47 protein-coding genes, 7 tRNA genes and 3 riboswitches are annotated in these 101,074 nt (G+C 60.1%); of the genes, 43 read left to right on the plus strand and 11 right to left on the minus strand.

Annotated elements, in window-relative coordinates:
• Nucleotides 1-353: 353 nt before the first annotated feature.
• The 18 genes from Q7L05_RS00505 to Q7L05_RS00590 all read left to right on the plus strand — a co-directional run bounded on the left by Q7L05_RS00505 (nt 354) and on the right by Q7L05_RS00590 (nt 16,701).
• Nucleotides 354-506 (plus strand): hypothetical protein, encoded by a 153-nt coding sequence (locus Q7L05_RS00505; RefSeq protein WP_303900860.1) that lies wholly within the window; start codon nt 354-356, stop codon nt 504-506.
• A 224-nt stretch (nt 507-730) separates the two neighbouring features.
• On the plus strand, nt 731-1,531 hold the full coding sequence (locus tag Q7L05_RS00510) for an AraC family transcriptional regulator (protein WP_303900861.1): 801 nt from the start codon (nt 731-733) through the stop codon (nt 1,529-1,531).
• A gap of 138 nt (nt 1,532-1,669) precedes the next feature.
• Complete coding sequence (locus Q7L05_RS00515) at nt 1,670-1,852, plus strand: Flp family type IVb pilin (protein ID WP_303900862.1); 183 nt, start codon at nt 1,670-1,672, stop codon at nt 1,850-1,852.
• 68 nt (nt 1,853-1,920) lie between these two features.
• Nucleotides 1,921-2,394: an A24 family peptidase gene (locus tag Q7L05_RS00520; protein WP_303900863.1), complete on the plus strand. Its 474-nt coding sequence runs from the start codon at nt 1,921-1,923 to the stop codon at nt 2,392-2,394.
• Nucleotides 2,394-3,716 carry an AAA family ATPase gene (locus Q7L05_RS00525; protein ID WP_303900864.1) on the plus strand — a complete coding sequence of 441 codons (1,323 nt, stop codon included), beginning with the start codon at nt 2,394-2,396 and terminating at the stop codon, nt 3,714-3,716. Before Q7L05_RS00520 ends, Q7L05_RS00525 begins: the two co-directional genes overlap by 1 nt.
• Nucleotides 3,713-4,489: a Flp pilus assembly protein CpaB gene (gene cpaB / locus Q7L05_RS00530; protein WP_303900865.1), complete on the plus strand. Its 777-nt coding sequence runs from the start codon at nt 3,713-3,715 to the stop codon at nt 4,487-4,489. The genes Q7L05_RS00525 and cpaB overlap by 4 nt, the downstream gene beginning before the upstream one ends.
• A 25-nt stretch (nt 4,490-4,514) precedes the next feature.
• A complete protein-coding gene (locus Q7L05_RS00535) occupies nt 4,515-6,029 on the plus strand; it encodes a type II and III secretion system protein family protein (RefSeq protein ID WP_303900866.1) in 1,515 nt (504 codons plus the stop codon).
• An 11-nt stretch (nt 6,030-6,040) separates the two neighbouring features.
• Nucleotides 6,041-6,286 carry a hypothetical protein gene (locus tag Q7L05_RS00540; protein ID WP_303900867.1) on the plus strand — a complete coding sequence of 82 codons (246 nt, stop codon included), beginning with the start codon at nt 6,041-6,043 and terminating at the stop codon, nt 6,284-6,286.
• Between the two features lie 3 nt (nt 6,287-6,289).
• Nucleotides 6,290-7,453 (plus strand): TadE/TadG family type IV pilus assembly protein, encoded by a 1,164-nt coding sequence (locus Q7L05_RS00545; RefSeq protein ID WP_303900868.1) that lies wholly within the window; start codon nt 6,290-6,292, stop codon nt 7,451-7,453.
• A complete protein-coding gene (locus Q7L05_RS00550; protein ID WP_303900869.1) occupies nt 7,440-7,889 on the plus strand; it encodes a TadE/TadG family type IV pilus assembly protein in 450 nt (149 codons plus the stop codon). Before Q7L05_RS00545 ends, Q7L05_RS00550 begins: the two co-directional genes overlap by 14 nt.
• On the plus strand, nt 7,889-8,368 hold the full coding sequence (locus Q7L05_RS00555) for a TadE family protein (RefSeq protein WP_303900870.1): 480 nt from the start codon (nt 7,889-7,891) through the stop codon (nt 8,366-8,368). The genes Q7L05_RS00550 and Q7L05_RS00555 overlap by 1 nt, the downstream gene beginning before the upstream one ends.
• A gap of 30 nt (nt 8,369-8,398) precedes the next feature.
• Nucleotides 8,399-9,598, plus strand: coding sequence for an AAA family ATPase (locus Q7L05_RS00560; RefSeq protein ID WP_303900871.1), 1,200 nt, complete (start codon nt 8,399-8,401; stop codon nt 9,596-9,598).
• A 3-nt stretch (nt 9,599-9,601) separates the two neighbouring features.
• The gene (locus tag Q7L05_RS00565; protein WP_303900872.1) at nt 9,602-10,972 is read left to right on the plus strand and encodes a CpaF family protein; all 1,371 of its coding nucleotides are present in this window, start codon (nt 9,602-9,604) and stop codon (nt 10,970-10,972) included.
• Nucleotides 10,953-11,927 (plus strand): type II secretion system F family protein, encoded by a 975-nt coding sequence (locus Q7L05_RS00570; protein WP_303900873.1) that lies wholly within the window; start codon nt 10,953-10,955, stop codon nt 11,925-11,927. The genes Q7L05_RS00565 and Q7L05_RS00570 overlap by 20 nt, the downstream gene beginning before the upstream one ends.
• A gap of 13 nt (nt 11,928-11,940) precedes the next feature.
• On the plus strand, nt 11,941-12,897 hold the full coding sequence (locus Q7L05_RS00575; protein WP_303900874.1) for a type II secretion system F family protein: 957 nt from the start codon (nt 11,941-11,943) through the stop codon (nt 12,895-12,897).
• 485 nt (nt 12,898-13,382) lie between these two features.
• Complete coding sequence (locus tag Q7L05_RS00580; protein ID WP_303900875.1) at nt 13,383-14,312, plus strand: tetratricopeptide repeat protein; 930 nt, start codon at nt 13,383-13,385, stop codon at nt 14,310-14,312.
• A 260-nt stretch (nt 14,313-14,572) separates the two neighbouring features.
• On the plus strand, nt 14,573-14,986 hold the full coding sequence (locus Q7L05_RS00585; RefSeq protein ID WP_303900876.1) for a hemerythrin domain-containing protein: 414 nt from the start codon (nt 14,573-14,575) through the stop codon (nt 14,984-14,986).
• A gap of 491 nt (nt 14,987-15,477) precedes the next feature.
• A complete protein-coding gene (locus tag Q7L05_RS00590; RefSeq protein WP_303900877.1) occupies nt 15,478-16,701 on the plus strand; it encodes an IS256 family transposase in 1,224 nt (407 codons plus the stop codon).
• Between the two features lie 271 nt (nt 16,702-16,972).
• Here Q7L05_RS00590 and Q7L05_RS00595 read toward each other — a convergent pair whose 3' ends face one another.
• Nucleotides 16,973-17,758 (minus strand): Tll0287-like domain-containing protein, encoded by a 786-nt coding sequence (locus tag Q7L05_RS00595; protein ID WP_303900878.1) that lies wholly within the window; start codon nt 17,756-17,758, stop codon nt 16,973-16,975.
• A 229-nt stretch (nt 17,759-17,987) separates the two neighbouring features.
• Between Q7L05_RS00595 and Q7L05_RS00600 the strand changes: the two genes are divergently transcribed.
• The 5 genes from Q7L05_RS00600 (at nt 17,988) to Q7L05_RS00620 (ending at nt 23,422) form a co-directional block, all read left to right on the plus strand.
• A complete protein-coding gene (locus tag Q7L05_RS00600; protein ID WP_303900879.1) occupies nt 17,988-18,401 on the plus strand; it encodes a hypothetical protein in 414 nt (137 codons plus the stop codon).
• Between the two features lie 95 nt (nt 18,402-18,496).
• Nucleotides 18,497-20,476 (plus strand): cytochrome C, encoded by a 1,980-nt coding sequence (locus Q7L05_RS00605; protein WP_303900880.1) that lies wholly within the window; start codon nt 18,497-18,499, stop codon nt 20,474-20,476.
• Between the two features lie 17 nt (nt 20,477-20,493).
• Complete coding sequence (locus tag Q7L05_RS00610; RefSeq protein ID WP_303900881.1) at nt 20,494-21,105, plus strand: c-type cytochrome; 612 nt, start codon at nt 20,494-20,496, stop codon at nt 21,103-21,105.
• Nucleotides 21,098-22,393: an NAD(P)/FAD-dependent oxidoreductase gene (locus Q7L05_RS00615; protein ID WP_303900882.1), complete on the plus strand. Its 1,296-nt coding sequence runs from the start codon at nt 21,098-21,100 to the stop codon at nt 22,391-22,393. Before Q7L05_RS00610 ends, Q7L05_RS00615 begins: the two co-directional genes overlap by 8 nt.
• Before the next feature lie 312 nt (nt 22,394-22,705).
• Nucleotides 22,706-23,422: a DUF429 domain-containing protein gene (locus Q7L05_RS00620; RefSeq protein ID WP_303900883.1), complete on the plus strand. Its 717-nt coding sequence runs from the start codon at nt 22,706-22,708 to the stop codon at nt 23,420-23,422.
• Here the strand turns inward: Q7L05_RS00620 and Q7L05_RS17380 are convergent.
• Both Q7L05_RS17380 and Q7L05_RS00625 read right to left on the minus strand, forming a co-directional pair.
• A complete protein-coding gene (locus Q7L05_RS17380; RefSeq protein WP_317623071.1) occupies nt 23,401-23,817 on the minus strand; it encodes an SOS response-associated peptidase family protein in 417 nt (138 codons plus the stop codon). The genes Q7L05_RS00620 and Q7L05_RS17380 overlap by 22 nt on opposite strands.
• Nucleotides 23,818-23,874: 57 nt before the next feature.
• A tRNA-Val gene (locus Q7L05_RS00625) sits at nt 23,875-23,949 on the minus strand.
• Nucleotides 23,950-24,067: 118 nt separating this feature from the next.
• Here Q7L05_RS00625 and Q7L05_RS00630 point away from each other — a divergent pair.
• The 8 genes from Q7L05_RS00630 to Q7L05_RS00665 all read left to right on the plus strand — a co-directional run bounded on the left by Q7L05_RS00630 (nt 24,068) and on the right by Q7L05_RS00665 (nt 30,187).
• Nucleotides 24,068-24,490, plus strand: coding sequence for a phosphate-starvation-inducible protein PsiE (locus Q7L05_RS00630; RefSeq protein ID WP_303900884.1), 423 nt, complete (start codon nt 24,068-24,070; stop codon nt 24,488-24,490).
• Nucleotides 24,491-24,515: 25 nt separating this feature from the next.
• Nucleotides 24,516-25,925, plus strand: coding sequence for a glutamate--tRNA ligase (gltX, locus tag Q7L05_RS00635; protein ID WP_303900885.1), 1,410 nt, complete (start codon nt 24,516-24,518; stop codon nt 25,923-25,925).
• Nucleotides 25,926-25,951: 26 nt separating this feature from the next.
• Entirely contained in the window at nt 25,952-27,649 is a 1,698-nt protein-coding gene (locus Q7L05_RS00640; RefSeq protein ID WP_303900886.1) for a glutamine--tRNA ligase/YqeY domain fusion protein, read from the plus strand.
• Nucleotides 27,650-27,738: 89 nt separating this feature from the next.
• Nucleotides 27,739-27,814: transfer RNA gene (locus tag Q7L05_RS00645), tRNA-Ala, on the plus strand.
• 57 nt (nt 27,815-27,871) lie between these two features.
• A tRNA-Glu gene (locus Q7L05_RS00650) sits at nt 27,872-27,947 on the plus strand.
• Between the two features lie 272 nt (nt 27,948-28,219).
• Nucleotides 28,220-28,295 (plus strand) — tRNA-Ala (locus Q7L05_RS00655).
• A 46-nt stretch (nt 28,296-28,341) separates the two neighbouring features.
• A tRNA-Glu gene (locus Q7L05_RS00660) sits at nt 28,342-28,417 on the plus strand.
• Nucleotides 28,418-28,615: 198 nt separating this feature from the next.
• Nucleotides 28,616-28,706, minus strand: a riboswitch (cyclic di-GMP riboswitch).
• A 12-nt stretch (nt 28,707-28,718) separates the two neighbouring features.
• Nucleotides 28,719-28,809, minus strand: a riboswitch (cyclic di-GMP riboswitch).
• 11 nt (nt 28,810-28,820) lie between these two features.
• Nucleotides 28,821-28,907: riboswitch (cyclic di-GMP riboswitch) on the minus strand.
• Nucleotides 28,908-29,047: 140 nt separating this feature from the next.
• On the plus strand, nt 29,048-30,187 hold the full coding sequence (locus tag Q7L05_RS00665) for an AI-2E family transporter (RefSeq protein WP_303900887.1): 1,140 nt from the start codon (nt 29,048-29,050) through the stop codon (nt 30,185-30,187).
• Between the two features lie 201 nt (nt 30,188-30,388).
• On the opposite strand, the gene pflA is transcribed toward Q7L05_RS00665, so the two are convergent.
• From pflA to dksA, 3 genes are all read right to left on the minus strand, one after another.
• Nucleotides 30,389-31,129 carry a pyruvate formate-lyase-activating protein gene (gene pflA / locus Q7L05_RS00670; protein ID WP_303900888.1) on the minus strand — a complete coding sequence of 247 codons (741 nt, stop codon included), beginning with the start codon at nt 31,127-31,129 and terminating at the stop codon, nt 30,389-30,391.
• Between the two features lie 86 nt (nt 31,130-31,215).
• Complete coding sequence (gene pflB, locus Q7L05_RS00675; RefSeq protein WP_303900889.1) at nt 31,216-33,471, minus strand: formate C-acetyltransferase; 2,256 nt, start codon at nt 33,469-33,471, stop codon at nt 31,216-31,218.
• 281 nt (nt 33,472-33,752) lie between these two features.
• Entirely contained in the window at nt 33,753-34,172 is a 420-nt protein-coding gene (dksA, locus tag Q7L05_RS00680) for an RNA polymerase-binding protein DksA (protein WP_303900890.1), read from the minus strand.
• Nucleotides 34,173-34,464: 292 nt separating this feature from the next.
• Between dksA and Q7L05_RS00685 the strand changes: the two genes are divergently transcribed.
• Nucleotides 34,465-34,540 (plus strand) — tRNA-Ala (locus tag Q7L05_RS00685).
• Nucleotides 34,541-34,546: 6 nt separating this feature from the next.
• Nucleotides 34,547-34,619 (plus strand) — tRNA-Glu (locus Q7L05_RS00690).
• A gap of 141 nt (nt 34,620-34,760) precedes the next feature.
• Here the strand turns inward: Q7L05_RS00690 and Q7L05_RS00695 are convergent.
• From Q7L05_RS00695 to Q7L05_RS00710, 4 genes are all read right to left on the minus strand, one after another.
• Nucleotides 34,761-37,997, minus strand: a complete 3,237-nt coding sequence (locus Q7L05_RS00695) for a DEAD/DEAH box helicase (protein ID WP_303900891.1) — start codon at nt 37,995-37,997, stop codon at nt 34,761-34,763.
• Between the two features lie 287 nt (nt 37,998-38,284).
• Nucleotides 38,285-38,752 (minus strand): PRC-barrel domain-containing protein, encoded by a 468-nt coding sequence (locus Q7L05_RS00700; protein ID WP_303900892.1) that lies wholly within the window; start codon nt 38,750-38,752, stop codon nt 38,285-38,287.
• Nucleotides 38,753-39,328: 576 nt separating this feature from the next.
• Complete coding sequence (locus Q7L05_RS00705) at nt 39,329-39,514, minus strand: hypothetical protein (RefSeq protein WP_303900893.1); 186 nt, start codon at nt 39,512-39,514, stop codon at nt 39,329-39,331.
• A gap of 64 nt (nt 39,515-39,578) precedes the next feature.
• Nucleotides 39,579-40,874 carry a GGDEF domain-containing protein gene (locus tag Q7L05_RS00710; protein ID WP_303900894.1) on the minus strand — a complete coding sequence of 432 codons (1,296 nt, stop codon included), beginning with the start codon at nt 40,872-40,874 and terminating at the stop codon, nt 39,579-39,581.
• Between the two features lie 220 nt (nt 40,875-41,094).
• Between Q7L05_RS00710 and Q7L05_RS00715 the strand changes: the two genes are divergently transcribed.
• Entirely contained in the window at nt 41,095-45,507 is a 4,413-nt protein-coding gene (locus tag Q7L05_RS00715; protein WP_303900895.1) for a PAS domain S-box protein, read from the plus strand.
• Nucleotides 45,508-45,553: 46 nt separating this feature from the next.
• On the opposite strand, the gene dsrA is transcribed toward Q7L05_RS00715, so the two are convergent.
• Nucleotides 45,554-46,804, minus strand: coding sequence for a dissimilatory-type sulfite reductase subunit alpha (gene dsrA, locus Q7L05_RS00720; protein ID WP_303900896.1), 1,251 nt, complete (start codon nt 46,802-46,804; stop codon nt 45,554-45,556).
• A gap of 422 nt (nt 46,805-47,226) precedes the next feature.
• On the opposite strand from dsrA, the gene Q7L05_RS00725 reads away from it, so the two are divergent.
• The 9 genes from Q7L05_RS00725 to Q7L05_RS00765 form a co-directional block, all read left to right on the plus strand.
• Complete coding sequence (locus Q7L05_RS00725) at nt 47,227-47,814, plus strand: HPF/RaiA family ribosome-associated protein (RefSeq protein ID WP_303900897.1); 588 nt, start codon at nt 47,227-47,229, stop codon at nt 47,812-47,814.
• A gap of 383 nt (nt 47,815-48,197) precedes the next feature.
• The gene (crcB, locus tag Q7L05_RS00730; protein ID WP_303900898.1) at nt 48,198-48,575 is read left to right on the plus strand and encodes a fluoride efflux transporter CrcB; all 378 of its coding nucleotides are present in this window, start codon (nt 48,198-48,200) and stop codon (nt 48,573-48,575) included.
• On the plus strand, nt 48,566-48,877 hold the full coding sequence (locus Q7L05_RS00735; RefSeq protein ID WP_303900899.1) for a DUF190 domain-containing protein: 312 nt from the start codon (nt 48,566-48,568) through the stop codon (nt 48,875-48,877). The genes crcB and Q7L05_RS00735 overlap by 10 nt, the downstream gene beginning before the upstream one ends.
• Nucleotides 48,878-48,968: 91 nt before the next feature.
• Nucleotides 48,969-50,252 (plus strand): serine--tRNA ligase, encoded by a 1,284-nt coding sequence (gene serS, locus Q7L05_RS00740; protein ID WP_303900900.1) that lies wholly within the window; start codon nt 48,969-48,971, stop codon nt 50,250-50,252.
• A gap of 816 nt (nt 50,253-51,068) precedes the next feature.
• Nucleotides 51,069-91,961, plus strand: coding sequence for an Ig-like domain-containing protein (locus tag Q7L05_RS00745; RefSeq protein ID WP_303900901.1), 40,893 nt, complete (start codon nt 51,069-51,071; stop codon nt 91,959-91,961).
• A 171-nt stretch (nt 91,962-92,132) separates the two neighbouring features.
• Nucleotides 92,133-92,852, plus strand: a complete 720-nt coding sequence (locus tag Q7L05_RS00750) for a peptidylprolyl isomerase (protein ID WP_303900902.1) — start codon at nt 92,133-92,135, stop codon at nt 92,850-92,852.
• On the plus strand, nt 92,852-93,712 hold the full coding sequence (locus Q7L05_RS00755) for a peptidyl-prolyl cis-trans isomerase (RefSeq protein ID WP_303900903.1): 861 nt from the start codon (nt 92,852-92,854) through the stop codon (nt 93,710-93,712). Before Q7L05_RS00750 ends, Q7L05_RS00755 begins: the two co-directional genes overlap by 1 nt.
• A 232-nt stretch (nt 93,713-93,944) precedes the next feature.
• The gene (locus Q7L05_RS00760) at nt 93,945-99,302 is read left to right on the plus strand and encodes a carboxypeptidase-like regulatory domain-containing protein (RefSeq protein WP_303900904.1); all 5,358 of its coding nucleotides are present in this window, start codon (nt 93,945-93,947) and stop codon (nt 99,300-99,302) included.
• A gap of 21 nt (nt 99,303-99,323) precedes the next feature.
• The coding region (locus Q7L05_RS00765; RefSeq protein ID WP_303900905.1) for a hypothetical protein at nt 99,324-101,074 on the plus strand (1,751 nt) is incomplete at its 3' end.

Raw genomic sequence — 101,074 nt, forward strand, 5'->3', positions numbered from 1 at the left:
ACGAACGTTCAGCCGTCATTGCGAGGAGCCACAGCGACGCGGCAATCTGGGGTTTTGGGAGCAGGAGATTACTTCGTCGCTTAGGCTCCTCGTAATGACAGCGAGGGCAAGTTCATCAGGAGGAGCCACAGCGACGCGGCAATCTAGAGGTTAGGAGCAGAGATTACTTCGTCGCCCGGGGCTCCTCGTAATGACAGCGAGGGAAGTTCTTCAGAAGCCGTACCCGTACCCTCTGCTGCGCAGGCCCGAATCGATGCAGAACGGGTAACCACGGTGTACACGGGGCCACGGGGTAAAACAGTTTGCCGGGGGTTTTTCCCCGTGCGCTCCGTGTTTTCCGTGGTTCGAAATGAATGAATCGTAAAGTTCTTCAGGAAGCAGAAAACGACCGGGTAGACCCCATGGATTGCATCGCAAGACAAAACTACATGTCTGGCGCTGCAATCCATGAAGTCTCGGGGATTGGTCAATTATTGCGCCAAAAAAAGATCCTTTTGGCACAATAAGTTGCGATGCAATCCTTATCAGGAGGCGCGCCCCCGCGGCGATTTTTCAATCACACATCTGACCTGGCTAGAGCGGAAAGGTTCTAGCCCGAAGCCGGTGCCTTGAGTGGACTCTGTTTTCAGCTATACATAACAACAGTTGAATCCAACACAGTACATCCCGTTAGCAGGAATGGCCGCCAGCACTCTTTGTTCATCAGCATCCAGGATACAGGGACGGACGTATGGAACAGCCGAGAGTACTCCTTGTCGATTTGCGTCAGTATGCGTTACGCCCTTCGCTGCACTGCTTGCTGGAAGAGTTCTGTCGACTGCGAACCGTTGTATGGACGGCGGACATCGAAGCAGAGGTGGAGGAGCACACCCCCTGTGGAATCTTCTTTGAATTCGACTTCCCCGACCTTCCTCGCCTTGCGCTGTTGCAGAGAATACGGCGGATGATTCCGAATATTCCCTTGATTATGTGCACCGAGGAGCATTCGGAGGCGCTGGCGGTCTGGGCACTGCGTTCGCGGGTATGGGATTACCTCGTCAACCCGGTCGACCCCGAGCAGATCGACCAGACCATCCAGTCGCTGGAACGCCTGGCCAGGGGCAAGCCGGAAGGTGAGAGACGGATCCCGATCCTGCCGGCCATCAGTGTGCCGGTGGAGGCCCGCTTTCGTCCGGAATCCAAACCGCCCGTGGCGATGGAGCGGGTGGCCGATTTCATCGAGCGTCATCTGTCGCGGCCCATCAGCCAGAAAGAGGCGGCGAGGCTCTGCGACCTGAACCCCTCACAGTTCAGCCGCAGTTTCAAGAAGGCCTTCGGGATGACCTTCCAGGCCTATCTGATGGAGCGACGGCTGGAAAAGGCGCGGCGCCTCCTGCACAACCGAAGCGCCTCGGTCACCGACGTCTGCTGGGCGATAGGGCTGCGGGATACCTCCTATTTCGGCCGTCTCTTCAAGCGCCAGTTCGGGACCTCTCCCTCGGAGTTCCAGCGCGCCTGGCGGGTGGAGCGCTCCGGGCGGGTGAACCCGTGAGAACCCTCACGCAAGAGAGTTGCACCTTCGCGCAACAGGCTCCTAATGGATCCTTGTTCCTGATCCTATACCTGTATCGAGGCCGTCGGATGCGGCCTATCACTTGAAGTGAATTTAACAAGGAAAAGGAGCAACACCATGAAAGGTATCTTCGAGAAGGTAAAGGGATTCATCGATGACGAGAGCGGGCTGACCATGGTCGAGTACGCGGTGGCTGGAAGCCTTGTCACGTTGGGAGCCGTTGCTGCATTTACGGCCCTTGGTACAACCATCGCTGCCAGTATCGATTACATGGCTAGTCATATGGCGACGGCTGGATAGGCACAATTAGTAGTGGCGGGGGCTCTGCCCCCGCTTTCCCCAAGACCCACAAAGCGACAACGGATTCCATGTTAATCGGTGAAATCATTGCTCTCTCGGGGCTGCTCGGTCTGGCGGTGATCGAGGATGTGAAGCACCACCGGATTTCCAACCGGCTGTGCGTGACGATCCTGCTGACTGGGCTGCTGTTCGGACTCTGGGGCGGTGCATCGGTGGCGCTGACAGAGCGACTGGGCGGGGTGGTGATCGGCTTCGCGGCACTGCTGCCCTTCTATGCGCTGTCGGCGATGGGCGCCGGGGACGTGAAGCTGATGGCGGCGGTCGGCAGCTATCTCGGCATGGCGGCCCTCCCGGCCGTGCTGTTGACCCTCATCTTTGGCGGAATACTGGCTCTTGCCATCTATCTCATTGAGCGCTATGTGCCGGTCCCCGGGGCATTGGCGAATGCCCTGATTGTGAGGGAGTCGGGACGATTGCGCTTCCCCTACGCACTGGCGATTGCCGCCGGTAGCGCGGGTGCACTCTGGATAGAGGTGATGTGATGTCGTTTTCCACCCAAGCCATTGAACCCTTCGAAGAGAATGGGTTGGCAACCGCTGCGAAGCGGCCCCGTTCACTGCAGGAGACCGGCCTCAAAGAGGAGCTGCTCCTTTCACTGCTCTTGAAACAGATCCTGAAAATGGGGCCCACCGATCTGGCGGATCTGGTTCGGGAGATAGCGCTGCCGGGGGGTGTGCTCGAGCCGCTGATCCAGTACCTGCGGCGCGAGGCCCAGCTGGAGGTGCGCAGCAGCATCGACGGCGGGGTGCGCTACGGACTCACCGAGCGGGGCCGAACGGCGGCGCTCGATGCCATGATGCGCGACGGCTACGCCGGCCCCGCCCCGGTTCCTCTCGAGGCCTATCTCGGTATCGTCGGATCGCAGTCGAGCTCGCGTCAACAGATTACGGCGGAGCAGCTGCGCAGCAAGTTTTCCGATGTGGTGATCGAACCGCACATCCTGGATCGCCTCGGTCCCGCTCTGCACTCGGGGCGCTCCATGATGGTTTACGGTTCACCGGGTTCCGGGAAAAGCTTCATCTCCCGGTGCCTCGGACGGGTCCTCGACGATCCCGTGCTGGTCCCCTATGCGGTGCAGGCCGGAGGGATCACCGTGCGTGTCTTCGACCCCGAGTACCACCGCCCCCGGCTCGAGGCGAACGCCGGCGGAGCACGCATTGATTCGGGGTACGATCCCCGCTACCGGCTCTGCGACCGTCCGGTGGTATCGGCTGGCGGTGAGCTGACCCTGGAGATGCTGGAGCTGCACTACGATTCGGCTTCGCGTGAATATCGGGCACCGCTGCAGATGCGGGCCAACAATGGCCTGCTGATTATCGATGACCTGGGCCGACAGCGGGTTCCCCCGGAGGCGATTCTCAATCGCTGGATCGTTCCCATGGAGGAGGGGTGCGACTACCTGCACAGCCACGGGGGCGCCCAGTTCGTGGTGCCATTCGACGTGATACTGCTGTTTTCAACCAACTACCCACCGGCCGAACTGGCCGACGAGGCCTTTCTGCGGCGCATCGGTTACAAGGTCCGCTTCGGGGAGCTCAGTGAGCGGGCCTACGCCGCGATTTGGCAGCAAGTCTGCGAAGCCGAAGGTCTCGAATTTGTACCCGAGGTGGCGCGATACACCATCGAGCATCTTCATCGTCTGCGTGATGTGCCGCTCCTCGCCTGCCATCCGCGCGATCTGATCGGACTGGTGGTCGATCGCTGCCGCTATGAAGGAAGAAAACCCGAGCTCTCCCCGGAAGGGGTCGAGGCCGCCTGGGGCGACTACTTTGTTACTGCTGAATCGAAAGGGATGACATCATGATTAACCGCAGGACTTTCATCATTCTTCTGGTGGCACTGGGCCTCGGAGTCATGGCGGCGTTGACGGCCAACCAGTGGGTTCAGTCACGTCTTTCCGGTGGTGATCAACAGGATGAAAACGCCACTACCGTCGCTTCCCTGGAGATTCCGTTCGGCAAACGCATCGAGGAGTCCGACATACGTCTCGTATCGATTCCCGAGGAGGCGGTCCCTTCCGGTTCGTTTGCAAGACGGGAGGATGTAGTCGGACGGATTGCCTCCCAGACCATCTATCCCGGAGAGGTCATTCACCAGGGCAAGGCGGTGGAACACCTGCAGGGCAGTTCCCTGGCCGCCGTGATCAAACCGGACCATCGTGCGGTGACGGTCCGGGTCAATGATGTCATCGGCGTGGCGGGATTTCTGCTGCCGGGTAACCGGGTCGATGTGATTGCCTCCCGCAAGAATCGTAATCGCGAGGCCTCTTCGAAGATCCTGCTCAGGAACAAAAAGGTACTGGCAGTGGATCAGACGGCCTCTCCGGAGAGAAACGAACCGGTGATCGTGCGCGCGGTCACGCTGGAGCTGACACCGGACGAGGCTGAAAAGCTGGTTGAGGCGACGGAGGAGGGTAGTCTGCAGATGGCTTTGAGAAACCCGAACGATCGGAAAATCAAGGTTGCGGATAAGCCGGAGCCCAAGCCTGAACCAAAACGTGCGGCCCGAACCCGCAGTTGGAGCTACATCACCATCATACGTGGAGTGGATAGTGAGAACCTCCGTGTACAGATGTAAAACGATAAAAAGGGGAGTTTTGCGAATGGATTGGGGCAACACAAAAAGGAGTCGATGGATGGTGGGGTTGGTCGGCGCCCTGGCGTTGACGGCTGGCGCCCAGGAGCGCCAGCATACGGCGCATAACATCGAGGTGCCTTTGAACAAATCACGGGTGGTGACACTCGACTTTGCCCCCAAAAAGGTCTCCGTGGGTAACGAGGCGATCGCGGATATTCGCATGATGCAGTCGCGCCAGCTCTACGTGCTGGGGAAGCAGCTTGGCAGCACCAATCTGATTCTCTGGAACGGGCGTAACGAGGTGGCCGGCAGCATTGACGTTCAGGTCACCCATGACCTGGAATTGCTGAAGAGAAAACTGTATGAACTGCTTCCGGGCGAACGTATCGGTGTCCATGCCTCCAAGGAGGCCATCGTGATGACCGGAGAGGTCTCCAGCGCGCCGAAAATGGATATGGCGCTGCAACTGGCGCGCAGCACGATCCGCCGGGACGGCAATGCGGAAGAGGACGTCCGGGCGCGGGTGCTCAACATGATGCAGGTAGGCGGAGCCAAACAGGTGCTGCTCGAGGTAAAGGTGGCCGAGGTGGCCCGCACCTTCATGAAGCGAATGGAGTCCAATTTTTCCGCCATAACTGCCGACGGTAACCTGAGCATCGGCACCATCACCGGGGCGGGCGAGATTCTGCAGTTCCCCATCGAGGGTGCCGGCGCGGAGATCCCCTCTTCGACCCTGTTGGCGCCGGGTTCCCTGACGACGAATGACCTGGCCGATCCTCGCGTGATTCCCACGGGCGGGAACTCCCTCGTGGCGAGTTTCCTGGATGGTACGACGCTGAGCACCATCGTGATCGACGCGGCCAAGGAGGAGGGTTTGGCCAAGGTATTGGCGGAACCTACCCTCACCACATCAACCGGAAAGATTGCGCGCTTCCATGCCGGCGGGGAATTCCCCCTGCCTGTCCCCGGAGAAGAAGACAGCGTCACCATCGAATACAAGAAATTCGGGGTGAATCTCGGCTTTCTTCCCGTGGTACTCGATTCGGGCCAGATCAGCCTGGATGTAGATATCGAAGTGAGTGAGCTGTCCAACCAGAACGCCGTGGCGCTGGAGGTCCCCGGTGTCTCCACCAGCTTCTTCATCCCCTCGCTCACAATGCGGCAGGCCTCATCAACGGTCGAGCTGGCTGGTGGACAGACCATCGGTATTGCCGGCCTTATCAACGAGAACCTGAGCGAACGGGTCAACAAGTTCCCCGGTCTGGGTGACATCCCGGTGCTCGGGGCCCTGTTTCGCAGCCAGGAGTTCATAAAGGGACAGACGGAATTGGTGATCTTTGTTACCCCGCGTTTCGCCCATCCCATCGATCCGGAAATGGTGCGCCTGCCCACGGATTCCTTTGTGGAACCGGGCGATGCCGAGTTTTACCTGCTGGGCCGGCTCCAGGGCAGCCGGAAAGACGAAAAAGGTCCGGAGGGTGGAGCTTTGGTGGGGTCCTCGAAAGGGGGTATCGAAGGGCGTTTCGGTCACGAACTATGAAGGAGCAAGTGATGCACTGGAAGCTAATCGGGATAGCGGTCACGAGTCTGTTGGTGGCCGGCTGCGCCGGTCCCGATCCGCTGAAGGATGACTTCGGCGAATCGGTTCGGCACATGATCCGGGTTCAGACCGACAACCCGGCGTACCAGACCGGCTCCGCTCTCGATGGCGAGCGGGCGGAGCGTACCCTGCGGGATTACCGCGGTGCCGAAACCGGAACGCCGGGCGGCAGCCCTGCCATCTCAAGCGGGATGTAGCCAATGCCAATGCGCTCAAAACAGCGGGGCATCGTTCTTCCCGTGATGGCCATCAGCATTCTGGTGCTTTTGGGGATAGCCGGCCTGGTGGTCGATCTGGGTCAGGCGTATGCCCGCAAGAGTGAAATGCAGAATGCACTGGATGCGGCCGCGTTGAGCGGGGCTAAAGTGCTTAGCGACACCGGGTCTGCGGATCAGGCGCGAAACGCGGCTGTCGCGACTTACGATCGCAACATGCCGGCCCTGTTCCTCAAGGGAGACAGCCTCCCGCTGGTGGAACTGTCGGATACCTACGACCCCTTCGTGCCGGGCGGCACAGAGCCCCGGTACATTCGGGTGCGGGTCGGCGAAGTGCGGTTTGCCACCTGGTTCGCTCATGTCCTTCCCGGAGTGGGTGAAACGCTTACGGTCGGTGGTAGTGCCCTGGCGGGACCGAGTCCACCCCTTTCCAGGGTCTGCGGTCTCGTGCCGGTAATGGTCTGCGGCGATCCGGATGAAGAATACTTCGGATATACCGCCGGTGCCGAGGAGGAAGTCCTGAAGTCGGGGGCAAGCAGTGATGGTTCCGAGGTGGGGCCTGGTAACTTTCAGTTACTCGCTCTCGGTTGCGGTACCGGCGCAGATTGTGTTCGGCAGGGCTTGGCCGGAGGGTATGAGTCCTGTGCCAGTGAAGGCGATACGGTGACCACGGAACCCGGCAACTCCGTCGGTCCGGTGTACCAGGGATTAAACACGCGGTTCGGGATGTACAACGGCCCCATTGGAGCGGAAGACGCGAAGCCCGATACCGTGACGTACAGCGATTACAACCCGGGTTCGGGGGAGAATTTCTTCTGGCACACGGACTACCAGGAGCGTCAGGCCAACGAGAGTCAACACGACTATTCGGAGCCCGAAGGGGTGCCGAACCGACGCATGCTGGCCGTGCCTATCGGCGACTGCTCGACCACCACTAACGGACGCGGGGAGGTTTCGGTGCTCGGCGTGGGTTGCTTTTTTCTCACCCGCCCTGCGGGCCAGCATGGGCAGCAGGAGATCTATGGACAGTTCGTCGATGAGTGTCCAGCCGGTGGGAATGCCGCGGAAGAGCCGGTAACCGATCCCACCTCCGGAAGCACCCTGCACAAGATCGTTCTCTACAAGGATCCGGACAGTGGTGATTCGTAGCCAATCACAGCAGGGCATCGCACTGGTGGAGTTCGTGATCGTGCTGCCGCTGCTTCTTATTCTGTTAATGGCGACGGCCGAGTTCGGGCGCATGTTTTACCACTACAACACGCTCACCAAAACGGTCCGTGACGGGGGCCGATATCTGGCTGAGCAGGCGACGCCCGATACTACCGGTCTGATCAATATCAGCGACGAGGTGGCGGACACTGCGCGCAATCTCGTGGTCTACGGGCAACCGGGAGCCGGACAGCCACTTCTGGAGGGCCTGGCTACAGCCGATGTCTCGGTGGTGCAGGTCGATACAGCCCACGTGCAGGTATCCGCGGCTTACCAATATCGGCCGATTTTCGAAATGCTGCCGATGTTCGGCTTTGGCAGCGATATCGGGACGGGTCGTACGTTTCAGGCTTCCGTCACCATGAGGGCGCTGTAATGTGGCAGAAGGGGATGCGGCAGAAGGGGATCAGTACGGTGGAGTTTGCACTGATCGGGCTACTCTTTTTTACGCTGCTGTTCGGCATTATCGAAGCGGGTCGGGCTTTCTTTGCCTGGAACACCATCGAGGAGGCCACCCGTCGGGCGGCCCGCATTGCTGCCGTCTGTCCCTTCGACCATTCGAGCGTGAGGCGGGCGGCGATCTTTGAGGCCGCGGATGGCGGAACAGAGAGTCGCGTGCTGCAGGGAATGAATACGGGCCACGTCACCGTCGAGTACCTGGACGATACCGGGGCAGCCACCCTGTCGTACCTGGACGCGGCATTTGTCCGGGTAGCGATCACAGGTTACTCCTACCAGCTGTTCTTTCCCTTTAGCACGTTCACACTGCCCGATTCGAGTACCACGGTTCCAGTGGAAAGCCTGGGCTATATGCCGGAGCTCAATCTGCGGGCCTGTTTTGGGACTTTCGGTTAGATGGAAACTTATCGAAAGGAGTCGATTTAGATGTTGGGCGAATTACAAGTACTGTTGGCGGGACGCGCCAGGGACGAACTGGACTCCATCGAGAAACGCATTGAACCGGGTTTCGGATGGAGGGTCACGACCCGTTTGATTACCAATGGGCACGTGGACCCGCTTTACGGGATTCGAGAGTTGCCGCCGGTACTCATTTTTGTCCTTTCCAGCAACTGGGCAGAAGAGCTCAGGGTGCTGGCCGATCGTCCGATCGGAACCCGGGTGCCAACGGTCATCGTCGGTCCCAGGGAGAATACACAGGCCATGCGCATGGCGATGCACGGGGGCGCTCGGGACTACTTTACTTTTCCAGTGCCGGCAGATGACCTGAACCGCGTGCTGCGTCAGATTGCCAGTGACCAGCTCGTCAATGTTCGGAACGACGGTACGGCGGAATCGGGTCCGCAGCTTGCGGTGGTCGTCGGAGCCAAAGGTGGAGCCGGCAGCAGCGTTGTGGCTGCGAACCTCGCGCTTGCCCTGGTCGTGGACCGGATGAGTGTGTCGCTGCTGGACCTGGATCTCCAGACCGGTTCCCTGCCGACGCTGCTGGACCTGAACCCGACCGGAGGCGGTCTCGAAGAGGCCATCCGCAGGGCCCCGGAGATTGATGAGGTGGCGATAGAAGGCTACATGCTGCGACATCACAGTGGTTTGCGGCTCCTGTCTCCAACCGAGCGCGCCCCACTCGGGTATTCACCGGACCCGGAACGCCTGGAACGTATTTTGGGCCTTCTCAAGCGAGGCTATGAGCGGGTGATCGTCGATATTCCTCGTCAGCTCGATTTCTCGTCGGCGGTTGCGCTGGGCGCCGCCGATCGGGTCTTTTTGATTCTGCAACAGGATGTTGCCCACTTGCGGGAGGCCAAGCACTTCATCGAATCGGCGGCGGGATATGCCGGGCTTGACCCGAAGCGGATCGTGGCGGTGGTGAATCGCTGGCAGAAGCGGGGAACGGTATCGGTGGAGGATGTCGAAAAAGCGCTCGGAGGTATCCAGGTGGTGCGGCTTCCCAATGATTACGAGCGGATCTCCGATAGCGTCAACAGCGGAATTCCAGTAGTGGAAGCCGCGCCCAAGACCGCCTTCGGGCAGGCGATGAAGAAGATGAGCCGATTACTTGAACTCGAGTCGACGAAGAAGCCGAAGAGTCGTCTGGGATTTTCGTTGCTGGGATGGAATCGGGGGTAAGAAATGATGCGACATCAAGTCAATAGGGATATGGCCTCCGAAGTGGGGACTACACAAGCCTCGTGGGAGAGTGCGGACTCACGAGGAACGGAGGAGAAGTGGAAGCGGCATATCAATGAGAAATTGTTGACGGTACTGGATCTGTCGCTGCTTTCGGGGCTCGGCGAAGCGGAAGCACGACGACAGATTCGCGAGGTGAGCCGTGAGGTGATCGAGGCCGAGGCCATTCCCCTCAGTGTGACGGCGCGCCAACGCATCGTGCGCCAGATCGAGGATGAGATACTCGGCCTGGGTCCCCTTGAACCGATCCTCGCCGATCCCACCGTATCGGACATTCTCGTCAATGGCGCCCACAGCATCTACGTCGAGCGATACGGAAAGCTGGAGCAGACCGATGCACGCTTTCATGACGATGCGCATCTGATGAATATCATCGACCGCATCGTCTCCCGCGTGGGGCGCCGTATCGATGAGTCATCGCCCATGGTCGATGCGCGCCTGACTGACGGCTCACGCGTTAACGTCGTCATCCCGCCGCTGGCCATCGATGGTCCGACCCTCTCGATTCGCCGCTTCCCCGCTGAACGCCTGGATGCGGGCATGCTGGTGGAGTTGGGTGCGATGTCGACGACCATTCGGCAGCTCTTCGACGGCGTGGTGCGCGGCAGATTGAACGTACTGATCTCGGGTGGCACGGGTTCCGGCAAGACGACGCTGCTGAATGTGATGTCGGGCTCCATACCCTCCGACGAGCGGATCGTCACCATAGAGGACTCGGCGGAACTGCAGCTACAGCAGCCGCATGTGGTCCGACTCGAGACCCGTCCGCCCAATATCGAGGGGAGGGGTGAAGTTGCTCAGCGCGACCTGGTCCGTAATGCCCTGCGTATGCGCCCGGACCGCATTGTCGTCGGCGAGGTCCGTGGTTCCGAGGCACTGGACATGCTGCAGGCAATGAATACCGGTCACGACGGCTCCATGACGACCATTCATGCCAATACTCCGCGTGATGCGCTGACGCGTATCGAATCGATGGTGGCGATGGCAGGGGTCAATATCCCACCCCGCGCGTTGCGCGCCCAAATTGCGTCGGCGGTGGATTTCGTGATCCAGCTGGAGCGGCAACAGGACGGTGGACGGCGTGTGGTCGGTGTCCAGGAGATCACCGGCATGGAGGGTGAGATTATCACCATGTCCGAAATTTTTTCTTTCCGTCGCCGCGGTTTGGATGAGGAGGGCCGGGTGAAGGGCGAATTCGTAGCCAGCGGCGTGGTTCCCCAGTTCCATGAACGCCTGGTTCAGCACGGCATCGACATGGGGCTCGACCTATACGAACCAGAGGAGGGCTTCGGGCATGGAATGGGGCTCAACTGAAACGCTGATCTTTATCGGGTTGGTCTTTGCGGCTGTGGTGCTGCTGACTTTCAGTTTCGTCGTGCCGGTCTTCGGTGAAAGCCGGGCGGTGCGCAAACGCCTGCAGAGGAGGCTGGGTGAATTGGCGGCCAGCGACCCTGGGCCGGCACGCGGTGCGCGTCGCCGCGAAAAGCCGAAGGGTGCTGTGGAGCAGGCCATGGAGGGGCTGCCGGGAATGCCGGCGCTGGCAGCGACGGCGGAACAGGCCGGTTACACGAAGTCCGCTCATCAGCTGGTGCTCCGAACCCTCGGGGTCGCAGTGGGCGCGGCACTGGTCGTGGGGCTCTTTACGCACCAACCCGGGTGGGCTGCCCTGGCGGGCATCGGGGTCGCTCTTCTTGCTTACGCCAAACTGCATGCCGACCGTGCCAGGCGCATCGCCAAGTTTGAAGAGCAACTCCAGGACGGAGTGGGCGTCATGGTACGGGCCCTGCGAGCCGGACACCCATTTACCGAGGCGCTGCGGCTGGTCGCCGATGATCTCGAACCCCCGATCGGTCGCGAGTTCGCCATCGTCTTCGCCGATATCAATTATGGCGGAGATGTACGCCGTGCGCTGCTCGGACTGCTGTCTCGAGTCCCGAGCGTCACGGTGATGGCGCTGGTGACAGCGGTACTGGTGCAGAGGGAGACCGGAGGCAATCTGGCCGAGATCCTGGAAAAGATCGGAGAGGTGACTCGCGCCCGATTCCGATTCCAGCGGCGGGTGAAGACGCTTTCGGCCGAGGCGCGTCTCTCGGCCTGGGTACTGGCGCTGGTGCCTTTGGGTCTTTTCGCGGCCATTTCGGTGACGACGCCCGATTATCTGCCGCGGCTGATCAACGACCCGTTGGGACAAAAGCTGGTGATGGGCGCCGTTGTCTTGGGGACTATTGGCATTTTCTGGATTCGCAAACTGCTACGCATCCAGGTCTGACAGGAGTGGGGACATGGATTATCTTGTGGCACTTTTAAGCCGGTTTTCGGGATCACCCGAAGCGGTATCGGTTGTCTTCAGCATGGTCATGGGCGTAGCGGCCTTTTCCTTTGGGGTGGCGGGGCTTTTGCTGGTCAATGGGCTGAACAGCCCGACGCGCCAGCGGCTGCAGCGCCTGACGGAGGACTCCTCGACCCGTCGAAAGGGGTTCGCCGCCCGTTTCATGGAGCGTCTGACGCCCTACTACGACCGAATCATTCCGAAAGACCATCGCGAGCAGGCCCATGTGAGGCGTCAGCTGATCCGGGCCGGCGTGCGCCGGCCCAATGCTCTCGGCTCCTTTTATGCACTGAAGATCATGCTTTCCGTAGGGCTTCCACTGCTGGTGTTTGTTGTTGCCGCCTGGATCCCGGGGTTGTCGATGCAGCAAGTGGTGTTTGGGGCAGCAATAGGAGCGGGAGTGGGCCTGTTTGGTCCCAATTATCTCCTTCAGAAAAAGGTGGCCGCTCGCCAGCGCCGTCTCATGGAGGGACTGCCGGACGCCCTTGACCTGCTGGTGGTCTGTGCGGAGGCAGGGCTTGGGCTCAAGGGGGCCATACAGCGGGTCGCGGACGATCTGGGGGTCAGTCATCCGGAATTGGCCGGGGAGCTGGCGTTGGTCAACGTCGAGGTCCGTGCCGGTCTCTCCCATACGGATGCTTTGAGGAATCTTGCCGAACGGACCGGACTGGAAGAGCTGCGCGGCCTGGTTACTCTGCTGGTGCAGAGCATGCGCTTTGGCACCAGCATTGCCGATGCCCTGCGCATCTATGCGACGGAGTTCCGCGATCGACGGATGCAGAAAGCGGAAGAGGCAGCCGCCAAGATCGGTACCAAAATGATCTTTCCGCTGGTGCTGTGTCTTTTTCCGTCCTTCTTTCTGGTAGCGATCGGCCCGGCCATACTCGGCGTGCTGGCAGCATTTCGTTGAGGAACCTCGGGCAAACCCTGAGGGGGATATGCTTATCAGGGCGTTGGCTTTTTAATTCTTTCGCACTGAGGCTCTCCCGGAGCGACAGAGGGCTTTTGCGACACCTCCTCCGGGAGAGGGGACCCAAAAATGGTCTCGACTAGCCGTCGGGAATCATCGTTTGAATCCCGGCCCCTCCCGGAAAAAAAGAGGAAGTTAAGTGAATGAGGAGTAGGGCGGAAGGCGCGCCTCGATGTTCAATAAAGGTTCGTTCGGTCCGCTCCGTAATTCGCCGTTTGCCGCTGGGGACGCAGACGTCGGCTTTTTCAGGATTCGCGAAGCGATTTGAGGATAAAGGTAACTGCTCAACCCGTCATTCCCGCGGAGGCGGGAATCCAGAGAGCAGCGGCATGGCTCAAAATGGATCCCCGCCTGCGCGGGGATGACGAATCTCCTGCGCCGCGCATGATCAACCGGGCTAGCAGTTACGGATAAAGGAGCAAAGAATGAAAGTAGCTGACGCGATTCGAATGATGGGGGCTTTGGCCATCGCGGCCGTGATGGCCGGTTGTGCATCAACTCCGAAACAGTCCACCAGTGGATCTTTCGACCATCTCTACGATGGCAAGGAGAAAGTGGCGTATGCCACGGAAATGCCTGTCCAGAACGTCACGGAGGCGATAACCAGGGGCGACAAGGCTATGGGACGGGGCGACAGGGATCTGGCGCTCTACCGTTATGTGCAGGCCCTTGAGTTCGACCCTCGAGCCGTTCCGGTCTATGAACGTATCGGTGCGATACATCTGGAGCGGAAGCGCCTCGCCCTCGCCGCAAGGGCCTTCAGAAGCGGTCTTCAATTCGACAATGAACACCCGGGCCTTAATGAGGGGCTCGGGCTCACCCTGTTACGCGCGAGGCGCTATGACGAGAGCAGAGAGACACTGGAACTCGCCGTGCAGATCGATATTCGTCGTTGGCGGGCCCATAACGCGCTAGGGATTCTGGCCGATCTACGTGGCGACTATGTCACGGCCCGGAAGTCCTATGAGACCGCACTGCTCCTGGTGCCCAAATCCGCACGGGTCCACAACAACCTGGGCTATTCACTTTACCTCTCACAAGATTATGACCAGGCGATCGCCCGCTTGAGAACCGCTGTCAACCGGGATCCCGAATACGGGCGGGCGTGGCGCAATCTGGGGTTGGTTCTGGCCAGGACCGGACATTACGAAGAGGCCGTGGCTGCATTTCGGCGTGTAACGGACAAGCCGGGTGCGTACAACAATGTCGGTTATCTTTCACTCCATAACAACGACCTCGATTCGGCACAAAAATATCTCGACCGTGCCATCCACCTTTCGCCGCAGTACTACGAAAGGGCGCATGAAAACCTGGAGGTGGTTAGGAACCGGCCCCACCGGGCCGGGGCCAACTGAGATTCCGGCCAGGCTGTTGATGGCCATCGCTTGCTTCCATCAAGAAACCTAGTAAAATAGTCAACAACTGAAAGGATTTTCAGACACAAGATCAGCGAACGATTAATGCTGGGGCTAGTGGTTCATGCGTAATGCACAAACGATGGTCGGTGGGGCTCCGGAGGATGCCGGGGCGAAACCCGACCCACGGTGCAAACGGGGCCGCGCTCGCTATTCGTATAGCACCAAACAGCCTGCAACCTTAGACTAGGAGCCGTCTGATGAAACGATCCGAGCCCCTGATCGCTCTGTCACGAGAGCACCACGGAGCACTTTCGCTTGCCCTTCGCGCCCGTCGCGTCGCCCATGGGGGTGAATCGGCGTCCGTGAAGAGCGTGGCTGACCTGGTGCGTCAGAAGTTTGAAACTGAACTCAAACCCCATTTCGATCAGGAAGAAAACTGGTTATTGCCAGTACTGGCCCGGGCCGGCGAAAAATTTCTGGTGCAACGTACCCTCGCCGAGCATGCGGAACTGACCGACCTGGCCGACCGGTTGGCTTCACCCCGGCCCAGGGTTCTCCTCGCCTTTGCCGATGCACTCTCCCGTCACGTACGTTTCGAGGAAAGGGAGCTATTCCCGGCGATAGAGCGTCTGCCGAATCATGCCGGAAAAGTGGCCGAAAAGATCTTCTGAGCTTGGAGAACCCCTCACAGATCGGGTGTAGTGGGAAGGCACTTCGCCCATCCCGCAACTTACAACTCACAAGCACCATCCGTAGGACGGATAAGCGTCAGCGCATCCGCCAATAATCAGCCTGGGATAAGGTGGATGCGCTCCGCTTATCCACCCTACAGGGATCACAAGCACCATCTGTAGGGCGGATAAGCATCAGCGCATCCGCCAATAATCCCGCCTGGGATAAGGCGGATGCGCTCCGTTTATCCACCCTACAGGACTACAACTCACAAGCACCATCCGTAGGGCGGATAAGCGCCAGCGCATCCGCCAACAACAAGCCTGGGATAAGGTGGATGCGCTCCGCTTATCCACCCTACAGGGATCACAAGCACCATCTGTAGGGCGGATAAGCGTCAGCGCATCCGTCAACAACAGCCCGGGATAAGAGGGTGTACAAATAACTGTGTAACTGGTTATCTGCGACTAACGAAGAAGGAGAAGAATCAGTGACCAGTACCCAGAAGAAGACCGATGCCCTGCTTGACGAGCTCCTGAAAGGCTGCCGCACCCCGGAAGACATTCTGGGCGAGCATGGCTTGTTGAAGCGACTGACCAAGCGGATGGTCGAAAGGACCCTTGAGGCGGAGATGAGCGACCACCTCGGGTATGAGCCCCATGCCCCGGAGGGACGGGGCACCGGCAACAGCCGAAATGGCAAGACCAAGAAGACCGTCCAGAGCGATGCAGGGCAGTTCGAAATCGAGGTGCCGCGGGACCGGGAGGGGAGCTTTGAGCCGCAGCTGGTCAGAAAACGGCAGCGCCGGCTCGATGGCTTCGATGACAAGGTCCTGGCGCTGTATGCACGAGGATTGTCGACACGGGATATCAAGGCGCAACTGGAAGAGCTGTACGGGGTCGATGTTTCGCCGACCTTGATCTCAAACGTGACCGATGCGGTTCACGATGAGGTCCGGGCTTGGCAAAGCCGGCCACTGGCGGCGGTTTATCCGATCCTGTATTTCGACGTTTTGTACGTGAAATCGCGCGAGGATGGGCCGGTGAAGAACAAGGCGGTGTACCTGGCGCTGGGGATCAATTTGGAGGGCGAAAAGGAGCTGCTTGGGCTGTGGATGAACGAGACCGAAGGAGCGAAGTTCTGGTTGTCGGTATTCAACGATCTGAAGAACCGGGGCGTTGAGGACTGCTTCATCGCGTGCGTAGACGGCCTGAAGGGGCTACCCGAAGCGATCGAGGCGGTGTTCCCCAAGACCCAGGTCCAGCTATGCATCGTGCACAAGGTCCGCGGCTCACTGAAGTATGTCCCGTGGAAGGAGCGCAAGGCAGTCGCTGCCGACCTTCGGGCGGTTTACGGTGCCGCGACCCTGCTTGAAGCCGAGCAAGCCCTGGAGCGCTTCTCAGAGCGCTGGGACGACAAGTATCCGGCGATCACCCCGAGCTGGCGCGCCGACTGGCAGCGCCTGATGGTGTTCTTCGACTACCCACGGGAGATCCGTAAAGTAATCTACACCACGAACGCCATCGAATCGCTGAATTATTCGATGAGGAAGGTGCTGAAGAACCGCGGCGCGTTCCCGAACGATGAGTCGATCATGAAGCTCATGTTCATGGGCCTGAAGAACGTGGCCAGGAAATGGACCCGTCCCATTCGGGACTGGAAAGCGGCACTCAATCAGTTCGTCATTCTGTACGGCGACCGAGTGCCTAACTGAATTCAGTTACACAGATTACTTGACACCCTCCGCTTATCCACCCTACAGGACTACAACTCACAAGCACCATCCGTAGGACGGATAAGCGTCAGCGCATCCGCCAATAATCCCGCCTGGGTAAGGTGGATGCGCTCCGCTTATCCACCCTACAGGGATCACAGGCACCATCCGTAGGGCGAATAAGCGTCAGCGCATCCGCGTTCTTCCCCGTCGTTTGGTGGATGCGCTCCGCTTATCCACCCTACAGGAGTGTATGCCCAGCGGTATTACACTATTTCCCGGATGGACCTTCGATGGGAACAGTAACACTGATCATGCCTATCACGTCGCCGCCTTCCAGCCCGTCTTTCTCGTAACCGAGGACGTCCAACTCGCCCTTGGGTTTGCCGTGGCAAGCCAGGCATGGCTCCATCAGTTCGACCGGTTCGAAGTACCGGTAGACCGGCTGTTTGCCCATCATCGTCTCTTCGCCGTAGGGCTTACCATCATGGTCAGGTTGGATGAAGCGCGTGAGCACCGCCTTGTCCATGCTGTCGGGGGCATTGCTGGGATGCCGGTAGTTGCGGGCCGGTTGGCGGGTGACGATGCCGGTCCGGGAGTTGAACATCAGACCGGCCTCGCGGGCCCACTTGGCCGGCAGGAAGTGTTTCCAACCGGTTCCCTTCACATTGAGCCTGTCCTGATTGTTGTCGATGCTGAGTTTGCCCGCCCAGATGAGCTTGTCGAGAATACGCTGCTGTGCCGGGGTGATGTCCATGAGCTGTGGTTCCAGCGCGGCGAGCCACTGTTCGACGAAGTAATCGCCCGTGAATCCCTTGTCGCCCAGCTCGGGATCGGTGAGTTTCTTCATATGGCTGAAGATCACCAGGCGGCCGACGGCGAGTGCCTGAGAGATCATCTCTGCCGTGGCACGGCCCTGCTCTTGCGGCACCTTCTCCAAAAACAGGTATTCCGGATGCCCCCCTTGGTTCGGCACACCGATCTCCTCGGCGATGGACAGGCAGGAGAAAAAGAGCAGGCCGACGCCGGCCGCTGTCGGTAATACCAACTTTTTCATGTGAATCCCCTCCGGTATTTATTAGTGTTATGGTCCGGTAAAAGTATTACAGGCGGCGGGTAGGAGTGTTGTTTCAAGTTGTAACCGGATGTTTCCGGTCCGACCAGATCGTGGTCGGTTTATAATAATTCTTAGAATCTTTCGCGGTTCTTGTTATTAGAATTCGTTGTGGGTCTCTGGACCAGAGAGCTCGTCATCATTAGAATGGCGGGAATAGTAAGTAGCTCGCATGGAAAATGCGTTCCCGCTTGTTGCCAGACTGGAGGGGGCAGTATTTACCAAAGGAGAGCTACGCATGGCCTGGTATTTCCCGTGCCTGACCCAACGCGAACTCCCGCCGGCCGCCGGCCTCGGGGAGTTCGGGTTGGGTTTGTTGCGCCCGTTCGTATTGCCGGAAGGCGACGCGACGGCTACCCGAACCCATGGTGTCGAGGCGTTTGGCCACACCATCGGCAGCTTCTGTTCGCCCCTACATAATACTCGTTCAACGACCTTCAGCCATATCGGCAGAAACGGGTTATCAAGAGGGCGGACCATTCCCGTTCGAACTCCCGTTGCGCCAAATCCTGTGCGCGATTACCGCAGTCGTGCGTCCGGTACTACCGATCGCATCAAAAACATCGCTTGTCGTGTGATTTCTTGAGGACTCCCGGGATCTGCACCATCTAATAAGTCCGAATCAAAAATACGAAGGCGCGCGAATTTCGCGCCACCAAAGGAAAATAGGAGAAGAATACGATGCCCAGACGCATCGCACCGGTGGCCATGACCTGCCTCTGGGCGGCCGCCCTCATGCTTTTTATCGCACCTTTCGCCCATGCCGAAAATCCGGATCCGGCGGTCGAAGGGGTCCTGCAATACTTCGACCCCGAGACCCGCGAGCGCATCATCCCTGATGAGCGTTGCCTGACCTGTCACGGGGATGAGAATCAAAAGACGGATGTCCGAGATGATGGCAGTCCGGTCGATATCTACGTGGAGCATGGACGGATAGAGGCGAGTGTTCACGGCGAGCACAGCTGCACCGATTGCCATACGACGATCGATCGGGTCCCGCACCGGGAGGCTCCTCAGGTAGTCGTCGGTTGTGTCGAGTGCCATAAGGAGACATGGTCCGAGCATAAGGACGATCCCGAATATGAGCGCCTTGAGGTAGTCAATAAGGAGATCGAGAACTTCATGGGCTCGGTCCATGCCAGCCCGAGCAAGCTCGACGAGTCCCGGACCAATGCCACCTGTTACGACTGCCACGATGCTCACAACATCGGCGAGCTTGGCAGCCAGCAGCGCGCCGAACAGCGGCTGAAGAATCCGGAGATTTGCGGAAGCTGCCACGAAGACGAGCTGGCCGAGTACCGCGATTCCGACCACGGTCGTGCGGTTCTGGAGGAGGGCGACAGCGACTCCGCGGTCTGCTCCGACTGCCACACCACGCACGCCATCACGGAACCCGAAGGGGACGCCGCCAAACTGGCAATCACGAAGAATTGCGGCGACTGTCACCAGGATGCGCAGCGGACCTACTTCGCCTCCTATCACGGTCAGGTGCACCGCCTTGGCTACACCAACACGGCCAAGTGTCACGACTGCCACGGTGGTCATGGGGTGAAGGGCGAGGATGACCCGACCTCAGAGATCCACGCCGACAACCGGCTGGAGAACTGCCAAACCTGCCACGAGGGCGCGACCGAGAGCTTCGTCGCCTTCCTGCCGCACGGCGATGCGGACGACCGGGAGAACTATCCGGGCCTGTGGGTCGCCAAGCGCTTCATGCAGGCGCTCATCATCGGCGTCATCGCCTTTTTCTGGCTGCACGTTCTGCTGTGGCTGTTCCGCGAGGTGGTGGAGCGCTTCCAGGGTCGGGGCTTCATCGAGGATCTCGACAACCCCGAAAAGGTCTACTTCCGCCGTTTCTCGGCGACATGGCGCTGGATTCACGGGCTGTTCGCCATTTCCACGATGGCCCTGATCCTCACCGGCACGACCCTGCTGTTCTCCCATACGGACTGGGCGAAGGCAGTGGTGACGTTCCTCGGCGGTCCGCAGGTGGAGGGCATCATCCACCGTACCGCCGCCATCATCTGGCTGGCGATCTTTGTGGTTCACCTGACCATCGCTCTGATCAACATTCAGCGCAAGCGCAAACTCGGAACCTTCGAGTGGTTCGGCGGCACCTCGATGCTGCCCAGCTGGAAGGACCTCGAGGATCTGCGCGACATGTTCAAGTGGTTCTTCGGTCGCGGCCCCCGTCCCAAGTTCTGTCACTGGACCTACTGGCAGAAGTTCGATTATTGGGCGCCCTTCTGGGGTACGGCCGTGATCGGCACGACGGGCCTGGTGCTGTTTGCGCCGGAGAAGACCGCACTGCTCCTGCCGGGATCGGTGTTCAACTTCGCCACGCTGATCCACGCCGAGGAGGCCCTGCTGGCCGCCATCTTCCTCAACTCGGTGCACTTCTTTAACGTGCACTTCCGGCCCGAGCGCTTCCCGATGAGCACCACCATCTTCACCGGTGCGATCCCCATCGAGGAGTTCAAGCACGACCACCGACTCGAATACGAGCGGCTCGTCGAGCGCGGGGAGTTGGAGAAGCATCTAGTCAAGCGCCCCTCGCGCCGCGCCGAACTGGCTTCGTCGTTTATCACCAGCGTCCTGATCATGGCCGGTCTGGCCCTGCTGACCCTGGTGTTGATCGGCGTCATGACCACGCCGAACTGACAATAGGAGAAGACACCATGACAAAGAATATTCGGTATCTCCTTCTGGGCGTGCTGGTGCTGCTCCCGGGGGCCGCCATCGCGGCGGGCCCCTCGGCCCAGGCACTGGCTTTCACCTGTGCCGGCTGCCACGGCACCGACGGATCCAGTGTGGGGCCCTCGAGCCCATCCATAGCGGGGATGGATCCCGACGTCTTCATAGACGCCATGAACGGCTACCGGGCGGACCAGCGCAACTCCACGATCATGAACCGCATCGCCCGGGGCTACAGCGATGACCAGATCGAGGGCATGGCCTGGTTCTTCGCCCGGCAGCGGCTGGATCTGAAATCGCAGCCCCACGATGCGGCCCTGGCCACAAAGGGTGCCAAGTTGCATGAGAAGCATTGCGAGAAGTGTCATGAGGAGGGCGGCCGCCCTGGTGACGCCGGGACCCTGGCGGGCCAGTGGATGCCCTATCTGGAGTACACCATGGCCGACTTCCTGACGGGCAAGCGCGACTGGCCGCGCAAGATGGAGCGCAAGGTCGATGCGGCAACCGCGGAGCAGGGAGAGCAGGCCATCCCTGCTCTTATCCACTACTACGGCAGCCAGCACCGACCCGACGATCGAGGAAACCAACATGACTGATATCCATCGCAGAGCATTCATCCGAACGGCCGGCGGCGTCGCCTTGCTCGGTACGACCCTGGGCTTCCCGTACCTGGCCATGGGTGCCACCCGCCGGGTGGTCATCGTCGGCGGGGGAGTGGGCGGGGCCACCGCCGCCAAGTATCTGCGCAAGCTCGACCCGGGCATCTCGGTGACGCTCATCGAAGCCAAGCCGAACTACACCTCCTGTTTCATGAGCAATGAGGTACTGAGTGGCGACCGCACACTGGATTCCATCACCTTCAGCTACGATGGTCTGCGCAGCTATGGCGTGGAGGTCGTCATCGATCGCGTGGTGGGCATCGACCCGGTGAGCAAGGTGGTGCGGACCGCGGGGGGCAAAGACTTCGGCTACGACGCCTGCGTGGTCTCTCCGGGCATTGGTTTCAAGTGGGATGCCATCAATGGCTACGACGAGACGGTTGCCGAGGAGATCCCCCACGCCTGGTATGCCGGTCCCCAAACGCGGACCCTGCGTCGCCAGCTGGAGGCCATGCCCGATGGGGGCAAGGTGCTCATCGCGGCACCGCCGAATCCCTTCAAGTGTCCGCCCGGACCCTACGAGCGCGCCTCCCAGATCGCCATGTACTGCAAGCACCACAAGCCGCGCGCCAAGATCATGATTCTTGATCCCAAGGACGCCTTCTCCAAGCAGGGGCTGTACATCGAGGGCTGGACCAAGCTTTACGGTTACGGCAGCGACAACAGCATGATCGAGTGGGTAAGTGGCGCGGAAGGCGGCGCGGTCGAAGCGGTGAACCCCCAGACCCGCACCCTGCAGACCTTCGTCGAGGACTTCCAGGGCGACGTCGTCAATATCATTCCGCCGCAAAAGGCTGGTGCCATCGCGTTTGCCGCGGACCTGGTGGAGGGCGACTGGTGTCCGGTGGACAAACGCACTTTCGAATCGAGCCGGCACAAGGATGTTTACGTCCTGGGCGACGCCTCCAGCGCCGCCAAGATGCCCAAGTCGGCCTATGCCGCAAACTCCCAGGCCAAGGTGGCCGCCGCAGCAATCGTGGCGCGCTTTAGCGGTCGGGAGCCGGATGATCCCACCTTCGTCAACACCTGCTACAGCATCGTCGGCGAAGACTTCGGCATCTCGGTAGCTGCGGTCTACTCCCTCGATGCCGCCAACAACACCATCGAGCCGGTCCCGAACTCGGGGGGCGTCTCACCCTCCAACGCCAGTCCCGAACTGCGCAAGCGGGAAGTGAGCTACGCCCACAGCTGGTTCAAGAACGTCATAAACGACATGATGGAGTGAGCTGTTCGTGCAAAAAGGTGACCGCGGGCAAATGGGTGCCCGCGAAATCCTTCCGAAAGACGGAATCCAGCAGTGGGAACCTTGGGACCTAACCGACAGGTTCCCTCCGGCCCCTCTCCCGTAGGGACCCGGAGCACAACCCACAAATTTGCCAAGGAGCCAATCTGGAGAGGCGGCTCTATCCACCGCGCTATCCCCGTTGTTGTCTTAACAGCCTGTTAAGCCATCATCAGCCTTCCTTCGGAACACACTCGCCTGGGCTGTAGCCTGTATAAACATCCGTTCTTCTCCTTAGGAGCCAAGCATCCTCCCATGAACGCTATTGGCATTGACGGTTGTCGTCGAGGATGGTTTTTCGTCCAACTCACGGGTTCGGGAAGATACCATATCGGAATCGCCGAGCAGTTGGAGGCATTACGCGTTGCCATCACGGCTTCCGAGCTTACGCTGATCGATATTCCGATCGGGCTCAGGTCTGCGGGAGCAGAAGAGCGACGATGTGATCGAGAGGCGAGAAAGCTTCTGGGTCCGAGAGCGTCAAGCGTGTTTGTGGCGCCATGCCGGCAGGCGCTCGGGTGTGAGGACTATGCAAGCGGGAGCAGCACCAATCGGGCGGTGACCGGACGGCGGCTGTCGAGGCAGAGCTGGGCCATCACCCCGAAGATCGCAGAGGTCGATACCTTTATACGCATGCTGTCGGAACGCCGAAAGCTCAGAGAGATGCACCCGGAACTCTGCTTCCGGGCACTGAACGATAGCCAGCCGATGGGGCACAACAAGAAAAAAGCAGCGGGCCACGCAGAACGCCTGGCAGTTCTCAGCCGATGGCTCCCTCAGGTTCCGAAAATCGTTGAACAGGCACGTGCCCGGTGGCCGAGAAAGGATCTGGCAATCGACGATATTCTTGATGCATTGGTAGGTGCGGTAACAGCCGCACGGCCTGGCGCGCTGGAATCGTTGCCAGCGGTCCCCGAGAAGGACGACAAGGGCTTGAGCATGGAGATAGTCTATGCCCGTGGGACTGTCTGATGCCGGCCAACACCCCGATCGCCTGGAGATTGGGGGAGAGAGTGAAGGGCCGGGAAGGATGGGCAAAGTGCAGCGTGCCCATCAAATCTGCTGGATGGTGGAGCCCAGGGGGTGACCACATCGGCTCCCCTGTTCTGCGATTGGTTCACTGCCGTGGAAACGGGGAAACACTCCGTCTCACTGGCAGCGTAGGGGAACAGGTAGTTCTGCAGTGCTTGAGGGTCCGCCCGCGGATCAAGCCACTGTCCGTAGTGGCTTGGTGTCAGAATGACCGGCATACGGTTGTGAATACGGGCGGCGAATTCGTTGGGGTCGGTGAGTGGTCCGGCACCGCGGACTCTCAGTGGCAGTAGTACCGTTGTTTCGCCCGGCAGGCTTGTGCTTGGCGTTTGCATGGCGCTTACACGAAAAAGCCGGCACTAAGCCGGCTTGTCGCAACTGCTTGATTTTTCTGGTGGGCGGTACTGGGATCGAACCAGTGACCCCTGCCGTGTGAAGGCAGTGCTCTCCCGCTGAGCTAACCGCCCGAAGAAGGGCGCAGATGATATACATCCTGCCGGCTGTGGTCAAACCATTGAAGCGGGTCTTCGCGGATGCGCACGCTTCCGATGTATACTTCCTGTTTTTGCCATCGGGACTTTGGAAATGGCTGAGAAGCAGGGGGGGCGCCGTCTGGGCCAGCGAGTGGTGGGGGTAGTGGAGGATATCGGCCTCTTCATCATCCTGTTGGCCACCATCGTGGCAGCCGGGCAGGAGATCTGGCACATGGTGGTGATCGGTACGGTTCGCCTGGCCGATCTGCTGCTGATGTTCATCTATCTTGAAGTGGTGGCGATGGTCGCCAGTTACTGGAACTCCGGCCAGCTCCCGGTGCGCATGCCGCTTTACATCGGTATGGTGGCGCTGGCGCGCTATCTTATTCTGGACATGAAGGCGATGGATGGGTGGCGAATCCTGGCGGTGGCCGGTGCCGTGCTGGTGCTCGGGCTGGCCGTGCTCGTGATTCGCTATGGACATGTGCGCTTTCCGTACGGCGTGACCGACCAGAAAGTGATTGACAAAAAGTAGCCTCAAACAAAAAACGACGGATTCTATGAGTATCAAAACGCGATTCGCCCCCAGCCCTACCGGTTACCTCCATATTGGCGGCGCCCGCACGGCGCTGTTTTCCTGGCTTTATGCGCGGCACCACGGCGGCAAGTTCGTGCTGCGCATCGAGGATACCGATCTGGAGCGCTCCACCGCCGAGTCGGTCAACGTGATCCTCGAGGGGATGACCTGGTTGGGTCTGGAGTACGATGAGGGCCCGTTCTTTCAGACCCATCGCTTTGGACGCTATCAGGAGGTGACGCAGCAGCTTCTCGACAAGGGTCTGGCCTACCGCTGCAACTGCCCCAGGGAGCGCATCGAGGCGCTGCGCGAGGAACAGATCGCCAAGAAGCAGAAACCGCGCTACGACCGCCGCTGCCTCGGGCAGGCCATCGACCCCGACGAGCCCCACGTGGTCCGATTTCTGAATCCGACCGAGGGTAGCGTCGTGGTGAACGACATGGTGCGCGGCAAAGTCGTATTCAGTAACGTCGAGCTGGACGACCTGATCATCCGACGCAGCGATGGTAGCCCTACCTACAATTTCGTGGTGGTGGTGGACGATATGGACATGGAAATCTCCCATGTGGTCCGCGGCGATGATCACCTCAACAACACGCCCCGCCAGATCAACATTTTGCGGGCGCTAGGGGTTGAGCCGCCGACCTATGCCCACCTGCCGATGATCCTTGGCGAGGATGGCCAGAAGCTCTCCAAGCGTCACGGCGCCGCTAGCGTCACCGACTACCGGGAGGAGGGCTATCTGCCGGAGGCGCTGATCAACTATCTGGCACGCCTCGGCTGGTCCCACGGCGACCAGGAGATCTTCGAACTGGAGGAGATGGTCCGCCTGTTCGACATCTGCGATATCAACCATTCGGCCTCGGCGCTCAATATCAGCAAGCTGCAGTGGCTGAACCAGCACTATATGAAGAGCCTCGACCCGGCCTATGTGGCGCGTCACTTGAGCTACCAGCTCGGCAAGCTGGACATCGACCCCTCCACCGGCCCCGATCCGGTGGAGGTGGTGATTGCCTATCGTGAGCGCACCAGCACGCTGGCCGAGATGGCGGCGCAAAGCGCCTACCTCTATCGCGAGTTCGACGAATACGACCCGGCAGCGGCCAAGAAACACCTGCGCCCGGTCGCCCTGGAGCCCCTGGTCAAGATGCGGGAGGCCTTGGCGGGATTGGAGAAGTGGACCCCCGAGGCGCTGCACGCGACCGTTGAGCAGGTAGCCGCCGCCCTGGAGCTGAAAATGGGCAAGGTGGCGCAGCCGCTGCGTGTCGCCGTGGTCGGTACCGCCGCCTCGCCCGGCATCGATGAGACATTGAAACTGGTGGGGCGCGAGGCCTCCCTGCGCCGTATCGACAAGGCGCTGGAGCTGATCCGCGCCCGGGCCGAAGACAAGTGAAGCCTGCACTGAGGGAATCCACGAGTATGGGCAATGAAACCACCGCCCCGACCAATTTCATCCGCCAGGCCATCGAGCAGGATATCGCTGCGGGCAAGAATGACGGCCGGGTGGTAACCCGTTTTCCGCCGGAGCCGAACGGCTATCTGCACATTGGTCACGCCAAGTCGATCTGCCTGAATTTCGGCATTGCCCGGGACTACAACGGGATCTGCAACCTGCGCTTTGATGACACCAATCCGCACAAGGAAAACGTGGAGTTCGTTCGCTCTATCCAGGAGGACGTGCGCTGGCTCGGCTTCAGCTGGGGCGACCGGGTCTTCTACGCCTCCGACTATTTCGAGCAGCTTTACGGGTTCGCGGTCGAGCTGATCGAGAAAGGGCTTGCCTACGTCTGCGATCTGTCGGCAGAGGAGACTCGCGCCTATCGCGGCACGCTGACCGAGCCCGGCAAAGAGAGCCCGTTCCGTCGGCGCTCGGTGGAGGAGAATCTCGATCTGTTCCGGCGCATGCGCGCCGGTGAGTTCCCGGACGGGGCGAAGGTCCTGCGGGCCAAGATCGACATGGCCTCGCCGAACATGAATCTGCGCGACCCGACGCTTTACCGCATCCGTCACGGGGTGGTCCACCACCAGACCGGGGCAGAGTGGTGCATCTATCCGATGTACGACTACACCCACCCGATCTCCGATGCGCTGGAGGGGGTCACTCACTCGCTCTGCACCCTGGAGTTCGAGGACCATCGCCCGCTCTACAACTGGGTGCTGGATAATACCAGCGTGCCGTGCCACCCGCAGCAGATCGAGTTCTCGCGTCTCAATCTGCAGTACACGGTGATGAGCAAGCGCAAGCTGACGCAACTGGTGGACGAGGGTCACGTCGAGGGCTGGGATGATCCCCGTATGCCGACCATTGCGGGCATGCGCCGACGCGGCTACACGCCGGCTTCCATTCGTGATTTTGTCGATCGCATCGGTGTCAGCAAATCCGAGAACACGGTGGAGATGACGCTGCTCGAGAACTGCGTGCGCGATGACCTCAACGTCAAGGCCCTGCGCCGAATGGCAGTGCTCCATCCGCTCAAGGTAGTCATCGAAAACTACCCCGAGGAGCGGGTTGAAGACCTCGAGGCCGCCAACCACCCCCAGGACCCCTCGCAGGGTAGCCGTCGTATCCCCTTCTGCCGCGAGATCTATATTGATGCGGAGGATTTCCGCGAAGAGGCGTCGAAGAAGTTCAAGCGGCTGGTGACGGGTGGTGAGGTGCGACTGCGCAACGCCTATGTCATCCGTTGTGACGAAGTGATCAAGGACCCGCAGGGAGAGATCATCGAACTGCGCTGCAGCTACGACGCGGCTACTCTCAATGCCAACCCGGAGGGGCGCAAGGTCAAGGGGGTGATCCACTGGGTCTCCGCTCGCCACGGAATAGAGGCCGAGGTGCGGCTGTATGACCGCCTGTTCGGTGTTCCGAGTCCCGACAGCGCTGCGGCGAAGGAGGGCAGGGACTACAAGGAGTTTCTCAACTCCGACTCGTTGCGAACGCTGACCGGCTGCATTCTGGAACCCACTCTGGCTGAGGAGGAGGCGGGAGCGCTCTACCAGTTCGAGCGGGAGGGTTACTTCAGCCGCGATGCCATGGAGAATGCCGCAGCCAGGCCGATCTGGAATCGTACCGTGACCCTGCGGGACTCCTGGGCCAAGATCGAACAGCAGGGTGGTTGAACGGCGGTAAAGGAAGAAACTAACCTCGATTGTAGTCACCGGTGCTTGACAGCGAGCCGTATTTCACTACAATCGTCGCCTTGCTTTTCGGGGCTATAGCTCAGCTGGGAGAGCGCCTGCATGGCATGCAGGAGGTCGGCGGTTCGATCCCGCCTAGCTCCACCAAACAGTCACCGGGCTGTCTTGTGGCAGCCCGGTTTGTTTTTGAAAGACGGTTCATCCGTCCCCATCGTCTAGAGGCCTAGGACACCGCCCTTTCACGGCGGCGACAGGGGTTCGACTCCCCTTGGGGACGCCAATTCAGGAAGCCCCGGCTCTGTATGGAGCCGGGGCTTTTTTCGTTTACGGGGTACCAGGACCTACATTGCTGGAAAAACGTAGGATGGGGTGAGCCTGCGAACCCCATCATTGACGGGGACAGGGTCGTTTCTCGATGGGGTTCGCAAGCTCACCCCATCCTACATTTTTGGTCGATAAGGCCGTCTCGGGCTCCCGGCCCGATTGTCGGCGAAAAAGCTTTGGTCGGCGTTGTGTTCGAGGGGGAATTTACCTATACTGGCGGCCCTTTCGGGGGCTATAGCTCAGCTGGGAGAGCGCCTGCATGGCATGCAGGAGGTCGGCGGTTCGATCCCGCCTAGCTCCACCAAGTTTCACCCGGGATCATGCGGTTCCGGTTTTTGAAGATGGTTTCCGTCCCCATCGTCTAGAGGCCTAGGACACCGCCCTTTCACGGCGGCGACAGGGGTTCGACTCCCCTTGGGGACGCCAATCCGAAAAGCCCCGACTCGCTTTCTGAGTCGGGGCTTTTTTTTAGTTGTGTATTGCCTCCGGACGCAGGTTTGGTTTGATCGGCAAACGATGGATGTCCGGGCGTGTGGCTGGATTGAAGCAGCAGGGCGTCTGGGAGAGCGGCCGGAACACCAGGGCGCTCGGGGGCTCCGCGGAGTGGAAAACAAGAGAGGAAGACCTGGCAGCTCCGCCATCCTAGAATCCCGAAAGATCCCGTAGACCGGTAGCTTTGCGCCCCTGACTTTCGTCAGGTTTGCCTTTGTCAGGCCCGTTTTGTAGACCTGGCAACTCCGCGATCATAGAATCCCGAAAGATCCCGTAGACCGGTAGCTTTGCGCCCCTGACTTTCGTCAGGTTTGCCTTTATCAGGCCTGTCCCGGGACCTGGTAACTCCGCTGCCTTAGAGTCGAAGCCCCTTAGGCCGGTGGCTTTGTGCCCCTGTCTTTCGACAGGTTTGCCTTTGTCAGGTCTCGTTTACAGGTTTAGTCCATCGATGCCTGATGTCAAAAATTTCTAAAAATTTTTTTGGGCCGGTTTTCAGAATTGGCAGACGCTGAGGGAGCAGCCCCCCGCTGCGGTTAAAAAGCTGCGGCGAACTATGTTTTTTACATGGAACCGAATTCCGATCGCAATGCAGAACTGAAGGCCCAATATGGAGCTTTATCAGGTCCTTGGGCGGCACGCCTGGCGGTGGCGCTTCTGCTTGGGATGTTATTGCTGCTTACGTACCAGGTTGTTCAGGACTTTCTGGTGCCGCTTTTATGGGCATTTATCCTGGCGTACGTGACATGGCCTCTCAATTGCCGCTTGCGGCGGATGGTGTCACGCCCCGGATTGGCCTCCTTTCTGATGACCCTGCTGCTGGCTGTGGTCATTATCGTCCCGGTACTCCTGGTGATTGCATCCCTGCAGGAAGAGGCACGGGATATCTTTCAGTGGATCCAGGACACCCTTTCGGGGGGCGCTGGTAAGCTCCCCGCCTGGCTCCTTTCGCTCCCGCTGGTCGGAAGGCCGATTGCGGATTTGGCCGATCAGGTCGCCCAAAACCCAAAAGTCGTCGACGAGTGGTTGGCGGCCCAGGCACCGAATATCGCCGGAGGGGCTGCGGAAGCCGCCGGTGCGGTGGGACGCAATGCCATGAAATTCGGGATGGCGCTGCTTGCGGTGTTTTTCGTTTTTCGTGATGGCGAGGCGGTGACGGCGCAGTTTCGAAAGGGACTGCTGATTCTTTTGGGTCGCCAGTCGGATGTCTACTGGGTCGCGGCGGCTGAAATGACCCGGGCCGTGGTGTATGGGCTGGTGTTAACCGCCATCGCGCAGGGGGCCTTGGCGGGGCTCGGTTATTGGGTCGTCGGAGTGGAGGCCCCGGTACTGATTGGTGTCTTGACGGCGCTGGCGGCGCTGGTGCCCTTCGGTGCGCCGGTGGTTTGGGGCGCGGTTACCCTCTACCTGCTCTTTACCGCACAGCTGTGGGCGGGTCTGGTGCTATTGGCGTGGGGCGCACTGGCGGTGAGTTCGGTCGACAATCTGGTTCGGCCACTGGTAATCAGTGTGTCTGCTCATATCCCGTTCCTGCTGGTGCTGTTCGGGGTCCTTGGTGGACTCAGTGCTTTCGGGCTGGTGGGGCTTTTCCTGGGGCCTATAGTGCTGTCGGTCCTGCTTGCCGTCTGGCGGCAATGGTTGGAGAGGCGTGGGACGCCTCAGGAGGGGCTGGGGACTTCGTCCAGGGGGACGGCATCAAATCAGTAGCCCGCTCAGAGGCGTATGCCTGTCTGCTGGTTGATCCCGCACGGGATTCTAGTATCTGTGTGCTCTAAATAGCTGTTCCGAAATCGTGTCCAACACGCTCCTTCGGTGACATACCGAGATGCATGTAGGAGCGGCGGAAGCCGCGATTCGGCGTTAGCGAATTCCGCCGCTCCTACATGTATGCCAATTTGGAACACCTATTTAGGCGGCAACCAGCTGGGGAACATCCCCCAGGTTGCGGGCGATGATATCAACCGCTCTGTCGACCTGTTTGGTGGTTGGGGACGCGACACCGCGCAGGGGATAACGCAGGCCCATGGCGGCGTACTTGTGAACACCGAAAGTATGGTAGGGGATAACCTCTACGCGCTTCAGGCTTCTGTAGCCGGAGAAATGGCGGGCCCACGCTTCCAGATACTCGGGCTGATCCGTCCAGCCGGGGACGAGGACATAGCGCAGCCAGAGCGGCTTTCCTGAGCGCTCGCGATAGTCTGCGTTGCGCAGGGTATTGCGATTACCGATACCGGTAATCTTTCGGTGCCATGCGTTATCAATGTGCTTGACATCGAGGATCACCAGATCGGTCAGGTCATACAGCTGATTAACCGTCCGAGACCAGACACCTCCACTGGTATCGAGGGCGAGGTGAAAGTCTCGCTCTTTGGCGGCGGTGAAAAGTGTAATCAGTTCGTCGGCCTGCAGCGTGGGCTCTCCGCCCGAGACGGTCAGGCCACCGCTGTTTCTGAAATAGGAGCGCTGTTTCTCCAGCAGCGCCAAAACCTGTTCGGTGCTGTAAGGCGTCCCCTGATCCTTCGCACGACTTCGCGTATCGGGGTTGTGACAGTAGACGCAACGAAAGGCACAGCCCTGGAGAAAAAGCACCAGACGAATGCCCGGACCATCATGGGTCCCGAACGTCTCGACAGAGTGAACCTTCAGCATCGTACTCCTTCCTGAAATACCTCACTTCAGTTAACCCCGGTGGAGGGGAGCGGGTGGGGTGCTCCGCTCCCCTCCACCGGGAGCCGTTACATTGACTCGTGGAATGTCCGGGCAATCACCTCCAACTGGTGTTGTCGGCTGAGCCGGGTGAAGTTAACGGCGTAGCCGGATACACGGATGGTCAGCTGTGAATACTCTTCCGGGTGTTCCATCGCCCTCATCAGTACGCTGCGGTCGAGTACGTTGACATTCAGGTGGTGGGCATTGCTTGCGAAGTAGCCGTCAAGCAGCGACACCAGGTTCTGTTCCCGTTCTTCGTCCATCATGCCAAGGGACCTCGGCACAATCGAGAAGGTATTGGAAACCCCGTCCCGCGCATCGTAGTAGTCCAGCTTGGCCACGGAGTTCAGTGAGGCAATGGCTCCGGAGCTGTCACGGCCATGCATCGGGTTGGCACCCGGTGCGAACGGTTCGCCCTGTTTGCGTCCGTCGGGCGTTGCTCCGGTCTTTTTGCCATACACCACATTGGAGGTGATGGTCAGCACCGACAGCGTCGGCGTGGCATCGCGGTAGATGTGGTGCTTGCCGAGTTCCCGGTTGAAGGACTGGACCAGCTTCCGGGCAATCGTGTCGACACGGTCATCGTCGTTGCCGTAGAGCGGGAATTCTCCCTCGGTTTGGAAATCGACGGTAAACCCCTCTTTATTGCGAATCGGTGTCACCTTGGCATACCGAATGGCCGACAGCGAATCAGCGGTTACGCTCAGGCCGGCGATCCCGAAGGCCATGTTGCGTTTTACCCGGCTGTCCATGAAGGCCATCATCGACCGCTCGTAATAATACCGGTCGTGCATGAAGTGAATGACGTTCATCGTATTCACGTACGACTCGGCGATGTACGCCATGGTCTGCTCAAAGCGGCAGCGCACCTCCTCATAGTCGAGCGGGCCTTCCGGCAGTGGCTCTATGCCGGGGACGATGGGCATTCCGCTAAGTTCGTCGCGCCCTTCATTCAGGGCCAGCAGCAGTGCCTTGGCCAGATTGCAGCGCGCGCCGAAGAATTGCATCTCCCTGCCCGTTTCCATCATCGATACGCAGCAGGCCAGGCAGTAATCGTCGCATTGGCCGGCTTCGCTCATCAGCGCGTCATTTTCGTATTGCACAGAGGAGGTGTCGATGGAGACCCGGGCGCAGAAGCGCTTGAAGTTCTCCGGCAGTTTCTCATTCCAGAGCACCGTCAGGTTGGGCTCCGGCGCGGCGCCGAGATTGTAGAGCGTATGCAGGAAGCGGAAGCTGGTCCTGGTGATCTTGTGCCGGCCGTCGCGGAATACACCGCCGATGGATTCGGTGACCCAGGTAGGGTCGCCTGCGAACAACTGGTTGTATTCGCCCATGCGCAGATGCCGGATCAGTCGCAGCTTCATGATGAACTGGTCAACCAGTTCTTGCGCCTGCTGCTCCGTGAGATTGCCGCTCCTCAGATCATCTTCGATATAGATGTCGAAGAAGCTGCTTACGTTGCCCAGGCTCATGGCGGCGCCATCCTGCTCCTTTACGGCGGCGAGGTAGGCGAAGTAAGTCCACTGGATCGCCTCACGGGCATTTCGGGCCGGCTGGCCCACATCGAAGCCGTAGGAGGCGGCCATCTCCTTGACCATCTCCAGTGCCTTGATCTGTTCGGCTACCTCTTCACGCAGGCGGATCAGTTCGTCGGTCATGGTGCCGACCAGATGCTTGCGATCGGCGTGCTTGGCAGCGATCAACCGGTCGGCGCCATAGAGAGCAAGACGACGGTAATCGCCGATGATGCGGCCGCGCGCATAGTTATCAGGCAGCCCGGTAATGATCCCGCTTTTGCGAAGTGTTTTGTTGTCGTCGGTATAGGCATCAAAGACCCCGTCATTGTGGGTCTTGCGATAGTTGCGGCACAGATCGACAACGCTCTGATCGAGCTCGTAGCCGGCCTGCTCACAAGCCTTCTGCACCACTCGCCAGCCGCCGAAGGGCTTGATGGAGCGTTTGAGCGGGGCGTCGGTCTGCAGACCTACAATCCGTTCCCGAGCCTTGTCGATATAACCCGGTGCATGACTGGTGATGGTGGAAATCGTCTTCGTATCGATATCGAGGACACCACCCTTGTCCTGCTCCTGCTTGAGAAGGAAGCGACACTGCTCCCAAAGCACCTTGGTGGCTGTGGTCGGCCCGGTCAAAAAGGAGGCATCACCATCATACGGTGTGATGTTGGTGTAGATGAAATCTCGAACGTTTACCTCTTCCTGCCATAAACCCTCGGCAAAACGGGGGCGTTCGGCATTGAAAATTCTGTCAGCTTGTGCTGCCATTTCCCGGCTCACCTGTTGTCAGTGGAACACTGATAGCGACGATGTCCTTGTACAGAGTCGGAAGCTGTTTCCGAGCCTGGTGGGACACTTTTCCGTCACTCAGTAGGACTGTTGGAATTGGTATAGGTTGCGCCGGGAAAACCGAAAAATCGCCCTTCGCCTTTTCCGATTGAAAGCGGAAGGAGATGGTGGGAGCGGAGGAGTTAAAAGTGGGCGTGGAGCCGCTCGGTTGAGTGCGGCCCCACCGTTTGAAATGGTGAACGCTCAAACCCCCTATCGCATTAGCGCCGGTTGCGGACTTCCTCCAGCGACTTGCAGTCGATGCAAAGAGTGGCAACCGGACGGACGTTGAGCCGCTTGAGTCCGATCTCGAGCCCGCACGCCTCGCAGTAGCCGTATTCACCCTTGTCCAGGCGTCGGAGAGCCGCCTCGATTTCGTGCAACTGATTCCGCTGTCGATTGATTTCCTGAAGTTCCATTTCCGTTTCGGCCTCCCTGGAGGCCTGGTCGCCTTCATCGGGGAGGGCTTCGGGATGGTGTTTGGGTTCCTCCAGGGCGCGCTCGAGATGTGCGCGGACCTCGTCCCGCTGCCGGATCAACTGCTCCCTGAAGCGGGCCAGCATTTCTTCGTCCATATAGCTCTCCGCTCCGGCCTCGGTCGAGGTTTCCGTTGGGGCGGTTTTACTCACTTTCCGGTCCATGCGTTTTCGCCTTTGTTTCGAGCTTGAGACAGCAAATGTAGAAGGCCAAACGGGAATCGGCCACAGCGGGTGCACTGTTTTGTAAACGGGCTCAGGTAATCGTAGCCAGCATGGCGGAGAGTGGGGGTCAAATTTTTGCGAGTTCTTGCATAGCGCATCACCCGTGTACGGTTTCTTGCAGAGCAGACGAGGGTCGTTCGCCGCCGTTATTTCCGTTCGTCTCTCCGGGATATCCAAAGCAAATGGGGCATTGCTACCCGCGCTGAAGTTATCCTATAATGCGCGCCCTTTCGGGGCTATAGCTCAGCTGGGAGAGCGCCTGCATGGCATGCAGGAGGTCGGCGGTTCGATCCCGCCTAGCTCCACCAAACAGTGTCCCCACCGTCGAGAGGTCCGGGACACCGCCCTTTCACGGCGGTGACAGGGGTTCGACTCCCCTTGAGGACGCTAATCCGAAAAGCTCCGGCTCCTTTCCGGAGCCGGAGCTTTTTTGATTTTACTGCCGGAAGCGGCCCCTTTGGTGATTCGCCTCCGCTTGGTGGCGGGAGTTGAGCGACTCAACGTGGATGGGTACTCGAAAGTCGGGGGTTATCCGAGCGGCTCGAACAGCGCTTCAAGATCGTTTGCATCAAGGGTTTTCGGACCGGTGGCGCTGAACAGGGACTCGACCAGTCCGCGTTTCTCTTCCTGCATCCGGACGATCTTCTCTTCCACGCTGCCTTCGGTGATGAGTCGGTAGACGAAGACCTTGTTCTGTTGGCCGATGCGGTGCGCGCGATCGGTGGCTTGGTCCTCCACTGCGGGGTTCCACCATGGATCGTAGTGAATGACCGTGTCGGCAGCGGTGAGATTGAGACCGGTGCCGCCGGCTTTCAGGCTGATCAGGAACAACGGGATTTCACCGCTCTGAAAGCGCTCGACCGGTGTTTGCCGATCGCGGGTTTTCCCGGTGAGTTTGACATAAGGGATCTTGCGTTTCTCCAGCTCCTCCTCGATTAACGCAAGCATGCTGGTGAATTGCGAGAAGAGCAGGACACGGCGGCCTTCCTCGAGCATTTCCGGCAGAAGTTCCATTAGCATCCGTAGCTTCGCCGACCCGGTACGGCCTGGGCGTGTACCCTTCAGCAGGCGCGGATCGCAGCAGACCTGACGCAGCTTGAGGAGGGCATCCAGCACGACGATGCGGCTGCGATCCAACCCCTGTTCGGACAGCGCCTCGCGCACCTTGCCGTGCATCGCCAGACGCACCGTTTCGTAAAGGTCCCTTTGTGTGCCTTCGAGGGCCACGGTGCGGAGGATTTCGCTCTTGGGCGGCAACTCGGGAGCCACTTCGACCTTGGTGCGTCGCAGGAAGAAGGGGCGTATGCGCCGCTCCAGGGCGGCGCGGCGCTCGTCATCGCCCTGGCGCTCTATGGCATTGCGGAACAGACGGCGGAACTGGCGTTCGTTACCGAGCAGTCCGGGCAACAAGAAGTCGAATACGCTCCATAGCTCACCCAGATGATTTTCCATGGGCGTGCCGGTGAGGCAGAGTCGGTGGCGGGCGGATAGCTCACGCACATGGTGACTGACCTTGGCACGGGGATTCTTGATCGCCTGCGCTTCGTCGAGGATCAACAGGTGGAACTGGTGTTCGCCGAGGGCGTCGATGTCGCGTCCAACCAGCGGGTAGGTGGTCAGTACCAGATCGGAGTCCTCGATGTCGGAAAACCGGTCCAGGCGGTCCGGGCCGTGCAGGGTCAATACCTTGAGGGTCGGGGCGAACCGGGCCGCCTCCGCGCGCCAGTTGAACATGAGACTGGTGGGGGCGACGACCAGGGCGGGACGGTCAAGCCGACCGCTCTCCTTTTCGACCATCAGGTGTGCAAGGGTCTGCACGGTCTTGCCAAGACCCATATCGTCGGCAAGGATGCCGCCCAGGCCGAATTCGCGCAGGAACTGTAGCCAGTCGAGGCCCGTCTGCTGATAGTGGCGCAGTGAAGCCTTGAAACCGATGGGCGGCGGGACTTCGGTGATGCCCGAGAAGGCGTGTAGCCGCTGGCCGAGCCGGCGTAATTCGTCGCCGCCCGACCAGTTCCAGTCGTTCCGTTCGAGCAGCGGCAGTTCGCCGGCCCGCACGGCGGGCAGCGACAGGCGACCCTCTTTGAGCCGAACCTCCGGGTCGAACAGTTCGACCAGGATGGTCAGGATGCCCTTCAGCCGTGCTATCGGCAGGTAAGCGATGCGCCGGTTGTCCAGGCGAATGGGCAGGCCTTCGTCATCAGGAAACTCCTCCAGCAGACCGGAGAGGGCGCCCGCAGGGATCTGTTCGATCCACTCCAGCAGCATCGGCAGCAGCGAGATGCGTTCGCCATTGATCTCGATCCCGAGTTCCAGATCGAACCACTGACGGCCCGATTCTTCGATATCGCCGTACCAGGCGTCTGGCGTCACCGCCCGGTAATTGAAATCGTCGCCGATGCTGATGCGCCACCCTTCGGCCTCCAGCGCCGGCAAGTCCGCTTGTAGCGCAAGCCACGATTCCAATTCCTCAGCGCGGTGCGGTGGTACCCAGGCGCTGCTGTCATCGGGAGCGGCGCTTAACCCCTCGAATGCGAACAGCGGATGGAGTCCACGGTCGCGCAGGCGCAGCGCGGCATGCTCTTCAAATTCATGGTCCCGATCGAGACGCACGATTTCCTCACCCGAAACCACCTGTTCGGTGCCTTCGCCGGGCCACGACACCACGTGGCCGTCGTAATCAAAGCTGAGCCGCGCAGCGGGCACTCTGTGGGTGCCCTCGTAGTCCGCCACCTCGGCGCTGTAGAGGTGCAGTACGGGGATGGGTTGAGTGGGCGGCAGCCGGTGTACGGTCAGACGTTGGGGCCGCGCAAAAGGGACATCGGCGAAGCGCCGCTCCCAGTCATCCAGGACATCGTCGACCTCATCGGCAGTGATGAATGGTCGAGTTACCAGTTCGGCCAGCAGCGGTTCGGGCAGGTTGCTCGTCAGTGGGCCGGCGGTATGGTTTACCGGATCGATATACCACGGGGGAGTGAGCGCAGGCGCCACCAGTGGTATTCCGTCTGCATTCAGTATTAGCTGCTGCCGGCCGTCCGACATCAACTCCCAGCCGGCCTCGGCCCGGCACAGATCGCCAGGTCGCAAAACGGGATTGGCGACATGCACCCAATGGCAGCGGCCGGAAGCGATCATCCGCTCGAGGAGGGGTACCGCGCCGGGCGGGATTGGAACCCCCTCGGGAAATTCCGAGACGTTGTGGGCGGGAATGAGATTCCGCAAAATGGCGATATCCGACTTCAACAGATAACGGGGCGGAAACGGCTCCCACACGCGGCTTGGTCGGAAAAGAGAGAGGTTGCCATATGCGCCGCTTTTGGTGAGGCGTGTTCGAAACGGTTGCATGAGCAGGGTATTGGTCGCGGGCGCGAGATGGAGCAGATACAGGAGCCGGTTGTCGACCTCCGGAGGATAGCTCTCCTCTTCGCCCGCATCAGGCAATGCGTAGCGGTCCGCGCGGGCAGGGGTATTCGTAGTGGTTTGCTGGCTTGCGGCGGCGAGCAGCACCGCTGCTACGTGTTTGCAATTCCAGGCCACCGGACAGGTGCAGTTACCATTGACAAAGCCGTCCTCGATATGCACTTCTACGTTGTAGAGCTGCAGACCACTCCCGCGAACCCGTCCGGTGATGACCAGCGAGCCGTCCAGCCCTTCGGTCGCGGTCTCCAGAACCCGCCGATCGCGCACATAGTGGCGCCCCCGTTGAACATAGTTCGGATTGAAACCGGCTAGAAGGCGGTCGCTGTCGGATAGCTTAAGGGTCATCAGCAAAGGAACGTGTTACCTGGATGGAATAGGACGGAGCCGAAAGAGCGGGGGAAATTACCACAGAGCCGCCGGCAGTTCATCCGCAAGGGGAGATGCAGGGCCGGGTTCACAAGAAAATGGCGGCATAGCCTCACGGCGAACCGGCTTGCTGAAGGGGTATCGCGCCGGGGGCGGACTTTCTTCGGAAGGAAGAGGGTGTAAACCTGCAGGAGGCGCGCTCCTGCAGAGATTTGGCTTCCTGAGGGGGCAACGCCGGTGACCCTCCTGTCGGGAGGGAACTCCGGTCAGTGCTCAACCCGTGTGATGATGGCGCTATGTGGTTCTGCCCCGGGTGGTTCTGGCCTGGGTTCGCGACTGAGTTCCGCCACGGGCCGATGGGTTGGGATCTCTGCGAAGTACTCCTCCTGGTAGGGGTATTCGCTGCCGACCTTTTTGCCTTTCACTTCGCTGGAGATGACCAGAATCTCTTCCCTAAGACGGATGTCGGAGGTCGGTACCGCAATATGCAAGACGCCCAATCCCAGAAAGCCGCCAACTTTAACGACAACATAGGGGCGGCGGCTCTGCTCGTCGACGACAATTTTTTCCACCTTGCCGAGGTCCTCATCGAACTGTGTGTAAACCTCGCGCTTGATAAGCTGCGCGGGTGTCATGGCATGCAGGTCGGGGACCGGGGCTGGTGTGGTGGGAGCAGCTGCCTGTGCGCCGCTTGCCAGGGCGGCCAATGTTCCGGCGATCAGCCAGAGCTTCATGGATCAGACCTCCGTGTCTTTCTTGGTTACCGGCAGTTTAGAACAGAATGGATATTGCGTGCTCGTTCAGGAGGGGCCAAGCACCCGGAACGGGCTGCCTGAGCCTTTGCAATGGGCGGCAGCGATTCGTCGGAGGGCCACTGCCAGGCAGTCCTATATTCGGTTACAGGTCGTTTTCGGTTCTAAGGAGGCGGAACCGCTGGGGCCACACTCCATACCTGCCGAATTCCGGTGAAGGGCCTGGATTTGCACCCGTCTACGCCGAATGAGTAGTTTGAACAGTCGTTGGGCGACGATATCGTCGGGGAGTCCCCGTGATTCCCTGGTCGCCCGGTCGAGAAGTCGATGCAGTTCTTCCAAATCCAGTTTCAGCTGTGCTTCGGTCCAGTTCCGGTTAGTCATAAGCATCCTGCCGTTGTTGTCCGTAACAGTTCCTAACGGAGAAGTATTGTCTAATCAGAGGGATTTTTCCTCCTGATCGCCGTTAGAAATCGACGATCACTCCTAACTTGTTGTTTTTGCTCTTTCCTTTAAGGGAGAAATGAAGCTGTTTTTTCGGTTTCGATGCGGTGTGGGTTATCGCGCACCCGATCCGTCAACCGGTGGCAATTGGCAGGTCTGCAACGGCGATGAAGCCAGCGAAGCGGAGATTACCGACACCTCACCACCGAGCCGGACGATCATCTCGGTTGAACCCCGACCGATGAGTGGCCCGCCGCTATGCCCGAATACCCGTTCGGCAGCGGGATTGAACTCCAGCATTGATCATCGCCATCAAGGGTGATGATGCAATCGCGGGTGGGATCGGGGGCCGGCCTTGTGCCGATCACGAGCCGACCCGGTTCTTGCCACCTCGTTTTGCCCGGTAGAGCCCTGCGTCGGCAATGCTGATGAGATCGACGGGGGAATACTGGCGGCTGCCTTTGTTGGTGGCGACCCCCAGGCTCATGGTGATGCGTAGTTGATGCTCCTCGCACTGGAAGAGTGTATCGGCGACGGCCTCACGGATGCTTTCGGCTACCATCCGTGCACCCTTTTCGTCAGTGTCCTCCAGCAGCAACAGAAACTCCTCGCCGCCAAACCGGTAGGCCGAATCACTGGTGCGTATGAACCGCCGCAGGATCTCGGCACTGCGCTTCAGAATACAGTCTCCGGCGACATGACCGAATTGATCGTTGACCTGCTTGAAATCATCCAGGTCCGTCAGGATCACGGAGATTGGCCGTTGGCTCAATATGGAGAGCCGAAGCTTCTGCCGGATGTTGTCTTTCATGGTCTGGCGATTGAGCAGGCCGGTCAGCGGGTCGCGGACCATGTGCCGCATCCTGTAATTGGCAATGAATACGGTCACCAGATGGGTCAGGGTCAACAGGTGTTTGCTGATGGTGGTGAACATCACCAGCACCTCGGTGTAGTGCCCCGTCTTGATGAAATAGAAGATGTTTCGTGCATCGGTAAAGATGCGCCGATTCAGATCGAACAGTTTATTCCGATCCTCCTCACGGACAATGTAGCGTGCGGCATCGTCGCTCAGGATCCATTCGATGAACTCCGAATTGTCCATCTCCAGATCCGGCAGGATATCCTCGTCTTCCCTTTCGATGGCCCGCAACATCCGGTTCAACCAGGAGAGGTGCTTCACAAGTAGCCCCGAAAGACTCTCCCGCGACTCCTGCATATGCTCGATAAAGACTTCCAGATTGGCCTTGTCCTCTTCCAGCATACAGTCCAGATATCCCCTGGCGGTGTAGTTCTTGACCTTGTGGAAAAACTGGAACACCTGTTCGGCCGAACAGTTGGTGGTGTCGGGCATCCTGGAGACCACTGCGTAAAATTGTTCAGCCAGAAAATCGATGCCGACGGAGAAGTCGGGATAGGGAACGAAGATGCGATGATGGAGGTGCCCCAGTTCCCGGTAGCGGGTCTTCAGGTGCGCTTCGTCTTCGTACAGGGCCGCGCGCAGGTGTTCCCTCTGGCGGACCACCAGGCTTCGGACTTCGTCGTCGTTACGGAAAAAGACCGAGAAGTGACGGTCCGACATCAGGCGTTCATAAAATGCCTCGAAAATCGACTCGAGGTGTTCATTGAAGGGTTCCAGAGAGTGCGCCAGGGTATCACTCATCGTCGGATCCCCGAGTGTCGAAGACGAAATGCTTTCATCTTCGGAGTTTAGCAGTGCACGCTTCGGCCCCGCGTGGAGGTCGATCGGTGTGGCCGAAGCCTGACCGGCACGGATGAGTCTAAGGTTATATGGAGTGTTCAGGGGAAGAACGAACCCGGGTTGCCAGCAGTGAGGGCACGCCCCCGGACAGGCTTTATTCGTAGGAAGGGGACAAAGCAGAATGCCGAGACAGGAGCCCCAACTGCCGGATTCCACTCGTATTGAATCGGAGAGGGAGACGGATTTTCCCGGTCGTACCCCTCCGGATCTGCAACGCTTTCGTCCGCGGTTCATTCTCGCGTTCATCGGAGCCGTAATCCTGCTGGCGTTGGCGGCGTATGGGATCTGGAACCAGCAGCACACTGAAGCCCTGGATCAGACCAGGGCGGAGCTGGATGCCGTCGTCACTGACAAGTCGCAGCAGGTTGCCATCTGGCAGGAGGAGCGTGTCAGTGACATGCAACTGCTGCTTGAGCGGGAGTCCTTTCGCCGGACAGTACTGCAGTTGCTGGACGGGGAAGACATTTCGCTGCAGCAGGAGGAGAACGTGACCGAGTTCCTGCAGGCCGCCGTCGAGCAGGACCGTTATGACGCCGTGCAGATAGTGGCTGCCGACGGGACCGTAGTGGTGGAGGCGGGAGAGGCGCGCGGGGGCCGGTTTTCAGAAGCCGTGAGCCGGACGGTGGAGAGCAGGCAGGCCTATTTCAGCAACTACAGGCGCATGGATGGGGGCGACCAGCCGGTTCGGTTCACCCTTTCTATTCCGCTCCTCAAGGGGAATGCCGTTGCCGGTGTATTGATTGCGCACATCGTGCCCTACGGACATTTTTATCCTCTCCTGACCGCCTGGCCCACTGCAAGCCCTACTGCAGAGCTGCTGCTGGTGAGCGCCGATAATGGGCAGGTGGTTTTTATCAGCCAGCTACTGGAGGCGGAGGCGCCGCTGGCCCTGCCCCGGGATACTCCGGGACTGATAGGGGCACAAGCCATTCTGGAGAAGGGATTTTTCAGCGGTGTGGACTATCGTGGTGAGCCGGTCCTCGCCGCGGCCCGTCCGGTCCGATTCAGCCCCTGGGCCCTGGTGGCCAAGATCGATCAACAGGAGGTGTTTGCACCCATAGATGAACTGGCCTTTCATCTGACGGGCGTCTTTCTTTTGATACTGCTGGGGATGACGGTCGCTGCGGCATCCTGGTGGCGAAAACAGCAGGCCGACTTCCGGGCGTTTCGCTACTGGACGGCACTGCGAGAAAGGGCGCTGGCCCGGCACTTTGATTACCTCACCAAATACGCCAACGACATCATACTGCTCACCGACAACCGTGGCCGTATCGTGGAAGCGAACGATCGGGCCGTGGAAATTTATGGTTACGGGCGTGGGGGGTTGCTTGGCCGGAATTGGAGGGACCTGTGTCACCAGGACGTGACCCCGCTCAATCGGGCGAGTAGCGAACCTGCAACTTCCGGTGAGGCCAAGCGGTACGAGAACATTCACTGGAGAGCTGACGGCAGTAAATTCCCGGTGGAAATCAGTGCACGCGCCATTCAGGTTGAGAATGCCATTTACCAGCAGGCAATTATTCGTGACATCACCGAGCGCAAGGCAGCGGAGGCGCGTATCCGGCATCTGACCAACCTCTATGCCGCGCTCAGCGAGACCAACCAGGCAATCGTCCGGGAGCGGGAGCAGGAATTTCTACTGGCGGACATCTGTCGTATTGCCGTCGAGCACGGCGGGTTTCGCATCGCCTGGATCGGCATGAGGGAGGATGAGCAGCTCCGTACGGCAGCGTCTTATGGGGATGCCGCGCCCCGTAGTGATCTGGTTCTGCCGCTGGAGGTGGAGGCCAGGGGCATTCCCAGACTGATCCTGAACGCAATGCGTGAGGATGCGCTGCAATTCAGTAATGATTTTGGAACAGAGCCGGCTGCCGTGGATGGACAGTTGATGGCAGCGGGGCTGCATTCGGGGGCCGCGCTGCCCTTGCACCAGGACGGACGACCGATAGGGGTGCTCGCCGTCGGCGCCGGGGAGACCGGATTCTTCGATTCGGAGTTGCTGGAACTGCTCAACGAAATGGCGGCCGACATCTCCTTCGCTTTCGACAACATCCAGCTCGAAGCGAACCGTCGCCAGGCCGAGGCATCGCTACGCGAGAGTGAGCACCGCTACCGCCAACTGTTTAACAACATGAACAGCGGAGTGGCGCTCTTTCGCTATCGGCCAGAGAGCGACGAATTCATTTTCTCCGATGTCAACAAGGCGTTGGAGCGCATCGAGGGGATCGACCGGGTCAATATTATTGATCGGTCGCTGGCGGAGACGTTTCCCGGGGCCGTGGCCATCGGCATATCTGCCGCTTTGCGCCGGGTGTGGCAGAGTGGCGAGCCGATACACATTGAGCCACGGTTTTACCGGGCCGACAGCATTCAGGGCTGGCGCGAAAGCTGGGTCTATCGTCTGCCCACCAAAGAGGTGGTGGTGGTCTATGACGATGTGACCGAACAGATCGAGGCAATGCGGGCACTACGCACCAGTGAGGAGCGATTGAGACTGGCGCTGGAAGGTTCCCGGGACGGTTTTTGGGATATCGATTTCGAAAGCGGCCAGACCTACTTCAGTGACCGGTTCACCGAGCTGTTTGGCTACGCGCCCGAGGAGGTGGGCAAAGACTTGGATAGTTGGGAAAAGCTCGTCCACCCGGAAGACCTGCCGCAGGTCCGGGCTGAACTGGAGGCACACCTCAAGGGCGAGGTGCCGCAGTACCGCTCCGAGCACCGAATACGGACCAAGTCGGGCCAGGTTGTATGGGTCCTGGCCCGTGGCCTGGTGGTGCGCAGAGACTCGAGTGGCCAGCCGCTACGGATGGCCGGTACCCTCATCGATATCACCGAACGCAAGCAGGTCGAAGAGCGGCTGCGGTTGTGGGCGAAGGTGTTTGAGTCGAGCAGCGAGGGGATATTCATCACCGATGCCCAGCGACGGATCGTCCTGGTGAATGACGCCTTCAGCCGGATAACCGGCTACTCGTCCGCCGAAGCGATTGGGCACGATCCCCATTTCCTCTCTTCCGGTCGCCACGACCATGCGTTTTTCCAGGCCATTTGGGAAACCATCGACGAGGTGGGACATTGGCAGGGTGAAATCTATGACCGTCGCAAGGATGGTGAGGTCTATCCCGAGTGGATGACCATTAGCGCCGTCCACGATGAGCAGGGCAAAGTGATCAACTATGTGGCTATGTTCTCCGATATCAGTGAACGAAAGGAGGCCGAGGCGCGCATCGACTTTCTCGCCCGCCATGATCTGCTGACGGGTCTTCCCAATCGCCGCCTGCTACGGGAATGGCTGGAGCAGGGTATCGCTCACGCGAGTCAGGAGGGCTATAGACTGGCGGTGTTGACGGTGGGCGTGGATCACTTCAAAACCATCAACGAATCCCTCGGCCACGCTGCCGGCGACCAAATTCTGCGGGAGCTTGGCGAAAAATTGCCCGGCTGCACCGCCTCTGACGATATCGTGGCCCGTGGTGGTGGAGATGAATTCATCGTGACGCTCTCCCGGATAAAGGAACCGACCGACGCCGTGAATTTCGCCAACTGCATCAGGGATACCCTCTCCACTCCCTTCCGCATCGATGCGACCGATGTGCGGATGACCACCAGTATTGGTGTCAGCGTCTACCCCGATGACGGCAACGATGTGGAAGTGCTCATCCGCAATTCGGGTGCAGCCCTCTACCACGCCAAGGCGCAGGGTCGGAATAATATGCAGTTCTTTATCCCCGAGTTGAATGTACGGGCCAAGGACCGGCTGATGTTGGAAAACAACCTGCGAACCGCGGTCGAGCGGGATGAGCTGACCCTCTATTACCAGCCGCAGGTGAATACCATGACCCAGCAACTGGTGGGAGTGGAGGCACTACTGCGCTGGCGCCGCAAGGAAGGGATGCTGATGCCCTCCGACTTTATTTCGGTCGCTGAAGAGAGTGGCACCATGGTGGCGATCGGGGAGTGGGTTCTGCGCGAGGCATGCCGACAGCAGCGCGTTTGGGCCGATGAAAACGTGGACATTACCATGGCCATCAATGTCTCTGCCGTCCAGTTTCACCGGCCCGATTTTCCGGATCTGCTTGCCCGTATCCTGCGGGAAACCGGTGCCGACCCGGCCTGTATCGAGGTGGAGGTGACCGAAGGAATGCTGATGCGCGATGTGGAGACGACGATCCATACCCTGGAGCGGCTGAAGGCGATGGGGCTGGGGCTGGCGATCGATGATTTTGGCACTGGTTACTCCAGTCTGAGTTATCTGCGCCGTTTCCCTATCGACCGGTTAAAGGTGGACCAGTCGTTTGTGCGAGCCATGGAGTTTAACCCGGCGGATCTTACCATCACCGAGGCTATTATCGGTTTGGGAAAGAACCTGGGACTGCGGGTTATCGCCGAGGGGGTAGAGACCGGCTCGGAGTTTTCGCTGCTACAGGGACTCGAGTGTGAGGATGTGCAGGGTTACTATTTCGCCAGGCCGATGCCCGCCAAGGCACTAAGTAGCTGGCATCGTGAGTTCATATCTCGGCAGGGAAAACCTCGTTAACAGAAAGGGCGCCCGGAGGCGCCCTTGTGAAGACTGACGGTTGTGCTTAGCTCGCCTGTGCGGCTTTCCGCTCGAACCATTTGGCGGCTTCTTCGTCCCATCCATCCATGCGGATATAGGGGTTTTCGCGCGGTCGCTGGATCATGTTGGGATCAAGGTCGAGGCCGATGCCCTCGAGGAAGTTGACCAGGCCGATACGCTCGATCATCTCGCCGGTACGCTCGTGCTCCAGGGCGTTCTCCGCGAAGAAGTCGATGATTTCGCCGGCAATCCCCTCCAGCTTTTCATACTCCTCATCGCTGTCGAGTTTCATGAACGGGATGACGACGGTACCCATCAGGTCGCCGATCTTCAGCGTACGCTTGCCGCCGATCAGCACCGAAACGCCCTTGTCGTCGCCGGGAGAGAGAGACTTGGTGAGGACATTGATACAGTGCATGCAGCGCACGCAATCCTGGTTCTTGACTTCCAGCGTGTCGTCATCATTGATGGACAAGGCCTGGGTCGGGCAGCGGGAGATGACATTGTCGACGAGCCACTTATGGCCCTTGGTTTCGACGTATTTCTTGAACTCGCCCTGATCGACCTTCATGTCGTCGCGCCAGGTACCGATAATGGCCATATCGGCCCGCTGGATGGAGTTCATGCAGTCGTTCCCGCAGCCCGAAACCTTGAACTTGAACTTGTAGGGCAGGGCGGGGCGGTGCATATCGTCCAGGAAGGCGTTGACCAGCATGCGGTGGATACGCTGTTCGTCGGCACACGAGTGCTCACAACGGGCGGAACCGACGCAGGACATACCGGTACGCACAGCGGGACCGGCTCCCCCCAGGTCGAAGCCCATCTCATTCAGCTCGTCGAACGCGGGCTGGACGTTGTCCGTGGTGCAGCCCTGGAACATGATATCGCCGGACTGGCCATGGAAGGCTATCAGGCCGGAACCGTACTGCTCCCAGATGTCACACATCTTGCGGATGGTCTGGGTGTCATAGTGCATGCCGGCAGGCGGTTGTACACGCAACGTATGGAATTCCGCAGCATCGGGGTAGAGCGGGATTCCTTTATCGTTTTTGAGCTCGGTAAAGCGTGGAATGATTCCGCCGCCATAGCCGAGCACCCCGACGGTCCCACCTTTCCAGTAACCTTTCTTGGTTTCATAGGAGGTCTCCAGCTGTCCGAGCAGGTCGACCATCATGTTGTTGTCGTCGGCCAGTCGCTTCAGGCTGGTTACAAAGCTGGGCCAGGGTCCGGTCTCCAGTTGATCCAGCATCGGTGTTTCGTGCATCTTCTTAGCCATATCCATCTCCCATAACGGTAAACGTGTTTTCCCAAGCCGCCGGGGTTTCCTATCCGCGGCAGTACAGGGTAGACACATTCTTAAAATGACTCTAGTCAAAGTAGACTAGATTGCTCGGGAATTGGCGCAATAGTCCAAAAGGGATAGGAGCCGTTTTACCTGGACTCTGGATTTGCAACGGAATCGCACTGGAGGAAGAGACCATTGCTATAGGGCACTTCTGTTAATCCAGACGGCCCCGAGCCTGACGGGTCGGGTCCAAAATCGCCGATCCCGCATTGCGCCGCTTGACAAGGGAGCCACCCTTGCCTGCGCGGCGCGCCTTGGCCTCGGTGATTTTGGACCCGACAGAATCCGCGTCGGAGTAGTAGAAGTGCCCTATAATTGGAAGAAACTCCGACACTCCCCATTCAGGAGGCGCCATGCAATTGCCGCTGGAAATCACGTTTCGCGATATGGAACCGTCTCCGGCCATCGAGCAGCGCATAAGGCAAAAGGCATCCAAACTGGACCGCTACTTCGATCGGGTGATGAGTTGCCGGGTGATGGTGGAGGCACCCCATCGCCACAAGCACAAGGGCAAGCTGTATCACGTGCGGATCGATGTGACGGTCCCGGATGGGGAGCTGGTCGCGAGCCGCAGCCCGGACGAGCACCACCGTCATACCGATATGAATGCGGTGATTCGGGATGCCTTCGACGCCATCTACAAGCAACTGGATGCCTACGTGGGCCGGTTACGCAGTGACGTCAAGCTACATGAGCCGCCACCCCACGGTCGTGTAACGGAACTGTTTGACGACCACGGCACCATCGACGCGGCTGATGGCAGGCAGATCTATTTCCATCGCAATTCGGTCGTGGATGATGGGTTCGAGCATCTGAAGGTGGGGTCGGAGGTATGGTTTGCCGAGGAAAAGGGCGAAGAGGGACCCCAGGCCTCCACCGTGCATGTGCTCGACCACCACCACATCTACGAAGATCCCACCCACAAGCATCCGAATCTCTAATCAAAAAGATTCTTAACCACGGGGTGCGCGGAGAGGGGGAAATTATTGGATACCGCAGAGGGGACAGTGGTTGAAATAGTAGTCCTCTGTGAACTCTCGGCAACTGCTCCATGCGTTGCTCTACCTCCTGCATCCATGCAGTCGTGCGACCTCTGGTGGTTAAAAGATTAACCACGGGGTACACGGGGAAAATTGAATATGACAGAGGGGATGGTGGTTGAAAATAAGTCCTGCGTGACCTCAGTGATTAAAAGTTATTTTTTGACTCACCCCGTGTGCCCCGTGGCCCCCGTGGTGAGCATCGCCCCTCGCGCCTCCCATCTCTCGAATCTCGTATCTTCTATCGGGTAGAATGGCTGCTTTGTCGTTAGGTGGACTGGTCGATGTCGCAGGCGCTCGCCATTGCCGGCGGCGGTGCTATCGGGGCACTGCTGCGGTTCTGGGTATCCGGATGGGTCTATAACGCCCTTGGGCGCGGTTTCCCGTGGGGCACGCTGGCCGTCAATGTCATCGGCTCCCTGGCCATGGGATGGTGCTTTATCTGGCTGGTGGAGCGCTCGATTCTGGCGCCGGAGTGGCGAGCCTTCCTCATGGTTGGGATCCTGGGGGCCTTCACCACCTTCTCCACCTTTTCCATCGAGACGATCCACCTGCTTGAAGGCGGCGAGCCGCTCAAGGCTTTCGGCAATGTGGCATTCAGTGCCGTACTCTGCGTCGCAGCCGCCTGGGCAGGGGTATTGGCAGGGAGACAATGGCTGTGAAGGGTACCGAAGTGACCATCGCGCGGATCTATCTCACCGAGGGCAACAAGCAGGCCGAGGTTTTGCTCAAGCGGCTGCACGATTGGGAACAGGTTCGCGGCGTCACCATCTTTCGGGGCATTGCCGGATACGGCGAGTCGGGGAAAATCCACACCAGTAAATGGGTCGATCTCTCCCTGGATCTGCCAGTGGTGGTGGAGTTTTTCGACACACCCGAGAAGATGGAGGCCATCATCGACCACCTGGGCGACACCATCAAACCCGGCCACATGCTCACCTGGAGCGCCCGAATTAACGACTGAATCAATCGCAAACACGCAAAGGTCGCAAAGAAAGATATCTCTCTTGGCGCTCTTTGCGCCTTTGCGGTTCGCAAAACAAGAAAGGTAAACAATGCTGGATCCGAGACTGTTGCGTAGTGAGTTGGAGGAAGTTGCCCGGAAGTTGAAGCGCCGCGGCTTCGAACTGGATACCGATGCCATCGCCCGTCTGGAGACGGAGCGCAAGGCGATCCAGACCCGGACTCAGGAGCTCCAGAACGAGCGCAACCAGAGCTCCAAAGCGATTGGTCAGGCTAAGGCCAAAGGAGAGGATATTCAGCCGCTGCTTGATGCGGTGGCCGATCTGGGCGACAAGTTGAAGTCGGCCGAGTCGCGCCTTTCGGCGATCAAGGAGGAGCTCGATGGCATTCTCATGGGTGTGCCGAATCTGCCGGACGAATCGGTGCCCGAGGGGAGCAGTGAAGAGGATAACGTAGAGATTCGTCGATGGGGTCGGCCGCCCGAGTTCGGTTTTGAACCGAAGGACCATGTGGATGTGGGCCATGCCCTCGGCCAGATGGACTCCGACACCGCCGCCAAGCTGACCGGCTCCCGCTTTACGGTGATGACCGGCCCCCTGGCTCGTCTGCATCGGGCGTTGATTCAATTCATGCTCGACCTGCAGACCAGTGAGCACGGCTATTGTGAGACCTACGTCCCCTATATGGTCAATGCCGACAGCCTGCGCGGTACCGGTCAGCTGCCCAAGTTCGAGGACGAGCTGTTCAAACTGGAGGGCGATCTCGGCTATTACCTGATTCCGACCGCCGAGGTTCCGGTCACCAACATGGTCCGGGACCAGATCCTCGCCGCCGAGGATCTGCCGCTCAAGTTCGCCTGCCATACCCCCTGTTTTCGTTCCGAGGCGGGCTCCTACGGCAAGGATACCCGCGGCATGATCCGTCAGCATCAGTTCGAAAAGGTCGAACTGGTTCAGATTGTCCGTCCTGATCGTTCCTTCGAGGCACTGGAGGAACTGACCGGCCATGCCGAAGAGGTCCTCAGGCGCCTCGAGCTGCCGTATCGCATGATGAACCTCTGTGCCGGCGACATCGGCTTCTCCGCGGCCAAGACCTATGACCTGGAGGTCTGGCTACCGGGCCAGGGCAAATACCGCGAGATCTCCTCCTGCTCCAATTTTGTCGACTTCCAGGCCCGCCGCATGCAGGCGCGCTGGCGCAATCCCGGGGAGAAAAAGCCGCAGCTGGTGCATACCGTGAACGGTTCCGGCCTCGCCGTCGGCCGCACCCTGGTAGCCGTTATGGAGAATTACCAGGATGAAGGCGGTCGCATCGCCGTTCCTGCCGCCCTCCAGCCCTACATGGGCGGCGCCAGCCATATTGAACCGAATCGTTAAAAGTTGTCCCTAATGCCGTGGCTAACAGCCGCCGCGGCTTAGTCAGGAATGTCCCCTTATAAGCATTTCAGAAGCACTCCTGCTGGATGCGTGCCTACCGCTGAGCGAGCTGTGTCAGGCGCGTTTCACCTGGATCTCCTGGAGCGTTGTCGGGCCGATAGCGTTGTTGGGGCGTTTCCTGTCACGAGATCAAGGCAGCGATGCCCTGCTCGCGGGGGCGCATCAATCGCTGTCCTGACGAACTCTCAGCCCCCAACTGCCCAGCCGCTTCCACTGCTTGAGCCGTTTCCCTGCTACCGCCTGGATGAGCTTCAGCCTATCGACCTCGTTCCCGCTCATCGTAAGATCTCCCCGGTACAGCCCCACGAATTGTACGAAGGGGCCATTACTGACTTGCGCTAACACGTTTTTTCAGAGTTGTATATTCGTTCATTCGCTGTTAGGTTCACAGAACGCTCAGGGTTTTGTGCGTCGGATCACGGAATTTCGAAACGGAAACGGAAACAGAAACAGAAACGGAATAGGGGAGCAAAATCTTAGGATTTTGATGGACATCGATGCAGTCATCAGAGACCTATCATGGAGAGTGAAGGCGCGCGTTGCGCCTATAGGAAGATGGCTGGGGCGAAACGGAACGTGCGCTCCGCGGCAGTCGCGCTCGTCTGTACTTTGCTGGCCGGTAAAGCGGTTGCCGGCAGTCCCACGTTTGATATCCATACCCAGTCTCCGCTGAGCGAAGGCTCCGACTCTGCCGGTTATTTATTATCCGTTAGCGATTGCACCTCTATTCTGGGGGTGACAGCGGGCGGAAACGTCATGACGCCTGCCGAAAGCATCCGTGACGCCAGCCATCCCAATGCCTGCTCGTTCCCTTTTACTGCCGATGGCAATGCCGTTTTCCAGCCGAGCGTCGATGTGGCGTTTCTTGACGGGAACTCGCAAACCTACAGCGAAACTTTGAGTTACGAATCCCACTCTCCTGATGTCTCTATCGCCGAAATCGGTGTCGCGGCCGATGATGGTGGACAGTTTGCAACGTTGACTTTGACGGCGTCCGACGACACCGATATCTCATACGTCTCCGTGGAGTTGACGGGCCTGAGAGCCTCGGATCTCAGGCGCTTCGGGGGCGTTGTCGAGAAGGCAGCAAATAGTGCGTTCGTAGAAACCAACGGTTTCGTTCGGAAGCGCCCAATCACTGACGATCAGACCGACTTCCATTTCCTTGCGCCTTTTCAGGAGACTCTCTCGGGTGAGGAGATGGCCCGGAATGCCCTGCTTTTGATAGAAGCCACGGTTGTCGATGCCTCCGGCAATCAAGCAAGCCTGTCCGAGGTCAGATACCTCGGGGAGTCGGTTTCGGAGTCGGTCAACGGATTGTATGTGGCCCCCGAATCCCTCGTTTTCTCCGATGCACTTCAATTCGCGCGGCTGCTGCCCTCCCTGGATTACGAATTTCGGGGGTTGACCCCGGCACCCGGTGCCGGTACTGGGGTTACCTATACCTCCTCGGAGCCATCGGTCGTTGCTGTCACGTCCGATGGTTTGGTCTACCCCCTGAAGGAGACCGCTGCCGACGTAGTGGCAATCGAGGTCGCTTACCCGGGACAACCCCCCGTTCCGGTTCCGGTTACGGTCGATTATTCACGAAACTTGACCGGACTCCGCTACCAAGGACAGGAGAGTGGCCCATTCAATCTGTCACGCTTGAATGCGACATTGCCCTTGCCCGAGTTGAGCGCCGTTTTCGACGACGGCAGCACGGCGCCGCTGAACGACTCCCTGGAACTGGCCTATGAACTGCCATCGGCGTCGGAAGGCATCATCAATGTTTCCGCCCAAGGGCAGCTAAGGGCGTCTGCCATCATCCCTCAGGAGGCGCCGGTAGTCCTTCGAGCCAGCCTGAAACGCGACCCGGGGATATACGTCGATATTCCCGTCACAGCGACTGACGCCCCACCGGAGATTGACATCGATGTACCTTCGCAAGCATCGGTCGGCACGGAACTGAATCTGACGCCCCAAGCCACCGATGACGTGGCCATACAGATGGTTGAGTTTTGGCTGGAGGGAAATCTCCTGGGACGTAGTGCACACTCGCCCTATCAACTTTCATTCCCCCTGTCACAGGAAATGGAGGGGCGAAGCTTCCAGTTCTCCGCCATCGCCGTGGACAGTGCGGGTCAGAAGAGCGCTCCCGCCCTTGCAACGGTAAAGGTCGTCGCCCAAAGAGAACTGGACACGCCCGAGTTCAGCTTCGAGCTCCCCGAGGACGGGAAAAGCATCGTCGAGGAGAGTCCTCTGGTCGCGGCGGTTTCGTCACGCCTGGGCAGTATCAGCGAGCCGTTGAACGACAGTGGGATAGAGTATGTGGAGTTCTTCATGGAGGGGGAAAAGCTGGGAGAAGCTTACTATCCTCGCCTGTCGAAGCGCCCCAATCCATCGGACCCCAAGGACGAAATCCTTTTCGAAGTTTGGCAGTCGCAGCTCTCCACTCCGTCCATTAGCACGACGCAGACGACCCGCGCTCTCTCGGCCATTGTTCACGGTAGCAACGGGTCGAGCACCAAGGCTCCTGCCAAGCTCATCAAGATCATCGGTAATGCGAAACCGACGGTTCGTATCACCTCTCCCCTGGCTGGCTCAAGCGTCACTATCGGTCAGACGCTTCGGGTTACCGTCGACTTGGCGGATGACACATTGGCGGCAGGTACGGCTGTTCGGCTTTTGATGGATGGTCAGGCGGTTGGTACGAGGGAATACACGAAAAAAACCGAGGCCGGCGAAGGGGACCACGGTTACGGCGTAACCACCGAAACCTTTGAAATCGAAATCCGGGAAGACTGGGAGGGGCGTTCGCTCGAATTCCTGGCCGAAGCGGTTGACTATCATCAGGCCGTGAGCCAGTCGGAACCGCTTGCCGTCCCGGTCAAAATCGATCAGCCGCCGACCGTCGCCCTGGCCCATCCGGTGGACGGAGCCAGTCTCGTTGCCGGGCTGCCTGCCGAGTTGCGTGCCAGCGCATCGGACGACTTGGCGATCGAGCATTTGGATTTCTACGTCAACGACAATCTCGTCGGCAGTGACTACAGGGCGCCGTTTTCCGAGATTTACGAGACACCCGAGGAGGTATCGGGTGAGGTGCCTCTCTCGATCCACGCCGTCGCCCATGACTCGTCCGGCCAGATGGCGACCAGCAACCGTGTCAAGGTGACGCTTGGCCAGGATGCTGAACCACCGGTGGTCAACTTCGCCTCACCGGAAATCGACGAAACCGACGCGGGTGACGACATCGCCTCTATCGTGGAGGGTAGCGCCTTCGTGCTCAAGGTGACGGGCTACGACAACATAGGGGTCGGCTCGGTTGAACTTTACGGGGTCAAAAAGCTGGACGGGGCGGGGTTCCTGCTTACTGGTGATGCCAATGACCGGCTGACGGGCCAGGATTTCGCGCCTCAGTCGATTCCTGGTGTTCTGCACGCCTTTTCGGCGCTCAGGATGGTTCGCGCACCTCCTTTCAAGTATCTGGAGGGCGTTAAATTCGATCGGTATCCCGTCCGGGTGGTGGCCACCGATAAGGCGGGCAATGAAACCGAAGGCCGCATGGTGGTCGGGGTCTATGCTGATCAGCCGCCTTCGGTAGAAGGCGTGATCCTTGACCAGACGGACTACTTCAACCAGCAGTCCGGATACCTCACGGTCATAGCGCGTGACGATAAGTTCATAGAAGCCCTTACCGTCAGCATCACCGATGCCAATGGCAATGTTCTTGGCTCCCAGACCAAGGATCCCGACACCGGTCTCGTGCCGGGACCGGAAGTCAACGAACGAGTCGACTTTGACTTGGCCTCATTTGCGCTCGATAACCGGAACCAGAGCCTTCAGGTCGAGGTAACGGCGGTGGATAGCCGGGGGCTCTCCTCCGACCCCGTAGTCGCTCCGCTGAGTATTCGCGCCGACGACGCCCCACCCGCTTTTGCCATTACGGACCCATCCCAGGCTGCGCCGCTGTTTGCCGGCGATACGGTCTACTTCTCTTACCGGGCAGCGGATGAAACCCGCGTCGAGAGCCTTCAGGTCCGGATCGACGGTCAGACCGTACACTCGGGTTCTCCGGCGGCGTCCGACCAAGCGTCGAGCGTGACTGGCAGATTCCCGTACGCTATTCCGGAGGGAAAAAGCGGCGAACTGGTGCTCGAACTGAGCGCGCAAGACATCTACGGCAATGCGAATACGCCCACCAACTGGCGGTTCGAACTCGTCGTCGATGAGCCGCCCAAGCTTTCGGTTCGGAAGCCGGCACCCGGTTCAAGGCTCGTGGAGGGCGAAAGCTTCACCATTACCACTCTGGTTACCGACGACCGGCGGGTCGAAGAGGTGCTCTATTTCTATACCGACACGGATGGCGAGCACCCGCTGAAGCGCTTCAAGCGCCGGGAGATCGAGAACAGCACCGAGGGTGCTTACTTGAGCGCATCGATTCGAGTCCCGACACTGGAGTCGGAGAACACCCGGGTCTATGCCCGGGCACGGGACAGCAGAGACCAGACCACGACGATCGACCTGCAATTGGAGATCGAGGACGACCTCGAGCCCCCCACGGTCGTTCTTGAAGAGCCGTTGGAGGCTGTCAGTGTGCTGCCCGAACAGAGCTTCACCGTGCGGGGTACGGCGGCCGACAACCAGTATGTCGATGGCTTGAAGCCCCGACTCGAGGCAGCAGACGGAATGAACCTCCCGATAGAGTGGGAGGTGTTTTCCAGAAAGGATCGGGTAGAGTCGACACAGGTCGCAAACCCCGGCACATTCGGGGCAGTCCTGGTCGGTGAGCGCTTCTATTCGGATTTCGAGGGGAGGCTCAGGATCCCGGAGGCGTTTTCGAACTACGCCGGCCAAACCCTGAAGCTGTTTGTCAGGGCGTACGACCGCGGGGTGAATGAGGCGGAGACCGACCCCGTCGGGGTCGAAATTCTCAATGATGATGTCCAGCCTGTCGCAACCTTCCTGAGCCCCGAAACGCCGCTTTACGAAAGCCAGGCGGCTGCGGTCGCTGTCAGAGTTTCCGATAACGTCGCCGTCCAATCCTACGATCTTCGCTTGATTGCTTCCGACGGGAGTGTCGATCTGATCTCGTCGGCGGACAACCTGTTGTCGAAAGAGATTCTCCTACCGGCTGACAAGAACGACCCCGCCTATGATCTGCATTTGCAGCAGTTCCCGCCGGGTGAGGAGAGCGGGCACTTCTCACTCTCCATCAGGGTGACGGATTCCTCCGGTAACGAATCGACGCAGACCGAGCGCTATACGGTCCTTGCGGACGCGCCGCCGACTGTACGGCTTGCTGCCGAAGCGCCGGCCGATGGTGCACTGAGTGGGCAGGCGGTCTCTGGTACTTTCGTCGTGGAAGATGACTTCGTCGGCGGCGGGGCCCTGAAGGTGGCGCACCTGCCGCTCTTTACTTCACTTTCCGGTCTCGGCGAATCCCGGGGCGTCCTCGGAATGAGCGAACCCACTTCAAGGGATGGGAATCGTCCGTTCTATCGGATCGACTATCCCGAGGCGGCAGGCTGGGAAGGCATTCTCTCTGTCAACGGAAGGGACTTTCTGAGGTTTGAAGGCGATACCCTCGAAGCACGGGCTCCGCTCGACTACCCCACGGAGAAGATCAAATCGCTCACACTCAGCGGACCGGACCTGGGTGCGGTGGAATACGAGGTCACCACCTATTCAGATGCCGTCTGTACCGGAATGCGGGCCGCCGAGAGCGTGGGCACCCAGGGACAGCTCGATTTGACGCCCTATATTGGCGCCGATACGACCCGTCTGGAGGTCCGGCCTGTTTTGATGGACGGTAACGGCGGCCCGCTGCCCGGATCCCTCCGCTCGATCATCCTCTCTATCGAAGAGATCAGGGGCGTTCGCAGCTATTCCGCGGACGGCGTGAGCAAACGCGTCCGGCCGGAGTTCCGAATTGCCGTAATGGTCGATGATCAGGGGGCAGGCGGAGGAAGTGCATTTATCGAGACGGGTACCTTCCATCTGCAGGCAGGTGAGTACGGTGAATACGGGTATTCGGTACCGCTTCCGCCCACCGCTGCGATCCGGCATTTCGCGGTGCTGGGCCATGCCACCGACCGGCTTTCGGGGCAGCGGGATTCGATTCTCCTTCAGCCGCTGTCGACCCACCTGGTTAATGCCGATGTCACCCGGCCGGGGCTGGAGTTGATATCACCGAAGCAGGGAACTGTTGTCGTCCCCGGCCAACAGATCGACCTCAAGCTCAGTCACGAGGATGACTCGGGGCTGTTGAAGTCGATTCAACTGCTCGAAAACCGTGCGGACTCGGTACGCAGCTTGGCGTCGCGGTTCGGCAACAGTGAATCCTTCTTCCCGTACCAAATTCCCAAAGACCACGGCGTCACTGAACTTGAACTCACGGTGCTGGCGGAGGACTGGGGCGGAAATGTCTCGGAAAACTCGTTCACCTATCCGGTCCATGCCAATGAGGCCCCGATGCTGGAGATGGCCGGATTCCATTCGTACCGTGTGAACGGGCAGTTCACAAAGACGATTACCGATCCCAAGCGCCTCAATTATGGCGAGTTCTGGGTGCGTAGAGGGGAGCCGTTCCGTCTCGATACCGACCTCAGCGACGACGCAGGGCTGACCCATTTCGTTATCAACCGGCTGGCGCCCGATGGCTCGGTTTCTGAGGAAGTCTATTCGGAACACTATTCGCACCAATGCCCCGAAGAGCCGATGGTTCGGGACGGGGTGACCACCGACGTCACCTTCGACCAAGCCGAACCGACCGAGTATGAACTGTTCGTCGTCGACAACGTCGGCAACGAATCACGGCGCACCTTCCTCGTTCACCCGCTGGGCAACATGGTCCCGGAAATCCGTTTCATCTCCCCGGCTGAAAACCAGGAGATCGCGGCCGGAACCTTTGCGGTGAGGGCCCGGGTGCTGGCGGTCGACGACCGCTTTTTGAGTACGCCCCAGTCGATTCGAATCACCGCCAATGGGATCCCCCTGCAGGTGCTCTCGGTCGAGGAACTCGACACGGTTGATGCCCAAGTGCGGCAGGGATTCTCGTCGATTCACGACAGCATCGAAGAGAAATACGATGCGGACAAGGCCGCGCTGTATGCGTCTTCGGACAGTCCCTATGCCAGCCAGATAGACTATCTGCTGGAGATCCCGGAGGGGTTGGTGCGTTTCGATGAAACCTTGAAACTCGCCGCTACAGTGGCCGACTCCGACGGGGCCGTCGGGACGGCCGAGCGAAAGGTCCATGTCGTCGCCGACACGATTAAGCCGGAACCGGTGGTCACCGCCCCAAAGGCAGGTTTTGGGGGCATTGAGGGTGCGGACTTTACCCTCAAGTTCCGTGGGTACGACAACGTCAAGGTCCACGCGCTCGAACTGCATACGGCCTACGGGGTATTGCTGGAGAGTGGTGAGTACCGGAAAGGGGAGTATTCGCCGGTAAGGACGGTGGACGGGATCCCCGCAAAGGATTTCGAACCGGTATCGACGGTTAACATCGACTCCCCGGAGTACTCGCAGATCCTGCACGCACCACTGCTGGGGGAGATCGCATCTTCTCTGGGAGAGACTCCGCTTTCCGATGTCCGCCGGGCCGACCTTTGGGTCAAGGTGGTCGCGATTGACGCCGCCAATCGGCAGTCGCGTGAAATCAGCTACCCGATAAGGCCCGACGAACGGCCCACACTGGACATCCTGGAACCTCTACCCGGGGCGCATGTCGTCGAAAACACCGATTTGTACGTTAACGCCCATGCTTTCGACGATGTGGGCGTTGGGTATGTGAAGTTGACCGCTGAGTACGGCAACGGGAATCCTCCCTATGAACTGCGCCTGAGGCAGGGGCCATACAACTATATGGTCCCCGTTCCCTCCTTCGATTCGTCGGTTCCGGAGAACAATCTCATTAGAATCCATCTCGAGGCGGTGGACACCTACGGGGTAGCCCAGGGCGATATGGACAAGCACCGGGCCGAGGAGACCATCGAGGTCACCATAACCCGGGACGAGCCTCCGACGGTCGCCTTCGGTCTTCCCAAACCGGGGGCCGAGGTTATCGAAGGGACGCCGATGCTCGTCCAGATCAATGCGGTTGACGATGTGGGCATCGACCGGGTTGTCTTGATGGTCAAGGGGCTGAATGGCGGTGAAAAGATGTTCACCGATACGGCATTCCCCTATGAGTTCTATGTGCCGGTGCCCTACGGCCAAGCCGGCAAAAGCCTTGTCTTGAGCGCAGCGACGACCGAGGAGCGAGCCGACTCGCCCCGCACCGTAGAGGCCGCGAACGACATCACCGTCCAAGTCCTGAAAGATGACGAGGCGCCGGTCATTATGCTGGTCAGGCCCAGCGGCACGGCAACCGTGGCCGAAAACCGGTCATTCGCCTACCGCGCCGACATTACGGACAACGTAAAGGTCGGGCTCGTCAGCATTGAAATGCTGGCCGACCTGAACGGGGATGGCGACTTCGACGACTCGGAGATCGTGTCGAGACGCTCGCTGCTCGAGGGCCCCTACTCGGGCACACAACACGTCAAGACCATCGATGAGTACCTCAATGCTCAAGACGGGGAGGCTGTTCCCGACCAGTTGGCGTTGTATTTGCGGGTCATCGCCCGCGATGGAATTGGCAACGAATCGCGTACCGGAACAGCTATCAGCCTGATCCGCAACCAGCCGCCGGAGGTTACCGGGATACGTCTGCTCGACAGCCGGGGCTTCTATATCGGTGAACCGGACAAGGTCACAGAGGGCCGCGAAATCGTTCTGAATGTCACCGCCCGGGATCCGGAAGTAGGGGTCGACCGGGTCCAGCTCGAGTACGCGATTGGTGAGCCGGACGGTGACTTCGCTTTCAGGCCGCTGGGCGAGGATGCCGCTGCTCCGTTCCAGTTCCATATGACCGTTCCCGCCGGGCGGGTGGGCGAAGCCCTGCGGTTCCGGGCGACAGCTTTCGATATCGACGGCTACCAGTCCCCTGTGACGGACCTGCCACTGCCGCTGCTGATCAAGGCCGATGAACCGCCCGAAGCGCGAATCATCTCGCCGTCCAGCGATAACGCGGTGGTAATCGACGGCGAGGACATCGAGGTCTTCGTGGAAGCCTTTGACGATCTCGGAGTTGAAGGGATCGACCATGTGGTCTTCTACGTGAACGGTCGCCCTGTCAGAACCGTTTACGACAGCTATGGCAGCGAAACCGATAGCTTCGCCCAGGACCACGTCTACCGAACCAGCATCGGCGCACCCGCGGGAGTGAGCGGGTTTACACTGCAGGCGGTCGCCTACGACAAGCTCGGGCAATCGGGTGAAACGCAGGTGGTGAGTGTCGGGACCATCGCCGACACGGTGGTGCCGAAGGTCAGCGTTCTTCGGCCGCTCGATCGGGACATCGTCACGGGGGCCGAGACCCTCAGGGCCCTGGTGTCTATCGAAGATATCGGCGGTGACATCGAAAATGTTCAGATGTACTGGCGCCGTGAGTATCAGGGGGATGCCGGCCAGTGGATAGTCCTTGACGAGTATCCCCTTGAACTGTATCGGAACGACCAGCACAGCAGCGGAGACACCACCCCGGTAAGTGACCCGGACAATCACAAATATATCTACTGGGCGGATTTCTCGGACGGGACAGTCCTCCGGCGGAGCGATGAGCGAAACGAAAGGCTCCGGGTGACCACGAAGGTCGTGACACCGGCACATACCGTGACGGAAGAGACGATCTACGAGGTAGGCCTGCCCTTCAGTCAGCGCCGATATATCGCTCCCGGGGAGGACAATCCCGAGTATGGGAAAGGTGTTTATTACTCAGCGGTTGACCAGTACCAGTCGCCCGACCGGAGGGGCGCGATGGTGGCGGCATGGTCGACCGCCGATCCGATGCGGATCGAGGCCGGGCTGGGTAATATCACTGCGGCAGAAGATGCCGGGCTCGCTCCGGGGCCCCGTACCGGCCTCTTCATCATGGATGCGGTCGATGAGTCCCAGGGCAACGGTGAAGGCGACTTCTTTGTCTACTCCGACCTTCTCAATGGCGCCTCCGAAATTTTCAAGGGCACCATCGGGGAGATCCACGCAGATTCGAACCTGGTGTTTGCATCCAAGTCCGGCGTCACGGGGCAGACCGAGTGCGGGACCCGGGGCAACCCGTTCGGCGACGCCTGCCGTTTTGTCGGCGCCCTCTCCAATGAAATCAAAAAGGATTGGCTCAATGGACCCGACGGCGCCGAGGGGAGTGGTGCCCTTTATCTGGACAACAGTAGCGCGGAGCTCCTGATCTTCAACAACCAGAACGGCGATCAGCAGTTCGGGCTTCCCTATCAGTTGACTGGCCGGGTCGACCTTCCCTATCCGGACGCCTATGGCATAGCGAGAGAGGATGATTTGGCACTGGTCGCCAATGGCTACGGCGGTGTGCAGATCATGGACATCAGCAATCTCAGAGCGCCGTACCACGTCGGGTATATCAAGCCCAGCGGCTTCGCCCGTGACGTCAAGGTATCGGGGCGGTATGCCTTCATCGCCGCCTCTCACCAGGGGGTTGTGGTGGCCGATCTCGCGGATCCGGCCCTACCCATCGTCGGCCAAGTGGATACCCTGGGTGTCGCCAACCGCCTGTTCCTGGAGGGCGATCGCCTGTTCGTCACCGATATGGCGGGCGGAGGGGGTACCTCACAGCTGAACATTGTCGACATCAGCGACCCGTTCCAGCCATCCGTGCGGCAGGTCGTGGAACTCACGCCCGAGCGCCCCGACCTGGTGACAGACGGCGTCTATGACGTTCATGTCGCCGGTAATTCCGCCTATGTGACCGTCCACTACTCCGACCAGACCGACCGTCCGGACCAATCGGTTGTGGAAATCATCGACCTGGCGAAGCTTGACGAGCAAAACCTCGACATCACCGTTCCCGCCGTGACTCACCGGGATGCATCGACAACGGATTTCGCGGCACGGGGTATCACCATCGCCCGGGGTGCGGTTCAGGTGGCAGCCGGCCGCAAAGGTATCGACCGGTTGGAGATGCCGACGCTTACGGTTCTTGCCCATACTCCTGTCAGCGATGAAGCGAACGTGGATGTCGAGCTTCCCGAAGTTACGCTGCAATTGTCGGCCCCCCTCCCTGCAGATACACCACTGGCGGACTATGTGGAGGTGCTGCAGGGAGACGCTTTGGTGGGGACGCCTGTCTCCAACCAGTTCGATGTACACTTTGCCAAACGCGACGACGGGTTGAATCAGCGCGTGATCGTGATCGAGCGCAAACTCGACCAATTCCTCGAACCGAACCGCCGCTATTATGTACGGCTCAAGGAGGGGATCGCCCCCGTCTCCGGTAATCCGCTGGCGAGTGATTATCTCTTCAAGTTCACTACCGTACCGGATGCAGAGGCCCGCCATCCGGATATCACATCCATCTGCACCGTAGCCGTTGAGGACGGCTTGCCTTGCGTAAGCTCGGGTGACGTTCGGGGCGGAACCGAAATCGTCGTTCGCGGTACCGGTTTCGGAGAAGAACCCGCTCTATCGGTTGGCGGCCAACCCCTGGCGATCGACAAGGCCGGGTACGATGAGGCGACAGGGATCTACAAGCTTTTCGCCAAAACGGTTCCCAACTACGCCGGACCGGCAGCCGTCACCGTGACGACGCGGTTCGGTTTGCAAGACACTGTACTGGGTGGCTTTACCTATCTCGATCAGCTGGAGGTCTCCTTTATCCATCCGGCGGTGGTGAGTGTTAGTCAGGCAGGAGCCAACGACCAGGTCTCCATCGTGGGTTGGGGATTCCATGCGGGCGTGGAGATCAAGGCTTACAAGAGCGGCCAATCCGACTCCGCCGTTATCGACCGCGTCGGAGATGGGCGGCTGAGTCTCTACAGCGCGGAAAAGATGTCCTGGCTGGTTCCCGATTTCCGCGAAAACGATCAGAGCGGCTATCGCGGATTCGTGGATATCGAGATATCCGACAATCTCGGGCGGCGATTCCTGCTCAAAAATGCACTCTTCTATGGGAAGCTCGATGTTTCCCGAACCCTGGAGACCGAACCGATCCTGTCGAAGTCGGATATCCAGGCGCGGTTTGTGGCAGCGTACGTGCCCGACGCGGCCAAGCTGCCTCCCGGGCGCATTGTCGACATCTCCTCCGATGAGTCGCTCAACCTGCTCTATGTCCTGGGGGCGGGTATCCGTGGTGAAGGCGTTCCCCAACCGGGAGATGTCTACTCGAAGGAGGTGGTCGATTCATTCTACGCGCCCGGCTGGATCAGTCTCGTCAAGTACGACCCGGCCAACCTCGCCGAAGCGGCACCGCGGCACGGGCTTGGCTACTACAACCTTCCGCAGGACATGCAGCCCACCTCGATGGCGCTGGGGGCCTCCCACCTCTATGTCACGGCCAAGGGTATGCTCTTCCCGCATGTCGATACGCCGCATGAGGATCAGGCCCTGCTGCTGGTCTATGATCGCGAAACCCGGAATCCGGACGACTACACCGAGCAGCCCCCCGGAAAGGACCGGGACATCCTCTATAAACTGCCCCTGCCGCTCGACGGCACCCCCCAGCAAATCCGTATTCGCGATCGGCTGGCTGTTGTGGCGACCAAAAAGGAGGTCGCCATCGTAAGCCTCTCCGATCCGTTAAGGCCCAGCCTGCTTTCCAAGATATCGAGTGCGGCCGTCAACGGACGCACCATCCCACTTGATGTGCGGGATATCGAGACCATCGGCGATCAGCTGCACATCGTATCCAGTAGCAGGCGGTTCATATTCGATCTGGCCAAACCCTCGCTGCCTCAATTGGCAACCCACGATAGCCCGGGGCAAACCGGTGTATCGAGGGGGCGGCAGCGCTTCGGAACGGGTGATGCGTACACGGTATTCGATGCCGAACGTCCGGAATATATTCGCCAAATCGCTGATTACGACGGCAACGGCTTCAAGGTTCCGGGAGTCAGCCGGGGGGTACGGTCACTTGCTACGCTGGGCGTCAACCTGACGCGAAAGACGGATCGCGAATGCGGCGAAGGCTTCGGGAAAAACAGCCATTACCTCGCCATATACGACGGCAGCCATTCGGCGGTTGGCCTGCTGGATGCCATGGCGGTCTATCCGCAATGCGAGCGTAGCGCGCGCGGAGCCGACGTGCCCCTGCCGGCCTGGAGTGATCCACTGCTGTTTACCGGCGATGGGATTGCGCTGTTTGGCCACTGGGAGGGCCGGGGTACAGGTATATCGACGCTCAAATTCGTCGACAGCCTGACGCTCGATGTGGTCGATACCGAACCGAAGACGGGTGAAATCGGTGTGCGGACCGATACGCCGATTGAAGTCCGTTTCACCAAGAGCTTGTCCGCCCGTAACGACCTGAGCAGTTATATATCGCTATATCGCGTCGCCGACGATGGGCTCGAAGAGGAAGCCTTTGCCATTGATACCGGCGTCAATGGGCGCTTGCTCAAAATCCGGCCGGAAGCAGCCCTGCACCCGCACCAAACCTATCGGGTGCAGCTCAGGGAGGAAGCAGGAAGCCGCAGGACCCGGGGCCTCGTCGACTATAGCTTTACCTTCACGACCGGCTCCGGAACTTCGCCAAGGCTCGAAATCCTCGATGTCTCGCCGGTATCGCTGCCCCTCGAAGGGGGGACCCTGGATATCATCGTAAACCGCGACGCCGGGGCCGCGTCCGTGACGGTTGCAGGACAGGAAGCCCCCGTCGACGGAAGTGAGCCGCTACCGGACGGTAACGTACGTTATCGGGTCACGGCGCCAACCAACTATCCGGGCCCGGCGCGCATCGAGGTGCGGGCCGAAGACGGCAGTACCGGAGGGCTCACGGGTGCGGTGCACTACGTGCAACCCTTCCTGCTGAATAGCATCGAGCCGAAATCCGGTTCGCTCAACGGTGGAACCACCGTTAGACTCCACGGGCAGGGTTTCCGGACAGAAGGTAAATCCATTGTGGTCACCTTCGGCGGTATTCCTGTCGCCCCGGACGAGATCAAGCTGGTGGATACAGGTACCCTCGAAGTCGTGACGCCCGGGGGCACGATTGGCACCGTTGATGTCCAGGTTAATCTGGGAGGGCAGGAGAAGACCCTCAAGCAGGCGTTTACCTACCTTCAGCCGGTTCAGGCTTCCATAGAAGGCAAGGGCCGAATCTACGACCTGGAACTGGACCCGACCGGTAACTTCCTCATCGCCGCGCAGGGTACGGGGGGCGTGGTCGTCTATAACGTCAATGCATCGGATTATACGGGCCAAGCCTATAACCTCGACGACCTCCGTGGGCTTATCGACAAAGATGGTGACGGGGTCGACGACCGGATTCTCACCACCATTGACCTGCCCTCCGGCTATCGGGCGATCGGTGTCGAGCCGTACTTCGAGAAAGGGGTAGACCGCATCTTCGTAACCGCGATGCGGTTCGAGGGAGGGCAGCCTGGCGGAGCACGGATTTTTGTCGTCGGGTTCGATTCTCTGAACATCAACAACAGCACGATTATTGGTGACTTGGCGCTTCCATCCTTGGCGGCAAAGGGGGTGGCGGTACGAAATAACCGGGCACTGCTGGCGCTTTACGAGGAAGGCTTCGGCACTGTCGACAGCTACCTGCCCAACAAGCTCTATATGACCGAAAGGCTTGCGATGCCGGCTGACAAGCCGCTTCTGGATATCGCGCCGGTGCCGCAGAAAGCCGGAGACAGAAAGCACTTCGTTGCCGTCGGCGGTGAGTTCGATTTCCAGGCGAACCGGCTGATTGAGGTTGAACGAGTGGGAGGCGGCGGCTTCTACGTGGTGGAAAAGGCGCCGGAAATCGGCAGCCGCGTCGTGGGAACGCTGGATATTCCCGGAAGCCGCGTAAAAGTGAGCGGTCGGTACGCGTTTGTCGCGGCGGGCAAAGGCGGCTTTGTCGTCGTGGATATTGGCGAGCCTACGGCACCCCGTATCGCTGCCCGTGTCACCGACGTGGGAAGCGTGTTCGATCTGGATGTGAAAGGCAGTACGGCCTACCTAGCCACCGAAGCACGCGGGATTGTGACTGTGGATATTACGGATCCCGCGTCTCCCCGGGTTTCCGAAGGAATGGAGAGCCTTGGGGGGCACCTGCTGGATGTCATCGTGGCCGGCAGGAGTTCGGTTGTGGCCGGCGGCGGCGACGCCGTGCAGGTCACTCCGGATGTCATTCTCCAGATCGCTGATTACATCCCCTATAGTGGGATTTTGGATCGCACCCCTGACGGGAAGGTCTCGATCCGAGTGCGCTTTAACAAGGCAATCGACCAGTATCCGCCGAACCTCGAACGTTTCACACTGCTCGACGCCCAGGCCCAACCCGTGGCCGTGGATAAGCTGATCACCAACAATGATGCGATTCTCACTCTGTCCCAGGGCGCTATCGAGGGTCTGGAAACCGGGGAGATCCTGACGCTCGTCGTCGAAGAGGGGGTCGCGTCGGTCAAGCCGGACGAGAGCGGCCCGATTGAGCTGTACCGCCTTCACCAGACACAGCGCCGTGAATTCAAATTCCGGGGGGGCTCATTCGGCAACTTGTCGGTCGATGCCGTGGTACCGCGCCGGGTTGCGAAGGATCACGCTGCGGCGGTTACGGTCTCGGTGCGGGGGAGTGACGCCACACCGGAGAACACACGGATCTATGTCGGTGATGTTTTGGCGGCAATCGACTCGGTCTCGGTCAGCGGCGAAAGCGTAGCGGCGATCTTTACCGTTACGGTGCCCCCAATCCCCAGCGAGGGGCAGTACGACGTCACCGTTTCGGCCAAGCGGGGCGGAATATGGGAGAGTGCAACCCTCTTTGGCGGCTTGATGGTGGATGCGCCGATCCGCTTCGATTCGCTGTCGCCGCGCTGGGGACCGGTTCGGGGCGGGACCAAGGTTACCATTGACGGTGAAGGCTTCGAACCGGGCAATACCGTCATGGATGGCCTGAGCATCCGGATTGGATCAATGCCGGTTCAAGATGTCGAGGTGCTGTCCACAACCCGCATCCGGGTCGCCACGCCCAAGGGCGTCCCCGGGCTGCACGATGTCACCGGTGAGGATCGGTATGGGAACCAGACCGCACTGCAGGGAGACGAGGGATTCGGTTATGGACTGAAGATGCTCGCCTCGACCCAACCTTCCCTCGTATTCCCCAGTGACATCTACGTCGACAGCGAAGCCGGTGTGGCGATCACCAACGGCGGCTATCTCTATCAGGGATTCGTCAAAAAGAGCGTGGGGGGCGTCGATTTTCCGGACAGCACGCGCGCGGCGAGCTTTGATATCCAGGACCCGCGCCTGCCGTCGCTGGTCGGTGGAGAGACGGCCCTGCCAGCCGGGGGCGAAGGGGAGGAGAAGCTTCGGCTCAAGGCGCAGGCATATGGTTTGATAGCCAAACAGGCCGATGGCTACCAGCTGAGCGATAGCGACAAGGCCCTCATCGAAAAGCAGAAGGCGATGGACTTCGCCACTACGCTCGATTCGATTCGCATCTCTCCTGAGACGGAGTACGAAGAGGGCGTCATGCGCCGGCGGCTCTATGTCGCATCCGGTAATGGCGGCATCGCACGGCTTAACCTGGATGAGCAAAACGGTCTGCAATTTATTGGCAGTGTCGAACCGGGCGGCCATACGGTCAATGTGGCCAAGCAGGGGCACGTACTGTTCGCAGCCACCAGTCATCCCTCCGGAAAGACTCCGAATTCACAAGGCTGCCTATATGTCGGTGCCAAAGGGGCGCCGGGTCCGCTGGAGCTGTTCAACTACCAGGAGCCGTTCGACCCCGTTGCATTCGATGAATCGGCCGTGACGGGAATCGAGAGCGGCTCCACGCTGCTAATCGACGAGGGGTGGCTATACAGTGGCGGTGCCCACGCGGCCAAGAGCTGGGGAGCTCAATGCCCACCGGTTTGGGAGACCTATACCGCGGCTGAGCCGAGGCCTTCCGAGGAGTCGCTTCTTCAGGCAGTCAATCTGTTCGACCCGGCCTTGACCCGGCAGTATCTGTTCGAGGGGAACGTGTTCGATGCGACCCCCTACGGCGACTGGTTGATAGCGGCACTGGGCAGCAAGGGCGTCGAGTTCGTCGAGCTGGAGGGGCAGGGCGAGCGCCATCGTCTTTCGCTGGACGGGCATTTGCAGGAGAAGGCGGGCAGGGCGCTTCGACTGAAGGTTATCGGCAGCTTGCTGTTTATCTCGGCCGATAATGGCATCGTTATCGTCGATATCCGCAATCCGGCGGAACCGAGGATTGTGTCGGCGGGTAACGTGGAGCACGTGGAGGCGCTTGACATCTTCAAGGGCCGTATCATTGCGGGCGGCGGTGCCCGGGGGTTGGAGATCTTCGAACTTCCCGATTCGCTCGTGGCGGGTGCCTCCGTAACTCAGGGCGGTCTGCTGCCCGCAGACCCGGACGCCACGTTGGAAATCCGTTTCAACGAGCCGGTGACCATCGAGTCGCTCGCTGCCGATGCCATCTCCCTCGTCAGGCGGGTGGGTGACGGAAACGAGACGAGCGTTCCGTTCGAACTCGTTCCCGTCGAAGCGGACGGCCCCATTGCCGAGCGCTTCCAAATTCGCTTCGACAAAGTGCCGGGGGACTCGCTTCGCCTTGAAGTGGCCGATGCCGAAAATACGCGCGGGGGTGGTCTCTGGATGCCTTATGCGCTCGACTTCGGTATTGCTGCGGCCGGTTCCAAACAGCCGGCAATACGGCATATCGGGAACGGTGCGTTTCTATTGAGCCAGCAGGGCCCGATTACCCTGCATGGTCAAGGGTTCCGGCCGGAACTCCGCGTGCAGGTCAACGAGTATGATGTGCCGTTCCAATGGGTCGACGAGAACACGTTGACAATCGCCCCGCACGCGCTCGACATGCTTCCGTTGAAGCCGGGGCAGCTCCACCTCCGGTTGGATGACGGAGGGCTGCGCGAAGACTGGCTCGGGGCCTTGATAGCAGGCGCCGACGTGGAATTGGCTGATATCGACTTCTCCATCGCGCCCGACGCAGCCAATAAGGAGGGCGGACGCCTGGTCAAAGTGAAGGCTTCCGATGCCGTCATTCTGCCGGGTACCCGGGTTATTCTGAGGGCCAAGAGCAGCGCTACGGAAATCTATACGGGACGGAGTCCTTTCGAAGAGGCAGCAGGTCAGGAGACGATTGATCTCCAGGACGACGTTCTAACGCTGAATAGCTTCCAATTTATTCTCCCCGGAGTCATCGATCCTGATATCTACAGTGTCTATCTGCGGGTGCCCGCGGGCGGGAGCGTTGAGGAGGTTCACGTCGGCGACATCTCCTACACGCTACCGAAGGGACTGGGGATCGAACTGCCCAATTACCCCCCGATGGAGATTGGGGCCTCGGAGAGCATCGGAGACCGACTCTATGTCGGGGTCAAATCGGGCAGCCGGCCGACGGGGAGCAACCGTTTTCTCATGGAGGCGGGGCTGGAGATTTACGACATCGGCCTCTGGGAGCGTCCGGTTCGCCTCTCGCAGATGCGTCTGGCGCAGCCGGTCACCGGGCTGGCCGTACTCGGCAACCAAATCTATCTGGCTAACGGCTCCGACGGCATTCAGGTGGTAGACACCAACGATATTTCCCATCCCCTGTTGGTTTCGAATGTGAAGCTCCCGGGACATCGCGCGATGGACGTCGCGGTCGACAAGACTCGCGGACTCCTTGCGGTGGCGGCGTCCAACGATTTGGGGACCGGCTATATCCGCTTCTTCGCGACCGAAAAGGATGGTCTTGTGTCGGCCCCCGGTTACGCCAACATCGAGTTTGGCGGCGATGGCTCCGGCGCCGAGTCGCTGGCCGGCGCTCCGGTCGATATACAGTGGCTCAATGGTGAGCTGTACGCGCTTTTTGTCCGCGAGGGCCAACTCTACCTGGCGGTATTCAGCACTTTTGGAAATGAGCCCGACTACCGTGTTCACAAGCTCGCGCGGGCGACGGTTCCGGCAGGCTACACGGCCTACGATCTACCCTCGCTTCAGGCGCAGCACGGAGTCGTCAACGTTACAACGGACTCGCAGTACCTTATTTACCGCCAAGGCGAGTCCGGGGAGTTCGAGGTTGGCTACTGGGAGTACAACGAGGGAACCGGCTCGGAGCTCGTCGCTATCGGCGGCACCACGCTCCAGTCCAACGGACCGGGTATCGAAACCAATGGTGCTCCCTATCTGGCCGCCACCGATATAGCGCCGGGCACGGGCAGCACCCTCGCATCGTCCGAAACGATCACGATCGCCTTCAACTGTCTGATCAACACCGATGCCGCGCACCTCAAGCAAGCGGTCCAGGTGCTGGGCGGGGATTCCCAGCCCCTCGCCGGTGTAGAGTTGGTGGGCACCAACACCCTCTACGGCGGGCTGATCGAGATCGGCTTCACGGGTGAGTACAGCGGTCCGGTCACAATCGAGGTAACCGGAGCCCTTACAGACCTGGCGGGACACCCCCTGAACCGCGCAGTTTCCGCCCAATACGTCCGCAACGGCGGTATACGCCCGGTCATCGACTCGGTCGTCCGTGAGGTCGAGGACCAGACGGGGTTACACTATTTCCACGCCGACGGGACGGAGATCGCCTCGATTTCCGGACGCAACTTCGGAATTGACCCGGAGCAGATCGGCGTCTGGTTCGGTGAAACGGCGATCGCTTCGCAGGACATTCTGGCGCTCGAAGATGACCGGGTTCGTTTCGCAGTACCCGATTTGGGGTTCGGCTCGCAGAGTCTCTCCCTGGCAGTGCGTGTGGAGCGAAAGGACCAGGGGCTCGACTATGTAAAGCATGCTGGTGCCACTATACTTCCGCAGGTCGCCATCGATGATATTGCTCCGCATACCGGGCCGCCGCAGGGGGGTAATCGTGTTGAAATCTACGGCCGCGGCTTCAGCCATGGCAATACGGTCAGATTCGCCGGTGCAAAGGCAGGCGACCTTAGGGTCTACAGCAGTAACAAAATCGAAGTCGTAGCGTCCGCGGGCGCCTTCGGCAAGGCCGGGGTCACCATCGAAAGCGACCTCTTCCCGGGCGAAATCAGCCGCTCTCCGGTGGACTACTTCTATTCGGGAGCCGCGACCGGCAGTGTCAATCTCGCCAGCGATAAGCCCAGTCCGGTTTCGGCGATTGCCATTCGTGGGCAGGCGCTCTATGCGATAACGGGGGGAAGCTACGACGTTCTGGACCGCTCGGGCGGCGTCGTCAAGCGGTTGGATAGTAGTGTCGCCAGGCTGGTAATCGCGGATGTGTCCGACCCGGTTCACCCGATAATTCTGGAAAAGGAGGTAGCGGACCAACTCTATCCCTACCATTTCGACGTGACGGGCGGGCTGCCGCCCAGCGGCTTCGTGGGCATGCAGCTTGGCGAAGAGAGCCTCTTTGTCGCAGGCGGAAAGCGCCTGTTCCATTTCGATACGACGCTACCGACCGATCCTCTGCTCCTGGCAAGCCGAACGTTCGAAGCGGTTGTGAGCGACATCCTGCTTGAGCGGGGCGTCCTCTATGTCGCTACTGGCGGAGGCGTGGAAATCTTCCGTGTCGAGTCGGACCGAAGCCTCACGCCTCTTCGTGTCATCGGAGTCGAGCGCCTGGGAGGCTCCCCCGGAAAACTGGCCATCGAGGGCGGGCTGCTCTGGTCGACCCTGCCGGACACCAAGCGGGTGGTCGCGGTCGAACTGGCCAGCGGAACCTACGAGACGGCGCACTCCTTTGAGACAGTGGATAAGGCGGGCGGTCGCTTTACCCCCTCGGACCTGCTCGTCGAAGGCGACCTGATCCTGGTAGGGGGCGGCAATACCGGTACGGTAGTTGCCTATAAAGCCGATTCGCTCCAGTACCAACCGCTCGGAGCCCTCAACCTGGCCTATCTCGTTCGTAGCGGCGACCTCTTCCTGAAGGAAATGAAGCTTGTCGGCCAAACACTGTACGTTGCCGGCGGCCAGGGCGACCTCCAGCTATATGACGTAACCGATTGGCTCAATGGCGCTTTCCAGGAAGCCCCGCCATTGGTGAACTATTTCACCGTCACGGGGGACGTGACGACGGTGGAGTTTACCGCCGATGCGCTCTACGCCGGCACCGTATTCGCCTATGTCGACGGAGAACCGGTCGAAAACCCCATCGACGACCCGGGAGCGGCCAATCATCTGGGCGGCGGGATGAATACCATTGCCAACCGCGATCTGGCTGTTAGCGGACAAACGCCCGCCCCGGGCGGGAACCTGCCGGTAGGCGACACTATTGAAGTGCAGTTCAACCGCATCATCGATCATGGTCAGGTCCAGGACTTCGGAAGCGGACTTATCGAGGTCACGCTGGACGGCGTTCCGGTCTCCGGATTTGTTTCGCAGCAGGTGACAAGCGATGGCGGGCGACTGATCTTCAGGCCAAGCCGACCGCTGCAGGGCAACAAGGCCTACTGGGTCACTCTGTCGGAGAACGTTCGCGACCTTCACGGAAAAACGCTAAACAAGCCCTACACCTTCCGTTTTGTAGCGGTGGAGGGCGCCCGGCCGGTGATCGAGTCGGTATCCCCCCGAACCGGCACATGGCGCGGTGGAGACGAGGTGGTGATCCGCGGACGCGGGTTCGATACCGAAACGGCCATCGAGGTCGGCGGTCAGGCGGTCGCCGCGGGTGATATCCTGGGAATTACGGAAAACGAGCTGCGCTTCCGGGCGCCCGGCCTGGCGCAGGCGCCGGATGACAACCGCTCCGTAGGCGTGGCCGTGCAAAACGGCAGGTTGGCAGACCTGCTGCCGGCGAGCTTTACCTACATTACCGACCCGGTCATCGAGGCAATCGGTCAGTTCGATCGCAGTGAAGGACGCTTCAACGCAAGCGTGGATCGTTTCCTCTTCAATGCCGGCGAGTTTATCGGCATTAGGGGGCGCGGTGTCTCGGCGCAGACAAAGGTCCGCATCAACGGCAAAAACCCCGGGGCGATTCGGGTCGAAAACGCCAACACCATCAGCGTGCCGGTTCCGGGGGATACTATCGGGACCCTCGAGGTGGAACTGAGCAATGGGGATTTCACCCTCGATCGCGCCGTCGATGCGTCCCTGCGTGTGGAATTCGACTCCAAAATAAGGCTGACAAACGTCTCCCAGTTCCGCCGCTTCGGCGATCTGCTGGCGACTGCCCACGAAAACGAGATCCGCCTCTTCAGCCTGCGCGACGGCGCACAGCCCCAGTATCTCTCCAAGATACAGACCCGGGCAGAGGTGCAGCAGTTGGCGCTATCGGGCCGGTTCGTCGCCTCCCTGAGCGGCGAGAGCCTCGACCTTGAAGTCTTCGATATTACGGAAATCTACGCGCCGGAACGCGTCAACTTAATTCTCAACCGGGAGCAGCGAACCTGGGGGCAGTTGCGGCTGTCGGGTGCCACTGTGCTGCTGGTCGAGGGTGAACGGCTCTACCAGGGGAACGTCAACAGCGACCAGTTGACGCGCTACCCGCTGCGTGGGGAGGGGGAGCCCGAGTTCTTCCATATCGAGGTGGATGACTCAAACGCCTACCTGCTGTTTGCCGACCGCGTTGAGGTCCGGGACGTCACCGTTCCGGATCGGGTCGTAACAAGCCATCTCCACGGTATGTCTACCGTTGAAAGACTGCGCAGGCAGCCCGGGCGGCTTCTGATCCATGGCGGGGCCGAGATTCAGGTCCTGTCCCTCCCACTGCTCCTTTCCGGAAAAGGAGACCCGGTTATGGGCCGGATCACGGCACCCTCGGCTGCCGTACTCAATGGCGAGCTCCTGGTGCGCCCCGTCAGCGGAGGCTTCGGACTGGCCGATGTAGACTCCGGTTTGGACGGCTTGCAGTCGCATTCCGTTGCCCGAGTTCGTGCCAATGTGCATTCCTATAACGTCAACCAAATGCGCTTCGAAGGTGGTCTGCTCGAGTGGCGCCGCGGAACCAGCTACTACAGCGCACAGATCCCATTGCCCAATGCCTGGCGACTGAAACCCGGCAAGATCACCGTAGCGGCTGATACCTTGCGTCTCGGTATCGCCGGCGGCGAAGCCTGGCGCAGCGTCACGATATCGCCGGTTTCTCTTGGCACGGGGGAGGCAGTAAATGGAAGTAGTTACCTGGAGGGCAGCGATGTCGTGTTCATGCCCTCCGGAGCGGACTTCACCCTGGGTTCGGTCTACGGCCTCGAGTTCGCTACCCAGCCGAACGCGTTGATTGATGGGGGACAAATCAACGTCGATCTGCCCTGGTTCATCGGTACCGAACCGTTATTCGGCCTGGCGCCAATCCGGATAGACGGCGTCAGCCCCACTACCGTATCCGCCGGGGAAAGCGTCGACTACGAAGTGGCTGGCCAGCAGCTGCAAAACGCCACCGAACTGCAGCTGGGCGATCGACTGCTTGGCGTAGAGCAGTTCGAGGTTTCCGCAGGAGGAGACCGGCTCACGTTTACTGCGGCTCTCGGCGAGGCCGGACTCTATTCACTGGCGCTATCACAGCCTCAGCAGGTGACCGTTCTGCCGGCGGCGGTTGCCATTGTCGAACCCCTGGTGATCACTTCCGTGAAATCGAGTAATCCCCTGGGTGGGGCAAAGGTCAGCGACCGGGGAGGGGATACCGTTACCGTTGAAGCCCACGGCCTCTCACCCATGGTCTCCGTCCACTGGTATCCCGCTGGCGAGGGTATTCAGCCCAACAGCGCGAATAGCGTCGGCTATATTCTCAACGCCGAAAACCATATCGAGTTTATAGCGCCCGAGGCCATCGTCGGTAAGCTTTACCAAGTCAGCCTCGTTCGGGAAGAGACCGGGGAGGTCGCCGAACCGGCACCGGACGAGCTCCTCACGGGCGTCGACGATACCCGGCCGACGGTTCGCAGGGTTCAGGCGCTGGATTACCACAATGCCCTTATCCTGGAGGGAAGTGAGCCGATTAAGGCGGCGGGCTCCCGAAGCTTCCATGTGATCAAGGGGTTCCGTGACTATGAGGAGCGCGCAACGGCGTCCGTCGACATCTCCAGCCGGTTCGGTGATCTCGAGTCCGTTGGTAACCGGCTTATCCTGGGTCTCAAGGAAGGCGAAGCCCTGGAGCACAATGCGATCTACGAGATAGCGGTCGAGGGGCTTCAGGACCCCGGTGGCAACACGGCCATCAACTCAGGTGGTGTGGAAGGCGGGGTCTTCCGCGACCGATTCACGGCCAGAGATCTGCTGGCACCGAGCTACGACTCGGTCAGCCTAACCTCGCAGGGAGGAGAACTCGTGTCGCCTTCGCTGGAATTCAAGCGGGGCAGCCTGTACGAGTTCACGATTTCCGCGGTCGATAACTACCGCGCGGCGGAAGATCTGGCGGTCAGTTATCGGCTCTCCACCAACGGGGGACTTAGCTACCGGACTGCGTGGACGAAAGTCGAGAGCGGTATGTTCAGCCTTGCGATTGGGGAGGACTATCAGGGCCTGCAGATTCTTGTTCGGGTTTCGGACGGGACCAACGCCACGGAGCGGACCTTTATCGGCACGGTGGTCGATCCGAATATTGGCCTCGCCACCGACAGGCTCGGCTTCGTCACGGATCCGGATCCGGTCGAGGAGCTGACTCCGGCAACACTGACATTCAACCTGGAAGGTGACCTTTCGCTTATCCGCACGGCACAAGTAAAGGTCTTCGACGAGCCGTGGCAGAGTGCCTCCTTCGACCGCGACGCGGGAACCGTAACCCGCAGTTTCCAAAATCCGGCCCTAAGGGATCTGCTGGGCGAGGGGGCAGAGATTGAACCGTATCCCGTGCCGGTTGCCCTGCGAGTCGGATATGGACTCTCCGGCCGGGAGACCTATCTCCGCTTCGATGAACAGTATCTGCTACATCCGGACAGCACGCCGCCTTCATTGAGCATCGTTTCGCCGGAAGATGGCGAATTCGTGCCCCGTGGTGAAACGGTGGAGGTGAGGCTCCGTGCCTTTGACAGTTACGGTATCGATTACGTAGAGCTCTGCCTGAACAGCAGTACTGCCGATGTATTCAGTGATAGTCAGGCATGCAGCCGTCTGGCCGATCCCAACCGCTTAACCTTCACCGTCGCTGAGCAGGAGAGTTCCGACCAGGTCATCGCGGCCAGGGCATTCGACCTGAACGGGCTCGTCAGTGATCCCGTTTCCGTTACGCTGCACCCGTACGACGGGTACGGTCTTGCGCCGAAGGTTGAAATTCTCAGCCCGGAACAGGGCGCGCGCCTCCACGAGGGGGAGACGGTCGGCCTGCATGTGCGTCTGCGCGAGACGACCAGCGCCCAGGTCTACTTCGACATCGACGCCGACCCGGACCATCCGGGCAACCCGCAGCCGCTGACCGTGACTCGTGGCGCCGACGATCCCGAGGTCGTTGAGTTGCCCGCCACCATACCGGCAGTCGAGAGCGATTCGGTAGCCGTTATCAGGGCCGTTGCCGAGCACGATGGGACTTCACTGGAGGGCAAGCAGTTTATCAATATCGTCTCCGATGACGGCATTCCCGAGTCGGTCGACCTGCTCGTGAGGCCTTCGTCAAGGGTATTGACCGGAACCGAGCTCTGGACCTGGGCCGACGCACCGGCGGGGATGGAGGACTACAGCGAGGACTCCCGCCTCGAAATCCTGGATCCGCAAGAGACTGCGGCCCCGCAACAGTATCCGCTGGAGGCTCAGCGGCGGGTTACGCCGGTCAACACCGAGGGAAGCCGGATCGCTGTGCGCACGCTCCTTCGGGATCGCTCCGGGCATGAAAAGGTCGAGACTGTCGACCTCGAAAAGGTCCCCTATCTGGGGTCCGAGATCGGCCTGTTGAGGGAAGCGAACGATGCGACGCTGCTGTTCCCGACATCGGTACCCGGAGGTTCCGAAAGCGTCTATTGGGCGGAAAACCGGCACACCGGTGGCTTCACCATACGGGGTGAAGGCACCAAGCTGCTGGAGAGCGAAAAGGGTGAAGTCCGTTATCTTGGCTTTACCGGAAGCGGGCTGGTCGCCCAGGCGCGCGTGGAGGGCGAGGATTGGCTTCACTTCATGCCGCTGGCCGGCGGCCGGTTCGGCGAGGCGGTCGAGAGGCGTATTCTCGGGGACGTTATCGGCGGCAACGGAAACAACCTGTTCGTGCGCCATGGCAACCTGATTGGTGGCTACCAGTATCGCGGCGGCTTTGTACCGCTTGTGGGTATCAGCATCGAGGGGGATCTGAAACAGGCCGCCGTGGACGGGCAGCGGGTGGCCGTACTCACCAGTGAACAGCTTCTTTTGCATTCGGTCGGCGATGGCGAGCTTCCTGTTCTGAAGCGCGACGCCAGCCTCGATCTGTCCGGCAAGTCCCGGTTCTCGAGCGCCGGCGACCGGGTCGTGGCATGGAGCCCGGGGGCGTCTCCAACGCTCTACGCGCTGGACTATTCGTCTGACCTTTCCGTTGAAGAACTCGGCCATCTGGATGTGGATGGTGAGGTGCAACAGATCCGTTGGGACGGAGAGCTGTTCTGGGTGCACGCTAACAGCCCGCTCTATGGCCCGCACTGGGAAGCGTGGTCCGGAACCGAACAGGTGGGCAACCTTGAGGGCGCTGACGGCGATCTCGCCTTTGCGGGAGGGGTTCTCTACCGGACTGCGAATACGCCGGCCGGAGGCCAGCTGACCACCCGGGGCATTCAGTCGGCTGCGTCCGGGGAAACGGTGGAGCTGGCACTTCAGCGGCTGCCTTTCGGCGGGGTCGTTACCGGCGCCTTCGGAGACGGCGCCCTGGGGGTTCAGAGCATCCACTTCACCAATGACGCAGGACAGTCGCTGCCCTTTAGCCGGTTCTGGAACGGAGGTGAATTGGATGGGCGTATCGCGACGACGGCTCCCACGGGCTGGACTTGGATGCTGGAGCAGCCGACCGTGTCCGAGGGTGTTACCGTTCATCTGCGGGACCACTCGGGTAGCGAGCGGACGGTCCGGCTGGAGGGGCTGGCCTTCGATCTCGGAACGGGCGCTTTGGCGCCGTTGGACCAATCCGTTGTCGCGCAGGCGGCCACCTTCCCGGCGCGTATCCGGTTCTCGGAAGGGGATCGACCGGGGATTCCCACCTTTTCGCTGGAGGACGGCTCGTCGTCGCCGACGGTTCTGGGAGCTTTCGATACCGCCTACGCCTGGTTGACGATGCCGGAGTCGGGGACGCTGGATTACTCCATTGGATATACGGCGAAGCTGGACAGCGTCTCGCTCCATAGCGGTGAGAACACGCCACAGGGATCGATCATTATTTCTGGTGTTCAGAACAACCAACTGTTTGCCGAGGGCGATGAGCTGGCGATCGGCTATCGCGTCGATGCTCAGGAGATTCGCTACGTCGTCCTCACCTTGAAGGATTTCAACGGTAATCCCGTCTGGAGCGGCTGGTCGAAAAACACCGAAGGCGCATTGACGTTGCGTCTGCCCTCGGTCGCCGTCCAGGACAGCTTTACCCTCAATGCCCGCGCCTATCTCGGGCAGGAGTACCGTTACGTCGAGAGCAGCGTCGGTATTCGTGTAGCACCGCGCTATTCAGTCCCCGCCCCATCACTTCAGGGACTCTCTGACCGGATATACCGGGGTAGCACACTGAGCCTGTGGGTTGAGGGGGTCGATACCGAGCGCTATCCGACCACACTCCGTGTACTCGATGCCGATGGGAACCTGCTGTTCTCCGGTGGTGAGCGCATCGATGCATCCTTGCCGGAGAGCGTTTCCGGCCGGATCACGGTCGAGGCCAGCGTGGAAGACGGCTATGGAAATCTCTCCCGGCGTGAGTGGTACGCGGAGATTATCGATCCGCTGCGCGTAACTGCCGGCACGGAATCGTTGCCGTTCGACGCCTTCCTGCCCGATGTGGGTAACTACCTGTATGCGCAAGGGCGGGAAATCCGCGATCGCAATGGCCTGTTGACCACCCTGGATGGCCCGGTGGCGGCCTTGGCCCACGGCGGCCGTTTCGTTATCGCTGCAGTAAGGGGCTTCGGGCTATCCGTGCTCGACGGCGGCGCCGGTTACCGTGCCGTGGGCCATCAGGGGAACGCTATCGGAGTGGAATACCTCTCCACTGCCGGTGATCGCGTGTTGGCTTCCTCCGGCACGCAAGTGAACCTCTACCAGCTTGTGGGCGCGGACCTGCAACCCATCAAGACGCTCGATTTGCAGGAGCGGATTCTCGAACAGGTGGCATACGGCAGCAGCTTCCTGGTTCTCACCCCGGAGCGCCTGGTGAAAATCGGCGAGGATGGCAGTATTGCTCATCAATACCAGACCGACGGTTTGGTGGCGATGGCGGTAGAGGGGCGCTACATCTATCTGGCCGCTGCTGACGGTCATCTGCACCGGGTCGGTTCCGACCTGAGCGGCTCCGCGAACGACGATATAGGTCTGCAGGCCGAGCGACTGATTGCCTTCACTGGCAAGCTGGTGGCCCTCGATGGAGGTGCGGACAGGGCACAAATCATTGATATCGGCGATCCGCTTCGGGCCCGGAAGGTGGCCGACTGGAACCTGAGCCTGGGCGGCAGCGCAGCGGGGGCGCGGCTCGCGGCGGGCCGTATCTGGCTGCGTGGTGGGCAAACCCTGCAGCTTGCCTCCGGCAACGAACCGGTTGTTTCGCTCTATGACAACGTGGAGGCGGGGGAGCCGGTTCGGGGCAGTATCCAGGACCTGTCGATCATCGACGGCAGAGTGGTCGCCGCAGCATCGAACTATGGTGCCGCTATCTACAGCGAAACGGCGGATAGCGGCTGGAGGCTCTCCTCGTATCCCGCTAAGGCCTTCTCGGTTTCGGCGTCCCGTGTGGCCGCGGGCGGCGGTTACTATTTCGTATTGCAGGAGAGTGCGCAGCGGGTCGTTGCGGTTCGAGCCGCGGATGGCGCCGCTAATACGCTCTATAGCGAGCTTTCCGCATCGGACCTGACGGTGGCCGGTGACGAACTCGCCGTAGCTGCGGGCGGAACGATTCACCTGTCCCGCATAGGGCAGTTCGGTGATAAGCGGAGCTTCCAGGTCTCGGATGCCGTGATCGAGGAGATGGCCACCGCCGGCAGCCTGGTGGTAGTCACGACCGATGAAGGCCGCACCTATGCCGTCGACATCCGTCCGGACACACCATCGACGGCACGCGTCAGGGACCTGAGCGCGATCACCGGGATCGGTGCCGAGCGGTTGGCGCTGACGGGTGACTTCCTCTTCTACGGGATCGGCTCGTCGCTGTACCGGCTCGACCTGAACAGCTACGTGGTCAATCCGGTGAATCTGGAAGGGGGCTACCTGCAAGCCGTATACCGGCAGGGCAACCTCTGGGTCGCTGTCGACGCAGCCGGGACCTACGAAATCAAGGCCCTTGAACCCTACGGCCTGGAGATGGTCCCGGGCTCCGCCCGCTCTGTGCCGCACCGCCCCACCGCGCTCGCGGTTGAGCGGGATCGCATCGCCTTTGCGGCCGCCTCCGACCAAATCCAGATCCTTCAGCTGCCACAGACGCTGCTTAGCGCCTCCGCTGCTCCGATTGCACCCCTGTCCAGGAGCGCGTTCAAGGCATCGGAGCGTATGCCGGCGGTGTTGAACGGTGCCGGCATGGGGGCGGCTGCCTACCGGATCAACGGCCAACGGGTCCTGGTCGATACCGATGCGCCGTTCCGCAGCACCGTGGCGCTGCCTGCGGAACTGCCGAACGGGCAGCACTTCAGCCTGATCACCCGCGTGGAGGATCATTTCGGCCGCGTCATCGAGTCACTGCCGCGCAAACTGCTGATGCGTTCCGATACGGCCGTGACAAACACGTTTGAAGTCGCCCTGGCGCTTCAGCAGCATACATGGGTGCCGGCGCCGTTCGAGGCTTCTGCTCAAGTCTTCGGCAGTTCACAGCCGATCGCATTCGTCGAGTTCCTCGTGGCGGACGATCCCGCCGGGCCCTGGAAATTCATCACCCGGAACTACGGGCCGGAGTATACGGCGCGGCTTGACTACGGCCGGGACCACAGCGGCTATTATCTGAAAGCCCGGGCGGTGGATGTCTTCGGAAACGCTGTCAGTTCGACGCCGGTGAAGTTCTACCGGCACCAGGACGTGACACAGCCGACGGGCACTCTGGCACTCTCCGGTGAAGCCACCTACCCGGAACTCGCCAAGGCCGTCGCTGGCTATCCGTTCTCGATCACTGCCGATCTGTCCGACGATGAGAGCGGCGTGGCCGAGGCCCTGCTGCGCCGCAATGGTGTCGTCGTGGCCGCCGCTTTCGAGACGGATACCCTGTCCTACACCGAATCGAACGCCGCACCGGGCACTATCAGCTACAGCCTTGAACTGAGCGATAGGGCGGGTAACTCCACGACGGTTCCGTACTCGGTGAGTGTAGTCACCGACCAGCGGCCGGTTGTCTCCGACATCAGCCTCCCGTCCACGATCCGCGAGCAGAGCACCTTCGATGTGCGGCTTTCGGCCAGCGACGATGTCTCCATTGCCACCGCCCAAATCGACTGGAACGGCTTTACCGATACCTACACCTTCTCCGATGTCCAGTCGCTTGAGAACCGCCGCTTCGCCGTCACGGACAAGCGAACCGAGCGCCTTGCCGATGCAATCCTGGAGACGTTGACGCTTCGCGTCACGGATGTCAGGGGACAGGTCGTCGAGCGACAACTGAGCATCACCGTCGAACCCGACACGGCACCGGATCCGAGCCAGTTGAATGTCGACTTCCCGGAGCAGGGCTTCTACGGCGGTCCGGCGTCTCTCACCCTATCCAATGTGGGTGCGGTCGATGATGCGCCGGTCGGACTGGTTCTGCAGGTTTTGCATATCAACGGGGATAGCGAGCAGGAGATTGCCCGCTTCACTCGAACCCAGACTTGGCAGAACAGCTTCAACCACTATTACCGGCTGCCGTCGACGGCGCTGCCGAATGACGAATATCGCCTGAAAATCGTTGCGACCGACGCCCTCGGGCAGCGGGCCGAGTCGAAAGAATACGTAACGAAACTGACCCAGCCGCCCAATGTGATCGAGTTCGCAGCCACTGCCGATGCGGAAAATCCTGCCGCCGTGCGTGTGGGCGATTCGCCCCTGTACCGGATCCAGGTACGCGACGCTTCGGCACGCTCCGTGCCCGATCAGCGGATTCGCTGGCATCTTCGCAACCCCGAGAGCGGGCACAATCAGTATCTGGGTGAGACGCGTACGGATGAATCCGGCTACGCCACCCTAGCACTGAATACAGCCCGCAAAGCCGGCTCATACCAGCTTCATGCCGCACTCCCGGACTATCCGTTGATCCAGCGTGCCGAATTCATCGTGGAGGTCCAACCGGGCGATACTGCCCATCTCATGTTTGCGAATGTGGCGCCGGTCGCGGCGGCGGCGCAGGCGACGATCAGCGTTCAGGCGCGGGACAGCCAGCATAATACGGTCACTCTCGACGACTCGACCCGGTTCCGGCTCACCCTGCCGAAGGGCTTCTCGTTCGCCGCTTCCGAGGCCGTTTCGGTCTCCCAGGTCTCCCTGAACGGAGCGATCGTCGAGCGAGGTGAAGTGACCCTTTCCGGCGGCAGCGCAGACGTTGTTGTCACTGCCGGCACCACCGCAGGGACCTATCCGATGTCCGTCGCCCCGCCTTCGGGCATCTACGCGCACTACGATGTCGACGCCGACGGTGATTTGGAGACGACTTCCGAAATCCCTGTCGAGGTGATTGCTGCCGCCCCGGCCGCGCTGCAGCTACTGGACGAAAACGGTGACCCGCAGGGTGATACCCCTGCAGTCTACGGCGTCAAGCACTCCGTGCCCGTGGAAGTGAGGCTCTTCGACCGCTACGGTAACCACGTCAAGCAGGTGGCCGGCGGCGATGCCGACTACGCTGTCGGCGTCGAGGTCACGGGTTCGGCCATTATCGACGAGTCCGGCAACAGCGTATCGGCCCAACTGACCCGCGGCAGCGTGCTCCTGCATGTCACCGATCCCGTATTCGAGGAGGTGACGGTGAGTATCGCTTCGGTCCCGGATGCGCTGTCCGCCGTCGACTACTCCTCGCAGTTCGTTATCCAGTTCACCCAGCAGCCTCCCGAGATCCGCCACGCTACCATCGGTGCCGGTTACGGTCGCCAGCTCAAGGCGCGCTTCACTTACGACGAAGCGGTCGAGCAGGTCGGCGCCGGAACGATCATCAGCCTCTCCCGGGACGGCACTTCAGTCAGCGGCACGGCCTATTTGGAGAATGCGACGACCGTCGCGTTCACTCCCGCTTCATCTTTCGAGCTGAACCGGTGCTATGAGTACAGTACAGCCGATTCAACCCTTTACGGGGTGGAGCGGGACGACCAGGTTCGCGACCAGCAGGACACGGTGTGCGCCCCGGATGTCCTAATCAATCTGGAAAGTCCGCTGCAGGTCTACGAAGGTCAAAGCGTGACGTTGCCTATCCGCTACGGGGCCGGCATCGACAGCTGCTCCATTGCCAACGGCCGGGCCACGCTGGGCGGAGAAGTACAGACGTTCCAGTGGTGCGACAGTTGGTGGCTGGAGGGCCGGCGCCGGCTCGCTGTGCCGGAGTACTCACAGCGGCAGGACAACGCCGTTTCGGATGGCGATAAGCTGGAGCTCGTGCTCTCCGGTGAGGTAGACGGCGCCCCCCTGGAGGTGGGCAACCGGCTTTGGGTCCTGGTATTCCAGCCGGACACCGACTTCGACGGCGATGGCCTGAGCAACCGCGTCGAACTCGGCAATGCCACCCTCGACCCGGCCAGCGCCGACTCCGACGGAGACGGATTGTCCGACGCCTTGGAAGATGCCGATGGCGACGGGCTCAGCAACCTTGACGAACTCACCTTGGGCACCGACCTGAGCGATCCGGACACCGACAACGACGGCCTGCTCGACGGGGCCGAGATCCACACCCATGACACCGACCCGCTCAATGCGGATACCGATGGCGACGGCCTGTCAGACGGCTTCGAAGTCAGCCACATCCCGTCCTCCTCGCCCCTGCTGGTGGATACGGACGGTGACGGCATTGACGACTATCAGGAAATCGAAAACGGCTTGAACCCGAGCAACCCGTCAGACGCCTCGGCCGACCAGGACGGCGATGGTCTCACCAACCTGGAGGAGGTCCAGGCAGGTACCGATATCGGCGACGCCGACACCGACAATGACGGTCTCAGTGATGGTGATGAGGTCAACGTCTACTCCAGTGACCCGACCGACCCCGATACCGACAACGATGGCCTGAGGGACGACATCGATAACGAGCCGACAGTGCCGGACACCACGGCGCCGACTGTCACTCTGGCCGAGCCTGTAGCAGGGGTCACACTGCTGAAAGGACAGACGATCACGTTCGCTGCCGATGCCGAGGACAACGGCCGAGTCGCCAGGGTGGAGTTCCTGGTCAATGGCGTACAGGTGGCGGTCGAAGAGGCCAGGCCATTCGCGACCCTGATCGAACTACCGATTTATAGCGGCTCGGTAACCCTGCAGCTCGTTGCCACCGATACCAATGGTAACCAGGCGCAGACCGAGCCTGTCGTGTTCGACCTCGTCGATGATCCCCTGACCACCATTATCGGGACGGTAGTTGATGCCCAGGATCAGCCGCTGCCCGGAGTCATCATAGAAGCCCTCGGCCAGACCACGCTAACGGCCGACGACGGCAGTTTTGTGCTGATGCAGGTTCCGGTAGCCCGGGGCGATGTCGCCGTTGCCGCCACCGGGAATCTGGGCGAAGAGCGGGTAACCGTGGTGAGTGACCCGATCGCGCCGGTCTGGGGCGGCACCACCGAAGTCGGGAAGCTCGTGCTCTATAGCCGAACCGTCAAGGTCGGCTACTACCACGCCTATTACGACTACGGGTTCGATTATCAGAAGCAGATCATCGAAAGGGCGGGTTTCGAGCCGGTCTATATCAATAACCTGTCCGGTTTCGACCTGAGTCAGATCGATATCCTCATGGTCGATGACTATTCCGGCTCCACCTACCACTGGGATTACGCCAACTCACGGCAGCGCATTTTCGACTTCGTGGCAAACGGAGGAACACTGATATTCCATGAGGAGCATCCGAACAGTGTTTCCCGCGTTCTCCCCGATCTACCGGGTGCTCCTGCCAGCACGATTACTTACCATTCGGATTACTACGCCTCCAGGGTCAATAATGTCTATGACCGCTGGGGGCCGATCGGCGACGGCCCCGCGGGCAGCCTGCCACTCGGCAGCCTCTCCGCGAGCTATGCCAGCTACGGCTATGTGCCGCTGGCCGAACTGGCAGATGGTGTGACGCCGCACCTCTATAGGGAAGATCGCTACAAGAATCGGGTCAGCGGCTTCAGCTATGCGCACGGAGAGGGCGGTGTCTACTTCGGCACCATCAGGCTCCGCAATATCTCCACCAGCAGCAATTATCACACCGTCTATGCGCCGAACGTGCTCAGCTACATGCAGGATTTGACGCTCAAGGACAGTGACGGGGACGGTCTGAAGGACATCTACGAATTCGAGCATGGCACCAGCCCGTTCGATCCGGACTACGACCGTGACGGCCTGCTGGACGGTTTCGAGGTCAAATACGGCTTCGATCCCCTAACAGATGGCGGCGAAGCAACCGCCGACTCCGATGCCGACGGCCTGACGAGCCTTCGCGAACAGGAACTCGGCACCCACCCCAAACTGGCGGACACCGATTCCGACACCCTGACCGACGGCTATGAGGTAGAAAACGGCTCGAATCCCACGTTGGCGGACTCCGACAATGACCGCCTCCGTGACGATGTCGAGTCCACCTACAACGCCGATCCGATGCTGGCCGACACCGATGGGGACGGTATCTCGGACTACGACGAAGTCTTCGTCTACCAAACCCGTCCGGATTCCGCGGATACCGATGGCGACGGCCTATCCGATGCAGTTGAGACCAGCAACGAATACAGCTTCCTCGACCCGAACAACGCCTCGGATGCCGGTTACGATTACGACAATGACGGTTTGACCAATCTCGAAGAGCTGACCGTCTATCAAACCGATCCCAAGAACTCCGATCACGACGGGGACGGTATCAGTGACGGTGACGAGGTCGCCCAGAACCTGGATCCTCTCGATTCCGACTTCGACGACGACGGCTTGTTGGACGGCGAAGATCCGGTCGCCTGGGAATACGACATGCAGGCCCCGAGTGTGGAGTTGGTCACCCCTGCAGAGGGTGGCGAATTCGTCAATGGTCAGAAGCTGTTGGTGAAAATCTCGGCCTCCGACGATGGCCGGGTGACCTCGGTCGGCCTGCGGGCAAATGGCTCCGAGGTGGCAAGCGATACGACGGCACCCTATGAGTTCGCGTACACGGTACCGACTGACGCCAGCAACCTTGAGCTGCAGGCGTGGGCCGAAGATACAGCCGGGAACCGAGCAGAAACGCAGGTGACTAGGTGGCCCGTTGTTGACGATCCGCTAATGACAGTGGTGGGCCGTGTAGTCGATGCCAGAGGAAACGCTGTTTCTGGTGCTACTGTAGATGTCGGTGGCTTATCCACGCTGTCAGCAAAAGACGGAGTATTCGAATTCGTTGGCGTACCGACTGTAGAGCCAATGCTAAAGGTTTTAGTAAATGCAAAATTCGGCAACGAGCCGATGATTGCGGAATCGCCTTGGTTTGAACCTGTCAGAAGCGGAAGCTTAGATACGGGTGATTTAGCGCTCGAGCCCAAAAAGCTCTTCGTTAGCGGTGCCAACGATTCCGATATTGTATACGAGGGCGAGGTCGGGCTTACGCATAATCTCTACTCTAGCGGATACCGATGGGATGTGAACTCGTATGGGCGAATAGTCGATGGAACCTCTGATGCGTATGATGGTGGTCAGAGGCTGATTGTTAGCGGGTATGACTATTACGGGGGCAATTCGGCCCTCACTCGACTAAATGGTCGCGAACTCACGCTTCCGAAAAAGCTATACGGCAATGTGGAGGTTCAGCGGCGGATTTATGTGCCAGAAGACGATATTTATGCCCGTTTCACAGAAGTTATCGAAAATCCAACAGGTACGGCTCAAACCGTTTCCGTGAGAGTTTATGGGAATCTGGGGTCTGATTCAGGTACACAGGTCATCGCGACGTCATCAGGCGACCTGACCATAACTGCCGAAGATGGCTTTTTCCTCACAGATGATGGATGCAGTTCCTGTCGGGATCCCGCTGTGGGTCATTTGTTTAGAAATGATGATTCGGTCGGTGTAAAGCCAGAAAAGGTATGGCTGAATGGTGACTGGTATTATGCGGACTTCGTGCTCGAAATACCTCCTTTGGAAAAGCGAGTCATTGTACATTTTGCGGTGCAAAATCAATCGCGAAATGTGGCTTGGCAAAGGCTGGAGGAGCTCAGTTCATCTCTACCATTAGACGGGATGGCGGCCGAAGAGGTTCCTTATATTGTCAATCAACAACTGTTGCTGGACAGTGATGATGACGGCATTTTCGATGCCGATGAGATTCCGCTGGGGCTCGACCCCTTCAATGCCGACACGGATGGCGATCAGCTGAATGACGAATTTGAGCTGACCTATGGCTTCAATCCGCTCTCGCCTGAGGGCGAAGGGGAGACCCATGAGGACGGCGATGCCGACGGCCTGGAGAACATTCTGGAGCAGAGTCACGGCAGTGATCCCACCAATCCGGATACCGACGGCGATTCCCTGCTCGACGGTGATGAGGTTCACGTATTTGGCTCCGACCCGCTAATTGCTGATACCGATGGCGACGGCCTCAATGACGACGTTGAGGTTGGGCTCGGCACACGGCCTGATCTGGCCGATACAGACGGCGATGGTCTGACCGACTACGAGGAAACCTATACCTATTCGACCGATGCTCTTGTGGCCGATACTGATGGCGATGGGCTCGGCGATGGATTTGAAATCACCTATAACCTCGAGAGTGCTTCGCCCGACGGAGACGAGGATTCAGACGGGCTCACGAACCTCGAAGAATTCGAGGCGGGAACTCATCCCCGCGATAACGATTCGGACAACGATTTGCTTTGGGATGGCGAAGAACTCAAGCGTTTCGGTACGAACCCTAACGCCAGGGACACGGATGGAAGTGGCCGCTGGGATGTTGACGAAATTTTCGTGGATGGCACTGATCCGCTCCTATCGGGGGATGAACTGCCAGTAGAGTCATCGCATCCGTACCTGTACGACATCAATAGCCGGTATTACCGCTTTCATAGGTACGGTTACCTTTACTACTCCCACGGCACGGCATTTGACGACACGTACGTTTCAGTAGAGGGCTCCAGCTACCGGACCCCCTACAGGAACCATGTGATCAACGGATCCAACTATTGGCACGGCTACTCCGCCAATGGGGCCGAGCGTCATTATCCGGCGGTTGCCAAAAGTGGAGTCCTGCTCAGCCGCCGGGCCTACGTGCCGAGGTCGGGCGCGGCCTTCGTTCGCTACCTGGAGATCCTGTATAACCCGACAAATGAAGAAAAACAGGTCACCGTGACCCTGAACGGGCGCTACGGGGCGACTGACGCCAATACCAGGGTCCAAACGTCGAGCAACGACGCAACTTTTGATGAAAACGACGAGAACCTGATCTTGTGGGATGCCGGTTCGAGTTCGCGCCTGCATGCGGGACATCTGTTCGCCGGTCCTCACCGGAAACAGAATCCCGCCCACGCAACGAGGAGTGGTGACGATTGGAGTGTTGATTACGAGGTTGCGGTTCCGCCGGGTGAACGCCGGATCATTATGCACTTCGGCGTACAGGAAGGGTCTTTCGAGAACGCCAGCGCGGCCTTGTCCTACGCGCGCCGGGTGGAAGGCGTGGCGCTCGATGGCCTGACGCCGGATATGCAAGCGGATATCGTCAACTTCTTCGCCTATGCGGATCAGGATCAGGATGGACTAAACGATCAGCAAGAGATCGAGCTAGGCACCGATCCCGCCAATCCGGACAGTGACGGTGACGGGACTATCGATAGCGAAGATAGCGAGCCCTTGACAGCTGATGTTACCCCTCCCGTTGTCGAATTAATCGAGCCGTCCGCTGGGCAGCAGTTCACTGTCGGCGATACCGTCACACTCACTGTTGAAGTGGCCGATAATGAAACCCTTAATGAAGTGGAGATACTCGCCAATGGCGACCCGGTGTATGTCGGGAGCGAGGCAGGGAGTCACACGGCACAGTTCACGGCCCCCTCCGCCGGCGAACTGTTAATCAGCGCCATCGCGACCGACGCAGCGGGCAATTCAACCGAGGTTTCGGGAACGTTCGTTGTTCAGCCCGACCCCGGAATGAGTGTAACCGGCCGAGTGCTCGACGCCTTGGGGGGCGGTGTCGGTGGCGCGGTTGTCACGGTTGGTGGCGTAAGCAAGGTCACTGGCGAAACGGGCCGGTTTACCATCGAAAATGTCCCGACTGTCGACCCGCAACTCTCCGTTGCCGTGGAAATTGAATTCGGCGAGGAGGTGATGACGACACAATCCGCGGAATTTGCGCCTGTACGGGAGCAAACCGTCGATGTCGGTGACCTGGTGGTCCATGCGAACGGGCGGCAACTCGTTGCCCCTGCGGATAAGCGGTTAATCGATTATGAAGGCGAAGTTTCGTCTCAATACCGCTTGTATGCCAACGGATATGATTGGGAAATCGACGGATATGGCAGCATCCAGGATGGCGATAGCGCTTACGACAACGGCCAATACCTATCGGTCAACGGCATACAGTACTACACGGTTCAGCCGCGCCTGACCCGACAGAGCGGCAGAGAGCTCACTCTGCCGGAGGAAACCATCGACGGGTTCGAGGTGATGCGCAGGATCTATGTGCCAACCGATGATTTCTATGCCCGCTTCACCGAGATCATTCGGAATACCTCGACCGTGACCCAAACTGCCACTGTGCGTATCTATGGGTGGCTTGAGTCCAGTGCATCGGCCCAGGTGGTTGCGACTTCGTCCGGGGATAAATTGGTTGGCAGTGATGACGATTACGTCCTCACGGATGACTCCTGTTCGAGCTATAGCTGCTCTCCGGCGGTAGGACACCTCTATACAGATTCTGGCCCCGGTGTTATCAGGCCGAGCAATATCACCGTGGACTACGACTACAGCGCTACCTACGAGGTCGAGGTTCCGCCCGGAGAGGAGCGAGCGATCGTCCATTTTGCGGTGCAAAACCACGACCAGGAAACCGCCAGGAATAAGCTGGAAGAGCTCTATCGTACCTCGACGCCGCTGCCCGCGATGATCCGCCAGGAGGGGCAGCAGATTGTCAACCTGAAGATCCTGCGGGATACCGATGACGATGGCCTTTTCGACGCTGAAGAGGTGCCGCTCGGGTTCGACCCGTACTCGAAAGACAGTGACGGCGATCAACTCGAGGATGGCTTCGAATACCAGTACGGCCTGAATCCCTTGTCCGCGCCGGGCGAAGGCGAGGCGAGTTTGGACGGCGACGGCGATGGGCTTACCAATCTCGAAGAGCAGACCTACGGGACCGACCCGACCAATGCCGATACCGATGGCGACACACTCCTGGACGGCGCGGAGGTCCACGAATACAACTCCGATCCGAGGAAAACGGATACCGACGGCGATGGCGCGGCCGATCAGGACGAAGTGGCCAACGGAACCCGACCTGATCTCACCGATACCGATGGCGACGGTCTGAACGACTATCAGGAGCTGTTCACCTACCCGACCGATCCGCTTCTGGCCGATACGGACGGCGACGGGATGAATGATAAATTCGAGGTGGACTACAACCTACTGAACGCCAGCGCAGACGGAGATGAGGACGGTGATGGGCTGACAAACCTCGAGGAGTATCAGAACAGTACCCATCCGAGAGATAAGGACACGGACCATGATTATCTCTGGGACAGCTGGGAGGTGCGGCAGTACGGAACCGACCCCAATGCCGCTGATTCCGATGGCGGAGGCCGCTGGGATTCCGATGAACTCTTTGCGGATGACACGGATCCGCTAAGTAGCGGTGATGACCTGTCAACGACTGGGGCGTATCCCGGTTTCCATGACGCGGCGGGCTGGTACTGGCGCTTCTACTACCAGGGCTTCGTCAATTACGGGACCAATAGCTCTATCTATGATGCGTTTAAGCTGGTGGTAAATGGCTCCTACTACTACGGGGCCAACACCGTCAATCAGGTTTCCCTTGCAGTAGGGGGTCGACAAATCCACTACGGTACCCGGGCCATGTCGGGGCTTCGGGTCACGAGGAGAGCCTATGTGCCGGATACGGATGGAGCATTTGTTCGATACCTGGAGGTGCTGGATAACCCGACCGATGAAGACAAAGTAGTCACCGTGACGCTTGAGTCCCGGTACGGTGCCTATGACAGCGATACGGCCATATGGACCTCGAATAACGATGCCTCCCTTGATAGTTGGGATGATTATGTGCTGTTCCGGGATACTTCCAACACCTCTCGCCCGGTATTGGGACATCTCTTCAGTGGTCCCTATCAGGAAGTGGAGCCAATGGCGACAAGTCAGTCGGGTCGACTCTGGGAGGTCTCCTATACGGTTAAAATACCGGCCGAAGGAAGGCGGATTCTCATGCACTTCGGTACCCAGAGGAATACTTTCGAAGATGGACGCAACGGGCTTGAGGATCTACGGCGGGTAGAAGGCGCGGCTCTGAACGGCCTGTCTGCCGAGGACAAGGCCGATATCGTCAACTTCTTCGCTTATGCCGACCAGGATCAGGATGGCCTTAGCGACAGCCTCGAGACCTCGCTCGGTTCCGACCCGCAGAGCAAGGATAGCGACGGCGACGGGCTGCTGGATCGCTTCGAGTTCCTCTACGGCTTCGATCCGCTTACCGCCGGAGAGGAATCCGAAGATCCGGACTCGGATGGCTTGACCAACCTGGAGGAGCAGGCGGCGAATACCGATCCCACCAGGGCGGACACTGATGGTGACGGGGTGGACGATGGGACCGAAGTCGCTGATGGCACTAGGCCCGACGTGGCGGATTACGACCTCAGGGTGCTCTCGGATACGCCGGCGGCCTATTGGAGGCTGGGAGAGGTCTCCGGCGCGACCGCTAATGATGAATTGAATGCCACGTACGGTAGCTATATCGGTTCGCCTGCGCTCGGCGACCCGGGTGCGCTCGGGAACGACTCCGATACATCAGTCGGCTTCAATGGAACCCAGTATGTGGATTTCGAACCGACTGCCACACTGTTCGCCGATAGTGATTTCACGATAGAGGCTTGGGCCAAATGGACCGCGACCGGTTGGCGGGTAATCTACGCCAAACGGCATGTGGACCTGGTTCCGGTGCTTTCGTTCAGGCAGAATTCATCCAATCAGATAGCTGTTTACTGTGTCGACGGAGAGGGAAATACGGCTTCGGTCAACGACAGCAGCCGATCGTGGAACGACGGACAGTGGCACCATCTCGCCGCTACCAGGGAAGGGAATCGGTTCGCTATCCATGTGGATGGTGAGGAACGGAACGCTACCACGACGACGGTTGGCGCCTGCGAGGCCGCAGATGCCGGCGCAACGATCGGCACCAAGGGCGATGGTTGGGATGCCGATTACTGGTCGGGTCACCTGGACGAAGTCGCTTTTTATGACCGCGCGCTATCGGTTGGGGAGATCGAAAAGCATTATGCCATAGGGGTAGGAACGCTTGGACAATAAATACACACGTTGAGGATGACGAATTCTATGTTGGAAGAGCGAGTATCTCGGGGGAGAAAGACTGTAAGGGGGGCTACGGCCAAATGGATTTTCATCCCGGCCGTTATCTTAGCCGCGGGTTGTTCCGGTACCGATGGCGACACGCTCGCCAGGGTAAATGGGGAACCGCTGTTGCGTGCAGATTTTGAGTCTTATCTGGAACATAAACGCATCCCTGGCGATCAGGAGCAAAAAGTCAGTGCAGAGCTCGAACGATATCTTGAGCGGGAAGCGCTGGCCGATATCATTGAGCAGCAGGGAGTTCTCGATGCACGAAAGATACACACGGAAGTCAACGAGTTTCGCAAACAGATGCTGATCTCCCGCTACATGGAGACATACCTGCGTGAAAAGGTCACAAGCGAAGCGGTAAAGAACTTCTATGCCACCAATCCGGACCGGTTTCAGTCGGAAAAGGTCCACGTCGCGCACATTCTGCTGAGAACCAACTCCGAAACCAGCAAGAGCGAAAAGGAGGCCCTGGAGACAAAGGCCCAGGAGATCTATAGCCGGGCGACCGCCGGCGAAGAATTCGCGGAGTTGGCGGCCCAATATTCCGAAGATCAGATGTCTGCCAAAAAAGGCGGCGATCTGGGTTGGGTGGAGGAGGGGGCAGTCGATCCGGTCTTCTCGGGCACGGTTTTCAAGATGAAGGAGGGGGATGTTTCCCTACCATTCGCCACGCCGTTCGGCTTTCACGTGGTCAAGGCGCTCGAAGGACCGAAAGTTGTTAAACAGCCGTTTGAGCGAGTCAAAGGCAACATCCGCTACGAACTGCGGCAACGGGCCAAGCAAGCGGAAATGGAGCGCCTGCGCAAGCTCATGAAAATCGAGAAAGTGGCCGAACTGTAATGCGAATCCAAGTCGCGGTCATACTGGGTGCCGGATTTGCCGTGCTGTCGGCGTGCAGTGAAACGCCGCAAACCGAAAAGGAAGCGCAAGCTCCGGACGTCGTTCGAAATCAAGGTGAAGTGGTCGCCTATGTGAACGACCAGCCCATCGCCGCCGAAAGGGTGGAACACCTGGCCCTGAGGCTGGGAATGGCGGAGGCGGTCGAACGCAGTGACCAGGCGGCACTCGGAAGAATAAGCGAATCGCTCATAAATAGCCGGGCGATGGCTGTGCTGGCGGAAGCCGAGTTGGATGAGGCTGAACGCAAGAAGCTGGCGCTCGATGTTGCCAGCTACCGTGAAGAGCTGTTGGTCAAGCGGTACCTGAAAGACACCATCGAGCCCAAGCCGGTCGGCTCGGATGAGGTACTGGATTACTACCAGAAACACCCGGAAGCTTTCGGCGGGGGCGTGGAAAAGACCTTCGAGATCCTGCGGGCCGGTCCGGATATCTCCGACGATGAGCGGAACGGAATAATTCGAGCGTTGGGGAGCGCCGCAGGCACCACGGACTGGAAAAAGTGGGCACAGGAGTTGGGTGGCCAGGTTGCGTATAGGAAGTCGACCGCCCGGTCCGCGGTCCTGGATGGCCCACTTAAAGCTCTCGTAGAGAAAACGAATGCCGGGAGTGTTTCGCCGGTGAACACGTCGGAAGGTATTTTGGTGGTCCGTGTTTTGGACGAGCGCACGGTCCCGCCGCAGCCGCTCGAAGCGGTCGCAAGCAGGATTCGAAAGATGCTTGCACCGATGCATTTGAAAGAAGCTGTTAAAGCGGCAGCCGGGGAGGCTCGCAAGAAAGTCAGTATCCGCAAGCCGGGCTGAACGGTGCTGTTTGAGCTGGGAGTTGGCGTTCCGGCTTTCTTTAGTCTTTTAGCCTAACTTGCAATAGCGCGGCGCGGGGATTTTCCGCACGCGGAGGAGCAATTTCGCGGGGGCGGCTGATTCATCGGCCCAAGTCGAACAAACAGAGAACAGGGAAATGCCTGGGTTTTGGGGGAAATGGGCCCGGAGGGTCCCGGTAAGAGAAACCGCGCGATTCAAGCCGGATAATGGCTTGGCGATTTTTCGTGCGGACCGCCCGCGTGGATTGCCGGTGTTCGTGGCTCAGGCCTTGATGTTTTTTAGCCTCTTTGCCGGAGCGGCGCCTGCCATCTCGGGTACCTGGAACGTAGTCGAGCCGACCGTCGTTGCACGGGAAAAAGGGGCCCCCGTAAACAGCAATATAGACTTTTCGGTCCGTGATTCCTCGGCCAAATACGATATCAATCTCTATAACGGCGGGACCGGAATCTGGACGGATACCGGCGATCGGATCAGCAGTGCCTGGATAGCGCTGAATCGAAAGCAGATTTTTCGGCCTAAAGACTTCAGCCAACAGGTCGGAAGTCTCACGAAGCCAATAGCCCTGGAAGAACACAACTTACTCGACCTTCGACTGAATGGTAAACCCGGGGGCTTTCTTGTCGTAGAGGTGATCGGTTACGACTTTGTGCCGCCTACCATCGAGGCGACCATCGAGCCGGCGCCGAATCGGGCGGGCTGGAACAGGACCAGCGTCGTCGTCAATTTCAGCTGTTGGGACAAGACTTCTGGAGTTGCCGTTTGCCCCGAATCGGTCCCGTTGGAACTCGAAGGTAAGGACCAGGTGGTCAGCGGCACCGCCGTGGACCATGCCGGCAATGAAGCGAGCACCTCCATCACGGTCAATATCGACAAAACGCCGGTGGACATCACCCCGGTGATAGAGCCGGCACCCAACGCCGCCGGCTGGAACCGGGTGGATACCACCGTGCACTTTGAGTGCACTGACAACTTGAGCGGCGTGGCCGAGTGCTCCGAGCCGGTTCAAATCACCACCGAAGGGGCCGACCAGCCGGTGCGCGGCGAAGCGCGCGACGTGGCCGACAATACCTCCAGCGCCGAGACCCGCGTCAGCCTCGACAAGACCAACCCGGCAATCACCATCACGCCCACCCCGGCGGCCAACGAGCGGGGCTGGAACAGTGAAAGCGTCACCCTCGACTACACCTGTACCGACGCCTTGAGCGGTGTGGCCAGCTGCCCGCCGAACCGGATTATCGATGGGGAAGGGCAGGGCCAGAGCTACAGCGGCAGCGTCGTGGATTTGGCCGACAACAGTGCTGATACGTCCATCACCCTGCACATCGACAAGACCGCCCCGACCATCGCCACCTCCGTGTCCCCTGCGGCCAACGCCAATGGCTGGCACCGTGAAGACCCGACCGTCACCTTCACCTGCAATGATGCCCTGAGCGGCGTGCTCTCGTGCCCCGAGCCGGTGACCCTTACCACTGAGGCGGCGGACCAACTCGTCGAAGGCGCCACCTACGACAACGCCGATAACAGCGCCGGCGCCCGGGTCACCATCCACCTCGACAAAACGGCGCCGCAAATCAGCGCCTATATCGAACCCGTTCCGAACGCTTCCGGCTGGAACAAGAACCGTGCCATCGTTCACTTCGAGTGCAGTGACAGCCTCAGCGGCATCGAGACCTGCCCGGCCTCGGTCCCGTTGGAACTCGAAGGTAAGGACCAGGTGGTCAGCGGCACCGCCGTGGACCATGCCGGCAATGAAGCGAGCACCTCCATCACGGTCAATATCGACAAAACGCCGGTGGACATCACCCCGGTGATAGAGCCGGCACCCAACGCCGCCGGCTGGAACCGGGTGGATACCACCGTGCACTTTGAGTGCACTGACAACTTGAGCGGCGTGGCCGAGTGCTCCGAGCCGGTTCAAATCACCACCGAAGGGGCCGACCAGCCGGTGCGCGGCGAAGCGCGCGACGTGGCCGACAATACCTCCAGCGCCGAGACCCGCGTCAGCCTCGACAAGACCAACCCGGCAATCACCATCACGCCCACCCCGGCGGCCAACGAGCGGGGCTGGAACAGTGAAAGCGTCACCCTCGACTACACCTGTACCGACGCCTTGAGCGGTGTGGCCAGCTGCCCGCCGAACCGGATTATCGATGGGGAAGGGCAGGGCCAGAGCTACAGCGGCAGCGTCGTGGATTTGGCCGACAACAGTGCTGATACGTCCATCACCCTGCACATCGACAAGACCGCCCCGACCATCGCCACCTCCGTGTCCCCTGCGGCCAACGCCAATGGCTGGCACCGTGAAGACCCGACCGTCACCTTCACCTGCAATGATGCCCTGAGCGGCGTGCTCTCGTGCCCCGAGCCGGTGACCCTTACCACTGAGGCGGCGGACCAACTCGTCGAAGGCACCACCTACGACAATGCCGATAACAGCGCTGGCGCCCGGGTCAACATCCACCTCGACAAAACGGCGCCGTCGGTTGCTTTCAGCCAGCCGACAGAAGGGGCTGTGGTGACCCAAAACCCGCCTGCGGTAACGCTTGCTGTCGATGACAATCTGGTGGTCGATCCCGAAACGGTCCAAATCGCAGTGAACGGTACCGCGGTCAGTGCCGTTTGCTCGATGGAAAATGTGACACTCAGCTGCACGTTGCCGGAAGTCATCCCGGGCAACGGAGCCTCCTTGCAGGCGCAGGTTGCCGACATGGCCGGCAATACTGCAGTGGCGAATGTGAGTTTCGTGTTCGACAACGACGGCGACGGCATCGTGGATGCCGAAGACGTATTCCCCGCAGACCCCAACGAATGGGCCGATTTGGACGGCGACGGCACAGGCGACAACAGTGATCCGGACCGCGACGGTGACGGCTTCACCAACGAGGAGGAAATCGCGGAAGGACACGACCCGAGCGATCCGGAGGATTTCCCCGATCGCACCCCGCCGGTGATTGAGCTCAGCGGTCCGGCACAGCGCACCACCGAAGCGGATGCCGCCGATCTGTTTGGTACCGTTACCGACAATCACAGCGGCGTCGCCGGCCTGACCATCGCCTCCGATCGCTTTGGCGAAATCGAATTCGACGCCTTTGTCGAGGCCGGCAACTGGTCGGCCAGCATCCCGCTGGAGATCGGCACCAATCAGCTGGTCATTACCGCAAGCGACGGCGCCGGTAACCAGAGCAGCCAAAACGTCACCGTACAGCGCGAGGACCCCGACAGCATCCTCGGGCTCTCCATCGAGTACCCGCCCTCCAACACGGTACTCACCGAACCGGAACTCATCGTTCAGGGCTTTTTGCGCTCCGATGTACCCGCGCTTTCGGTCAAGGTCCAGGTGGACGGAACCCCCGCCGACGTCGAGCCCACCGAGGAGGTCACCCGCTACCGTTTCACCTCCGAAACCATCACCCTTGCCGAAGGGGTCAATACCCTCTATATCGAAGCGGATGTGGATGGCGAGCCGGTGCAGCGGAGCCTGATCGTGCTCTACCGCCCCGAGGGCGAGATCATAGCGCCTCCCGCCATCGCCGTGCTGGCGCCGCTCCCCGGGAGCTACCTGACGGACACCGGCTTCTTCCTCGCCGGCAGTGTCACCAGCGAAGGGGGACTCAGCCGCCTGACCATCGACGGACAGAGCGTCCCCTTCGGCTCCGAACTGGCGCCCGAATATCCCTTCCGCGAGTTCTTCAGCTTCGCCGACGCTCAGCAAGCGCTCACGCTGACCTTCGAGGCCGAGGATGCCGCCGGGCAAGTCGCCGCGAAGGCCGTCACCTACTACCGTGATACCGCGCCGCCGGTCATCCAGCTCGACCAGCCGCTGGAGCCGGCCCCCACCGAGAACCCGGTTGTCGAGCACCCGTATCATTTGCAGGGCGTCATCAACGAAAGCCATTTAGCCTCACTGCTGGCTAACGATACTCCCGTCGGTGTCGAACCGGTCGCCGAGGGGCAGTACCGCTTCGACATTCCCGTCTCCCTGAGTTCCGGCAGCGGCAGCGTAAGCCTTATGGCCAGCGATCAGGCCGGCAACCGAACCGAACTGGACTATGTCCTCACCCTGCAGGGCAGCGGCTTGCTGCTGGAAATCATCGCGCCGGAAGAGGAGGGAGAGTATATCCACACCGGCGCCCCGCTCCCGGTCCGGGTCACTGCCAGGCTGAAGGGTGCGCTTCCAGAGGGAGGCAGCGTCGCGGCCACGCTCCAGCGCGACGGGGCTCAAATCGCCCAAACCGCGATGGAAGGGGAGAGCAGTCTGCGGGACGGAACGGTGGAGCTTCCGCCGCAGGCAGGGAGCTACACGCTGCAGATTGCGGCCGCGGATGCCGACGGAACGGTGCTGGCCAAGAGCCGTCGGAGCCTGCAGGTTATCGCCGCCAGCGACCTGCCCCTCTCCGTCACCCGCACCGAACCCGCCGCGGACCAGACCGGCATTGAGCCCAACACCTTCGTCTCGGTCTACTTCAACCGACCGGTCGATCTCGCCAAGCTCGCCTTCAGGGTCCACGAGACCGCCTACGGGCTCACCTATATAGATAACGATCCGCTGGGCGCCGACGCGCTGGAAGGCAAGGGCTACCAGCTGAAGCCGGTCAACCGCAGTTATGCGCCGGTCCCCGGCAAGCTCTCTGTGCTGCCCACGCGCCGCGTCGTTGCCTTCTACCCAGAGCGGGACTTCGCCTACAACGGTGAAGTGTTCGTGGACGTCGAGTACGAAGAAGAGGCGCTCACCCGCATCCGCTTCAACACCCGGCCGCTGCCCACTTTCGTCACCGGGGTGGTGGTCGACCAGTTCCGCCAGCCGGTACCGGACGTCGAAGTCACGCTTCCGGAGCATGAGCGCACTGCACGCACCAACGCCAACGGCGCCTTCGCCTTCGGCTTTGGTGACCCGGCCGGCGAAACGCTCCCCGGCGGACGGTTCAGGCTGGTCGTGAATTCGGGGATGGCAAACCCCCGCTACGGCACGCGCCGCCAATGGGTGAATATCCAAAACGGCCGGAGAAACCCCGTGGGAGCCGTAACGCTGCCCGCCACCAACCGAAAACAGCCCCTGGTCCCGCTCCAAGGGCGCAAACAGACACTGTTCCTGAATGGCGCCCTGAACGTAGACCTCACCGGCGCCGAGCTGCAATTCCCGGACGGACGCCGCCGCGGCGATGCGCAGGCGCAGTTCATGACCTTCTCGCAGATCCCATACCGCGTCGAACCGCTTGCCGTGCCCCATTGGATGTACGTGCTCCAGCCCGAGGGGATAACGGTCGAGGGAGAGACGGCTATAGACGTGGCCGTGCCGAAGCTCAACGAAACCCACGACTATCTGCCCCCTAACGGCAGCTATGTGGTGATGCTCGGCCTGGACGGCAAAAGCCGCCACATCGTCCCGGTCGGTGTCGGACAAATCCGCGACTTCCGGGTCGTCTCCGTCGGGAAGTCCCACTACGAAACGCTGGACGCCATCGGCTATGCACTGGTGGGCGAAACGATGCAGCCGCTCCTGTCCGATTATGCGGAAGGAAAGGCCACCCTGCGCGACCTGCTTAGCGCCTTGGCCTCCGAAGACAGATAGATGAAGGGATCGAGAAGCCCAATGGACCGTCACACCCCACAATCCGCCGCCCACCTTCTGACGAGCTGCCTCCTGTGGGCGTTCGCGCTTCTGCTGATAACGGCCGGCAGCGCCCGGGCCTTTATCTCGCCCTATCTCGGTGGCTTCACCGGCAGCTACACACTACAGCTCTACTCCAAATCCGGTGCGGTCTACACCCGCGCTATCGTGGAGGGGGACAACGGCCAGCCGCAGTTCGTCGTGTACGACAAGAGCGGCACGGAGCTGGAGTTCATTCACGAAAAGTACGGCGATTACGCCGACGCCAAAGTGGTCTCGGGCGACTACTACCGCAGCTGGCTTGAGCGCCTTGAGACCCTCCGCGGGACCTACCCGGAGCTTGAGGTGGTCCCGGCCGGTTCTTACCCCGGCAGCTACACCACGGTGGACGGCCAGGCCATCAGCGCCCCTTCCCCGGATGAGGAGACCCTCACCCTGCTTCTGCGCCCCGAAGACCAGCGCTACGAAGCCGATGGCAGCGACCTCGTGCTGCTGGAGATGCCCATCGACGCCAACGAGACCCCCTTTTCCTCCAGCCGCTCGATACTCCTGGGCTCCGAGGGGCAGATTCTTTACCAGACCGTTCACAACATCGGCTTTCGGGTCGCCTACTACGGCACCGGGGAGGACTACGACGGCGGCGGACAGCGGCTGCATGACGACACCGTCTATGGTCCGCTGGTGGGCGCGCCGCTGGAGCTTGGCTTTGCCAGCAGCGGCGGGCGGGCGGTGACCGACGGGGAGGGCAAGTACGCGATGCACTACACCCTGCCCGCCTGCCCCGGCTTCACCTTCACGTACAGCACTCCGGTCTATCTCACCCTGCAGTACCGGCGCTTCAACCCCCACGGCTCGGGGAACCTGCCCTACACCCTGTGGCGCCCGGGGTACGACTTCTGTAACGGTCTGGGGATCTACAACCCCACCACCGCCGCCATCGTGGCCAGCATCGCCACGCCGATAAAGTACTACTCCGACTTCCCCGTGGACCTGATGGTCCTCTCTGGCAAGGCGCGCATCGCCGGCCCCGACGGCAGCGCCATTCCCCTGGGTCAGGTCACCCGCTTCGACGGCAGCCGTGCCACTCTCGAGCGCGAGGCCAGCACCACGTACGACTTCGATGGCGACGGGCAGTTCGACACCACCGTCCTGGGACGGCTCACCGAGGATGCCGAGCGCAATGACCTCTTCCAACAGGCCGTCGAGGGCGAAACGCCGGAAGTGCAGGGCGTGTGGCTCTCCAGTCGCGGCAGCGGCCCCACCTTCGACGCCGAAGGGCAAACCGAAGACCTGCCTGATCTCACGCGCCTGCCCGACTGGAGCGCCGACTTCGACGACCGGGCGCTTTTGAGCGAACTGAGCATCGAGGACTTCCGGGATACCGACCTGTACGTCTTTCGAGAATCCACCGGCCAGCTGCTGATTGAGCGGCGCGGGCTTCGCGAGAGCGAAATCGACGGCAGCCTGGTCGGGGTGAATGAGGGTGAGCAGCACTTTTTCTACACCCTGCGGATTTTCGGGGCCGACGGCGGGCAGCTGAGAATCGTCAATGCCCCCAACACCGACGAGGAGTTTGCCCAGTTCCAGCGGGCCGAAGGCATCGTCGACCCGGACCTGCACGCCCGCAACGCCGACCACCTGCGCCCCGGTGAGCCGGTGCGGGTGATGGCCATCAACCGCGCCAGCGGCTATGTCGGCGAGGTCACCACCACCCTGAAGTCCGCCGACGACGG

Origin of the sequence: Thiohalomonas denitrificans, from assembly GCF_016841685.1 — a bacterium.
Lineage (GTDB): Bacteria > Pseudomonadota > Gammaproteobacteria > Thiohalomonadales > Thiohalomonadaceae > Thiohalomonas > Thiohalomonas denitrificans_A.

Bases quoted from the DNA above. Each gene is read 5' to 3' on its own strand.
- Q7L05_RS00600 (WP_303900879.1), top strand. From the start codon at position 17,988: ATGGAAAATGCGTTCCCGCTTGTTGCCAGACTGGAGGGGGCAGTATTT.
- Q7L05_RS00535 (WP_303900866.1), top strand. From the start codon at position 4,515: ATGGATTGGGGCAACACAAAAAGGAGTCGATGGATGGTGGGGTTGGTC.
- Q7L05_RS00515 (WP_303900862.1), top strand. From the start codon at position 1,670: ATGAAAGGTATCTTCGAGAAGGTAAAGGGATTCATCGATGACGAGAGC.
- Q7L05_RS00630 (WP_303900884.1), top strand. From the start codon at position 24,068: ATGGCTGAGAAGCAGGGGGGGCGCCGTCTGGGCCAGCGAGTGGTGGGG.
- Q7L05_RS00585 (WP_303900876.1), top strand. From the start codon at position 14,573: ATGAAACGATCCGAGCCCCTGATCGCTCTGTCACGAGAGCACCACGGA.
- Q7L05_RS00560 (WP_303900871.1), top strand. From the start codon at position 8,399: ATGTTGGGCGAATTACAAGTACTGTTGGCGGGACGCGCCAGGGACGAA.
- Q7L05_RS00700 (WP_303900892.1), bottom strand. From the start codon at position 38,752: ATGAAGCTCTGGCTGATCGCCGGAACATTGGCCGCCCTGGCAAGCGGC.
- Q7L05_RS00695 (WP_303900891.1), bottom strand. From the start codon at position 37,997: ATGACCCTTAAGCTATCCGACAGCGACCGCCTTCTAGCCGGTTTCAAT.
- serS (WP_303900900.1), top strand. From the start codon at position 48,969: ATGCTGGATCCGAGACTGTTGCGTAGTGAGTTGGAGGAAGTTGCCCGG.
- Q7L05_RS00725 (WP_303900897.1), top strand. From the start codon at position 47,227: ATGCAATTGCCGCTGGAAATCACGTTTCGCGATATGGAACCGTCTCCG.
- pflB (WP_303900889.1), bottom strand. From the start codon at position 33,471: ATGGCAGCACAAGCTGACAGAATTTTCAATGCCGAACGCCCCCGTTTT.
- Q7L05_RS00615 (WP_303900882.1), top strand. From the start codon at position 21,098: ATGACTGATATCCATCGCAGAGCATTCATCCGAACGGCCGGCGGCGTC.
- Q7L05_RS00505 (WP_303900860.1), top strand. From the start codon at position 354: ATGAATCGTAAAGTTCTTCAGGAAGCAGAAAACGACCGGGTAGACCCC.
- Q7L05_RS00565 (WP_303900872.1), top strand. From the start codon at position 9,602: ATGATGCGACATCAAGTCAATAGGGATATGGCCTCCGAAGTGGGGACT.
- Q7L05_RS00605 (WP_303900880.1), top strand. From the start codon at position 18,497: ATGCCCAGACGCATCGCACCGGTGGCCATGACCTGCCTCTGGGCGGCC.
- gltX (WP_303900885.1), top strand. From the start codon at position 24,516: ATGAGTATCAAAACGCGATTCGCCCCCAGCCCTACCGGTTACCTCCAT.
- Q7L05_RS00735 (WP_303900899.1), top strand. From the start codon at position 48,566: ATGGCTGTGAAGGGTACCGAAGTGACCATCGCGCGGATCTATCTCACC.
- crcB (WP_303900898.1), top strand. From the start codon at position 48,198: ATGTCGCAGGCGCTCGCCATTGCCGGCGGCGGTGCTATCGGGGCACTG.
- pflA (WP_303900888.1), bottom strand. From the start codon at position 31,129: ATGCTGAAGGTTCACTCTGTCGAGACGTTCGGGACCCATGATGGTCCG.
- Q7L05_RS00640 (WP_303900886.1), top strand. From the start codon at position 25,952: ATGGGCAATGAAACCACCGCCCCGACCAATTTCATCCGCCAGGCCATC.
- Q7L05_RS00755 (WP_303900903.1), top strand. From the start codon at position 92,852: ATGCGAATCCAAGTCGCGGTCATACTGGGTGCCGGATTTGCCGTGCTG.
- Q7L05_RS00745 (WP_303900901.1), top strand. From the start codon at position 51,069: ATGACGCCTGCCGAAAGCATCCGTGACGCCAGCCATCCCAATGCCTGC.
- Q7L05_RS00710 (WP_303900894.1), bottom strand. From the start codon at position 40,874: ATGAGTGATACCCTGGCGCACTCTCTGGAACCCTTCAATGAACACCTC.
- Q7L05_RS00520 (WP_303900863.1), top strand. From the start codon at position 1,921: ATGTTAATCGGTGAAATCATTGCTCTCTCGGGGCTGCTCGGTCTGGCG.
- Q7L05_RS00570 (WP_303900873.1), top strand. From the start codon at position 10,953: ATGGAATGGGGCTCAACTGAAACGCTGATCTTTATCGGGTTGGTCTTT.
- Q7L05_RS00620 (WP_303900883.1), top strand. From the start codon at position 22,706: ATGAACGCTATTGGCATTGACGGTTGTCGTCGAGGATGGTTTTTCGTC.
- Q7L05_RS00575 (WP_303900874.1), top strand. From the start codon at position 11,941: ATGGATTATCTTGTGGCACTTTTAAGCCGGTTTTCGGGATCACCCGAA.
- Q7L05_RS00610 (WP_303900881.1), top strand. From the start codon at position 20,494: ATGACAAAGAATATTCGGTATCTCCTTCTGGGCGTGCTGGTGCTGCTC.
- dsrA (WP_303900896.1), bottom strand. From the start codon at position 46,804: ATGGCTAAGAAGATGCACGAAACACCGATGCTGGATCAACTGGAGACC.
- Q7L05_RS00545 (WP_303900868.1), top strand. From the start codon at position 6,290: ATGCCAATGCGCTCAAAACAGCGGGGCATCGTTCTTCCCGTGATGGCC.
- Q7L05_RS00555 (WP_303900870.1), top strand. From the start codon at position 7,889: ATGTGGCAGAAGGGGATGCGGCAGAAGGGGATCAGTACGGTGGAGTTT.
- Q7L05_RS00510 (WP_303900861.1), top strand. From the start codon at position 731: ATGGAACAGCCGAGAGTACTCCTTGTCGATTTGCGTCAGTATGCGTTA.
- Q7L05_RS00715 (WP_303900895.1), top strand. From the start codon at position 41,095: ATGCCGAGACAGGAGCCCCAACTGCCGGATTCCACTCGTATTGAATCG.
- Q7L05_RS00580 (WP_303900875.1), top strand. From the start codon at position 13,383: ATGAAAGTAGCTGACGCGATTCGAATGATGGGGGCTTTGGCCATCGCG.
- Q7L05_RS00595 (WP_303900878.1), bottom strand. From the start codon at position 17,758: ATGAAAAAGTTGGTATTACCGACAGCGGCCGGCGTCGGCCTGCTCTTT.
- dksA (WP_303900890.1), bottom strand. From the start codon at position 34,172: ATGGACCGGAAAGTGAGTAAAACCGCCCCAACGGAAACCTCGACCGAG.
- cpaB (WP_303900865.1), top strand. From the start codon at position 3,713: ATGATTAACCGCAGGACTTTCATCATTCTTCTGGTGGCACTGGGCCTC.
- Q7L05_RS00665 (WP_303900887.1), top strand. From the start codon at position 29,048: ATGGAACCGAATTCCGATCGCAATGCAGAACTGAAGGCCCAATATGGA.
- Q7L05_RS00525 (WP_303900864.1), top strand. From the start codon at position 2,394: ATGTCGTTTTCCACCCAAGCCATTGAACCCTTCGAAGAGAATGGGTTG.
- Q7L05_RS00705 (WP_303900893.1), bottom strand. From the start codon at position 39,514: ATGCTGGAGTTCAATCCCGCTGCCGAACGGGTATTCGGGCATAGCGGC.
- Q7L05_RS17380 (WP_317623071.1), bottom strand. From the start codon at position 23,817: ATGCAAACGCCAAGCACAAGCCTGCCGGGCGAAACAACGGTACTACTG.
- Q7L05_RS00540 (WP_303900867.1), top strand. From the start codon at position 6,041: ATGCACTGGAAGCTAATCGGGATAGCGGTCACGAGTCTGTTGGTGGCC.